At 36.4% G+C, this 115,343-nt stretch carries 98 protein-coding genes, 1 pseudogene and 2 riboswitches (2 of these 101 cut by a window edge); of the genes and pseudogenes, 66 read left to right on the top strand and 33 right to left on the bottom strand.

Annotated features, from left to right (window positions below; translation table 11 throughout):
• The 3 genes from BM121_RS07125 to BM121_RS21995 all read left to right on the top strand — a co-directional run.
• On the top strand, nucleotides 1-652 hold the 3' portion of the coding sequence (locus BM121_RS07125) for an STAS domain-containing protein (protein WP_091482778.1). Its footprint begins 104 nt before the window's first position; only the last 652 of its 756 coding nucleotides appear in the window; its start codon lies off the left edge, out of view; its stop codon occupies nucleotides 650-652.
• 272 nt (nucleotides 653-924) lie between these two features.
• Nucleotides 925-1,113, top strand: a complete 189-nt coding sequence (locus BM121_RS22270) for a hypothetical protein (RefSeq protein ID WP_091482776.1) — start codon at nucleotides 925-927, stop codon at nucleotides 1,111-1,113.
• 307 nt (nucleotides 1,114-1,420) lie between these two features.
• Complete coding sequence (locus tag BM121_RS21995) at nucleotides 1,421-1,564, top strand: hypothetical protein (protein WP_175495355.1); 144 nt, start codon at nucleotides 1,421-1,423, stop codon at nucleotides 1,562-1,564.
• Nucleotides 1,565-1,805: 241 nt separating this feature from the next.
• Here the strand turns inward: BM121_RS21995 and BM121_RS07110 are convergent, their stop codons facing one another.
• Together BM121_RS07110 and BM121_RS07105 are read right to left on the bottom strand one after the other, a co-directional pair.
• On the bottom strand, nucleotides 1,806-1,985 hold the full coding sequence (locus BM121_RS07110) for a DnaJ-like cysteine-rich domain-containing protein (protein ID WP_091482773.1): 180 nt from the start codon (nucleotides 1,983-1,985) through the stop codon (nucleotides 1,806-1,808).
• Nucleotides 1,986-2,349: 364 nt separating this feature from the next.
• Complete coding sequence (locus tag BM121_RS07105; protein WP_091482771.1) at nucleotides 2,350-2,529, bottom strand: H-type small acid-soluble spore protein; 180 nt, start codon at nucleotides 2,527-2,529, stop codon at nucleotides 2,350-2,352.
• 286 nt (nucleotides 2,530-2,815) lie between these two features.
• Here BM121_RS07105 and BM121_RS07100 point away from each other — a divergent pair, with 286 nt between their 5' ends.
• Complete coding sequence (locus BM121_RS07100) at nucleotides 2,816-3,931, top strand: GGDEF domain-containing protein (protein ID WP_091482769.1); 1,116 nt, start codon at nucleotides 2,816-2,818, stop codon at nucleotides 3,929-3,931.
• Nucleotides 3,932-4,013: 82 nt separating this feature from the next.
• Here the strand turns inward: BM121_RS07100 and BM121_RS07095 are convergent, their stop codons facing one another.
• Nucleotides 4,014-4,727, bottom strand: a complete 714-nt coding sequence (locus BM121_RS07095; protein ID WP_091482767.1) for a DUF421 domain-containing protein — start codon at nucleotides 4,725-4,727, stop codon at nucleotides 4,014-4,016.
• Nucleotides 4,728-4,810: 83 nt separating this feature from the next.
• Complete coding sequence (locus tag BM121_RS07090) at nucleotides 4,811-5,602, bottom strand: MerR family transcriptional regulator (protein WP_091482765.1); 792 nt, start codon at nucleotides 5,600-5,602, stop codon at nucleotides 4,811-4,813.
• A gap of 120 nt (nucleotides 5,603-5,722) precedes the next feature.
• Between BM121_RS07090 and BM121_RS07085 the strand changes: the two genes are divergently transcribed.
• Nucleotides 5,723-6,451 carry an EcsC family protein gene (locus BM121_RS07085; RefSeq protein ID WP_091482763.1) on the top strand — a complete coding sequence of 243 codons (729 nt, stop codon included), beginning with the start codon at nucleotides 5,723-5,725 and terminating at the stop codon, nucleotides 6,449-6,451.
• A 251-nt stretch (nucleotides 6,452-6,702) separates the two neighbouring features.
• Nucleotides 6,703-7,314 carry a hypothetical protein gene (locus BM121_RS07080; RefSeq protein ID WP_091482761.1) on the top strand — a complete coding sequence of 204 codons (612 nt, stop codon included), beginning with the start codon at nucleotides 6,703-6,705 and terminating at the stop codon, nucleotides 7,312-7,314.
• A gap of 157 nt (nucleotides 7,315-7,471) precedes the next feature.
• On the opposite strand, the gene BM121_RS07075 is transcribed toward BM121_RS07080, so the two are convergent.
• The gene (locus BM121_RS07075; RefSeq protein WP_091482759.1) at nucleotides 7,472-9,658 is read right to left on the bottom strand and encodes a glycoside hydrolase family 3 N-terminal domain-containing protein; all 2,187 of its coding nucleotides are present in this window, start codon (nucleotides 9,656-9,658) and stop codon (nucleotides 7,472-7,474) included.
• Nucleotides 9,659-10,041: 383 nt separating this feature from the next.
• Between BM121_RS07075 and BM121_RS07070 the strand changes: the two genes are divergently transcribed.
• The 6 genes from BM121_RS07070 to BM121_RS07045 all read left to right on the top strand — a co-directional run bounded on the left by BM121_RS07070 (nucleotide 10,042) and on the right by BM121_RS07045 (nucleotide 16,394).
• A complete protein-coding gene (locus BM121_RS07070) occupies nucleotides 10,042-11,274 on the top strand; it encodes a sugar ABC transporter substrate-binding protein (protein ID WP_091482757.1) in 1,233 nt (410 codons plus the stop codon).
• Nucleotides 11,275-11,340: 66 nt separating this feature from the next.
• Nucleotides 11,341-12,228, top strand: a complete 888-nt coding sequence (locus BM121_RS07065; RefSeq protein WP_425432212.1) for a carbohydrate ABC transporter permease — start codon at nucleotides 11,341-11,343, stop codon at nucleotides 12,226-12,228.
• 11 nt (nucleotides 12,229-12,239) lie between these two features.
• On the top strand, nucleotides 12,240-13,061 hold the full coding sequence (locus BM121_RS07060) for a carbohydrate ABC transporter permease (protein ID WP_091482755.1): 822 nt from the start codon (nucleotides 12,240-12,242) through the stop codon (nucleotides 13,059-13,061).
• A gap of 79 nt (nucleotides 13,062-13,140) precedes the next feature.
• Nucleotides 13,141-14,124, top strand: coding sequence for a LacI family DNA-binding transcriptional regulator (locus tag BM121_RS07055; RefSeq protein WP_091482753.1), 984 nt, complete (start codon nucleotides 13,141-13,143; stop codon nucleotides 14,122-14,124).
• 39 nt (nucleotides 14,125-14,163) lie between these two features.
• Entirely contained in the window at nucleotides 14,164-14,862 is a 699-nt protein-coding gene (locus tag BM121_RS07050; RefSeq protein ID WP_245780757.1) for a carboxylesterase family protein, read from the top strand.
• A 65-nt stretch (nucleotides 14,863-14,927) separates the two neighbouring features.
• A complete protein-coding gene (locus BM121_RS07045; protein ID WP_091482749.1) occupies nucleotides 14,928-16,394 on the top strand; it encodes a sulfatase family protein in 1,467 nt (488 codons plus the stop codon).
• Nucleotides 16,395-16,504: 110 nt separating this feature from the next.
• Here the strand turns inward: BM121_RS07045 and BM121_RS07040 are convergent, their stop codons facing one another.
• From BM121_RS07040 to BM121_RS07030, 3 genes are all read right to left on the bottom strand, one after another.
• Nucleotides 16,505-16,915, bottom strand: coding sequence for a DUF4395 domain-containing protein (locus BM121_RS07040; RefSeq protein ID WP_091482747.1), 411 nt, complete (start codon nucleotides 16,913-16,915; stop codon nucleotides 16,505-16,507).
• Between the two features lie 63 nt (nucleotides 16,916-16,978).
• A complete protein-coding gene (locus BM121_RS07035) occupies nucleotides 16,979-18,145 on the bottom strand; it encodes an MFS transporter (protein WP_091482745.1) in 1,167 nt (388 codons plus the stop codon).
• Nucleotides 18,146-18,225: 80 nt separating this feature from the next.
• Nucleotides 18,226-18,933, bottom strand: a complete 708-nt coding sequence (locus BM121_RS07030; protein WP_091482743.1) for an HAD family hydrolase — start codon at nucleotides 18,931-18,933, stop codon at nucleotides 18,226-18,228.
• 214 nt (nucleotides 18,934-19,147) lie between these two features.
• Nucleotides 19,148-19,229: riboswitch (ZMP/ZTP riboswitch) on the top strand.
• Between the two features lie 54 nt (nucleotides 19,230-19,283).
• Between BM121_RS07030 and serC the strand changes: the two genes are divergently transcribed.
• The 3 genes from serC (at nucleotide 19,284) to queF (ending at nucleotide 21,826) form a co-directional block, all read left to right on the top strand.
• On the top strand, nucleotides 19,284-20,363 hold the full coding sequence (gene serC / locus BM121_RS07025) for a 3-phosphoserine/phosphohydroxythreonine transaminase (RefSeq protein ID WP_091482741.1): 1,080 nt from the start codon (nucleotides 19,284-19,286) through the stop codon (nucleotides 20,361-20,363).
• Between the two features lie 93 nt (nucleotides 20,364-20,456).
• Entirely contained in the window at nucleotides 20,457-21,317 is an 861-nt protein-coding gene (locus BM121_RS07020) for an SDR family oxidoreductase (protein WP_091482739.1), read from the top strand.
• A 101-nt stretch (nucleotides 21,318-21,418) separates the two neighbouring features.
• Nucleotides 21,419-21,826, top strand: coding sequence for a preQ(1) synthase (gene queF, locus BM121_RS07015; protein ID WP_091482738.1), 408 nt, complete (start codon nucleotides 21,419-21,421; stop codon nucleotides 21,824-21,826).
• A gap of 53 nt (nucleotides 21,827-21,879) precedes the next feature.
• Here queF and BM121_RS07010 read toward each other — a convergent pair whose 3' ends face one another.
• The 3 genes from BM121_RS07010 to BM121_RS07000 are packed head-to-tail and all read right to left on the bottom strand — an operon-like array spanning nucleotide 21,880 to nucleotide 24,436.
• Entirely contained in the window at nucleotides 21,880-22,353 is a 474-nt protein-coding gene (locus BM121_RS07010; protein WP_091482736.1) for a DinB family protein, read from the bottom strand.
• A 53-nt stretch (nucleotides 22,354-22,406) separates the two neighbouring features.
• The gene (locus BM121_RS07005; RefSeq protein WP_091482734.1) at nucleotides 22,407-23,402 is read right to left on the bottom strand and encodes a FecCD family ABC transporter permease; all 996 of its coding nucleotides are present in this window, start codon (nucleotides 23,400-23,402) and stop codon (nucleotides 22,407-22,409) included.
• On the bottom strand, nucleotides 23,402-24,436 hold the full coding sequence (locus tag BM121_RS07000) for a FecCD family ABC transporter permease (RefSeq protein WP_091482732.1): 1,035 nt from the start codon (nucleotides 24,434-24,436) through the stop codon (nucleotides 23,402-23,404). The genes BM121_RS07005 and BM121_RS07000 overlap by 1 nt, the downstream gene beginning before the upstream one ends.
• 180 nt (nucleotides 24,437-24,616) lie before the next feature.
• On the opposite strand from BM121_RS07000, the gene BM121_RS06995 reads away from it, so the two are divergent.
• Nucleotides 24,617-25,618 (top strand): ABC transporter substrate-binding protein, encoded by a 1,002-nt coding sequence (locus BM121_RS06995; RefSeq protein ID WP_091482730.1) that lies wholly within the window; start codon nucleotides 24,617-24,619, stop codon nucleotides 25,616-25,618.
• 43 nt (nucleotides 25,619-25,661) lie between these two features.
• On the opposite strand, the gene BM121_RS06990 is transcribed toward BM121_RS06995, so the two are convergent.
• Nucleotides 25,662-26,747: a saccharopine dehydrogenase NADP-binding domain-containing protein gene (locus tag BM121_RS06990; protein WP_091482728.1), complete on the bottom strand. Its 1,086-nt coding sequence runs from the start codon at nucleotides 26,745-26,747 to the stop codon at nucleotides 25,662-25,664.
• Nucleotides 26,744-27,451 (bottom strand): class I SAM-dependent methyltransferase, encoded by a 708-nt coding sequence (locus BM121_RS06985; protein ID WP_091482726.1) that lies wholly within the window; start codon nucleotides 27,449-27,451, stop codon nucleotides 26,744-26,746. Before BM121_RS06985 ends, BM121_RS06990 begins: the two co-directional genes overlap by 4 nt.
• Before the next feature lie 109 nt (nucleotides 27,452-27,560).
• Between BM121_RS06985 and BM121_RS06980 the strand changes: the two genes are divergently transcribed.
• Nucleotides 27,561-28,514 (top strand): helix-turn-helix transcriptional regulator, encoded by a 954-nt coding sequence (locus BM121_RS06980; RefSeq protein ID WP_091482724.1) that lies wholly within the window; start codon nucleotides 27,561-27,563, stop codon nucleotides 28,512-28,514.
• Between the two features lie 77 nt (nucleotides 28,515-28,591).
• Here the strand turns inward: BM121_RS06980 and gucD are convergent, their stop codons facing one another.
• The 3 genes from gucD to BM121_RS06965 form a co-directional block, all read right to left on the bottom strand.
• Complete coding sequence (gene gucD / locus BM121_RS06975; protein WP_091482722.1) at nucleotides 28,592-30,040, bottom strand: alpha-ketoglutaric semialdehyde dehydrogenase GucD; 1,449 nt, start codon at nucleotides 30,038-30,040, stop codon at nucleotides 28,592-28,594.
• An 82-nt stretch (nucleotides 30,041-30,122) separates the two neighbouring features.
• Nucleotides 30,123-31,019, bottom strand: a complete 897-nt coding sequence (locus tag BM121_RS06970; protein ID WP_091482720.1) for a hypothetical protein — start codon at nucleotides 31,017-31,019, stop codon at nucleotides 30,123-30,125.
• 17 nt (nucleotides 31,020-31,036) lie between these two features.
• Nucleotides 31,037-31,714 (bottom strand): FadR/GntR family transcriptional regulator, encoded by a 678-nt coding sequence (locus tag BM121_RS06965; protein ID WP_245780756.1) that lies wholly within the window; start codon nucleotides 31,712-31,714, stop codon nucleotides 31,037-31,039.
• Nucleotides 31,715-31,843: 129 nt separating this feature from the next.
• On the opposite strand from BM121_RS06965, the gene BM121_RS06960 reads away from it, so the two are divergent.
• Entirely contained in the window at nucleotides 31,844-33,004 is a 1,161-nt protein-coding gene (locus BM121_RS06960) for a mandelate racemase/muconate lactonizing enzyme family protein (RefSeq protein ID WP_091482718.1), read from the top strand.
• Nucleotides 33,005-33,104: 100 nt separating this feature from the next.
• Nucleotides 33,105-34,457 carry an ABC transporter substrate-binding protein gene (locus BM121_RS06955; protein WP_091483162.1) on the top strand — a complete coding sequence of 451 codons (1,353 nt, stop codon included), beginning with the start codon at nucleotides 33,105-33,107 and terminating at the stop codon, nucleotides 34,455-34,457.
• A gap of 72 nt (nucleotides 34,458-34,529) precedes the next feature.
• On the opposite strand, the gene BM121_RS06950 is transcribed toward BM121_RS06955, so the two are convergent.
• Nucleotides 34,530-35,882 (bottom strand): hypothetical protein, encoded by a 1,353-nt coding sequence (locus tag BM121_RS06950; protein ID WP_091482716.1) that lies wholly within the window; start codon nucleotides 35,880-35,882, stop codon nucleotides 34,530-34,532.
• 163 nt (nucleotides 35,883-36,045) lie between these two features.
• On the opposite strand from BM121_RS06950, the gene BM121_RS06945 reads away from it, so the two are divergent.
• The 3 genes from BM121_RS06945 to BM121_RS06935 are packed head-to-tail and all read left to right on the top strand — an operon-like array spanning nucleotide 36,046 to nucleotide 39,649.
• A complete protein-coding gene (locus BM121_RS06945; protein WP_091482714.1) occupies nucleotides 36,046-36,801 on the top strand; it encodes a DeoR/GlpR family DNA-binding transcription regulator in 756 nt (251 codons plus the stop codon).
• On the top strand, nucleotides 36,798-37,715 hold the full coding sequence (pfkB, locus tag BM121_RS06940; RefSeq protein WP_091482712.1) for a 1-phosphofructokinase: 918 nt from the start codon (nucleotides 36,798-36,800) through the stop codon (nucleotides 37,713-37,715). Before BM121_RS06945 ends, pfkB begins: the two co-directional genes overlap by 4 nt.
• A 47-nt stretch (nucleotides 37,716-37,762) precedes the next feature.
• Complete coding sequence (locus BM121_RS06935; protein ID WP_091482711.1) at nucleotides 37,763-39,649, top strand: PTS fructose transporter subunit IIABC; 1,887 nt, start codon at nucleotides 37,763-37,765, stop codon at nucleotides 39,647-39,649.
• Nucleotides 39,650-39,929: 280 nt separating this feature from the next.
• Here BM121_RS06935 and BM121_RS06930 read toward each other — a convergent pair whose 3' ends face one another.
• From BM121_RS06930 to BM121_RS06920, 3 genes are all read right to left on the bottom strand, one after another.
• Complete coding sequence (locus tag BM121_RS06930; protein WP_091482709.1) at nucleotides 39,930-40,955, bottom strand: ABC transporter substrate-binding protein; 1,026 nt, start codon at nucleotides 40,953-40,955, stop codon at nucleotides 39,930-39,932.
• 70 nt (nucleotides 40,956-41,025) lie between these two features.
• A complete protein-coding gene (locus BM121_RS06925; RefSeq protein ID WP_091482707.1) occupies nucleotides 41,026-42,018 on the bottom strand; it encodes an ABC transporter permease in 993 nt (330 codons plus the stop codon).
• Nucleotides 42,019-42,040: 22 nt separating this feature from the next.
• On the bottom strand, nucleotides 42,041-43,531 hold the full coding sequence (locus tag BM121_RS06920; RefSeq protein WP_091482706.1) for a sugar ABC transporter ATP-binding protein: 1,491 nt from the start codon (nucleotides 43,529-43,531) through the stop codon (nucleotides 42,041-42,043).
• Nucleotides 43,532-44,080: 549 nt separating this feature from the next.
• Between BM121_RS06920 and BM121_RS06915 the strand changes: the two genes are divergently transcribed.
• The 5 genes from BM121_RS06915 to BM121_RS06895 are packed head-to-tail and all read left to right on the top strand — an operon-like array spanning nucleotide 44,081 to nucleotide 49,561.
• Nucleotides 44,081-45,103, top strand: coding sequence for a LacI family DNA-binding transcriptional regulator (locus tag BM121_RS06915; protein WP_091482704.1), 1,023 nt, complete (start codon nucleotides 44,081-44,083; stop codon nucleotides 45,101-45,103).
• Between the two features lie 35 nt (nucleotides 45,104-45,138).
• On the top strand, nucleotides 45,139-45,570 hold the full coding sequence (locus tag BM121_RS06910) for an RbsD/FucU family protein (RefSeq protein WP_091482702.1): 432 nt from the start codon (nucleotides 45,139-45,141) through the stop codon (nucleotides 45,568-45,570).
• A 26-nt stretch (nucleotides 45,571-45,596) separates the two neighbouring features.
• Nucleotides 45,597-46,250, top strand: a complete 654-nt coding sequence (locus BM121_RS06905; RefSeq protein ID WP_091482701.1) for a class II aldolase/adducin family protein — start codon at nucleotides 45,597-45,599, stop codon at nucleotides 46,248-46,250.
• A gap of 26 nt (nucleotides 46,251-46,276) precedes the next feature.
• Entirely contained in the window at nucleotides 46,277-47,758 is a 1,482-nt protein-coding gene (locus BM121_RS06900; RefSeq protein WP_091482699.1) for a rhamnulokinase, read from the top strand.
• Between the two features lie 15 nt (nucleotides 47,759-47,773).
• Complete coding sequence (locus BM121_RS06895; RefSeq protein WP_091482697.1) at nucleotides 47,774-49,561, top strand: L-fucose isomerase; 1,788 nt, start codon at nucleotides 47,774-47,776, stop codon at nucleotides 49,559-49,561.
• A gap of 173 nt (nucleotides 49,562-49,734) precedes the next feature.
• Here the strand turns inward: BM121_RS06895 and BM121_RS06890 are convergent, their stop codons facing one another.
• Nucleotides 49,735-50,484 (bottom strand): NAD-dependent epimerase/dehydratase family protein, encoded by a 750-nt coding sequence (locus tag BM121_RS06890; protein WP_091483161.1) that lies wholly within the window; start codon nucleotides 50,482-50,484, stop codon nucleotides 49,735-49,737.
• A 543-nt stretch (nucleotides 50,485-51,027) separates the two neighbouring features.
• Between BM121_RS06890 and BM121_RS06885 the strand changes: the two genes are divergently transcribed.
• The 5 genes from BM121_RS06885 to BM121_RS06865 all read left to right on the top strand — a co-directional run bounded on the left by BM121_RS06885 (nucleotide 51,028) and on the right by BM121_RS06865 (nucleotide 58,230).
• Nucleotides 51,028-52,557: a pyridoxal phosphate-dependent decarboxylase family protein gene (locus tag BM121_RS06885; protein WP_091482694.1), complete on the top strand. Its 1,530-nt coding sequence runs from the start codon at nucleotides 51,028-51,030 to the stop codon at nucleotides 52,555-52,557.
• A gap of 4 nt (nucleotides 52,558-52,561) precedes the next feature.
• On the top strand, nucleotides 52,562-54,373 hold the full coding sequence (locus BM121_RS06880) for an IucA/IucC family protein (protein ID WP_091482692.1): 1,812 nt from the start codon (nucleotides 52,562-52,564) through the stop codon (nucleotides 54,371-54,373).
• Nucleotides 54,360-54,977 (top strand): GNAT family N-acetyltransferase, encoded by a 618-nt coding sequence (locus BM121_RS06875; RefSeq protein ID WP_091482690.1) that lies wholly within the window; start codon nucleotides 54,360-54,362, stop codon nucleotides 54,975-54,977. Before BM121_RS06880 ends, BM121_RS06875 begins: the two co-directional genes overlap by 14 nt.
• On the top strand, nucleotides 54,970-56,313 hold the full coding sequence (locus BM121_RS06870) for a lysine N(6)-hydroxylase/L-ornithine N(5)-oxygenase family protein (protein ID WP_217649310.1): 1,344 nt from the start codon (nucleotides 54,970-54,972) through the stop codon (nucleotides 56,311-56,313). Before BM121_RS06875 ends, BM121_RS06870 begins: the two co-directional genes overlap by 8 nt.
• Nucleotides 56,314-56,415: 102 nt before the next feature.
• Nucleotides 56,416-58,230 carry an IucA/IucC family protein gene (locus tag BM121_RS06865; RefSeq protein ID WP_091482688.1) on the top strand — a complete coding sequence of 605 codons (1,815 nt, stop codon included), beginning with the start codon at nucleotides 56,416-56,418 and terminating at the stop codon, nucleotides 58,228-58,230.
• 30 nt (nucleotides 58,231-58,260) lie between these two features.
• Here BM121_RS06865 and BM121_RS22265 read toward each other — a convergent pair whose 3' ends face one another.
• On the bottom strand, nucleotides 58,261-58,449 hold the full coding sequence (locus BM121_RS22265; protein ID WP_091482686.1) for a hypothetical protein: 189 nt from the start codon (nucleotides 58,447-58,449) through the stop codon (nucleotides 58,261-58,263).
• 98 nt (nucleotides 58,450-58,547) lie between these two features.
• On the opposite strand from BM121_RS22265, the gene BM121_RS06855 reads away from it, so the two are divergent.
• The 3 genes and pseudogenes from BM121_RS06855 to BM121_RS22655 form a co-directional block, all read left to right on the top strand.
• Entirely contained in the window at nucleotides 58,548-59,102 is a 555-nt protein-coding gene (locus tag BM121_RS06855) for a TetR/AcrR family transcriptional regulator (protein WP_091482684.1), read from the top strand.
• Nucleotides 59,103-59,207: 105 nt separating this feature from the next.
• On the top strand, nucleotides 59,208-60,332 hold the full coding sequence (locus BM121_RS06850) for an MFS transporter (RefSeq protein WP_091482682.1): 1,125 nt from the start codon (nucleotides 59,208-59,210) through the stop codon (nucleotides 60,330-60,332).
• A gap of 119 nt (nucleotides 60,333-60,451) precedes the next feature.
• Nucleotides 60,452-60,565, top strand: a pseudogene (locus tag BM121_RS22655) (integrase); the annotation flags it as partial.
• Between the two features lie 302 nt (nucleotides 60,566-60,867).
• On the opposite strand, the gene BM121_RS06840 reads toward BM121_RS22655, so the two are convergent.
• Both BM121_RS06840 and thiC read right to left on the bottom strand, forming a co-directional pair.
• Nucleotides 60,868-61,035 carry a serine protease gene (locus tag BM121_RS06840; RefSeq protein WP_091482680.1) on the bottom strand — a complete coding sequence of 56 codons (168 nt, stop codon included), beginning with the start codon at nucleotides 61,033-61,035 and terminating at the stop codon, nucleotides 60,868-60,870.
• A gap of 26 nt (nucleotides 61,036-61,061) precedes the next feature.
• On the bottom strand, nucleotides 61,062-62,846 hold the full coding sequence (thiC, locus tag BM121_RS06835) for a phosphomethylpyrimidine synthase ThiC (RefSeq protein ID WP_091482678.1): 1,785 nt from the start codon (nucleotides 62,844-62,846) through the stop codon (nucleotides 61,062-61,064).
• Nucleotides 62,847-62,987: 141 nt separating this feature from the next.
• A riboswitch (TPP riboswitch) is annotated at nucleotides 62,988-63,102 on the bottom strand.
• A 729-nt stretch (nucleotides 63,103-63,831) separates the two neighbouring features.
• Between thiC and BM121_RS06830 the strand changes: the two genes are divergently transcribed.
• On the top strand, nucleotides 63,832-64,635 hold the full coding sequence (locus BM121_RS06830; RefSeq protein ID WP_091482676.1) for a class I SAM-dependent methyltransferase: 804 nt from the start codon (nucleotides 63,832-63,834) through the stop codon (nucleotides 64,633-64,635).
• A gap of 599 nt (nucleotides 64,636-65,234) precedes the next feature.
• On the opposite strand, the gene BM121_RS21990 is transcribed toward BM121_RS06830, so the two are convergent.
• From BM121_RS21990 to BM121_RS06815, 4 genes are all read right to left on the bottom strand, one after another.
• A complete protein-coding gene (locus tag BM121_RS21990) occupies nucleotides 65,235-65,399 on the bottom strand; it encodes a hypothetical protein (protein WP_175495354.1) in 165 nt (54 codons plus the stop codon).
• 200 nt (nucleotides 65,400-65,599) lie between these two features.
• On the bottom strand, nucleotides 65,600-66,022 hold the full coding sequence (locus BM121_RS06825; protein ID WP_091482674.1) for a VOC family protein: 423 nt from the start codon (nucleotides 66,020-66,022) through the stop codon (nucleotides 65,600-65,602).
• 144 nt (nucleotides 66,023-66,166) lie between these two features.
• Nucleotides 66,167-66,976, bottom strand: coding sequence for a response regulator transcription factor (locus BM121_RS06820; RefSeq protein ID WP_175495353.1), 810 nt, complete (start codon nucleotides 66,974-66,976; stop codon nucleotides 66,167-66,169).
• 75 nt (nucleotides 66,977-67,051) lie between these two features.
• The gene (locus tag BM121_RS06815) at nucleotides 67,052-68,176 is read right to left on the bottom strand and encodes an ROK family transcriptional regulator (protein ID WP_091482671.1); all 1,125 of its coding nucleotides are present in this window, start codon (nucleotides 68,174-68,176) and stop codon (nucleotides 67,052-67,054) included.
• 206 nt (nucleotides 68,177-68,382) lie between these two features.
• Here BM121_RS06815 and BM121_RS06810 point away from each other — a divergent pair, with 206 nt between their 5' ends.
• From BM121_RS06810 to BM121_RS06665, 30 genes are all read left to right on the top strand, one after another.
• A complete protein-coding gene (locus BM121_RS06810) occupies nucleotides 68,383-69,162 on the top strand; it encodes an SDR family oxidoreductase (RefSeq protein ID WP_091482669.1) in 780 nt (259 codons plus the stop codon).
• A gap of 37 nt (nucleotides 69,163-69,199) precedes the next feature.
• Complete coding sequence (locus BM121_RS06805) at nucleotides 69,200-70,546, top strand: MFS transporter (RefSeq protein ID WP_091482667.1); 1,347 nt, start codon at nucleotides 69,200-69,202, stop codon at nucleotides 70,544-70,546.
• A gap of 373 nt (nucleotides 70,547-70,919) precedes the next feature.
• The gene (locus BM121_RS06800; RefSeq protein WP_091482666.1) at nucleotides 70,920-71,762 is read left to right on the top strand and encodes a sugar phosphate isomerase/epimerase family protein; all 843 of its coding nucleotides are present in this window, start codon (nucleotides 70,920-70,922) and stop codon (nucleotides 71,760-71,762) included.
• Nucleotides 71,763-71,789: 27 nt separating this feature from the next.
• Nucleotides 71,790-72,566 (top strand): sugar phosphate isomerase/epimerase family protein, encoded by a 777-nt coding sequence (locus BM121_RS06795; RefSeq protein WP_091482664.1) that lies wholly within the window; start codon nucleotides 71,790-71,792, stop codon nucleotides 72,564-72,566.
• The gene (locus BM121_RS06790) at nucleotides 72,559-73,470 is read left to right on the top strand and encodes an AraC family transcriptional regulator (protein ID WP_091482662.1); all 912 of its coding nucleotides are present in this window, start codon (nucleotides 72,559-72,561) and stop codon (nucleotides 73,468-73,470) included. Before BM121_RS06795 ends, BM121_RS06790 begins: the two co-directional genes overlap by 8 nt.
• Before the next feature lie 72 nt (nucleotides 73,471-73,542).
• Nucleotides 73,543-74,490, top strand: a complete 948-nt coding sequence (locus tag BM121_RS06785; protein WP_091482660.1) for a carbohydrate ABC transporter permease — start codon at nucleotides 73,543-73,545, stop codon at nucleotides 74,488-74,490.
• Nucleotides 74,491-74,513: 23 nt separating this feature from the next.
• On the top strand, nucleotides 74,514-75,356 hold the full coding sequence (locus BM121_RS06780; protein WP_091482658.1) for a carbohydrate ABC transporter permease: 843 nt from the start codon (nucleotides 74,514-74,516) through the stop codon (nucleotides 75,354-75,356).
• Between the two features lie 55 nt (nucleotides 75,357-75,411).
• Nucleotides 75,412-76,794, top strand: coding sequence for an extracellular solute-binding protein (locus BM121_RS06775; protein ID WP_091482657.1), 1,383 nt, complete (start codon nucleotides 75,412-75,414; stop codon nucleotides 76,792-76,794).
• Between the two features lie 101 nt (nucleotides 76,795-76,895).
• Nucleotides 76,896-77,525 carry a YesL family protein gene (locus tag BM121_RS06770; protein ID WP_091482656.1) on the top strand — a complete coding sequence of 210 codons (630 nt, stop codon included), beginning with the start codon at nucleotides 76,896-76,898 and terminating at the stop codon, nucleotides 77,523-77,525.
• Nucleotides 77,526-77,544: 19 nt separating this feature from the next.
• A complete protein-coding gene (locus BM121_RS06765; protein WP_091482654.1) occupies nucleotides 77,545-78,687 on the top strand; it encodes a DUF2264 domain-containing protein in 1,143 nt (380 codons plus the stop codon).
• A gap of 198 nt (nucleotides 78,688-78,885) precedes the next feature.
• A complete protein-coding gene (locus tag BM121_RS06760; RefSeq protein WP_091482653.1) occupies nucleotides 78,886-79,533 on the top strand; it encodes a YesL family protein in 648 nt (215 codons plus the stop codon).
• Between the two features lie 42 nt (nucleotides 79,534-79,575).
• The gene (locus tag BM121_RS06755; protein ID WP_091482651.1) at nucleotides 79,576-81,825 is read left to right on the top strand and encodes a helix-turn-helix domain-containing protein; all 2,250 of its coding nucleotides are present in this window, start codon (nucleotides 79,576-79,578) and stop codon (nucleotides 81,823-81,825) included.
• Nucleotides 81,826-82,071: 246 nt separating this feature from the next.
• The gene (locus BM121_RS06750; RefSeq protein ID WP_091482650.1) at nucleotides 82,072-83,079 is read left to right on the top strand and encodes a Gfo/Idh/MocA family protein; all 1,008 of its coding nucleotides are present in this window, start codon (nucleotides 82,072-82,074) and stop codon (nucleotides 83,077-83,079) included.
• Between the two features lie 306 nt (nucleotides 83,080-83,385).
• Nucleotides 83,386-84,351, top strand: a complete 966-nt coding sequence (locus BM121_RS06745; protein WP_091482648.1) for an ABC transporter permease — start codon at nucleotides 83,386-83,388, stop codon at nucleotides 84,349-84,351.
• A gap of 17 nt (nucleotides 84,352-84,368) precedes the next feature.
• Nucleotides 84,369-85,274, top strand: coding sequence for a carbohydrate ABC transporter permease (locus BM121_RS06740; RefSeq protein WP_091482646.1), 906 nt, complete (start codon nucleotides 84,369-84,371; stop codon nucleotides 85,272-85,274).
• A 248-nt stretch (nucleotides 85,275-85,522) separates the two neighbouring features.
• On the top strand, nucleotides 85,523-87,139 hold the full coding sequence (locus BM121_RS06735; protein ID WP_091482645.1) for an extracellular solute-binding protein: 1,617 nt from the start codon (nucleotides 85,523-85,525) through the stop codon (nucleotides 87,137-87,139).
• A 168-nt stretch (nucleotides 87,140-87,307) separates the two neighbouring features.
• Nucleotides 87,308-90,052, top strand: coding sequence for an alpha-mannosidase (locus BM121_RS06730; RefSeq protein WP_091482644.1), 2,745 nt, complete (start codon nucleotides 87,308-87,310; stop codon nucleotides 90,050-90,052).
• A 6-nt stretch (nucleotides 90,053-90,058) separates the two neighbouring features.
• The gene (locus BM121_RS06725) at nucleotides 90,059-91,381 is read left to right on the top strand and encodes a glycoside hydrolase family 125 protein (protein WP_091482642.1); all 1,323 of its coding nucleotides are present in this window, start codon (nucleotides 90,059-90,061) and stop codon (nucleotides 91,379-91,381) included.
• Between the two features lie 29 nt (nucleotides 91,382-91,410).
• The gene (locus tag BM121_RS06720) at nucleotides 91,411-92,772 is read left to right on the top strand and encodes an alpha-L-fucosidase (RefSeq protein WP_091482641.1); all 1,362 of its coding nucleotides are present in this window, start codon (nucleotides 91,411-91,413) and stop codon (nucleotides 92,770-92,772) included.
• Between the two features lie 73 nt (nucleotides 92,773-92,845).
• Entirely contained in the window at nucleotides 92,846-95,071 is a 2,226-nt protein-coding gene (locus BM121_RS06715; RefSeq protein ID WP_091483159.1) for a glycoside hydrolase family 3 N-terminal domain-containing protein, read from the top strand.
• 12 nt (nucleotides 95,072-95,083) lie between these two features.
• Complete coding sequence (locus BM121_RS06710; protein ID WP_091482639.1) at nucleotides 95,084-98,230, top strand: alpha-mannosidase; 3,147 nt, start codon at nucleotides 95,084-95,086, stop codon at nucleotides 98,228-98,230.
• A 6-nt stretch (nucleotides 98,231-98,236) separates the two neighbouring features.
• Nucleotides 98,237-99,112 (top strand): hypothetical protein, encoded by an 876-nt coding sequence (locus BM121_RS06705; RefSeq protein WP_091482638.1) that lies wholly within the window; start codon nucleotides 98,237-98,239, stop codon nucleotides 99,110-99,112.
• 4 nt (nucleotides 99,113-99,116) lie between these two features.
• Complete coding sequence (locus BM121_RS06700; protein WP_091483158.1) at nucleotides 99,117-100,100, top strand: Gfo/Idh/MocA family protein; 984 nt, start codon at nucleotides 99,117-99,119, stop codon at nucleotides 100,098-100,100.
• Between the two features lie 15 nt (nucleotides 100,101-100,115).
• Complete coding sequence (locus BM121_RS06695; protein WP_091482637.1) at nucleotides 100,116-100,982, top strand: sugar phosphate isomerase/epimerase family protein; 867 nt, start codon at nucleotides 100,116-100,118, stop codon at nucleotides 100,980-100,982.
• A 12-nt stretch (nucleotides 100,983-100,994) separates the two neighbouring features.
• Complete coding sequence (locus tag BM121_RS06690) at nucleotides 100,995-102,062, top strand: Gfo/Idh/MocA family protein (RefSeq protein ID WP_091482635.1); 1,068 nt, start codon at nucleotides 100,995-100,997, stop codon at nucleotides 102,060-102,062.
• Between the two features lie 14 nt (nucleotides 102,063-102,076).
• A complete protein-coding gene (locus tag BM121_RS06685; RefSeq protein ID WP_091482634.1) occupies nucleotides 102,077-104,623 on the top strand; it encodes a beta-mannosidase in 2,547 nt (848 codons plus the stop codon).
• A 76-nt stretch (nucleotides 104,624-104,699) separates the two neighbouring features.
• Nucleotides 104,700-105,692 (top strand): asparaginase, encoded by a 993-nt coding sequence (locus BM121_RS06680; RefSeq protein WP_091482632.1) that lies wholly within the window; start codon nucleotides 104,700-104,702, stop codon nucleotides 105,690-105,692.
• A 33-nt stretch (nucleotides 105,693-105,725) separates the two neighbouring features.
• The gene (locus BM121_RS06675) at nucleotides 105,726-107,723 is read left to right on the top strand and encodes an alpha-amylase family protein (protein ID WP_091482631.1); all 1,998 of its coding nucleotides are present in this window, start codon (nucleotides 105,726-105,728) and stop codon (nucleotides 107,721-107,723) included.
• Nucleotides 107,724-107,727: 4 nt separating this feature from the next.
• Nucleotides 107,728-109,098 carry a leucyl aminopeptidase family protein gene (locus BM121_RS06670; RefSeq protein ID WP_175495352.1) on the top strand — a complete coding sequence of 457 codons (1,371 nt, stop codon included), beginning with the start codon at nucleotides 107,728-107,730 and terminating at the stop codon, nucleotides 109,096-109,098.
• 1 nt (nucleotide 109,099) lies between these two features.
• The gene (locus BM121_RS06665; protein WP_091482628.1) at nucleotides 109,100-109,795 is read left to right on the top strand and encodes a copper homeostasis protein CutC; all 696 of its coding nucleotides are present in this window, start codon (nucleotides 109,100-109,102) and stop codon (nucleotides 109,793-109,795) included.
• Between the two features lie 98 nt (nucleotides 109,796-109,893).
• Here BM121_RS06665 and cysC read toward each other — a convergent pair whose 3' ends face one another.
• The 5 genes from cysC to BM121_RS06640 form a co-directional block, all read right to left on the bottom strand.
• Nucleotides 109,894-110,493, bottom strand: coding sequence for an adenylyl-sulfate kinase (cysC, locus tag BM121_RS06660; protein ID WP_091482627.1), 600 nt, complete (start codon nucleotides 110,491-110,493; stop codon nucleotides 109,894-109,896).
• A complete protein-coding gene (gene sat / locus BM121_RS06655) occupies nucleotides 110,490-111,677 on the bottom strand; it encodes a sulfate adenylyltransferase (RefSeq protein WP_091482625.1) in 1,188 nt (395 codons plus the stop codon). The genes cysC and sat overlap by 4 nt, the downstream gene beginning before the upstream one ends.
• On the bottom strand, nucleotides 111,677-113,389 hold the full coding sequence (gene cysI / locus BM121_RS06650; RefSeq protein ID WP_091482623.1) for an assimilatory sulfite reductase (NADPH) hemoprotein subunit: 1,713 nt from the start codon (nucleotides 113,387-113,389) through the stop codon (nucleotides 111,677-111,679). The genes sat and cysI overlap by 1 nt, the downstream gene beginning before the upstream one ends.
• Before the next feature lie 12 nt (nucleotides 113,390-113,401).
• On the bottom strand, nucleotides 113,402-115,198 hold the full coding sequence (locus BM121_RS06645) for an assimilatory sulfite reductase (NADPH) flavoprotein subunit (RefSeq protein WP_091482621.1): 1,797 nt from the start codon (nucleotides 115,196-115,198) through the stop codon (nucleotides 113,402-113,404).
• 61 nt (nucleotides 115,199-115,259) lie between these two features.
• Nucleotides 115,260-115,343: the 3' portion of a phosphoadenylyl-sulfate reductase gene (locus BM121_RS06640; RefSeq protein WP_091482619.1), read on the bottom strand. It continues 642 nt past the right edge of the window; the window shows 84 of its 726 coding nt (coding positions 643-726); its start codon lies beyond the right edge, outside the window — the gene reads right to left on this strand; it ends in the stop codon at nucleotides 115,260-115,262.

The following is a 115,343-nucleotide window of genomic DNA, read 5'->3' as shown; positions in this document are numbered from 1 at the left end:
GATGAATCCTAAGGCAGTTAGCTTGTTAGAAAATGTAATCTCATTTTTTAACATTGATAATGTAGAAGACTTAATTGGTACTAACATGGATCATTTCCACAGAAATCCAGATTATCAGAAGAAGATTATGGACGATTTACTGGATACTCATACCTCCAGAATAAATATTAAAGATGAATACATAGCAGATATTATTATTAATCCTATAAAGAATGATACAAACATAGTAGGTTATGTTGTTATGTTAATGGATGTAACTACTGTGGTAGAAGAAGAGCAAAGAAAAGAAAAAATTATTCAAGAACTATCTGGTCCTATCCTAAATATATGGGATAATACCCTAGCTATCCCCATATTAGGAACAGTAGATAGGAAACTGTTCAACATCATATTAAAGAAATTACTTAGACAATGCGAACAAGAAGATACAGAATATGTAATCATAGATTTTAGTGGTATTGAGAAGTGGAATAAAGAAATACCTTATCAAATTAATGAAATGATTAGTTGTTTATCTGTTATGGGGATTCACTGTTTGATGGTAGGGATTAAGCCTGATCTAGCGCAGTGTTTGACTACTGAAAAAGATATGATGAAAGTTCCTAAATTTGGAACAACTAAGGCAGCGATTAAACATATTATTTCTCAATAATTAGAATAATAGTTTCATTTTACAAATACATAGCCCGCATGATTGGTTAAACAAGGCAATCACCAATGTTCGTCTTGTTTAATTTAAAAAACTGGAATATTATGTTAGTATGGACGTATCAAAATATTGAACTTAAATGTAGTTTAGTTAAAGTATATAAAATGAAACCAAAGCGGGGATGGTTTGGCTTGGATATCGTTAATCAAACTTTAAAAAGATGAGAAAAACAGTTAAACTATCATGGTTAATTATTGTAGAGAGGGGCTTTTGGAGTGAAAAAGTTGCTGATTGTTATTATTGTTTTGTTAGCGCTTTTTTTAATATTACCGGTTGTTGGTATAAATATATTTCCTTTGTTTTGGATACTTGGTTTAATAGAGTGGTCTACTAAGTTTATTCTACCTTGGATAGTATTGTATTGGTTAATTAAATTAGTTATAACATTAGAAAAAGATAAATGATTTCAGGTTAACAGGCGCGTTTTAAAGAGAGAAAAACAAACTGTTGTCGTAGGATTTAAGGTTGTCGAGTTAGCGGTTATTTCCAGGGAAATATTATGATTTTTGACAAGTTCCAACATGGAAAGTAAAGTGAATGGTCCTCTGCTTATCCCATGCCAGGCACTAAAGAGATCACAACTGACGGGTTTTCTCAGTGAATAGGGCTGCGCACTTAAATGTTTTTTGTGCATTTTCATAAGCTTCATAACGACCTTTTTCTCCAAGAATTATAGAATTGAAGTGAAGAAAAGATAAAGGAGAGTTTACAATGAAGAAGATTATTGACAATAGAGGAGAAGAACATGAGTTGATGCTTATAATTGCTACAATTTGCTCTTGTCTTACTTTTAAAAAAATTGGGAAACTGGAACGATACAAAAATATATTAAAAGGTACATTTACACCCTATTAAAAAAATAAATCTGAAACTACTCTTTGGGCCATCACTGTTTCTAGGTAGGGAAAAGGGGGATAATCGGCATTCACAATGTACAAAAGTGGTGTGAATCCTTTAAAAAGAGAGAGCAGCATCTTCTCCGGATGGTTCTGACACATCTTGGGTAGAAACTGAGCCGTGAAAAATTGAAAAGTTGAATATACAAAACCCAAGGCGGAAATCTCACCTTGGGTTTGTGCACAGATATTTTTAATGGCTATACTTTTGACTTTAATTTTTTAAAGATGCCTATTTTTCCATTTCCTTGACAAGTTGAACAAGCCATTTCTCCTTCACCAGCACAAGTTTCACATTTGTGAATACCATAATCGATACCTTCACCAGAACAATCCGGACAACGAATTAACCCTTCACCACTACAACTTTTACACCTCATACAGAATTCCTCCTTAAAAATTTTTTGGAGCAATAACTATTTAGGCTAGAGGATATAACTGGTTGTGAAATGCTTATCCTATTAAGCTCCACTTGCATTACTATAATAATATATTCATTAATGCTGTGTAAGATGTTGAGGACGCCTAGCTAAACGAATCCAACTCCTCATTAGATCATCTTACAACTACATCTATATGAATATCTTAATTATTAAATACCACCGAATTAGAGTTTTAATCATGAAAAATGTTTATTTAATCTTTTGTAATGAAAACGTAATATTGTGATAATAAAAAGAGCTGAAACACTAATCTCCAGTGTTTCAGCTCTCTCATTGTAAGATGAACCCCGTACTATATCATTTATTCTTCACTTAAATGAGTAACATCAACTTCAAAGTGTTCTTCTGAACGTTTTGTATATCTCACTAGAGCCTTCTGAGTTTCATCATTAACATCCTTGATATAGACATATTTACCGTTATGGACAACATCTTTCATAACCGGATCCTCTTTAATTTCTTTTGCTCTCATTAAATTCATGAAATATAACCTCCTTACAATATTGCTTCTATTTGGCAATAACCTTTTGAATGGCTAACTAAACATAAGGATCTGATTTGAAAAGAATTTGTAACGATCCATATTGGTGGATGCAAAAACATCAGTTTTAATGGACTCTTGAGTCCGTGATTGATTTTTGAAGAAAAGTAATGGTTATTGATTGGTAATTTCCAAAAAAACTATATTATTTGAAAAAAATAGGTGAATAGTCCCGATTATCTGTGTATAATAGAATTAACTTGGACATGACGAAGGTGGGTAAAGAATGGCAGGCACTAGACCAACACGCTTAAATAATAAGATTTGGACAAAGAAAATCCTCTATATCTATTGGTTAATGGTGATAATGGCTTTTTTGGGGCAAATAGTTGGATTAATAACAACGATCTATTATTATCCAAATTATATCGGTGAATTTATTATACAAAAATTATTCATTCCTTCCTCTATTCAAGTGGTCATTTTATTGATTACACATTTCTTCATTAATTATAAACAAATATTCAGTTCAAGATTATTAACGATTGCCGGCACGAGCTTAGCACTCGTAACCATTGTCAGTCATCCAGAAGTGCATGGATTACAAGTTCTTTTTTTATTAACGATGGCAGTTGTTTTAATTTATTTTGATAAAAAGAAACTACGCTTTAGTTTAATAGTTAATTTGATCGCTTTATCCTCGCTATATGCATTACCATCCATAAGAGAAACAGGTAATTTTTATGATTATTTCTCCTATCATTTCGTACTATTGGCGGGCTATATGGCATATCTTATCATTATAGAAAGAGGTAATGAAGTATTTCAATTCCTTCAACGAGCAGCAGAAAATGAGAAAGAATTAATTGTGAAAAGTGCCATGATGGAACGTTTATCAAAGGTTGATGCACTAACTGGTCTTTATAATCATAAGACATTTCATGAATATTTAGATTTTTTGTATGAACAAAGTATTTCACAAGGGATGCCACTACACCTTGCTTTAATTGATATTGATAGCTTCAAAATGATTAATGATTTTTATGGCCATAGTAATGGCGATTTAGTTTTAAGGCGAGTCGCCAATGCGATATCAGATCAGGTAACAGAAGATGATATTGTAGCGCGATATGGTGGGGAGGAGTTTGCCATTCTTCTTACAAATAAAAGTTTAGAAGAAGCATACGAAACCATTGAGACTCTCCGTTTATATATAGCGAATCAATATCATGAAGAATTGAATGAAAATATAAGTATTAGTATTGGTTTAAAAGCATTAACTGCTGATATTTCAAAAGAGCTTTTTTTTAACCGTGCGGATGAATTACTTTACAAGGCAAAACGAAATGGAAAAAACCAAGTGATTTATGAAAAAGACGAACGCCATTTAATTGTAGAGTAAAAAGAAAAACGTTCCAAAATCGAGTGGTCTTGATTTTAAATATGTGCTCCTTCAAACGGATAATTTCTTATCCTTATACTGATTAATGTTGAATGGGAGGCGTCTCCATAAACTGATCATCATAAAGGGAAATATTCATTTCATTTAGCAAATTGATGGAAGCAAAAAATACATCTTTTGAATTGGTTATTCCTATTTTTCTAAGTTCAGCCTGAAGCCATTCTTCATTAAGGTTTTTGGCAGCTAAGACTTTGGTATGTACTATTCCTTCAACTATCACTGGATAAGAAATATTAGAAATTGTCTGTTCAATTTGTAAATCTTCAACTGTTACAGGATTCTTTTCAGGTTTTTTTAGCACACTTAACGAACCATTTGCCTCAATAATAGCTATTTCGACTTCACTGCTATCAAAAACCCCTTTATCTCTTAGCATTTGTAAAATATTATCTATGGAGAATCCGGTATCCTTTAGATTCCTTTGAAGAAATGTGCCGTCATATACCACAATGGTTGGTTCAAAAGTTATTAATCTGCCAATCCGTCTGTTTGCAAGTTTTACATAAGATACGATCTTTTGTAAAAGACCAATCAGAATAACAGCCGTGATAGTAGGAACATGATTAATGTTCGGATCCGCAATATCTGCACCGACGACAGAGGATAACGTAATAATCACAAGAAAATCAAATACCGGAAGCTCTCCGATTGCTCGTTTTCCCATAAAAATGGTGATGATAAGTAGTATAGGGAGAATGGTAAGCACTCTGCCAACGATAATCAGAATGTCAGACATGTTGTACAAACACCTCAATACGTAAGATTTAAGTTTATGTTCTCCTTGTTTTATTGATGCATACATAGTGAGGAACTTTATCATTAAAAAAGAGTAAACACGTTATAAATGTTTACTCTGTTAAAGTCAATTGGTATCAAAGAAAGCTTATTGTTGTTTTTTGCGAATTCAGTCATCGCTTCACTCATAAATATAGCTAGACCTTCACCAAATTGATCAATATTTTTAGTGAAGCGCTCATCCTCTACATACATCATACCTAAACCTTGAAATACCTCCGGTGTATAAGTAGTGAAATGATCGTTCAAAAAATCATACCACTTTTTAATGATCTGTTGTGCTTCTTTTGAAGCGGGATCAATATGACGAACGGCAGCTAATTCTTGGTATATCTGGTTCATTCCTTCTTGTAGTTCCTTAGTCATGCTTTTCGCATTTTGATTTGCTTCATCTACCTTTTTATCCCCCCAGCGTTGTCTAGCTTCTTCCTCATAGGGGTTGTTGCTGAAATCAAAGCCCTGAAATTTTTCTTCTTGACTCATAGGATAAGCTCCTTTCTCATTTTGAATGGTTTTTTCAATGGTTCCGAGCATGTTAGTGATATTCTTTTGTTTATTCAATAACATTTTTCGTTGCATCTCTAGTGCTTCTAATCGGTTATAATGAGAACTAGACATGATTTTTTTGATTTCTTTTAATGGAAAATCTAATGCTCGAAAAAATAAAATTTGTTGAAGGGTTGCCAAATCTTCATCGGAGTATATACGATAGCCATTCCCAGCGGATTTAACAGGTGATAATAGTCCGATTTCGTCATAATGATGTAAGGTGCGCACACTTACACCAGTTAAAACAGCTACTTCTTTTACTTGCATACTAATCACCCTTTCAAGTAAATATTAAGCTATAACGTAACGTGATGGTCAAGAGGTTTTTGAAACTTTTTCTGTTATGATGCGTATGGATAACTAAGAATAGAAATGGAGAGATGTGAAATGAATCAATATGAGCAACAAGCATATCAGGAAATGCTTGATTGGGAATTTAATATTTTAAAGAAAAAGAATACCTTTCAGCAATTCTCGAAAAAGGCACAAAATAAAATCAACAGTTATATACCGGAAAAAGCACATCAAATCATGACTGAAGCGATTAAACATATGGTTCAAACGACATTAGTTGGTTCTGATTTTACCACAAGAAAGAACCAGGATGTCGGAGAATTGTTAGAGGACAAGGAAGCATTATTACAACAGAAATTAGAGAACTATCGAAAGACTGCCATGGTGGAAGGTGCAGGAACCGGAGCGGGTGGTATCTTTTTAGGTCTGGCTGATTTTCCGTTGTTACTATCGATTAAAATGAAATTTTTATTTGAAGTGGCAGCAATTTATGGTTTTGATACTTCGAGGTATGAGGAAAGATTATTTATTTTACATGTTTTTCAGCTTGCGTTTTCCAATGATAATAAAAGAAGAGAAGTATATCATTTGATTAAGCATTGGGAAGAAGAAAAAAATCGTTTAGCAGATATGGATTGGCGCGACTTTCAGCAAGAATACCGCGACTACATAGATCTTGTTAAAATGCTGCAAATGATACCTGGCCTGGGAGCCATCGTCGGTGCTTATGCTAATTACAATCTTCTCGATCAACTTGGCCAAACCGCTAAAAATAGCTATCGATTGAGAGTATTGGGTAGAAAAGAGGTACAGGGTGAATGACCAATTTTGGATCCTTTCCCCCTGACGCTTGATCCAAACGAAACTGTTTTTATTTTTTTGCAGGAATTTGCAACATTACCTCGAATAATATAATGGTGTGTTTATACGCACCATAAATTTTAAATGAGAGGATAGATGAAATGACTCAAAAAAATGAAAAAAATGACGTCCGGTTTTCGAAATCGCGAGCGAGGAGTGTTAAATTCCGGCATGACAAGGTAATGTCCGAGGAAGTTCGGGGAGAATTACTTATGAATGTTTATCTAAAGTTTGTGAAATATGCTTATCAAAGATATTTGCCAGATCTCAGTCCTGTTTTTGAAGAATTTGCCAATGATTATAATATCCCCACAAATAAGCACGATCCTGTTGTTGAAAATCTTTTTTGGTGGCGCCTTGCCTATGAAGTAAAGTTAAATCCTTCCTTTAATTGTTTCCGAGACTTTGTAAATGAAAATCAACGTTACTTTCAAAAATGGCCTGTATTAAAATCATGGTTTCGGGAATGGCAACTTGCTGTTCCGGCATATTATTTTATCGGTAATCAATTTGGTGCCAATTCCTTTGTTGCAGTCGATATTGAGACGGAGAAAACATTAGAAATTTTCCTCCCTCTTCCCACATTTTCATCTCCAGAGCAAGGATCGATCGCTGCCGGTATTCTACTTCCTTTTTGTGATTCCTTATATTTCCCTATCGGAGAATTTTATCAATTTGATATCCGTACAAGAGGAGATGTTGCGAGACATTTGCGGCATTACCAAGAGCAATTGCGTGATGAAGAAGATCGCTATGAAGTCTTTATGCGCATATTTTCTTCTTTGCTAAAAGTAGAAGAGATATCGTTGAACGACAGGCAATAATGATAAAGCAAGCATGCTATTGGAGAAAATAGCATGCTTGCTTTCTTGTTGTATCCCTCTATATTAATTCCCTAGAATCAAGTGGCATCAACAACGTGAAAGGTAACCTCATAATTCTCGTTAGCAAATGCACCTACCATTTCACTGTTGGCATTTGTCATTGTTGATTCTCCTTATGTGGGATTAGTTGAAAGGGGAGTTCGATTACTTCTGTGCTGTTACCCCCTACAGAAACCATAAATTCACCAGGATCACTTGTATACTCTAAGTTAGCATGGAAGTATCGTAAATCTTCTTCTGACAATTCAAAATGAATGCTGTGTTCTTCCCCTGGAACTAACTCTATTTTTTTAAATCCTTTCAATTCTTTCACAGGTCTTACTACTTCTCCAACTAGATCTTTTATATATAATTGGACTATCTCTTTACCGGACGCGCTTCCGGTGTTTTTAACTTTAATTGAAATATCTAGTTTCTCTTCTTTTGCGATCTGTTGTTTAGATATTTTTAAATCACTGTATTGAAAAGCGGTATAGCTTAACCCAAATCCAAATGGAAAAAGCGGACCGTTTGGGCTGTCTAAATATTGGGAAACATAGCGTACTTGAGCATCAGGTGCTCCTTTAGGTCGGCCAGTATTGTAATGATTATAATAAACAGGAATTTGACCTGCTGAATACGGAAAAGACATGGTTAATTTCCCGGAAGGGTTTCGCTTGCCAAATAGCAGATCAGCTATCGCATTACCACCCTCCGTACCTGGATACCACGCTTCCAGTAAAGCATCAGAATGTTCAATAACTCCATGTAAATCAAGGGGTCTTCCATTAAATAGTACTGTTACTACAGGTTTGTTTACAGTTGATATAGCTTGTATAAGTTCTAACTGTGCCTGGGGCAATTGAATATTTGTTCTTGATCCTGCTTCACCACTCATACTGGAGTGTTCTCCGACAGCGATAACGATGACATCTGCTTGTTTGGCTGTCTCAATTGCTTTCGCTTTTGCATCCTCAGTAATAGATGTAATTTCGCAATCCTTTGAGATTAGTAGTTGGTTCTCCTTCACTTTATTTTGTAAACCAGTTGCTACTGTAACCACTTCTTCAGTGGAACCAAGCCATGACCATTGTCCGAGAATATCTCCGCTTTCCGCGAATGGACCTATTAGTGCTACTTTTTTTGCCGCATCTAATGGAAGAGTGTTATTATCATTTTTTAACAAAACACAAGACTCTGCTGCCAGTTCTCTTGCTACAGTTCTATGAGAGTTGGACATAATCACGTCACGTTCCATATTTGTATTAGCTCCGCGAAAAGGGTTTTCAAATAATCCTAGTTCGTCTTTTAATTGTAAGATCCTTAGTACCGCCTCATCGATGAGGGATTCCTCAATTTCCCCATCATCGACCAGACTTTTAAGGTTTTCAGTATAACAATGTGTCATCATTTCGATATCTGTTCCTGCTCTTAATGCTTTTAAGGCAGCTTCTCGCTCATCTGCTGCAACCCCATGTGGAATTAATTCTTTGACGGCGCCCCAATCCGAAATAACTACACCATCGAAGCTCCACTGTTCCCTCAGAATTTCCCGCATCAGTTTTATGTTTGCAGTTGCAGGAATACCATCAACAGTGTTGAAGGATGACATGATCATTTTAGCTCCAGCATTGATAGCCGCCTTAAATGGTGGTAAGTAGTTTTCATGGAGTTCTCGATCTGACATATTTACCGTATTATAGTCCCGTCCACCTTCAGCTGCTCCATACCCTGCGAAATGTTTCACGCAAGCAGCAACATGTTCCATACTCTCTTTTACATTTTCTCCTTGAAATCCTTTGATCTGTGCCTCAGCAAATTTACTGTTAAGAAATGGATCTTCACCAGTAGACTCCATTACTCGTCCCCAACGTGGATCTCTTACTAGATCAATCATTGGTGCAAAAGTAACGTGAATACCGGAAACCGCGGCTTCTTTGGCTGCAATTTTGGCACTATGTTCAGCGAGATCAACATTCCATGAACAACCGATTGCCAATGGGATAGGAAAAATTGTTTTATATCCGTGAACGATATCAGACATAAATAATAAAGGTATACCTAACCGGTTTTCTTCTAAGTGTTTTTTCTGAATAGATATAATATTTTCAGCACCAGAGGCACCTAATACTGAGCCTGTATTTTGAATATTTTGCTCGTCGATCTTCAATTGAACCATTGGACCAGTAATTTCACCATTGTCTGATGCTCCTTTAAAAAAGGGGGTAGCTAATTGAATGAGTTGATTACTTTTTTCTTCCAATGTCATTTTTGCTAATAGATCTGCTGCTTTATTGCTTTTCATCTGTCTATACCTCCTGTTAAATGGTTACACAAACATAAATTCATTTGCTATTGATTTTAAAACCACTATAATCTATTTGTAGAAACGTTTCAACAAAAAAATAGATAATTAATTAAATATAAAATAAATAAAACGTTATTTAAACAACTAAATCAATTTATAAAAAACACTTGAAACCGATTACAAATTATTTTATAATAACATCATTGAAACGTTTCGACAGTTTTGGAAAGGGGACATGCTCATTTTTTATAATGAGACACATTGATTTTTGGCAGATTAGGAAGTATGGATTTCAGTAAGTTGTAAATCAACAGAAAAGTAATATTGTATTTAGCCATTAGGGTATGACAATAAGTTAAAAATGAAGAAAGGGTGTTCATATGCGTAAAATTAAGATATTAGTATTTGTATCGTTTTTGTTCGTCATTATAACGTTAAGCGCTTGTACTTCTGGTGATAGTTCGGGTGATGGCCAATCTGATGAAAATACCATTCAGGTATGGACAATGTCAGATGGACTAGATGATTTTGTAACAGATTTCGAAGAAGAAAGTGGCATAACAGTAGATGTTCAATCAATTCCGTGGGAGAGTGCCCATGATAAACTATTGACTGCTGTCGCTTCTGGAGAGGGACCAGATGTTTTACAGATCGGAACTACCTGGGTGGCAGAATTTGCCGAAGCAGATACCTTTATGGATATCTCTAAATACATTGATGATTATGAAAATCTAGCACCAGACAATTTCTATGAAAGTGCAGTAGGAACAACAGAATTTGACGGTCAGACTATTGGTGTTCCATGGTACGTAGATACAAGAGCATTGTTTTATAGAACAGATATTTTAGAAGAAGTGGGCTATCCGAATGGTCCGGAAACTTGGGAGGATATGATCGATGCTTCCAGAAAACTTGCTGACCGGGGTGACGATCAATATGCGATTGATTTACCAACGACAGATCCACAATTTCCATTTATTTTAGCATGGGAACAAGGTTGGACTTACGATATCGATAAAGGTGCGGATAGCTTTAATAGTTCTGATTTTAAAGAAGCGATTGAACTCCATCATCTGTTTTATGATGAAGGACTATCCCAAATGGGTGAAGGAAAGGAATTTTTTCAAGCATTTAGTGATGGATCGAAAGCAATGTTCTTCAGCGGCCCGTGGGATATCGGTACTGTAAAAGATAGGGCTCCTGAAATAGAAGGGAAGTGGGATGTAAAAGTGATGCCAACAGCCGAAAACAATAAGTCTATGATGGGTGGTGCACACTTGTCGGTATTTGCTAATTCCGAAAAAGTAGAGCAATCCCTGAAATTTATTAACTGGATGGCAGCTCCCGATACACAGGCGAAATGGTATGAAACAAAAAGTGAATTACCTGCTAATAAAGAAGCATGGGAAAATCCGGTTCTAGCTGACGATGACATGGTAAGTACGTTTGGTGAACAGCTTGAAGCGACCCAGCCTTTACCTCTAATACCAGAGTATGAAAGGTTAGGTAATGAGATTTTAACTACATTGGAAGAAATTAATCGTGGCGGGGCAGAAATAGATCAGTCGTTAGAAGCATTTCGAGCAGAGGCAGCCAAGATCTTGTCAGAATAATGGAATTGAAATAAAGGAGAGGTTTGCTAGGGATGGCATCTTCTCCTTTGTGAAGGAGTGATTTCGTTGAGTACCATGAAAAAGAAGTGGACGCCTTTTCTATTTATCGGACCGGCAGTACTGCTTTTAATAATCTTTTCATTTTTACCTATTATTGTAGCCTTTGGTATCAGCTTCACGGATACCAACTTAATTGGATTAGCTAATTGGACGCAAATTAATTTTGTCGGTTTTGATAATTATCTTGAATTGTTTAGTGATCAGAAATTTATGCAATCGATGGCAAATACGTTTGTTTATGTGATTATTGGTGTGCCGTTAGCTGTTGGAAGTTCGTTTTTTATCGCTTTCTTTATTAATTTAGTGGGACAAAAATTAGCTTCTACATTTCGTGTGATTTACTATATTCCTTCGGTAACCAATATTGTAGCAATTGCAGTTGTTTGGGGGTTTTTATATAACCAGGAATATGGATTATTTAATTATTTATTGTCGTTGGTGGATATTGGTCGAGTCCCTTGGTTGGAAGATCCTTTTGTAGCAAAATTATCTTTGATTCTTATGGCTGTCTGGAAGAGTAACGGTATCAGCATGCTTATCTTTTTAGCAGCGTTGCAGTCCATTCCAAGAGTATATTACGAAGCAGCTGATATTGACGGTGCGAATAGATGGCAAAAACTAATAAAAATCACATTACCCTCCATGAGTTTTGCCACCTTCTTTGTCACGGTAACGACACTGATTGGCTGGCTACAGTTTTTTGAAGAGCCATTTGTCATGACAGATGGTGGTCCGTTAAATGGAACGAACTCAATTGCGCTATTTATTTATCAGGAAGGTTTTCAATATAATGAGTTTGGATACGGTGCAGCAGCATCTTTTATTCTGTTTGCCATCATTATCGTGGCTACACTGATTCAATTTAAATTCAGAAAATCTGACCAAACACTGTGAGGTGATCGACCATGTTTTTGAAAAATCGAGTGGAAAAAACAGTTGTTACAGGTATTATGTTTATTGGAGGACTTATCGTTTCACTTCCGTTTTTTTGGATGATTTTAAGTTCACTTAAAAACGAGAATGAAGTTTTAAGTATCCCGCCGACATTAATTCCTAATGAACCAACTTTTGAACATTATATCAATTTGTTTCAAAATTTGAATTTTGACGTGTACTTAATCAATACATTAATCATTGTCTTTTTTTCAATGATTGGACTATTTTTAAACACAATGGCCGGGTATGGTTTTGGGAAATTCCAATTTAAAGGAAAAGAGACATGGTTCATCATCGTGCTTATTACTATGATGCTACCGGGACAAGTGACCATGATCCCGACCTACTTGATATTAAATGAAATGGGTTTAACTAATTCAATGAGTGGCATTGTATTGCCTGGGTTAATAGCAGCATTTAATATATTTCTGATCAGACAATTTATGGTGACGATCCCTGATGATCTAATTGAAGCAGCTAGACTAGATGGTGCGGGGGAATTTTATATTTTCACTAAATTGATTATTCCATTAGCGAAGCCGATTCTTGCTGTTCAAGTAATTTTAACCTTTATCGGTTCATGGAACAGCTTCCTATGGCCGTTAATTATAGCAAATGATCAGTCATTGTATACATTATCGGTAGGATTAGCATTATTGAAAGATCAGAATGTTACCAATTATGGTTTGCAAATGGCAGGTTCCACCTTTATGGTCGTACCAGTGCTGATCATATTTATAATCTTTCAAAAATATATTATCGAAGGGTTTAATGTATCAGGGATTAAATGATGGAATAAATAATGACTTCAATCTATCGTTCTGATAGAGTAAGATACAAGATAAAGAAGCAGTTATGGAGGAAGCAGTAATGGCAACAATTAAGGATGTCGCTAAGTTGGCAGGTGTGGCGGTTTCCACCGCTTCATATGCGTTAAATAATAGTACAAGAATCAGTGCCGCCACCAAACAAAGGGTTGAGGAAGCTGCCCGGACACTGAACTATAAGAAGAATGGTATTGCTTCTGATTTAAAACGGACGAGGACAAATACTATTGCGTTGATTTTAAGTGATTTATCTGGTCCTTACTACTCGGAACTGATTAAAGGAGTTCAGGATGTAACGACTGCCAATGGTTATGATTTGATTGCTTGCAGTTCCATCGGGGGACCTCAGTCAACGGCAGTTAAATTTCTGCGAGAAAAACGTGTGGATGGGGCCATTATTCTGGCTAACAACATCAGTGATCAAATTACGATAGAATCTGCCCAAGAGGGTTTTCCGTTAGTCGTTTTGGACAGAGATATTAAAAATAAAAATGTGTATCATGTGGAAGTGGATAATGAGCATGGCGGTTATATTGCTACTGAATATTTAATTCATAAAGGATTTCGTAATATCGCTTATATCGGTGGTCCGAAAGATTCAAATGATAATAAAAAACGTTTTCGAGGGTACTTGAACGCACTAAAGGAACACAACATATCCGCTTATTCCAATCTAAACTCGATCGGTAATTTTACGAGAGAAGGTGGATATAAAGCGACCAAATTATTGATTGCCCGTGGAGAGTTGCCCGAAGCTATTTTTTACGGAAATGACGAGATGGCTATTGGTGGACTGCAGGCGTTTAAAGATCATCAAATCACGATACCGGAAGACATTTCTGTTATCGGGTTTGATGACATTCAGCTTTCTGAGTATGTTTCGCCGGCTTTGACAACGATCAAACAACCAAAATATGAAGCGGGAGCACTTGCTGTTGACCTCATTTTTCAAATAATAGAAGGGAAACAAATCAATGAAAAGTATACATTGTCCACAGAATTAGTTGAACGCAATTCTGTAAAATAATAGCTATCCATCTACATGTCAACAAGGGGGCGCTTATATTTGCAAATAGAGAAGACTTTTAATCAACACTCAAATGAAATTCGTTATTTATTGCATGTACCCGATGAAGTGGAGAAGCATCCTGGATATACTTTTCCATTAATATTGTTTCTTCATGGAGCTGGAGAACGAGGTGACGATTTAGAAACAGTTAAGGATCATGGTATTCCTTCATTTTTAGATAATGACCGCTCTTTTCCATTTATCGTAGTGTCACCACAATGTTCAATTGACTCCTATTGGACGGAAGATTTAGACGGACTGATGGCATTGCTGAAATATATGGTCTCTTCCTACCCTGTAGATAAAAGGCGAATTTATTTAACAGGAATGAGTATGGGTGGGGTCGGAACATGGAATCTAGCATTAAAATATCCTAATTATTTTGCAGCATTAGTACCAGTTTGTGGGGCGGTGACATTACCTGAACATAGATGTAAGGAATTTAAAGAGCTAGTAACAGTAGAAATGCTGCCGGAGGAATTACAGATATTACAACACACACCGATCTGGGCTTTCCATGGTGATCAAGACGATGTAATACCTATGGATGAGACGGTAAGAATCACGAATTATTTAAAACAATTCCATTCTAAGGTTTATTTGACGATATATCCTGGAGTAGGGCATGATTCATGGACCAGTGCCTATCATACTCGAGAGTTATACAAGTGGTTACTACAACAAAAGTTATCATAACGTAAATGGAGTACTGATAATCAAAACAGCATTATCAATTCTAATTTTATATAGGAGGATTCTTCATGCGAGTATTATTGTTAGATCTAGATTCTACAAGACCAGATCATTTAGGCTGTTATGGATATCAACGAAATACAACACCAAATATAGATCGCATTGCAGAAGAAGGAGTTCGTTTTACTAATTATTACACGACAGATGCTCCATGCGCCCCTTCGAGAAACGCATTTATGACGGGGCGGTTTGGTATTCATACAGGTAACGTTGGACATGGTGGTACAGCTGGAGATATGCGAAATGAGGGTCCAAATCGTGAATTTTTTGACCAATTAAAAACGGATAGCTTTCCAAATATTTTCCGTCAAGAAGGAATGAAAACAGCTTTAATCAGTCCATTTGCTGAAAGGCATTCTTCTTGGCAATTTTACGCAGGTTTTAATGAAATGTATAATACGGGGAAAACAGGAGATGAATCAGCAGAAGAGGTTACTCCAACAGTGTTGGATTGGCTGCAACGTAATGGACAAGATGATGATTGGTTTTTATATGTAAATTACTGGGATCCTCATACACCATATCGGGCACCGGAAAGTTACGGAGAACCGTTTAAAGATGCCTCTTTACCAGAATGGATTACGGATGATGTACTGCAAGAACATTTAAAAAGTGTTGGACCACACTCTGCAAGAGAGATCAATATGTATGATAACAATACTATTCCAAAATTTCCTCGTCATACTGGTGAAATAACTGATAGAGAAAGTTTAAGAAAAGTGATTGATGGATACGATACAGGTCTTCGATTTATGGATGAAAACATTGGCATGGTATTTGACGAAATGGAAAAGCAAGGGGTTTTGGAAGATACAGTAATTATCGTGACTGCTGATCATGGAGAAAACTTAGGTGAATTAGGTATTTATGCAGAACATGGAACTGCTGATCAAATGACGTGCCGGATTCCTATGATTGTCCGTTGGCCTGGTATGCAAAAGGGGTATGTCGATCATGATTTGCATTACCATTTAGATTTTGCTCCGACCGTTGCAGAGTTATTAAACCAACAACTTAAACCCTCCTGGGATGGGATGAGTTATGCTCCCGCTCTATTAAAGGGAGAAAGTTGTGGCAGAGACTATTTAGTTGTCTCTCAAAATGCCCATGTATGTCAACGAAGTGTAAGATTTGATGATTGGTTGTATATTCGTACCTATCATGATGGTTTTCATTTATTTGAGAAAGAGATGTTATTCAATCTCAAAGAAGACCCATATGAGCAATATAATCTAGCTGATCAACGCCAAGATGTTTGCATGCAAGCTGTTTATTATTTAAATGATTGGCATGATGAGATGATGATGACAATGGATTATGATGTAGATCCATTGTGGACGGTAATGAAAGAAGGTGGACCGTATCATGCACAAATTAAAAGTCTAAGAAGATATCTAAAACATTTAAGGAAGACAGGAAGGGAAGAGGGTGCAAAAGAATTAGAGAAACGCTATGCAAAAGAGCTTAATTTATAATTAATAGGTTACTACATGAATGAACTCTATACTGAAAAAGCAAGCATACTATTATTCTAATAGTTGCTTGCTTTTTTATTATATTATTTGTTCGGAAAATGTGGTTAGCCCTAACCCTCAGAACCCCTTCTATGTTTCCACATCATGTAGCGATAACGAATGGTGCAGCCGATACAGTATCCAGCCAGGGCGAGGCCGGAAGCAATGACGACCATAATGCTGAAAGTGTATGCGAGCCAGTTGATTTGTACAGTAAAGAAGAATAGCGATAGACCAATACAAACTGTAGCAATCCATTGGTTGAAGATTTGTTGTGCTTTATCTTCTGGTGGATAGGCATTGGCTGGCTTTTTCAAAAAGTTTTTTCCTAATCGGATTACTGGATTGTTTTTAGTGATTAATGTAATGAGGCCAGTGACGAAAGGCAATAGTAATATTAACGGATGCAGAAACAATCCTAATAAAACAGTGATCAATATAAAAGCTTGGTTTGTTTGAACGAGTGGTTTAGGGATAGACATCTGAATCTCTCCTTAATTGTTATTCAAAAACATGCTATCTTCACAGATAACATGCTTTGGTTATTAAACTTGCCCTTCCATAGTATCGGTGCGATTAGTATATAGATAATAAATACCTAGAGCGAGAACGGATAAAATGATACCAGATACGTAAGGCATAATTATCGCAATCCCGTACAACATACCGCCAAGTGGTGGTCCGATAATTCGACCTAAGGAATCGAAAGACGATAACAGTCCGGTAACTTGCCCGTAGCCAGATTTCGCTTTTTTGGTTAGTAAGGAAGATACGCTTGGTCGAATCAATCCATTTCCTAAACCAAAGACAGTTAGGAATATCGCTGCGGTAAGAAAATTCTGTATAAATAGGATAAGTGTAAATCCGATAACGGAGATGATGATTCCGATTTGAATCACATTTCCTTCCCCTAATTTTTTCGTCATTTTGCCGACTAAACCACCCTGGACAATTGCTCCTGCTAAACCCATGATCATAAAGATATAGCCAAGTTCAACCGTTCCAAGACCGGCACGATCATACGCAAAGTAGGCAAATGTCGCTTCAAGTCCTGCTAGTGATACAGATACAAACCATTGCAAAACATATAAATTTGCGGTTGGTGTTTTAAATGCTTGCAATAAAGATGGTCGTTTTTTCTCTTGAGTCATACCTTTTTCAGATAACGATTCTTTTAAGACGAAAGCAACTAGTAAAAAGGTGATCAAAGAAGAAACACCTGATAAATAAAACGGAATCGCTAAATTACTGGAGGAAAAGACACCGCCGATAGCAGGTCCGAAGATAAAACCAAGACCTACCGCTGCACCAATAATTCCCATTCCTTTTCCACGGTCTTCTTCACTAGTTATATCTGCCACGTATGCTGTTACGGTTGGCATGTTGGCAGCAGATAATAAGCCACCAATAATACGTGCGGCAAATAACATCCATAATTGTGTTGCCAAGGCAAGTAAGAAAAATGATAGTGCTAAACCGGCTATTCCAATCATTAATACCGGTTTTCGCCCAATTCTATCCGAAATTCTTCCCCACATAGGGGCGAATATAAATTGCATAACTGAATAAGTTGCCATTAATAAACCTAACTCAAAGGGTGATGCGCCAAGTTCTTCTGCATAAAAAGGCAGGACAGGAATAATAATTCCGAATCCAACCATCACTAAAAACATGACAGCAAACAATATGCCTAATACTTTTTTTGAATTCAACAATCTCACTCCAAAAATGAAAGCCATCAATCATGATGTGATGTTTTATCTTTCACGATATTTTTCATTCCAAGTTATTTTCAACTGCTCCACTCACTGGCAATTACTAAAATGTCATCAGGTCTTTCCACGATATAATCAGGAATTATATCATGTTGAGATACTTTTCGTTTGCGATGGTTCATCCAAGCGGCTTTCCATCCCGCTCTTTTTGCACCGAAGATGTCATGTTCAAATGAATCGCCAATATACAGTGTTTCTTGTTTCTCTATTTTTAGTTTTTTCTCAATATGATTAAAGACTTCAAGACTTGGCTTCGAATAACCAAGGTCTCCTGAGATAAAAATATGTTCAGTGGGAATCCAGTTTGTAAGTTGTAGCTGTTTGACCTTCATCATTTGATGATCAAACTCACCATTGGTTAAAACTGCTAGCTGTTTACCTTGTTTGGACAATTGTTCCAATAGACGTTTCATCGGATCAAGTAATTGTATTTTTTTCAGTTCCGATAAATAGACGTCTTGAAAACGAACTGCTTGATCATAGCTAAGTGCTATTTCAAATTCTTCACAAGCCTTGGTCATACGATAGGTCTGTAATTCAAGGGCAGTAATTTCACCGCTCATATATTTCTCAAAGACTTCATCACTGTATTTTCTGCTTGTTTTATATAACGATCCGATCTCAGAATCGGTGAAAGATGTATCTAATTGCTGATGAACTGCATTTCGAAAAGGTTGTAACTGATCGTATAATGTGTCATCAACATCAAAAATTATCGTCTGCATGTTATCATTCCTAGCTTTTTAGTCTTCCTTAGCTATTTTATCACACTTTCTCTATTGAAACTGTTACGATTTTCTTACTTATTTTTTTGCGAAAAAGTGTTCTGCAAACTAAATTAGAAATACAGCTGAAAGATTATCACATTATTATTTAGAACATTTACATAAAATTTAATTGAAAAATTGTGTGAATATTGTTATAATTTTCACAAAGTAATAGGCTATGTGTAACTGGCGAGGGTGCGGATTAACCGCAAGGGAGCACATAGTGTCGATAGCCGCTCGCCTGGGCGAAGGTAAGGATACATTCCTTACCTCTTTCTGTTTAATTTTAATTAGGAGTGTGGTTAAAGATGAAACGAGTACACAATTTCTCAGCAGGGCCTTCTATGTTACCGTTAGAGGTTTTAGAAAAGGCACAAGCAGAATTACCAAATTATAAAGACTCCGGCATGTCTGTAATGGAATTAAGTCACCGCTCAGGCCTTTTCACGGATATTATTACGGAAGCAGAAAGCCTTCTACGTGAATTGATGAATATCCCTGACAATTACAAGGTGCTTTTTGTCCAAGGTGGTGCTTCCCAACAATTCGCAGCAGTTCCACTGAACTTAAAGAAAAATGGCAAGGCAGATTACGTAAACACTGGTTCTTGGTCTAAAAAAGCGATGAAAGAAGCGAAGAAATTTATTGAAGTAAATGAGATTGCTTCTTCTGAAGATGAGAACTTCACTTATATTCCAAAAGTTAATACAAGTATCATTGATTCTGAAGCAGATTATGTGCATATTACAACCAATAATACGATTGAAGGTACGGCGTTTCAGGAGATACCTGATACAGGTAATGTTCCATTGGTTGCTGATATGTCTTCCAATATTTTATCTGAAGAGATCGATGTTTCTAAATTTGGCGTGATTTATGCAGGTGCACAAAAAAACATTGGGCCTGCAGGTTTAACGGTAGTGATCGTGCGTGATGATTTAGTCGGAAACGCGTCTGAACAGTGCCCGACAATGTTGGATTACCAGACACATAGTGAGAGTGGATCTCTTTACAATACACCACCGACTTATGGGGTATATATGGCTAAGCTGGTCTTTGAATGGCTTAAAGAATTAGGTGGATTAAAAGAGATGCAAGCTCGTAATGAAAAACAGGCGGCATTGCTATATGATTATGTTGCACAATCGTCATTTTACGCTTCACCGGTTAAAGAAGACAGCCGTTCTATTATGAATATTCCTTTTGTAATTCCGAATCGTGACTTAGATGGTGAATTTGTTAAGGCAGCACAGGCAGAAGGGTTGGAAACATTAAAAGGTCACCGTTCTGTTGGTGGAATGCGCGCAAGCTTTTACAATGCAATGCCTGTTGAAGGTGTGGAAGATTTAATTACATTTATGAAGAAATTTGAGAAAGAACATCAATAAGAAAAAGGAAGCAGCGTTTTTGCGACTGCTTCCTTTTTATACGTAGATAAGAAAGCATTCCTGCAATAATGCAAAGTGAACGGAGGGATAGCAATGAATAAAAAGCCATCTGTGCTGTTGATAGGTGCAACCGGATATCTAGGAAGTTATCTATTAAAGGAATTAGTGAAGCAAAATTATTCAGTTAGAGTCGTTGTTCGAAACCCGCAGAAGCTCCCACAAGTAGAAAATTATTCCTATGAAGTGGTTGAGGGAGAAGTGACAAGACCTTCAACCATAGAAAACTGTTGTAAAGATATTGATGTGGTGATGTCAACGGTTGGCATTACCCGGCAAAAAGATGGGCTTAGTTACATGGATGTGGATTACCAAGCGAATGTAAATGTATTAGAGGAAGCCAAACGAAGCAACGTGAAGAAATTTATTTATGTATCAGTTTTAAAAGGAGACAAAATGAAGGGTGTGAAACTTTGCGCTGCTAAAGAAAAGTTTGTGGATGAGTTAAGACACTCTGGCTTAGATTACACGATTATTCGACCAACTGGTTTTTTCTCAGATATGACAGAATTTTATCAGATGACGAAAAGAGGTAGAGTATATTTATTTGGAAATGGCCAAACCAAAATGAATCCCATACATGGTAGGGATTTAGCAGGTGTATGTGTTTCTGCCATTGACAAGTCTGAGGCAGAAATAAAGGTGGGAGGTCCGGAAGTATTAACCCTAAATGAAATTGCATATCTAGCATTTTCTGCATCGAACAAAGAATCTAAAATAACTCATATTCCGGACTGGATCCGATTAGCTATTTTAAAAATTACCAAAACATTTACTAGTAATAAAACCTACGGACCTATTGAATTTTTCCTAACGTTTATCGGACTAGATAATATGACTGCGCCAAAATATGGCCAACATACATTGGAAGAGTATTTTAATAGTCTGAATCAGTAGCTCTCAGATTGGCAATTACTATAACTTCTGCTATAATGCTTTTTTAGACTAATAAGGCAGTTCGAAACCATCCTGCTTGATCAAAACTAGGAGGAATATATATGTCAGAGAATTATTACTTACCAAGGTCAGGACCCATGCCTAGACCAAGTAGTGTGGAAGAAGGAAGAGCAGTTTTAAAACAGGAAGCATTTGAAGCACCAAATGTGCAAAATATTACCTTTCGTGCATTGGAATTTACGGCAGTGTGTCCGAAGACTGGCCAACCAGATTTCGGCAAAGTGGAGATTTCCTATACACCACGCCATAAATGTATCGAGTCAAAATCTATGAAATTTTATTTATGGTCTTTCCGTGACCATGGTGCTTTTTGTGAATCATTAGCAGCTCAAATAGCGGATGATATGATGTGGGCGATAGAACCTGCTTCTGTTAAAGTGACTGTTTATCAGACGGCACGAGGTGGAATTGAGTTAACAACGGAAGCACATAGAGAATATACTGAGTAAATAAAAAACAAGCACTTAAGTCAAACTTTAAGTGCTTGTTTTTTACTCTTATTTTAGTTGCTTTCCTCTTTGGTAGGCCCCATTACACCTGGTACCTTTAATCCAGCTTGACGAAGAAGTACCGTCATTTGTCCGCGATGGTGTGTTTGATGGTCAATTAACGTACGTAGCATAGCACCACGAGTTGTTTTATTCCCAAAGCTTTCGATTTCTTCTGCTAACTGCTCATCTGTTAAAAGTTCCGCTTCTTTTTGTAGATCTTCTACTAATTTTTTGTATGCATGGATAATTGTTTCTGCTTGTGCGGGAACTTGACTTGGATTACCTGTAGCTTTGACGTTTAATCCAACAATCCCAGCGAAAAAAGCAGGAGAAGTTGCCAAATGCCAACCGAGCCAGCCAAGTGTGCTGTGTCCTTCCACAATAGCTTGATCAAGCTTGTCATCTGTTAATGATTCAAGTACTTTTATCGTACCTTGTGCGCCGTTATTCCAGTCCGTGATAAAATCTTCAACCTTGCGATACATTGCTCATCATCTCCCATTCTAGTAAGTACTACTTATAACATAACAAACTATCTTCAAGATTTCATTAAAAGATAGATAAAATAATTTCCCCCTATTAGCGAGACAATTAAACCTACAGGAATTTCAGAAGGTGAAAGTATATTTCGCCCTATTGTATCCGCTACTAGTAATAATAGTGCCCCTAATAAAGCAGAGATTACAAGCATATGCTTGTGACGTGCTCCAACTAATTTTCGTGCTAAGTGAGGGATCACCAAACCGAGAAATGCGATAGCTCCCCCAACAGCTACACTCGCACCTGCAAGCGCTACTGCAATAAAAAGTAAAAACATTCTTTCTCTCTCTACATGTGTGCCGAGACCTTGTGCCGTTTCATCACCAAGGTGTAGAGCATCCAATGTTCCTGCTTTATAAAATGTAATCGGAAGAAGGATAAGTATCCACGGCAGTAGCGCTAATGTATAAGTCCAGTCTGTTCCTGAAATGTTACCAGATAGCCAAATGGTTGCCTGGGTAAAATTATCTGGGTCCATTTTCAATTGGAAGACAATAATTAGCGCCGAAAAAGCAGAATTAATACCAATGCCAACTAAGATCAATCGAATCGGAGAGACACCATTTTTCCAGGAAATCAGATAGATTAATATAGCGGCTATCGTTGCTCCTGCAAGTGCAGCTAACGGAAGAATAAACACTTGGGATGTGGTGCTTCCTTGTGTTAGGTATATAAATAACACAACAGCAAAACCTGCCCCACTGTTAATCCCTAAAATACCAGGATCGGCTAGTTCATTATGAGTTACCCCTTGTAAAATAGCTCCTGATATCGCCATGCCTGTCCCAATTAAAAGCGCGATTACCATCCGTGGCAGACGGAAGTCAAATAAGACAAGCTGGTTCTGATCACTGCCTTGTCCAATCATGGTTTTCCATACATCTAAGGGGGCAATACGCATGGTACCCATGTTAAGTGAGATTAATAATGTCACAACAATTGCGAGAATGAGCCCAATGAACAACAGCCCTATTTTTCTTTTTGATGATGCCATTACAATCCTCTCCCTTCACGTCTGGCAAGATAGAGGAAAAAAGGAACTCCCACTAACGCAGTCATGGTACCTACTGGTGTTTCAAATGGAGGATTTACCATGCGAGAAGCTGTATCAGCCAAAACAAGCAGTAGAGCACCTAAGACAGCGGCTGCGGGAATGATCCATTGATAATTAACACCTACAAGAAAACGTGTGATGTGTGGAATAACCAGACCGATAAATCCAACTGTACCTGCTACAGCAACCGCGGCTCCTGTTAATAGGAGTACAACCATTGTTGCTGTGATTTTAAGGAAAACCGTTTGTTGTCCAAGTCCCTTTGCAACATCGTCGCCTAAGTTTAAAACGGTAATAGATTTTGATAATAAAAGAGCAATGATCAGCCCTATGATGACAATTGGTGCCAATAATTGGACGTGTATCCATTGAACACTGGCCACCCCACCTGCATACCAGAAGCTCATATCCTTTGCAATATTAAAATGAATAGCGATACCTGAAGAAAGCGCGCTTAACATGGATGTGACAGCAGTACCAGCTAATGCTAATTTAACAGGAGTGAGACCACTTTTAGAAATAGAACCCACACCAAAGACAATCCCAGCACCTAATCCGGCACCAGCAAACGCCCATATCATCATGGCGACAGATGAGACTTGAGTTGTGATCGCCATTGCTACGGCAATCATAAAGCTAGCACCAGCTGTTACTCCCATGATAGAAGGTGATGCCAATGCATTTCTGGTCATCCCTTGCATAATCGCACCGGAAACAGCCAGTGCTGCGCCAATCAGTGCAGCAGCTAATCCACGCGGAATACGCAAATTACGAATAATCTGATGTGCCGTTTCATTTGGGTCAAAATGGGTGAGGCTATCCCAAATCGTCGGCAAATTGACTTCTGCCGCACCATATATAATGGAAAGTATTAATGATAGAAGAAGTATAATGAAACCACCGATAATGACGAATAAAGCAACAAGTGGCCTTGATTGAGTAGTATTTGATTTATTATCCTTAGAAAAAGACATTATTTATATACTCCTTAACAAATTGAGAACTATTATCATCCTAGTATACGGGAAAAAGATAGAGATTGATAGATTGTTGTTTTGATTTTTTGAAAAAATAATTCTTGTAATTGAAAATGAAAATTGTTATCATTTAAAAGAGTGAATCGTGTTACATAGCATAAGGAGGCAATTATCAAAGTGAAAGCATATAGAAAAAGTTGGTTAATATGTTTAGCTGCTGCTTTTTTATTATTGTTAGCAGCATGTGGTAATGACGAAGATACAGAGCCAGCAGAACCTTCTGCAGATGAAAACGAAGCAGCAGAGGATCAAAGTGCTGACGATACAGAGACAGAAAATGAAGGAACAAGAACAGTAACAGATGCAATGGGGCATGAAGTGGAAGTTCCAGCAAATCCTGAACGAGTGATTGGATCTTATCTGGAAGATTACTTAGTCGCATTAGGAATTACACCAGTTGCACAATGGTCTGTTCGTAATGGTGATGATATTCAGGATTATTTACAGGATGATTTAGAAGGCATCCCAACTATTCCAAGTGAATTACCATATGAAGCAGTTACTTCATTCGAACCAGATTTGTTATTAATGGATTCTGCTAGCATGGTAGAAGATAATAAATATGAACAATATAATAAAATTGCGCCAACTTTTGTTGTTGGAACAGAAGAGAATAATGACTGGCGAGAAGAATTCAAAATGGTTGCTGAGGTCTTCGGAATGGAAGAGAAAGCAGAAGAAGTAACAGCAGAGTATGACACGAAGGCAGAGGCTGCAAAAGAGCAAATTCAAGAAGCGATTGGTGACGAATCGGTTGCTGCTTTATGGCTATTTGCAGATACTTTCTACATTGTAAGTGAGAACTTGTCCAGTGGTGATTTATTATATAATGAATTAGGACTAACAACGCCAAGTGTAGTGTCTGAGATTTCAGAAACGACAACTGCAAACTGGTCAGAAATTTCATTAGAGAAATTGGCAGAATTAGAAGCGGATCATATTATCTTAGTAAATAGTGATAACGGATCAAGTGTATTAGAGGATCCGATCTGGCAAAACATTCCTGCAGTACAAAATGATAATATTTACGAATTTGATCAAGGTTCAAGTTGGTTGTATACTGGTCCGATTGCAAACAGTCAAATGATTGATGGTGCGTTGGAAAGTTTAGTTGAATAAGAATAAAGAAAGACGTTGAGCAGATACTCAACGTCTTTTTCTTTTAGAAGTAGCTTAATCGAATAGAGTTACACAGATAATAGATATTCTTATTTTGCTTAGCTTCCAAATACAGTGTGTTTTCCTGATAATTTAATCGAAAGAGCTGATCAATATGATAAATATCAGGATTGAAATTATTCGTTAAAATCGCAGTTGCAACACTAGCGGCAACTTGAGCTGTGATGACTGATTCTTCTTCACCATAGAGGGTGATGCTTTCGTTACTATTTTCATGGTAACCACTAACGTGAACAGAAAATTGTTTGGAACCAAATCTCCACTTTTTTAAAAGGAACAAAAAAATCTGTTGAAAGAACGGTAATTGAAGAAGTCTACTTAGTTTCCACCTACAGAACCACGCAAAGATAGTAGTAATAAAGTTAGAATCAAAACAAATCCTTGTCGATACACTTGGTACTTTTAAAGTGTGATAGAGTGTTAACTGATCAGGGAAAGGAAACCGATGAGTATGTTTCTTTCCGTTTACAGAACCAAAATTGGTTAATTTTTTATCAGAGAATGGTATTTTCCAAACCTTATTCTCTTTTTGATATATTATAAAGTGAGAGTGTATTTGGTCAAGCATCCACTTTAATGCTGCTTCGCCATGGTCATCACCAAGACCAAGCAGGACATCTATATCTAATTGATGAACAGCAGGCATGAGCTCTTTTACATGATTGGCTAATAAATTAGAAAGACCAGGAATTAACCCGACACTTAGAACTGCTGGAGCAAGGATATCCTCTTTTTCTAGTTTCCTGGCTTCTATTAAAAAGTGACGATCAGCTGTTATATCGATATAAGCGGTCCCGTTTTGTAAACAGGCTTGCATAAACCGTGTGTTTGGTTGATCGATACACATCATGACTAATTTTGCATCCAAAAGCCAGCTCGGTATTTCAGTTTGATGCATATCGAAAACAAGCGGTTGAACTACATTATTTGTTTCATTAGCAAAGCGAATGGCTTTATCTTTATTTCTGCCAGCAGCGTATACTCTTCCAGGAAACTGTTTAGCTAATATCTTACAAATCATCTGGCCTACTTTTCCATATCCTCCAATGACAATAATGGCATCCTTCATGACTCTGTCCCTCCTTTAAAACATACAAAACCTTTGAAAAACAATGATTGAAAATAAGAGGATATATGTGTGAATGAAACTTGGTGAAGCACATTCGTTAATTCCTTCTCATCAATTGGAAATATACGCTTTCCAATACTTTCTTGAAATTGAACTGCTTCTGTATTGGTTCCACCGTGTTTGATTAATTGTTGTCTCCACGTTTGGAAATAGTTTTGATGTTGATCGTGATCGACCATCGTACTTAAAAAACATGGTGCTCCAGGATGAAGAGATTGAGTTAGATATTGTGCAAACCGTATTCGCGATTCCTTTCCTTGAATAAATTGAAAGGTAAGCATACAAATAATGGCATCAAAGGGTTGATTGAAATCTTGCTCTTCAAGATAACCTTCTATAAAAGAAATGGAATGCTTCCTTTCCTTTGCTTTTAAAACTTCCTTGGCAATGTGAAGCATTTTAGTAGATGGATCTAATGCAGTAAGTTGGACATTGTCTGGCAACAACTCTGTTAAGGTAATCAGTTCTTTTCCTCCACCGGCACCTACAATGAGTACCTTGGTAATATTCTGAGTTGATAATTTCTCTTTTAATAATAAGGAAGTTAATTCGTGTAACAGTTGATATCCAGGCACTTTTCGATCAATGGTTGAGGGATAACCTTTAACGGTGTCATTATGCCAAGATAAATTTGAAATAGTCATTGTAATACGCTCCTTTTATGTTACATTTATAATTAATAATCATTCTCAATAATAAATGTAATAAAAAGAAAAACTATCCCATATTCAAGGGATAGAGGAGGTGTGGGTGTTGGGAGGGAATGTGTTAAGAAAAAGAATACGAGATCATTTATTTGCAATTTGTTCATTTGATGCGGCATGTATTAGAACTGTTGATCCTAATAATCTATTAACAACAGGAGCATTTACAGACGAATCTGTAGAGGCTATACATCAACAATTATTTGAAAATGAATACTTAGAACAAGATATCCATTCTCATCAAGAATTAGTGAATGCATTACTTCCAGTTCAATTACTGCATGATAAACCAAGCAGACGACTTGATGAGATATTATTGCCTGCGGGATTTAGGGATGAAATGAGAATTGCTTTTGTAGTAAATGATACTTGCTATGGTTTTGCCAGCTTATTTAGAAAAAACATGTCTTTTTCGAATGATGAAGTCCAAAAAATAACAAAACATGTTAAAAAAATCGCGCAAATGATGCGGAGTCATATGGAAAAAGCACCACAAATGTCTTTTAATGAATCGATAAAGCCGATGATAATTTTTTCGGAAAGGCTTGATATTCTTTTTCAAAATAGCGAAGGAGAACAATGGTTACAAGAACTATGTACGGAGGAAGCTATTTCAACGGATAGGCTACCACGTTCTATTCGAGCTGTTGCTTATCAAATGCTCAGTGAACAAACAACTCATCATAGAACCATTATGAAAACACAAGCAGCTCAGATATATGCAATGGAGGCCTCATTACTTACTGGAAACGATGAAGCAAATGTGTTGATGGTAATGAGGGTCCCTATGTCAGAAGAAGCTAGGTTTTCTCACTTGGTAACATGCTATCGATTAACTTCAAAAGAATCTCAAATTCTGGAACATGTATGGAAAGGTCATTCAACAAAAGAAATAGCACAACAATTATCTATTTCACCTTATACCGTTCAAGATCACTTGAAATCGATTTTCTCCAAAACGAATATGAATAGTAGGAGCAAGTTAATACAATTATTGAGGTGAAAATAAAATCAGGTAGTTTTTCTAGATGAGTAGAGGAGACAGAAAAGTCTCCCTGTAAAAAAGTGCATTCCTCACTACTACCCTTTAATAAAGACTGTTTTGATATTAGTATAGAATTCTTTAGCTGCCTGTCCTTGTTCTCTGGAATGGGAACTTGATTTTTTCATACCACCAAATGGGGCCTGTAGTTCTACACCAGCACTTTCAGCATTGATGCGAACCATTCCTGCTTCCATATCATCGATAAAGTGTAGCATATTCTGAATATTAGCTGTAAAAATGGAAGCACTCAAGCCGAATTCTACGTCATTTGCAATGGTTAATGCTTCTTCTAAATTTTTCACTTTCATTAAAGCAAGAACTGGTCCGAAAATTTCTTCTTGTGCAATCCTCATATCTGTTGTTACATTTTCAAAAATGGTTGGTTCAACAAAAAAGCCTTGATCCCGTCCATTATCTGTTAAACGATTTCCACCGTGAATTAATGTTGCGCCTTCCTTTTCACCGATTTCAATATATTCCAGAACAGTGTTAAGTTGCTTTTCACTGACACATGGACCCATCCAGGTCTCTGGAAGCAATCCGTTACCTACAGTTATTTCTTTCACTTTTTTTAGCAGCTTTTCTTTAAATGTAGGATAAATCTTTTCATCGATAATGACACGACTTGTCGCTGTACACTTTTGACCGGTAGAACGTAATCCACCACTTATCGTCGCTTCCACGGCAAGGTCGATATCGGCGTCATTCGTTACAATCACTGGATTTTTTCCACCCATTTCAAGCTGATACTTAGCCCCTCTATTTAAAGCTCCTTGTCCGACCATTTTTCCTGTCTTATCGGAACCAGTAAAGGTAATGCCATTTATTTGCGGATTGTCAACGATGCGCTGGCCAATTTCTCCGCCTTCCCCGTTTACCATGTTGACAACGCCATTTGGTAACCCTGCTTCCTTAAAGCATTCAATTACTTTCGCAGCAGTGGCAGATGCTTCTAGAGCTGGTTTAAACACGACCGTATTACCATAGATTAAGGCAGGTGCCATTTTCCAGATGGGAATTGCTACAGGAAAATTCCAGGGAGTGATAACTCCTACAACACCAAGTGGTGCACGTTTTGTTAGCATTAAAGCATCTGCATCGGTAGATGGTATCACATCGCCTTCTTCTCGCATTCCTTCTCCTGCATAGTAGCGTAATATAGCGACGCCACGCGCGGTTTCTCCTTTTGCTTCAGGTAAAGTTTTCCCCATTTCTTTAGTCATCGTTTCAGCAATGTCTTCTAATCTGCTTTCTAGAATGTCTGCTGCTTTGTATAAGTAATGACCTCGTGCTGCACCGGATAATTTTTTCCATGATACGAAAGCTTGGTGAGAATAGCTTGCTGCTGTATCTACTTCCACAGCTGTAGAATTTTCTACTTCACCGACTATTTCATTCGTATTTGCAGGGTTAATGCTTTGATATTTTTGATTATTAGCACTCTGTTGCCATTCACCATTGATATAATTTAAGTAATGTGTCATAAAGAAGAACTCCTTTCTAATGTGGAAGATAAGTATAAATTTTGGTCATGCTGTCTAGCTGTGGGTGTACTGGCTGTTCTTATTAATATGTGATTGTTTTTGATTGTTTAAAATTTGTAGACTGTAAGTGACTGAGCCCAATTGCAGCTCTTCTTACTTTTTCTCTTGCTTGTAAAATGGATGCGCTTTCTAAATGTTGCCCAGATGGATAAATATTTGCTGCATTTCGTAAGCCAAACTTTAACATGATTGGAGCTGAAACTCTTATAATTTCAGGTATTTCATAATAACGAATAAATCCCCCTAGATTATCTGGAGATTCCACATACATATCAAGAGTAGCATTGACGGTTTGGCGGAAGGCTGCCATTTGTGCTAAAGAAAGATCACCGGGTATGTTTAAAGTAGTACCTCCTAAATCTTGAAACAGTTTACCTGTCACAGGATTGGCCGGACTCATTAAAGCAGAAACTTTTACAACAAATTCTTCTGGTATATCTCCAGATTTTTTTGCTTCTCCAATAAGGTGCAGTAATCCTTCATCCGCTACTAATATACTGTTAATCCCAAGTTCAATCGAGCGAAAAATATCTTCTAATGCATAGCTTAGCTGATCTATACCAGCGTGACGCCACCCCAGTGTTGGACTAACATGACCGCTAGCTCCAGTATCATAAGCCATTCTAGGACCGACAAATAGACATACCTCGATGTTTTGCTCTTGACCCATAGCCACCATTTCTTTTATTTCCTGATCACTAAGTAACATGATGCCGCTGCCTTGTGAAACACGGTTAACATGGACGCCTTGCTCATTCGCTTCTTCAATTACTGCCTTCATCGTTGCCGCTCCTTCAACTGAAGGAATTTCAACACGGAAGTTACCTTCATCATCAAAGGTTTGTGATGAATCTGGTAGCTGGTGTGCATCTTTCACAGGAAACATTAACTTTTGTAGTAGTTCATGTGATCTTTTCATATTAGCTTCACTCCTATTTAACGAGGTCTTTTTTTTAGATCATCCAATAAATCTAATATATGGGAGTTCATCAAGTTTCTCGCTTGAAAAGGATTTTTATCCTTGATGGCTCGAGCAATGAGAATATGGTAGTTTGCTGCTTTCTCATTTTGGGATTTGATCTTCATGGAATAACGACGGCTATCATATAACAAATCGCTGATAAGCGTCATCATTTTCAGTAGCACGTCATTTTTTGTTGCTTGTGCAATTAAATAATGAAATTCTATATCCTCCTCTAGAAAATCTTCACTGGCAAGCATCTTCCTCTGCATCACTCGAGCACATTGTAAGATTCTTTTTACTTCATCTTCACTTCCACGTTCTGCAACGATTGCTGCCAATTCAGGTTCTATAACAAGCCGAGCTTCTGTGAGTTGTTCCATTGATGAATTCTCCAGAAATTCAAATGTTTGATTTGGATTTTCACTTAATTGTGTTTCTACAAATGTTCCTCGACCTTGTTCCACCCTTAGAATTCTTTGCTGGCTTAAGATCTTTATCGCTTCTCTAACAGAAGAAATACTAACATTTAATTGCTGAGATAATGCTTGCACTGTAGGAATTTTTTCACCCGCCTGCCATTTTCCCTCCCGGATATTTTTCTTAATTTCTTCGTATACGATTTCATAGATTAACTTTTTCTTTTTCATCATGATAGACGTCCTTTGACTTGTATTTTTTCAGAATATTTTAAAATTTCTATTTACATTTTATAATATTTATCATATGATTTCAATGAATAATAATATTCATCATATGAATTATGAAGGAGTGAGATTTTCGTGCAAATTACGGATGTTAAAACGTATATTGTAGGAAACGGATGGAAAAATTGGGTGTTTGTGCAGGTCGAAACGGATGAAGGCTTACATGGTATTGGCGAAGCAACCTTAAATGCATTCGGTAAAACAGTAGAAGCAGCTGTACATGAATTAAAACCATATGTAATTGGGAAGGATCCATTTGATGTAGAAAATCACTCACTCAGTATGTTCCGGGATGTGTTTTCTGATGGTGGTCAGATTCAAGGAGCTGCTTTATCGGGAATTGAGTTTGCTTGCTGGGATATAATGGGGAAATCGCTAGGTCAGCCGGTATATAAATTATTAGGCGGAAAATGTCATGATCATTTGCGTGTATATGCGAATGGCTGGTACACAAGTGGTGAAAGAACCCCGGAAAATTTTTATCAAATGGCTAAAAAAGTTGTGGAGAAAGGCTATACAGCACTTAAATTTGACCCGTTTGGTTCTGCTTGGAAGGCTGTAGACCGTCAGGATTTCTCATTAGCAATTGAATTAATAGCTGCGGTGAGGGATGCTGTTGGAAATGATGTAGATGTTTTGGTTGAGGGGCACAATCGCTTTAGTGTGCATACGGCATTACGTTTTGCAGAAGAAATGGCTCCTTATGAACCAACCTGGTTTGAAGCACCGGTACCACCGCAAAGTGTATCTTCAATGATTGAAGTTGCTAAACGAAGTCCAGTTCCAATTGCTTGTGGTGAAGATTATTATTGCAAAGAACAGTTTGCTGAATTGTTAGCACATAATCAGGTTCATATCATTCAATTGGAGCCACAGTTTATGGGACTGACTGCAGCGAAACAAGTGGCTGGAATGGTAAGCGCTTTCAATGGAGTGATTGCTCCACACAGTGCACAAGGGCCTTTATGCTCCATCGTTTGTGCACATTTAAATACGGCAACACCTAATTTCTTTATTCATGAAATATTTGATGATTTTAACGAGCCTTGGACGAAGAATGTCCTTACGAATTCGTTAGAAGTCAAAAATGGCTATATTGAATTAAGTGACCGTCCGGGCTGGGGGACAGACTTAAATCTAGACGAAATTGAAAAGCATCCGTATCAAAGGGAGAACTTTTTGCCTTTATTCAGAGATGGATGGGAAAAAAGAGAGCCGGTTAAAAATTTTATGTAATGAAAAAGATAGTAATGCATGTCATTCCTTTTTTTCATGGAATGCTATGCTTTTCTATATAAAATGTAAGCGCAATCATAATGAGGGGTGAAATGTAATGATGAAAAAAATTTGGTTGTTAGTAGCTTTGGGTATTATGTTTGCTTTTGTAACGGCTTGTAGTAGTGATGATGCGGCAGATGGCGGTGGTGAGGAAGGAACGGATTCGAACTCTGATGCAGATGCTTCAGAGGTAATGGGAGGAGATGTAGAAAATGCTACAGAATTAACATTTTGGACATTTCAGGAACTGCACTTAGGCTTTTTTCGGGATGCAGTAGAACGTTGGAATGAAGAATTCCCGGACCGGGCTATTTCACTAAAAGCAGAAGCATATCCATATGACAATATGCACAATAACCTATTACTAGCTTTACAATCTGGAACAGGTGCCCCAGATATCGTGGATATTGAATTAAATCGTTTCCCTAATTTCATGCAAGGGGAACCCCAATTATTACCGATGAATGATTATGTGGAACCTGTATTAGATCAATTTATAGAGTCGCGTTTTGATATTTACGCAAATGATGGTAATTATTATGGTATTCCATTCCATGTTGGGGCAACAGTTGCTTACTATAACAAAGAGATTATGGATGCAGCAAAGGTTGATATCGATGCAATTGAAACTTGGGATGATTACATGGAAGCTGGGGAAAAAGTGGTGGAAAATACGGATGCGGTAATGACTACTTTTGAGACTGGAGATATTTGGTCATATTGGCCACTTATTCGTCAACAAGGGTCTGATTATTTTGATGAAGAGGGCAATGTTATGATAAACAATGAGACAAATGTAAATACGTTGCAACTAATGCATGATATGATTTATGAACAAGAAATTGCTGATATTACTCCGGGTGGGGAATTTCATGTGGAAGAATTCTATGGATTTATGAATGATGGTGGGCAAGCGTCGTTAATGATGCCAATGTGGTATATGGGTCGCTTTACCGATTATATGCCTGATTTGGAAGGGAAAATGGTTATTCGACCAATGCCAAAATGGTCAGAAGATGGTGACAGATCAGCAGGTGCAGGTGGAACAGGTACAGTTGTCACGAACCAGACAGACCATGCCGAATTAGCACAGGACTTTTTGGCTTATGCAAAACTATCAGAAGAAGGAAATATTGCGATTTGGGAAATATTAGGGTTTGATCCACCAATGTGGACGGTATGGGAAAGTGAAGAAATACGAAAAGATAATAAATTCTACCAATACTTTGGTGAAGATATCTTTGATACGTTATTAAAGGTTCGTGATGAAATTGAATCGATAAACATTACAGAAAAGAACCCAGATATGCAACAGGAGCTAACGACTAACACCTTAAACAGCGTATTACGCCAGCAATCACAAACTGCCCAGGAAGCCCTTGACCAAGCTGCAAGTACTATAGAAGAATAGCAGAAAACAGGTTGAGGCTTTGTTACAGTCAGAAAAGAAGTGGAGGGACATGGGAAATTCCCCATGTCCCACTTATATTAACAGATAGGCGAGTATTATACCGATTGATCCGAATACAAAGGAGTAGATTAAGTTGTAATATGTAATATAATATGGACTTTGCTTCAAACTCATCGATGTAATGGTAACGACGAGTCCGTATGTTCCAATTGGTACAGTGGATACACCACCAATAATTAAACTGATCGCAAGACTTAATGGGCTTAAAATATCCATCAACATCGGACTGATTCCACTTAAAATCCCCATTGTCGCTACAGGATGAACACCGAACATACTTAATACAACAAACAGCAATTGAATCATGATTAAAATTAAAATTGGATAATCAGAAACATATAAAATGGGGTTCTGCAACATTAAAAGGGCAGGAGATTCATTTAATGTATTGGTAAAAAGGGCTAATGTTACAAACAACACGATAAAATTGTCCATACTATTCATGCTGTTCTTCCAACGATTCCACCCGATTGCCCAAAAGCTTTTCCATCTGCCAATTGCAAGAGTCCATAAACAGGCAAAAGGAAATACTAATAACGTAACAGTCAAAATGAATTCAAGGTCAAATATATTTCCTAAAACAATTACTAATAACAGAAATGAGCATAATGCAACTGATAATTGAATAATTTTTGACCGATTTTGATTGTTTTTATGATGAGATACGGACTGCTTTACATCTGGATAAGGATATTTTTTAAAATATAACCGTCCCCATAGACTATCCAGACCATACATGAGAATTGTAATAAAAATCATCCAAGGTAATAATTCCGCATAATTGACCCCGGTAATAAAAATCCCCATCGCAAGTAACACTTCTAAGGGACTCCAAGGTAATGCTAGGGAATAGCCTCTTAACGTTGCCATCATAATGATTTTATTTGCCACTTTTTTCTGAACGGGCTTTAAATTATCCACTAGGACATCTTGAGCAATCGTTGCTGAAGATACATTTAAAAAAGCCGTCAATGACATCATGGCTGTTGTGCTTCGTTGATATAACTGGCCTAAATCCCGGACATTTCCTCGTAATAAATGTTGCATTAATCTATCAAACCGTCCCGCTGTAACCGCACTATTCATCCAAGGTAATACGGCTAACAATGTTAATAAAGATAGGTTTCCTCCGAGTAAAGGAACAACTTCCCATACAGTTAAGTCAGTAGTAAAAAATAACAATATTCCTACTACTGAAAATCCGAAACCTAATATTTGAAATAATCGAGAGGCTCTTCCAAAACTGATAGCAAGCATGGCGATGGAAAGAGCTCCTAATACGTATGATAGAAATGCGGTTGGATAAAATACTGAAATGATATGTAAAAGAAAAATAAAGGCAAAAAAGATGTAAAGATTCTTCATGACGTGAACCTTCTTTCTAATAATCTTTATTTATCATAACATAATGTGCAATGGCAAACATGATCGTTAGTGATTGTTTTTGGTTATAAATGATTGACATTGATTGTTTGTGATTGTAAAATAAGTGTAAGCGATTAACATGTAAATTAGGAGAATGTGATCTATGTTGACGATTGAGCGACAAGAAATCATTTTATCATTATTAAGAGAAAAAGATGTCGTAACAGTGAAAGAAATGTGCGAAGTCACTAATGCTTCAGAATCAACCATTCGCAGAGATTTAACAGAGTTAGAAAAGCACCAATATATTAAACGTGTTCATGGTGGCGCATCGCTTTTAAAAAAGAAACGAGAAGAACCAACGCTACTAGAAAAATCGACGATCAATCAACAAGAAAAGAGTATGATTGCGCAAAAAGCCGCGTCTTTTATTGAAGAAGGTGATTCGATTTATCTGGATGCTGGTTCATCTACTATAGAATTAATTCCATTCTTAAAAGATAAATCGGTCATGGTTGTCACCAATGGAATCCCTCATGTGCAACTACTTATCGAATATGGGATAGAAACCTATTGTATATCCGGCAAGGCTAAAAGAGGTACAGCTGCACTCGTTGGTACGAAAGCAGTCGATTCTATCAAGGAATATCGTTTTGATAAATGCATTTTAGGTATCAATGGTATACATCTGGAACAAGGATTAACAACTCCGGACCCGGAAGAAGCAAGTGTTAAACAAACCGCACTGGCACAATCACAAGCAAGATATGTATTAGCAGACCCATCAAAGTTTGGGGAAGTTTCATTTGCTAATGTAGCTGATTTAGCAGGTGTTCATATCATTACGACAAACGGTTTATCGGACGAACAACAAGAAACGATTAGTAAGCAGACAACTTTGGAGGTGGTACCGTTATGATTTATACCGTTACATTAAATCCAGCAATTGATTATGTAGTTAGTCTCGAAGCCTTCTATACCGGAAAAGTAAACCGGAGTCAGTCAGATTATAAGGAAGCGGGTGGTAAAGGGATTAATGTATCCCGTGTACTAGATCGCTTTGGAATTCCGTCGACAGCATTAGGATTTGTTGGTGGTTTTACCGGAAAATTTATTAAGGATTATTTGACGGAGATGGAAATTGAACATGATTTTGTTTCTTTAAAACAAGACACGAGAATAAATGTAAAACTAAAAGCAGAAGCAGAAGAATCAGAAGTGAATGGTGTTTCACCAACGATAGAGGAAGAGGAGTATCAGGCATTTCTCTCAAAACTTGAACAGTTAAAACAAGGCGACATTGTTATCCTGGCGGGAAGTTTGCCAAGCTCCTTGTCAACCAACGTTTACCAGGAAATGGTCGCAATGCTGAAACAAAAAGGTATTATTGCGATTTTAGACACCAGTGGAGCACCATTAGCAGAAGCTATTAAAGCAAGTCCTACTTTTATTAAGCCGAATCATCATGAACTAGCAGAGTTGTTTGAGACAGAAGTGAAGGATGATCAAGATGTAGTTCGATTAGCTAAACAACTACATCAGGAGCAACAGATTGATCATGTTTTAGTATCGATGGCAAAAGCAGGGGCTATTTATGTTGGTGCTGGTGGTGTGCTGAAATTAAGCGCACCAAAAGGAACAGCAGTGCACTCGGTAGGTGCAGGTGATTCTGCGGTGGCTGGATTTATCTACAGCTGGCAGACATCAAAAAATGCTGAAGAAGCTGCCAAATATGCGGTTGCGGCAGGTAGTGCTACCGCGTTTTCCAAAACATTGTGCACGAAAGAAGAAGTAGAGGCATTACTTCCACAAGTTAACGTAACAGATATATAAATGGGTTTAGGTTGCAATGAGCCTATAAAAAGAAAGGAAGAGGGGCTATGAAAATAACAGAACTATTGAAGCGTGACATTATCATCTTAGATGCAAATTCACAGTCCAAAGCAGAAGTCATAGATGAGATGGCTATGAAATTATCTGAAGGCGATTATCTTAATGATAAAAAACAGTTTATCCAAGCGATCTGGGAGCGTGAAAATCAAAGCAGTACAGGTGTAGGAGAAAACGTAGCGATTCCACATGCGAAAACAAGTGCAGTGTCTACTCCTGCCATTGCTTTTGCCAGATCAAAAAAAGGAATAGATTATGATTCGTTAGATGGTCAGCCAGCACATTTATTTTTCATGATTGCTGCTAGTGAAGGTGCCAATAATGATCATTTACAAACATTATCAAGATTATCTACATTGTTGATGGATGAAGACTTCCGCAACCAATTAATGGAAACGGATTCCACAACAGATATTTTGCGTATTATTGATGCAAAAGAACAAGAAAAATTGGGACAAGTAGCAGAAGAAGAAACAGCAGACAATCAATCATCAGGACCAGAGATTTTAGCTGTTACAGGATGTCCAACAGGTATCGCTCACACCTATATGGCTGCAGATGCTTTAAAGGACAAAGCGAAAGAACTAGGAGTTTCCATTAAAGTGGAAACAAACGGTTCGGATGGCGTGAAAAACCGCCTAACAGAGGAAGAAATTAAAAATGCCAAAGCAATTATTGTTGCGGCAGACACAAAAGTAGAATTAGATCGTTTTGCAGGTAAGCAAGTATTTCGCCGTGGGGTAACAGACGGTATTCGTAAGCCAGGTGAGTTAATTGATACGGCAGTAAGTGGAAATGCACCGATTTTTGAAAGTAATGGAAGCGGTGAAGGATCCAGTTCTAGTGCAGGACGTTCTGGCTTTTATAAACACTTAATGAATGGTGTATCCAATATGCTACCATTCGTTGTCGGTGGTGGTGTGCTGATTGCCCTTTCATTCTTCTTCGGTATTCACTCAGCAGAACCAGATCACGAGCAATATAATGCATTCGCGGCTGCTCTGAAGGCAATTGGCGGAGATTACGGATTTGGTCTGATGGTTGCCGTATTAGCCGGTTTCATTGGGATGAGTATCGCAGACAGACCAGGTTTTGCACCGGCTATGATCGGTGGGTTTATGGCTTCATCCGGAAACGCTGGTTTTCTTGGTGGTTTAATCGCTGGTTTCTTAGGTGGTTATGTAGCTTTAGGTGTTAAAAAGCTATTAGCAAATTTACCGAAAGCATTTGATGGTATTAAAACGATTCTATTTTACCCGGTTATTAATATATTGGTTACTGGACTTGTTATGTATGTTATTATCGAGCCAATTGCTGCGGTTATGACAGGTCTAGAATCGTGGTTAGGTGGTTTGACTGGTGCTAATGCGTTATTGTTAGGTCTTATTTTAGGCGGTATGATGGCTATCGACATGGGCGGTCCTATCAACAAAACAGCCTTTACGTTTGGTATTGCAATGATTGAGGCAGGAAACTTAGGACCGCATGCAGCTGTAATGGCAGGTGGTATGGTACCGCCATTAGCATTGGCGCTTGCAACAACATTTTTCCGCAATAAGTTTACGAGAGAAGAGCGTGATGCAGGTAAGACAAACTATGCGTTAGGATCATTCTTTATTACAGAGGGAGCTATACCGTTTGCCGCAGCTGACCCAGGCCGAGTAATTCCTTCTATAGTTGTCGGCTCTGCAGTAGCTGGTGGATTATCGTTCTTATTCGGTGTCGGTTTACCAGCACCGCATGGTGGAATATTTGTTATTCCGACTATAGATGGTGGAGTGGTCATGTGGCTGATGTATGCTTTAGCTATCTTAATTGGTGCTACTATTTCTGCGATAATGATTGGTTTTTGGAAGAAACCATTGGATAAAAAATAATAAAGATGTCAAAAGCTATTTCGCTTACGAGCGGAATAGCTTTTTAAACACCTTTCTTTTTCATCTGCAAAGGATAAATGCCTTATTTCCTTGGGCTTGTCGCTTCTTCCTTGGAATTCTAGTTCCCTTCCTTGGAAAAGTGCTGCTGTTCCTTGGAAATACCCATTTTTCCAAGGAAGAATGATACTTTTCCAAGGAACAATAAACACGAACATCATGATGTTCGTGTTTTGGCATCGTTCGAGTGCTGCTGTCCCAGGCTCTCTATTGTTATATTAAATTATTCATAAATAGCAGCTTGAATCTCTTCATCTTCTATAATATCAGCATCATACCAGTAGAAACCAGTATCAATATTTTCAGGAACTTCTTCACCGTTTAATGCGTCTACAGCAGCTTTGACGGTTTCATATCCGATGCCCTCTGGATTTTGGGTGATCGCACCGGCCATTAAGCCTTCGTTAATCGCATCGATTTGTTGTTTACCAGAATCAAAACCAACCACTGTCACTTCCCCTTCTTTACTTAACTCTCTGACAGCATTCACGACACCGATTGCTGACCCTTCATTGGTTCCGTAGATTCCGGCAATATCAGGATGTGCTTGCATCATTGTTTTTGCGAGGTTAGTAGACTCTAAATGGTCACCACCACCGTATTGTGTATCTACAATTTCAATGTCTGGATAATTCTCTTCAATAGTTTCAACAAAACCATCGCGACGCTCTACACCAGTAACAGATACCTGGTCATGTACGACTAATGCAACTTTTCCTTGCTCCCCAATTAATTCCGCCATTTTATCTGCAGCTAAAGCAGCGGCTTCATAATTATTTGTTGAAGCAGTTGTAAGGGGTATTTCGCTATCAACACCAGAATCAAACGCAATAACAGGAATATCAGATTCATTAGCCTTCTCGAGTAATGGTGATGCTGCCTGCGAATCTAATGCAGCAAAACCGAGCGCATCAGGGCTTTTATCTAAAGCTGCTTGTAACATTTCAATTTGCTTATCTACTTGTGATTCATTTTCTGGACCTTCAAAAGTAATTTCTACATCAAACTCTTCAGCTGCTTCTTCAGCTCCTCTTTGTACAGCTTGCCAGAACTGATGTTGGAATCCTTTAGAAACAATTGCTACATAAGGCTTGTCACTGGATTCTTCATCGCTGGCACCTGTTTCTTCATTACCAGATTCATCTACATCACCATCTTCAGCTGCTTCTTCAGATTCACTACCACAGGCAGATAAAACAAATAATATGGAGACCAAGACGACTAATAATGCTAATAATTTTTTCTTCATTGTTAACTCCCCTTTTAAAAAATTTATGAATAACTCAAATGATTGAGTTAAATCCAAAAAAGAAACGTAATTACCTATCTTTTTTGCGTAACATATCAAAGTAAACTGCTAGTAATATAACGAAACCTATAACAACTGTTTGCCACTCCTGGGGGATGGACATAATACGCAGACCATTCGTAAGTACACTCATAATTAGTGCACCAATCATGGTGCCGATAAGCGAACCTTTACCACCACTTAAAGAAGTACCACCAATCACTACAGCTGCAATCGCTTCCAATTCATACCCCATACCTAGTGCAGGTTGTGCTGAATTTAGTCGTGAAGCCATAATAACACCTGCCACACCGGTAAAACACCCGGCGATCGTATAGATAATCATTTTCCATTTTTTTACGTTGATCCCAGATAGTCTGGTTGCTTCTTCATTACTACCAATGGAAAAGGTGTATCGGCCTATAATCGTTTTTGATAATAAGATCCATCCAATTAGAACCATTAAGAAGAAAATCAACACTGCGTTTGGGATGGATCCTGGAAATATCGAACCTAAGGCAATGTTATTAAAACCTCCCACATCACTAAAATAAATCGGTGATGCACCTGAAATGACGAGGGACAATCCTTCCGCTATCATCATCATTGCCAGTGTTGCGATGAATGGCGGAATCCTTAAAATAGATACTGAAAAACCCGAAATAAAACCAATTAAAGCACCTGTCACAATTCCACCGATAATACCGAGTATGACTGGTAATCCAAGAAATACGATAAATACACCTGTCATGACAGACGTTAACGTCATCCCTGTACCAATAGACAGATCTATTCCACCTGTAATGATGACAAAAGTAGTTCCTAAGGCAAGGATACCAATGACTGTAGTGGATAATAGTATTCCTTCAATATTAGACCATTGTAAAAAATTCTTTGAAGCAATAGAGAAAAAGATAACTAGAATAATAAGACTGGCAAACGCTAATATTTGTTGTAGTGCTCCAGAACTTACAAGTCTTTTCTTTTGATCACTTGCTGTTGGGTTACTTGTTAATGTTGACATCGTTCCTCACTCCTCTAAACACTTAGTTATGCCTCGTAGCAAGCTCCATGATTTTTTCTTGATTTGCATCCCGATTTAATAATTCTCCGGTTATCCGACCTTCGTTCATCACCATTATACGGTCACTTAGTCTTAAAACCTCCGTTAATTCTGAAGAGATCATAATAATCGATTTACCCTCATTAGCTAACATTTCTAATAAATCGTAAATCTCTTGTTTTGCACCAACATCAATACCTCTAGTAGGTTCATCAAAGATTAAAATATCACTATCCTTTAGTAACCATTTAGCAATAACGATCTTTTGTTGGTTACCGCCAGATAGTAGTTTCACTGGTTGATTAACACTAGGTGTTTTAACTTTTAATTTATTGGAGTAATTTTCAGCATCTGTTTTCATGTTTGTTGGTTTAACAAAAGCAGCTGTCGAATAATTAGCCAAAGATGAGATCACAATGTTTTCTTTTACAGTCATTTCAAGCATAAGACCAAAGCGTTTACGATCCTCAGATAAATAACCTATCCCATGTTGAACAGCATCAACTGGCTGTTTAATCGTGACCGGTACTCCGTTTACTTTAATTTCACCTGAAAAGGGATCCGCTCCAAAAATTGCTCTGGCAACTTCTGTTCTCCCTGCACCAACCAACCCAGCGAATCCTAATATCTCCCCCTTTTTAAGATGAAATGAAACATTTTTAATGTAGTTGTTATGTAAGTTGTGTGCTTCAAGGACAGTATCAGTAAATGCATCTGGATCAGATATTTTCTGTTCGATTTTCACCTCTCTTCCAACCATTAATGAAACAACTTGGCGGATTTCTGTTGTTTCTGTGGGAAGTGTAGCAATGTATTCGCCGTCTCTCATGACCGTGATTCGATCAGAAATCCGTTTTAATTCTTCCATTCGATGAGAAATATAAATAATAGCAACACCTTCATTTTTTAACCAATGAATGATATCAAATAATGTGTTGATTTCTTTATCTGTCAAAGCAGCGGTTGGTTCGTCCATAATAAGTATCTTTGCGTTAAATGATAACGCTTTGGCGATTTCCACCATTTGTTGTTTAGCTACAGTTAATTCTGATATTTTTGTTCTTGGATTTAAGTTAATGTTTAATTTTTGAAACAATTTGTCTGCTTGTTGATTTAATGCTTTATTTTTTAGAAAAAAATTTAATTTATCTCTTGGCTCACGACCAATAAATATATTTTCAGCAACCGTTAAATCTGGCATTAGGTTTAATTCCTGATGAATAATGTTAATACCGATTTCTTGGGCGTCTTTTGTATGAACTGGTGATATTTCTTTTCCATCATATATAATGCTACCGTCGTCTTTTTGGTAGATGCCGGTTAGTATCTTCATTAGTGTTGATTTACCCGCACCGTTTTCACCAATTAATGCTAAAACCTCGCCACGGTGTAAGTCCAATTGCGCGTTGGATAGTGCCCTTACACCAGGGAATGACTTGTTAATGTTTTGCATCTCCAATATTTTTCTGGACATGTGTTAGCTCCTTTCCCCTTTGGTTTACTTAATCACTAGATCCTTCAAGTTTCTCTGTGAATAGCGCACTAATTGGTACCGATAACATATAAAGCATCTGTCTGTTGATTTTCAATTGTTTGTAAATTACTTCTATTATTTAGATTTATTCAGACGCTTGTGCAGATGCATACGATAACTGGCAGTGCCGCCTATATAACAGATGACCAAAGCTATTAAAAAGAGTTGCTTTAACGCCACTAGTACCAATAACGTAAGTTAAAATAAATGATAATTAGTTCCCCGTGTTTTCAACCTTCCATTTATGACAGCGCTTTCGGTTACCGGTAACATAAAATTATCATAAGGGTTAGGGTGTGTCAATCATTATTTTATAAGTATGACAGATTGCTTTTTGAATATATTGTAGAAAAACACAATATATTCAAGGTTCTTGTCACCTTTATAGAAACAGATATAAAAATATTTACCAAAAACTGTTGCATTAAATAAATGATACCGGTATCATAATAGGAGAAGACAAAGCTATTAAAAAAGAGGTAGACAATTATGGTAACAATCTATGATATCGCAAAAAAAGCAAGTGTTTCACCTATGACAGTTTCTAGAGTAATTAATAATTCTGGTAATATCCGCGTGGCTACAAGGGAAAAAGTTGAAAAAGCAATCAAAGAATTAGGATATGTTCCTAATTCTGCAGCAAGAAGCTTAACTTCTAATCAAACGAAAACATTGGGTTTAATCTTAACAGATATATCTAACCCATTTTTCTCCAAAATTGCCAGAGGTGCAGAAGATGCTGCTGTAGAAACGGGTTACCGTGTATTAATGAGTAATACGGATGAAGATAGCGAAAAAGAAATCAATTACATTGATATGATGCTATCGGCAAGAGTTGATGGGGTCTTGATAGCTCCGACAAGTGATAAAACATTAGATCAAATTAAGCGGTTGAGGCAACATAATATTCCGGTAGTTTTAATTGACCGAACAATTGAAGGATTTGTAGGAGATTATGTCTTAGGTGATAGTTATGAAGGTAGTCGAAAACTTGTAGAACATTTGATTGAATACGGGCATCGAAACATTGCTCTTATTAATGGTCCATCAAATGTTTCAACAGCAAGAGAGCGACAGAGAGGGTATTTGGAAACACTTAAACTGAATGACTTACCTGTACATGAGAATTATATTTCTGAAATTGATTTCAAAAGTGTGCAAGCTGGAAATACGAAAAGCATTGTAGACCAGCTTATCCAATTGAACGAAAAGAAGCGACCAACTGCGATTTTCGCTGCAAACAACTTTATTGCAATTAGTGTGATGAAAGCATTGAAAGAATTAGGATTACATGTTCCAAATGATATTTCGGTGGTGTGTTTTGACGAGGTAGAGCCGGTAGTATACTTTGATCCGTTTTTTACTGTTGCAGCACAACCAGCGGCTGAATTAGGTAAGGTTGGTGTTAAATTTCTGATTGAAAGAGTTGAACAGAAGAATGTAGATCAAGAACGAAAAATTATATTACCACCTGATATTCATATTAGAAAGTCTACAAGGAAAATCGAATAAAATAAAATAAAATGAATGAGACAGGAGGGGTATGCATGTTAAAAAGAATACCCAACATCTTGTCACCAGATTTATTGAAAACGCTTCACGAAATGGGTCATGGTGATGAGATCGTTATAGGTGATGGTAATTTTCCAGCTGCAAATTATGCTAATCGTTTAATTCGCTGTGATGGACATAATATCCCTGACTTATTAGCGGCTATTTTGGAATTACTCCCACTGGATACTTTCGTGGATAAACCAGTCACTTTAATGCAAGTAGTCGATGAACAGAATGAGCCAACACCAGAAATTTGGCATGAATACAAAGATATTCTGAGCGAATTTCAAGTGGCTGAAAATCAGATCGATCATGAAGAACGATTTGCCTTTTATGAAAGATCCAAGAGAGCATATGCCATTATAGCCACAACAGAGAAAGCATTGTATGCCAATATTATTTTAAAAAAAGGTGTTATTTCCTAAAAAATCAAATAGGGGAGGGCTTTGCAATGACGAATGTTAGCGAACAATTAAAGAAATATGCTGCCAAATTAGTTCACTCAGGGTTAGTGGTAGGTGCAGGTGGTAATTTAAGCATGCGTGATGGAGAATATATGTATATTTCCCCGAGTGGTTTCGATCTGCAAGAAATAGAAGAAGAGCACTGGGTGAAAGTGCATATTGAAACTGGTGAGGTATTAAGCCCTTTGAAACCGTCTTCAGAGGTGTTAATGCACCTGGAATGCTTTAGAAGAAGACCGGATATCGATTCCGTATTACATGCTCATCCAAGTTATTCTGTAGGCGTTTCTTCTGCTGAAAGAGATATACCGAGCATGTTCCCAGATTTTCCGGCTATGATCAAAAATGTAAAGTATTTAGATTACATGATCCCTACTACACATGTCTTAGCAGATGCAGTAGCTGATGTAATTGAAGAAACAGATGTTGTGATTATGCGTAATCATGGAGTGTTAACAGTTGGTAAGTCGATTAAAGAAGCATATTTCTTCATGCAACTTACTGAAGAAGCGGCGAAAGTATATACCATTTCCAGTATGGTCGGAAATCCTAGATTGTTAACAGAAGAAGAGTGTCAAGATTTACGTAACCTATCAAGTGAGAAATACCGCGCAAAATTATTGAAGGATACCCAGAAATAGCTTTTTAGTACGAAGGGAGGAGTAGTATGAAGAAAGTTTGGGCATTTGATATAGGTGCCTCCAATGGAAGGTTAATGTTAAATAGTTTCGATGGTGAAAAAATGTATGTAGAAGAAATATATAGATTTCCTAACCATCCTGTCCATATAACAGAGAATGACTACTGGGATATTTTAAATATTTTTTCTGAAATGAAAAAAGCCATTCAAGTAAGCATTCAAAAAGGTCATGAAAAAGTGGAAAGTATGGGGATTGATACTTGGGGTGTTGATTTTGGCTTACTTTCAAAAACAGGAGAATTATTAGCAAATCCATATAGTTATCGAAACCCGAAGAACGTTAAAGGGATGGAAGAGGCGTTACAACATATTACATCAGATGAATTATTTGCGTTGACCGGTGTAGAGACTGCGCCTATTAATACAATTTTTCAATTATATACGATAAAGCAGAATAATCCGGAGTTATTAGAAAGAGCAGAAACGCTATTATTAACACCGAATTTATTAGCCTATTTATTTTGTAATGTAAAAAGCAATGAATTCACTATCAGCTCCACTACTCAAATGTTGAGAGCTGGAAAAGCGGAGTGGGAAACAGATATTTTAGAGAAATTAGGTGTATCCAGTGATTTATTAGCACCTATTAAAGAACCCCTTACAATTGCTGGTGATACATTGCCATCGATTAATAAAGAATTACAAATTGACCCTGTAAAAGTAATCCATGTCGCAGGTCATGATACGGCAAGTGCAGTAGCAGCACTTCCTATACAAGACAATCAGTCCGTGTTTATGAGCTGTGGTACATGGGTGTTGATTGGTGTCCCTGTTGATGAGCCATTGACGGAAGATAAGGCAATGAAGTGGGGTTTTACCAATGAAGGAACGATGGAAGGGAAGTATCGATTGCAGAAAAATAACATGGGCATGTGGTTACTGCAGCAATGCCGTGTGATATGGGAAAGAGAAGGGATTCAAACAGATTATGAAAAGGAAAACTATTTATTTGAAGAAGCAGCGCCATTCCATTCCTTTATTAACCCGGATGATCCCAGGTTCTTTAATCCAGCAAATATGATTGTTGAAATTCAACAGTATTGTCAAGAAACATCACAACCAATTCCGGAAACTCAAGGTGAAATCATCAGATGTATTTTGGAAAGCCTAGCGATGAAATATAATTGGGTAATTAATAGATTGGAAAAACTGACTACCAAAAAATTAAAGCGTATTCATATTGGTGGTGGTGCCATTCGTAATAAAAATTTATGCCAGTTAACAGCAAATGCAACAAATTGTGAGGTTGTCGCTGGTCCAGTTGAGGCAAGTTCAATTGGCAATGCGATTGGCCAATGGATTGCGCTAGGAGAAATGGAAGACATCCAGCAAGCAAGAGAAATTGTCCACCATTCATTTTCTGTCCAACATTATCAACCTACAGAGCGATCAAGCTGGCAATCAGCATATGAACGCTTTGTACAGTATGTTAATGCCACATCATATTAACAAGGAGGATTATACATGACAACAAAACAAAGATTAATCGGGGATATGCCAAAGATAGGGATTCGCCCAACAATAGATGGCAGAAGAAAAGGTGTGCGCGAATCATTAGAAGCAAAAACGATGAATATGGCAAAGTATGTAGCACAATTGTTATCCGAAAAACTGCACTATAACAATGGTGATCCAGTGGAAACGGTTATTGCAGATACATGTATTGGTGGAGTGGCAGAAGCAGCGCAAACAAAGGCAAAATTTGATAAAGAAAATGTCGGCGTGACAATTACCGTTACACCTTGTTGGTGTTATGGATCAGAAACAATGGATATGAATCCAAACAGGCCAAATGCGATATGGGGATTTAATGGTACAGAGCGTCCGGGGGCAGTTTATTTAGCAGCAGTTTTGGCGGCACATAATCAAAAGGGGATTCCTGCCTTTGGTATCTATGGAAGAGATGTGCAAGATATTGATGACAATACCATTCCTATGGATGTGCAGGAAAAGATTCTTCGTTTTGCCAAGTCAGGTATTGCAGTAGCAATGCTGAAGGATAAATCCTACTTATCTATTGGATCTGTTTCCATGGGAATTGCGGGCAGTATGGTAGATGAGGACTTTTTTCAGAATTATTTAGGTATGCGAAATGAATATGTTGATATGACAGAACTGACTCGTCGTATCACAGAAGAGATTTATGATAAAGAAGAATTTGAAAAGGCATATGCCTGGGTGAAACAAAATTGTATTTTTGGTGCTGATACAAATGCGGAAGAAAACCAGCGCACAGCAGAACAAAAAGAAGAAGATCTGAAGAAAAATATTAAAATGACCATCATTACAAGGGACTTAATGGAAGGTAATCCGAAATTAGCAGAATTAGGCTATGAAGAAGAGGCAATGGGGAGAAATGCAATTGCATCAGGTTTTCAAGGGCAACGACAATGGACCGATCATTTTCCAAATGGCGATTTTATGGAGGCGATTCTGAATTCTTCGTTTGATTGGAATGGTATCCGTGCTCCATATATGGTCGCGACAGAAAATGATACATTGAACGCAGCCACAATGCTATTTGGTCACTTACTAACCAATACTGCTCAAGTTTTTGCAGATGTCAGAACGTATTGGAGCCCTGACGCTGTACAAAGAGTGACAAGTCATCAGCTTGAAGGAAGAGCAAGCAAGGGAATTATTCACTTGTTAAACTCAGGATCTGCTGCTTTAGATGGTACTGGAGAGCAGGAAATTGACGGCAAACCGGTAATGAAACAATTCTGGGAAATTACAGAGGAAGAAGTAAACAGAAGTTTGCAAGCAACCCAATGGCGACCAGCTAATACAGAGTATTTCAGAGGTGGGGGACTTTCTAGTAATTTCAAATCAAAAGGAGATATGCCAGTTACGATTGCACGTGTAAACCTTGTGAAGGGATTGGGTCCTGTACTACAAATTGCGGAGGGCTATACCGTCGATTTACCGGATAAGGTACATGAAGTATTAAACAATCGTACGGATCCAACATGGCCAACGACCTGGTTTGTCCCGAATTTAACAGGAGATGGTGCATTCCGTGATGTGTATACTGTGATGAATAATTGGGGAGCCAACCATTGTTCGATGAGTTATGGCCATATTGGGGCAGATTTAATTACGCTTGCTTCGATGCTCCGAATCCCTGTTAATATGCATAATGTTGCTGAAGAAAAGATATTTAGACCAAGCGCCTGGAATATGTTTGGTACAAATGATGTTGAGGGAGCGGATTATCGAGCATGTCAGGCATATGGACCATTGTATAAATAATGTATACGATGCTAATCGTCCATAAAACCCTCGCTGACGGAAATCTCACTTGATAAAGAAAACTGTGAAGAATATATTAAATAAAAAAGTAATTAACCCACCCGTTTACCTTCCAAGTTCCGGGTGGGTTATTTGTGGGCGATATTAATGAATGACATTTTAATCAATTGCTTTTATTCTTCAGCTATTTCATCTGTATTCTTTTGGGGAGCATATCCAAGTTCGTCTATGGCATTCGATAGATCCCACGGTTTTTCAGTATTATTGGATACACCGTAATAAGTTCCGAAGTTCACTTTTGCTTCGATTGCCTTTGAAAAAAGCTCGACAAGATCCTCTTTTGAAAGTAAGGTTCTTGATAACCGGTCGTTCTTTTTTAAAGCATCTGTGTCTTCTTCATCCGGAACAGAACCAATTCTTATGTTAATGATAGATAAGTCTGTATTTAAAGAAAAAATAAAGCCGGCTTGTTCGGAAGCAATTTTCAACACACCGTATAGTCCCTTGGGATAAGGATAATCATTCGTTGTAATTTCACGTCCCAATTTGGAATAACCATTTTCCTCATAATAATCTGAAACATGATTACTACTTGCAAAGATGACTTTCGGTATGTTGCGTTTCGAGGCAATTAACATGATATAATAAGACGCTTTGAAGAAGACATCTGTCATCTGATCAAACACTTCTGCCGGTTCAATGGCATGAGAAGTATCAATTCGGAGCAAGTTTATGATAACATCTGAATCTTTTGGGATTTCAGAGGCTAACTGTTGAAAATTAGTAGCATCTACATAGCGTTGCCTTTCTGTGTTACTCTTGATATTTTTATCGAGAATTAGCACATCATAGCTGTTTTGTAATCTTTCAAACAAGATGTCACCAACTGTTCCTGATCCGCCAATGATCGTGATTTTCTTCATTATCATCAGAGTCCTTTCTGATCTTTCTTATAAGTAGTCTAGCTCTTTTCTGAGTGAAGATACATGATCAAGCAGATTTACTCCATTTTCATTTAAAAAGACAAAATGGCTTTGGTTGACCCCACTGATGGTTAGTGAAATTTATCAGGGTCTTAGCGTCCGTTATCCCCCATTTAACTTCTTTGATTTATCGAACCTTTTCAAGCAAAACACTCTTGATTAAATTTACCTAATTTTTTATTACAGTTTCAGGAAAGTGATAAGTATAACAGAAAGTCTAACCTCTCACTGTTCTAATATTCCAATTAATGGTTTTTAAACAAATTAATAGAACAAACAAAAACATTATTGACAATGATTATCATTATCATTAGAATTAGCTTTGAGGAACAATTGAAATTGATTATCATTATCTGTTAAAGAGTTTTATCTCAAAGACCCAAAAACAACCAATGGCAGTGTAGTTGTATTTTACTCTCAGTAGCCATTAAGCAAACGGAAGCAGATATAACAAACAATCATTTATTACAGGAGGTGTGGAATATGGCAACCAATGCCCATGTAGCCCCAAGTGAAATAGCCAAAAATTACGATCCTTATTTTTTACATGAAAGTGAAGAAAGCATTGCTCTCTATCAGCAATTGATGCAGCAAACACAAATGGCTTTAGTTCATAACTTTTCAAAGAGTAAAAAGCCATATAGTGGCTTTTCACATCGTGAGCTCAAAGCACTTTTAAATAAAACATTTAGTGAGACTGTTCCAGAAAAACCAAGGAATATGAGTGAACTAATTAATGACATTGGGGAGGTTATATTAAAGCATTCTATTGCGGTGACCAATCCTTCTTGCATCGCTCACCTTCATTGCCCACCATTAAGTATAGCTCTTGCTGCTGAGGTAATGATCAGTGGGACAAATCAATCCATGGATTCATGGGATCAAAGCTCTGCCGCAACGGTGTTAGAGCAAAAAGTGATCCATTGGTTATCTCAAATGTTCCTTCAAACTGAACAAGCAGACGGTGTATTCACGAGTGGAGGCACACAATCCAATTTTATGGGATTACTATTGGCTCGTGATCGTTATCTTTACAAGCAATTAAACTGGAATGCACAAGAGCAAGGATTACCACCTGAGGCTAATCGGTTAAGAATTTTTTGTTCTAAGGATGCTCATTTTACAGTAAGACAATCCGCCTTTTTACTAGGTTTAGGAGAGCAAGCGGTTATTCCATTAGAAACAGATCATCAACATCGAATATGCTTAAGCGATTTAGATCATCGTTTAAAAGAAGTAAAGGAAGAGAATTTATTACCTTTTGCATTGGTAGCTACAGCGGGGACGACTGATTTTGGTAGCATCGATCCACTTAATGAATTAGCCAATCGTGTACAGGCACATCAAATGTGGTTTCATATCGATGCAGCCTATGGTGGTGCTCTTATATTAAGTGATCGTCATAAGGAAAAGTTAAATGGCATTCACTTAGGAGATTCTATTACCGTTGATTTTCATAAGTTATTTTATCAACCTATTAGTTGTGGTGCATTTCTTGTAAAGGATCAATCAAACTTTAACTTTATTAAATTGAATGCAGATTATTTAAACCCAGAAGATGACGAAGAAACAGGTATTCCTAATTTGGTTACGAAATCGATACAAACCACTCGTCGCTTCGATTCTTTGAAATTATTTATGTCTCTACAAGCATTAGGTCGAAAAACGTTCGCTGATATGATTGATTACACGATAGATTTAGCTCATGATACTGCAGGGTTAATTGAACAAGATATAGAGCTAGAATTGATGAATCAGCCTGAACTAAATGCAATTGTATTTCGTTATGCAAATCATAGTTATGATGAGAATGTAGTAAATAAAATCAATACTATCATTCGATCAAAATTACTATCACAAGGTCATGCTATTTTGGCTAGAACCCGAGTTAATGGATGTATTTACTTGAAATTAACTTTACTTAACCCACGAACGACACTCAAAGACATTCAATCTATTTTATCGCAAGTCAAGAAAATAGGATATCAATGTTATCAAAATGGAGGAGTGTAAAAGTATGAAGAAGAAACAAATTGCCGAACATGCCACAATCCAAAGCTTTTTAAATTGCTATTTAAGAGAAACTCAAAATTTTCAACTATTGGATGAAGTACCTGAGATTTTAGTAGGTAAAACACAAGAAAAATCACTTATTTTTTGTGAATTACCTCTACTTGGAATTCATTTATATATTCCACTTGCTTATTGGTCTGTAACAGGTCGACATTTATTTTCATTTCCTATTTATTATTCAGGGAACAGTGGGAAGCTATTGGAAGTCGATTATATTACATTAGTTAATCTTATTACGAAACAATTAATAGAATCGAATGAACAGAATGGAACGGTAAACCAAGAAGAATTAATGATGCGAGTCATGTTAAGCTGCCAAAACATTGAACAGTATATTACGGAAAGATATCCAGATATAAAACATTTATATGATATGGATATGAACTTCATTGATGCAGAGCAAGCATTATTATTTGGTCATTTAATGCATCCAACACCTAAAAGTCGTCAAGGTATTTCAGAGTGGGATGCCCCACATTATTCACCTGAATTAAAAGGGGAATTTTCGCTTCATTACTTCCGAGTTCATACCTCTATTGTAAAACAAGGTTCAGCCTTAAAGCTTACAGCATCAGAAATCGTGAAACAGCAAGTGATGGAGGACCCATCTATATCAGATGAATTTAAGCTTATGTTTAGTCAAGAAGATGGAAATTATAAAATAATTCCAATTCACCCTTGGCAGGCTAAATTTTTAATGAAAAAGCCTAGAGTGAAAGAGCTTATGGGAAAAGGGTTAATTCAAAGTCTTGGGCAACACGGTCGTTGTTATTTTCCGACTTCATCTTTACGAACGGTGTATCATCCAGAAGCGAACTTTATGCTGAAATTTTCATTAAATGTAAAAGTAACCAACTCTGTACGTGCAAATAAATATATGGAGTTAGAGAGAGGGGTGGAGGTTAAGAAGCTTATGGAAGGAAGGGTTGGTAGAAAACTTAGGGAAGAACACCCGAATTTTCAAATTATTTGTGATCCTTCTTTTATTACGGTTGATATTGATGGTGAAAAGGAATCTGGTTTTGAAGTTATTTTTAGGGAGAATCCTTTTAAACACGAAAAGGCATTGAATGCTACACCACTTGCTGCACTTTGTCAGGATTCAGTTAAGGGACATTCATCACGCTTAGCAGAAATCATTAAGCAATTAGCAGAAAATGAAGGGCGTTCTACTGAAGAGGTAAGTTTGGATTGGTTTAGGAGTTACCTTAATATTTCTTTAAATCCAATTATGTGGTTGTACTTAAACTATGGAATTGCGGTTGAAGCTCACCAGCAAAACAGTGTTATTCAGTTAAAAAGTGGTTATCCAGACCAATTTTTCTATCGTGATAATCAAGGCTATTACTTTTGTCAATCCTATCATCAACGTCTAAATGAAATTTTACCTGGTATTAGTGAGAAAAGTCATACCATTTGCTTGGATAGCATTGCCGATGAGCGTTTATGTTATTATTTCTTCTTTAATCATTTGTTTGGGGTCATTAATGCGTTTGGAGCAGGGGGATTAATAGATGAAATGATCCTATTGGAGGAAGTAAGAAAAGCACTTCATGCTATGAAAGTGCCTGATCATAGTTCATCTACATTAATTTCAAGTCTATTATCTCAACGAAAGCTGCCCTGCAAAGCCAACTTGCTTACACGTTTTTATGATATGGATGAATTAACAGGTTCGCTTGAAACCCAATCTGTCTATATTCAAATTGATAATCCCTTGTGTCAAAAGGAGCTGGATACAAATGAAAAGTACTAGAGACTTTGATTTTAGTGTCTACGATCAAGAAATAGATTCGGCTATTTCATTTCGAAAAGTTACACTGGAGGAGGATCTTAACCGACTCCATCGTTGGCACCATCAATCACATGTTATTCCATTTTGGAATCAAAACTTTTCAATAGATGTATATGAAAACCATTTAAAGGAGATTTTAGATGATCAGCATCAAACATTATATATCGGTTATTTAGATGGAGAACCAATGAGTTATTGGGAGGCCTACTGGGCTAAAGGTGACGTAATTGCAAACTACTACGATGTAGAAAAAAAGGATCAGGGGATCCATTTGCTTTTTGGTCCAGAATCATATTTAGGAAAAGGCTTAGCTCTCCCTTTATTAAGAGCAATGATGGTTTTTCGGTTTGAACATGTTCAAACTGAGAAAGTAGTGGCAGAGCCAGATATTCGTAATAAAAAAATGATCCATATTTTTGAACAATGTGGGTTTAAACAGCAAAAAGAAATTGATTTACCAGATAAACGGGGTTTACTCATGAGTTGTCATCGTGACACGTTTGTAAGGAGGTTTAAGAATAGTGACTTCATCCAACATATATCCAATAACCAACCACATGTATGATGTTATCGGAATTGGAATAGGTCCTTTTAATCTAGGTCTTGCTGCCTTAACAGATGAAATAGAAGATCTAGACGCTTTCTTTTTCGATCAAAAACCTTATTTTGAATGGCATGGTGGACTTTTAATTGAAGATACCACTTTACAAGTCCCCTTTTTAGCTGATGTGGTAACTATGGCGAATCCCAAAAGTCGGTTTAGTTATTTAAATTATTTACATGAACATGATCGCTTATATAAATTTTATTTTCTTGAAAGATTCTTAATTCCTAGGCGGGAATACAATCATTATTGCGGATGGGTGTCCAAGCAGCTAACAAATTGCTGCTTTGGTCAGCGAGTTATAAGTATTGAATGGCAAACAAACCTACATGAGGTCGCTAGGTATGAAAAAAACGTAAATACAGATGAGGGCTATTTTAAAGTAGAAGTGGAAGAGATTCAGTCAGGCGAAAAGCAATTCTATTTTACTCGTCATCTTGTATTTGGTGTTGGTAGTGTTCCATATCTGCCTGATTGCTTTACATCTCATTCTTCAGCAGATGTTTTTCATTCAGCAGACTTTTTACATAAAAGAGAGCGAAGTAGGCAGACAGATTCGGTTACGGTGATTGGCTCAGGTCAGAGTGCTGCTGAAGTATTTCTTGAGCTTTTGAAGGAACAACGAATATATGGATACCGGCTTGATTGGTTCACCCGTTCAAAAGGATTTTTTCCAATGGAATATTCGAAGCTGGGGTTAGAGCATTTTTCACCAGACCACACGGAGTATTTCTATCAATTGAATCAGGAACAAAAGGATCAGATGCTTCCGAAGCAGGACTTATTGTATAAAGGAATAAGTGCAACAACGATTACAGATATTTATGATGCGCTGTATGAGTACTCAATTGGTGGAGAGAATCCACCAGTTCGATTACTTGCTAAAACGGAAATAGAAGATATAAAACAAATGAATGATTCAGGTGATAAGAGTAAATATCAATTATCATGCCGACATCTAGAACAACATCAATCTTTTGAACATGAGAGTGAAATTGTCATTGCAGCAACTGGCTACAAGCACTTCATTCCTTCTTTCCTTTCGAACCTTCAATCTCTTATTCAATGGGATGACAAAGGGAGGTATCAGGTCGAACAAAATTATCAACTACGATTAACGAAAGAGATTCAGAATAAAATTTTTATCCAAAATGGGGAAATGCACACCCATGGAGTAGGGGCACCGGATTTAGGATTAGGAGCCTATCGTAATTCTGTCATCATAAATGAGCTCACAAATGAAGACGTATATCCAGTTCGAAAGCGTAATGTATTTCAACAGTTTGGAGTTCAATAATGACTTCAATAAGAAGGATACAGTTCCTATTGTATTTTCTATTTTGTATTCACGGAGAATCCACTTCTAACTAGTAAAGTAAATATAAGGAGAGTGAAAGAGATGAAATATCAATATAATGTACAAGAAATTTTAAAGCAAGAGATTTGGGAAGCTGTCGGTGAGAAGTTAGTAGCAAAAATGATTTCTGAATTCATGTACGAGGATATTATTTTTCCAGAGATCGTATTAAAAAAAGAGAATCGTCCCCTTTATCAGCTAAAACCCAAAGAGGCAGTCATCTATCAGTTTGAAGGAAAAAAACGTTTAATGGATAGCTATCGTATTTTTCCTGAGTCAATACATCGTTTTGAGAATGGAACTTGGGAAAAAGGAACGAATCCAATCCAGTTTATCCTTGATATTCAAGAAAAAGTAGGGATGACATCTCTAACTACAGGACATTTAATAAAAGAATATAATAATACGCTGTTAGCCGATGCACATATTTTAGCAAAAAAGCAACAGGTCACCTCGGACGAATTAGCCGATATGGATTATGCGGAATTAGAAGGAGAAATGGAAGGACATCCATGGATCACCTATAATAAAGGACGAATCGGATTTGATTATCAAGACTATCTATCTTATGCACCGGAACAAAAGAAGAAAGTAAAGCTGGCGTGGGTAGCAGCACATGTAGATTTGGCTGAATTTCAATCTGTACCAGGAGTAAGTTATGAAACGCTTATGAACGATGAATTAGGAAAGGAGAAAATAGAAGAGTTTAAAGAAAGATTAAAGGAGGAAGGGTTAGAGGCTTCAAAATATTATTTCCTTCCTATACATGAATGGCAATGGAATAATGTGATTATTCAATATTTCCTAGAGGACATAGCACAACAAAGGATTGTACCACTTGGAAATGGGGAGGATTACTACCTTCCACAACAGTCCATTCGTACTTTTGCAAATATTACTGATAAAATAAAGCATCATGTGAAGTTGCCAATGAGTATTTTAAATACATTAGTTTACAGGGGGCTGCCTGGAGAACGAACGGCAATTGCACCCATGATTACACAATATATTCATCGTATAAAAGAGGAAGATTCATTTTTACGAGACGAGTGTAGTTTGATTTTACCAGGTGAAGTAGCAAGTATAAACTATGACCATCCATATTATAAAAAATTACAAGGTGCGCCATATCAATACTTAGAAATGCTGGGAGTTATATGGCGACAGAGTATTTACTCCTTTTTAGATGAAGGGGAAAGTGCTATTACACTAGCATCCTTGCTTTATGTGGATCATAATGAAAAACCGTTTGTTTCTTCATTAATCGAAAGGTCTGGCTTGACAGCTGAAGAATGGATAGATCGATTATTCCAAGTTATGCTACCTCCACTATTACACTATTTATTTAAATATGGAGTCGTTTTTTCACCACACGGTCAAAACACTGTATTAGTGTTAAAGGGTCATACACCACACAGATTAGCGATAAAAGATTTTGTAGATGATGTAAATGTAAGTGATGAACCACTTCCTGAACTAAAATCGTTACCAGAAGAATTAAAGCCAGTTTTACGCAGTGAACCAGCGGAAGGGTTATGTCAATTTATTTTTACCGGGCTTTTTGTCTGCCATCTACGTTACTTAAGCGATATTTTAGATGTATATTACTACTATGATGAAGAAAAGTTCTGGAGTCAACTTCGCCAATCTATTGTAGACTATCAAAAACGTTTTCCAGAATTCCAAGAAAGATTCCAACTATTTGATTTATTAAGACCTAGTTTTACAAAACTTTGCTTAAATCGGAATAGAATGATTGATTATGGATATCGTGATGATGATGATCGACCACATGCTTCCGAATTTGGAAAAGTTCGAAATCCTTTATATTTAGTTTGTCAAGAAAAAGTAAGATAGAGCAAAAAAACTTTTTGAGGTGTCTGACCTTCACAACGTTAAAATTTTACGAAGGACAACCGGAGGTTGGACACCAGTATTTTTCTCAATTTCAATTAAAAAGTAAAGTAACATCTCTAGTCCTTCCATCGTATGGTAAACTTTAAAACGACTTCTAAAAGGCTTCTTCTTATCTAGAAAACCTTGAATCTGACTTTCTCCTTTAGCACATTCGGACAAAGGGATCGGCTCATTATAGCATTTGATTCGTTTACTCTTGCTATAAGGTAAGTGATATGCTAATATTTATAATGAACGTTCTGTATGGAGGTTGTTATATGAAAAAATCACAGAAAAAACAAGATATAATTAACACAGCTGAGACATTATTTTATCAGCATGGTTTTCATGCAATTGGTGTAAAAAATATATTGGAGCAAGCAGGAGTAGCAACAATGACCATGTACTATCATTTCAAATCGAAGGAAGATGTAATCAAAGAAATATTAATTCAAAGAGAAAAACAATATTTTCAATTGTTGGAAGCTAAAATCAACAGGGAGAATGGTATTAATCAGTATGTAGAGTCGCTGATTAAAGCACACCTTGATTGGATAGAAACTAATGGTTTTAATGGTTGTTTATTTTTAAGAGCGAAGCAGGAATACGAAGGTTTAAACGAAGAAATTGCTTCAATAAGTAGAGAACATAAAAAAAGACTCTTAAACAAAATTGAAAATGATCTGAAGCTTCTTCATGGTCCCGAACCACTTAGTGTGCAACTATCTATTATACTAGAGGGAATAACATCAATGGTTCAAATACTTGAGTTAGATAAGGTGAAAAAGACTGCACTTGATTTAACGAAAAGTATTCTGGTTTCCGAAAAATGAATTAGGAAATAGGGAGAGAATAGTGTCGTAAAAATCTTACATTGTTCTCTATATTTTTCGCTAAATTATTATAATGAACGTTATATATAAAAAGGAGCGAGTTATATGAATGCAAAAAAATTAATAGTAGTGGGCTTACCAATGATTGCTGTCACGTATGGTTTGTCTCGGTTTAGTTATGGTTTAATGCTTCCATATATTAACGAAACAATTAATATGAATCAATCCACTAGTGGTGTGATCTCGTCTTTATCATACATTGCTTACTGTATAGCAATAGTATTAGCAATGGCATTTTCTAATAAGGTCACTCCAAGGTCTATTATTGTAGTAGCTGGATTATCATCGATTATTGGCTTGGGTATCATCTCCATCTCTTCTAATCCGGTAGTGCTAGGCTTAGGTATATTTATGGCAGGGATGAGTACAGGATTCTCATCCCCGCCATACGCTAATATTGTTAGCGCTAATATAGAAACAAGGTTACAGAATCAGACTAATTCATGGATTAATTCCGGAACAAGTATTGGAACAGCTTGTACCGGGGCAATTGCTATCATAATGACTGATAGTTGGCGAGAAACGTATTTGATATTTATGGTCATTGCTATTTTTGTGTTCATTGCTAATTATAAATTACTTCCAGGACATCAGGTTCCAGAAAAGAAGGTCACGGTTGGCTACTCTAAAAAGGAATGGAGACGTTCTATTCAACTAATTCTTGCATCTTTATTTATTGGAATATCCTGTTCAGCCTATTGGACATTCTCAAGAGATTTTTTGTTAAATATAGAGAGCATACCTACATACCTAGGAGAGTGTTTTTGGGTAATTATTGGAGTTGCAGGTTTACTAGGAGGAACTGCTGGTGCATTTATAGATAAGTTTGGTGTTATGAGTGCGTACAGGGTTTCTGTATTAATACTCTCAACTTCGTCCCTTATCCTAGGAATTTATCCAGGTAACAAGATAACAGGGTTTCTGTCGCCAATTCTTTTTGGAAGCTCTTATATTTTCATAACAGGGGTCTTAATCGTATGGGGGATTTCCGTATTTAAAACTAACCCATCATTCGGACTAGGTGTACCATTCTTAATACTTGCACTTGGGCAAGCCATAGGATCCGTTTTCTCAGGAGTAATAGCTGATATATCAGGATATTATGTTCTTTTTATTGGATCTTCTATGATTGGTTATGTAACCTTAGTATTTAAACCCAAGATAAATTAGATATTTTGCTTTCGAATCTTACGTTTTAAGGTCTGTGCCCTATTTGTTTCAAAGTCGAAATTAATGCACTACAGGAATGTTAACGGGCAGGTTTGTAAGACAAAGTTAATGTTTTAAGGCATACATTTGCAACATTAACATTAAATAATGGAGCTAAACTCGTAGCTATTCAAGAATTGTTAGGTTACAAATCGCCAGATACCACACTTAGGTATGCAAAAATAACTCACTAAAGAAAGCGTGAGCAGCATAAAAGATATTTAATTCATTAGCCTGATACTGCGCAGTAAATGATTTGCTTTATGTGACTTTGTGCAAGAATGACTTGAGTTAATAGCAGGATTTTTTAACATACAAAAAAACTCAAGCAGATTTTTGTTATCTGAGAGAGTGGGAAGAGGGAGAAGATCAATATCCTCTCCCGTAGATAATATAGGTGTACCCACGTATACATTTTTATAATTTCACAAGGTCATCTCATTTCTTGGATAACTACTTTTGTATGTTTTCATTTCTTGATTTTAGCAGAAATACTCTAATAATAAAGCACATTTACTTTTTTACACTTGCTACATATTTCGTAGAATGGATTACCTTTAAAATGATGGTCACAATTTTGCTGTATATGTTGCATACAGTTCTCCAAATAAGAAAGGCGATCTTTTAATTGATTTATTTCTTCTTCAATTTTTTGGATATCCACATTATGACCTCCCATATGATATGAAGTTACTGATATAATTTACTTCCAGCTTCTTTAAATTCGTTAGCTTTTTCTTTCATTCCTTTTTCAATAGCTTCCTTTGTATCCAGCTTGTTTTCTTTAGCGTAATTACGTATATCCTGAGAGATCCTCATACTGCAAAATTTCGGTCCACACATGGAACAGAAATGTGCTGTTTTTGCCCCTTCTGCAGGTAGTGTTTCATCGTGAAATTCTAATGCACGTTCCGGATCTAAAGATAAATTAAACTGATCTCTCCAACGGAATTCAAATCGAGCTTTTGATAAGGCATCGTCTCTTTTGTGAGCTCCAGGATGTCCCTTTGCTAAATCGGCAGCATGTGCAGCGATTTTATATGTTATAACACCTTCTCGCACATCATCTCGATTTGGTAAACCTAAGTGTTCTTTTGGCGTAACATAACAAAGCATAGCCGTGCCATACCAACCAATCATGGCAGCGCCAATAGCCGATGTAATATGATCATATCCAGGGGCTATATCAGTGGTAAGTGGTCCAAGTGTATAGAAAGGTGCTTCTTGACACACTTCTAGTTGTTTATCCATATTTTCTTTAATAAGGTGCATTGGAACGTGTCCGGGACCTTCAACCATAACCTGCACATCATGTTCCAAAGCAATCTTCGTTAGTTCTCCAAGAGTTTCTAACTCTGCAAATTGAGCTTCATCATTTGCATCTGCAATTGATCCAGGGCGTAATCCATCTCCTAAAGAAAATGATACATCATAAGTTTTCATAATTTCACAGATTTCTTCAAAATGAGTGTATAAAAAACTTTCTTTATGATGATAGAGACACCATTGTGCCATGATAGATCCACCTCTGGATACAATACCTGTTAAACGTTTTGCTGTTAACGGTACATATCTTAAAAGAACACCTGCATGAATAGTGAAGTAATCTACACCTTGTTCCGCTTGTTCAATTAAAGTATCACGGTATATTTCCCATGTTAGATCCTCTGCAACGCCATTTACTTTTTCAAGTGCTTGATAAATAGGAACTGTACCTACAGGGACAGCAGAATTGCGAATAATCCATTCACGTGTTGTATGAATATTTTTCCCTGTTGAAAGATCCATAATATTATCAGCACCCCAGCGTGTTGCCCAGGTCATTTTTTCAACCTCTTGTTCGATGGAAGATGAAACAGCAGAATTCCCAATATTCGCATTAATTTTAACATGGAAATTTCGCCCTATGATCATAGGTTCTGTCTCTGGATGGTTGATATTAGAAGGGATAATCGCTCGTCCTCTTGCTACTTCATCACGAACAAATTCAGGTTTCATATTTTCCCTTATTGCGATAAACTCCATTTCAGGAGTAATAATTCCCTTTTTAGCATAATGAAGTTGTGTGACATTGCTCCCTTTTTTTGCACGTAATAGTTTTCTTTCTAAACAAGGAAATACGTTATGATTGGCACGAGGATCATTCTCATCTTGATATCCATTATCCTCAGGCTTTATTTCTCGACCTTCATATTCTTCGACATCATTTCTTTCCTGGATCCATCTGCTTCTAAGTGTAGGAAGCCCTCTTGTTATATCAACCGAATAATTAGAATCTGTATACGGTCCGCTAGTATCATAGACACGGACTGGTGGATTCTCTTCTTCACCAAAGGTTCCTGTAGTCCGACTTAACTCAATTTCACGCATCGGTACTTTAATGTCAGCTCTAGAACCTTCTACATATACTTTTTTACTCCCTGAAAAGCTAGACATGATGGAAATGTTTTTTTCATTTACTGAGGATGTTGACATTGGTTAAATCTCTCCCTTTCAAAATAATAAGGGACAAGACCAAGAACATATCAAGTGGGTAATACAATAAGAAGACATAAAAAAGCCGGATCCATAAAAGGATGGACCCGGCTTTATATGTAGAAGTTTTATTCATAATAATGATGAGATTTCTAACTTCCCCACGCTGGTATGATCCAGATCAGGTCCAAAGGGTCAAGAAACTTCAACGTGTTTCTTTCTCAGCCCAACTTATTGGACTCCCCTAGTTATTTCTATTCTGTTTGTATCAACTATACACGATTTTCCATAAAAATGAAAGGATTTGTAAAAAAATATAAGCAACAGAAATTGGATTTGTTTTTAATATAATGTATTAATAATATTATAGTTGTCCAATAGGGGGAAATTATGTTTTCTGAAAAGCCCTGTTTAGTTTACAGAATTCATTTTTTCAATGATTGATATTAAATTTACAAACTCAATGTTTTGAAGAACTAGTTACCTATCTTCTCTTGTATAAGGACTATTGACACCCACTATGACGTTTAATAATTGTATATCCAAGAAATCACTCCTATAACTATGAAATAATCCGTCTAATAACAAATGAATTATCAAAAAATATAATTAACTAAATAATAATTAGCTTAGTATTTTGATATGTTCAACACTATTTTTTATGATACCTTTCAAGTATGGGTTTTCTGTTTATATTCGTTGATTTTAGGGTCGTTTGTCTAAGAAATTGAAATATGCCCATCATCGATTGGTTTACAGTACGAGTCGTTGATCCAGTTTCACATCAACTCGACCATAGGGAGTAATGGGTAGTGAGGACGCCTGTTGACTCATAAGATTTTTGTCCCGAGCGCCAAGCTTTTTCCTGATTTCTTCGTGCATTAGGTAATCACATAAGTAAATAGTTTTAATAAAGGGGTGGTTATCTTTTTGCAAAGCAACTTTTATAAGAATATACTGATAGCCAAGGGAAGGATGACAAAAAATGGAACATTATGGGGTTGGAATTTTTAGTCAGGATCATGAGGATGAAAGTAACCGGCTCAAAAGTATATCTGAAACCTTCGATCATGTAAGCTTTACCTACCTTAAAAATCGGGGATTGATAGAAGGTGGACGTTATTTAGATGTAGGTGCAGGTAACGGCAGTATAGCAAAGTGGCTTGCAGAACAACCAGAGTTGAGAAATGGAGAAATTGTAGCAGTTGACCGAGATATAAGAGAACTCCAAACGCAATCGCTTAGTCAAAGATATGAGAATCTACGCATAGCTGAGTATGATGTTACGCAGAACGATGAAGATTATCCATTTGGTATGTTTGACATGATCCATGCTAGAATGGTCCTTATGCATTTAAGAAACCGTGCTGAAGTTCTTAAAAAGCTTACTTCATGGGTTAAGCCTGGTGGATGGATAATCTTGTCTGATAGTGTGGATTTAATGACACAGAATTCAAATCATGAATCTTATCGAAAATTAATGTCTGTAATGTGGACTAAATTAAAAGAGGTAATTGGTAGTGACGTAGAATGGGCTTCTACGGTACCGCAACGATTGCGTGATACAGGCTTTCATAGTATTGGCATGGAAGCGTACTTACCTTCTTTAGACAACCAATCCCCTTCATCCATTTTTTGGAAAAAGACGTGGTATCAATTACGTGATGAGTTATTAAAGGATCCGAGTATTAATATGGATACCATGAAAAGAGCTGAGGAAATACTGTCTAATCAAGATTTTAATGAACTTTCCCCTGGTATTTTAACAGTTTGGGGACAGAGACCTTAAGTGTGATCTTTTTATACTTGCGGGCCAATAAAAACAGCAACATGTAGAAACGATAAGCTTCTAATTAACAAACCATCAGTATTAGTAGGGGTATCACCAATATTTCGGAAATTGTACGCTATGGCCTTGCCAAAAAGGTATTAATAATTAATAAACGGTACTTTGTTTTTGGCAATGAGTTTTGGTGCTGTAAATGCAATAATTTCAGTGCTTTTAATACTTGATTAAGGGTCGAACCACAAATGGATGTTATTGGAACATCCTTGTTATATCAACGGTTCCAATTTCAATGTACAATATTTCCGTTTTGTTGTCTGTACCCCTACTTAGATTTAAGATATTATGTCGTATTTCTCTATTAAAAGTATAGAAATGTTATAATAGAATTGTCAATAGATCGGCTTCCTGTGAGGGGTGGCACATCGGTATTACCTTCTTAAATATTTTCAAGAAGGAGGTATCGCTTATGGATGTCGAAAACGTTTTGACACTAATGATCTCTTTTGGGATGTTAGTTGCGTTTATCATGTCCAATAAAAATGATAAAAAATAACCCTTCACATACCCGATTGCATAATTGTTAACAACTGACTTTATCATTAAGAATAATGTCCACCGATTTTTTCATTTCTATTGATTGCTATGTCCTCTTTCATATAACTACTAGCCCTAACAATTGCTGTTGAATTATATTTATCATTAATGGCATTTATCACATGACCGATTATGTTATTATCCTCTTTATCAAATAACGACAGTTGCAATCCATTACCTTCACTTAAGTTCGTTATCGTGACAGATCTCCTAATTTTACTTGTGTCGTCGTAAAATTTATATGCATGGTAGCTTTTAGAGGTTATTTCCTATTTATAGCGCCAAAGAATCTATCGAAAAAAGTTTGTTCAAAATGGATTCAACTTTGAACTGATTTTTAAGCAAATCGTGCCTGATAATTTAAGTTGAATTATTCGTTGATCTCCAAATATGGATTCCATACTACTTCCCACAAATGGGCATCCGGGTCTTGAAAATAACCAGAGTAACCACCCCAAAAAGTGTCATGTGGTTGGACTGTTATAGTAGCATTGGCCTTTCTTGCTTGTTCCATAACTTTGTCAACCTCTTCTTTACTTTCTACGTTATGACCAATAGTAACTTCAGTAGGACTGGTAACGGTCTGTTTAATCTGAGCGTCATGTGCAATATCTTTGCGCTGAAAGATAGCAAGTTTTATTCCTGATAGTAAGTCGAAAAAGGCAACAGCACCATGCTCAAATTCTTTGCCAACTATACCTTCTGTTGGAAGACCCAATCCGTCTCGATAGAATGTTAAAGATCTTTCCAAATCATCTACACCTAATGTAATTACTGTAATTCGTGGTTTCATAAAATATCATACCTCCTAAATTGACATAGCAAGAAAATGTTCTTGTGGCGAAAGCATCATACACTCCTTTGGGTTAAATACATAGTATCATTTAGTTTAGCTTTTGGATTGTAAAAAACGGCCACATTTACTTAGTGGTACTGTTTATTTTAAAATTTCGTTTGGGGAGATGCCATAATAACGTTTGAAATGATTGATAAAGTGTGATTGATCAGAATATCCGTATTTTGCAGCAACATTAGTAAATCTATATTGATTACTATTATATAGCTCTTGCAGAACGCTTTGAAATCGAATGATACCTGAAAGTTCTTTTGGGCTCACCCCTAACTCCTTATGAAATGTCCTTCTTATATTCCTTTCACTGTAATGGAGTTTTTCTGCCAAAGAGCGAATTGAAATCACTCCATTATTAGCATAAATATATTGCAAACCTGTTTGTAACAAATAATTTGGTTTTGATTTGCTCAATTGTAAGAACTTCATTAGCTTTAGTTCAACCTTTTCAATTATTCTTGAAATTCCATTGGATGATATGATTTCTTCTGTGATAAATGTAGCTTCTCTTCCCCATATATCTTCGAGAAATACATGATTTTCAATAAATTCAGAAACGGGATGCCTTAAAAAATGGTGTACAGTATCTGAATAAAAGCGAATTCCAAATAAGGAGCATTTTTGAGTAAGATTTATGGATTCGAATTCAGTCATCAATCCAACAACAAAGGCTCCTTTTGAAAAAGAGGATGATCTCAGATCAAATATAATATCCGCGCAGCCATCCGGTATTATACGGTGCAATTTATTCTGTTCCGAAGAATGGAAATTAACGGTCCAATAGCAAGCTACATAAGATTCTAGGTTCTTATTTGGTAAATATTCTTGATATTGATAATTGGAATCTAACAATTCTTTTTGTAATATAGGTGGTTGCAAAGGAACATAAAATTGCATGTTGTTTCTCACCTCCTTGCCATCAATAAAGCTCATAATTTCTCGCTGGGTGTCTCACTGTATCTTGCTAGTAAGTCATACCGACTGTACAAAATCCAAGGTGAAGGGCAGTGCAGCCCCTTTTGGTACACCTTGCTCTGGAGCGCAACTAATATGAATGAATCGTTGTTCGGTTGGAAATGCTGTTTTCTGATTTACTTTTCCGTGTAACATCTCTAAATCGTGTTCTGTTATAAAAGGTGAAAGGTGACCTCCAATGATAAATTCCTGGTTGATGACAAGGTGCACATTGTTGATAGCAAAAGCTAAATTCTCTAAGAAGTAATCCCATCTTTTTAAATAGTCAGTTGTTCTTTTACGTAATTGATAGAAAAAGTCGTCTAATGTTTCCCCTGATTTTAATAATGCGCTAACTGAACAGTATGTTTCCATGCAACCTTTCTTTCCACAATAACAGAGTGGGCCATCAGAATTAATTGTCATATGCTCAACGGTGCCACTATGGCCCTCTTTTCCCATCTCAATTTGATTACGAATAATGATAGCACCACCAAGATGTGTTCCAACTGATAAATAAACGGCATCACCAATATCATCTCTAAGCCAAAGTTCTGTAGTCGCTGCACATTTTGCATCATGCATGAATTTACATGGATATGGAAGGTAATTGGAAAAAACTTCAATTTCCAATCCGGTACACTCAAGAATTTTCCCATAAGTAATGGTTTTCCCGTCAGCTGATGTGAGCGCTTGTACGGCGAAACCTATGCCTAGAACTTGTTCGGAAGATATTTGAGCTTCTGTAATAAATGTTTCGACTTCGTTACTTAATGCTTGGAAATATCTATTCTCTTGAGTAAAAGAAAGTGTAATTTGTTTGTGATGAGATACAGTCCCCAATAAATTTACTGCTAGTAGTTTAACCGTATGTTTTTGGATTTCGACACCTATACTGACGCGAGCTTTTGAATTAATGGCATAGGCTGTAGCACGTCTGCCAACAGAAGATTGAAATTGTCCACTTTTTTCAATAAGGTTTTCCTTTTCCAATCGGACAAGATTTTGTGTAATAGTAGGTAAACTCAATTGAAGCTGATTGGCTATTTCTTGTTTTGATATTTTTCCATTTTGATAAATAAGATGAAAAATTGCTGAATAGTTACCTTTTTTTATATCTTTAAATGTGATGTTATTCTCCATAAAAGTACCTCATTATATAAAAAGATTTTATAAAATTATTTTGTTTAAATATACCACATCCATCGTTATTCCTACAACATTCTTAAGAACTTAACTATATAGTCGTCGAAATTTTATGTTGACGTTTACATAAAACGGCTTTATTATATAAATATATTTTACAAAAAGGTTTTATAAAATAGATTTATGAAAGTGAGGGAGAAATAATGGGAATTATTGAAAAAATGAGATTGGATGGAAAGAAGATCTTTGTTACTGGTGGTGCGCGCGGAATAGGTAGAAGTGTCGCACTCGCTTTTGCAGAGGCTGGTGCTGATCTTGCGATTGTTGATTTGGATATAGAGGAGGCAAAAAAAACAGCGGAGGAAATAGCTGCGAAGAATGGTACCAAAGCTATTGCTATCAAAGCTGATGTTACCAATCCAGAGGATGTTAACGCCATGATTGATAAATTTTTAAAAGAATTTGACCGTTTGGATGTTGCTTTTTGCAATGCGGGAATTTGTATCAATACACCAGCAGAGGAAATGTCTTATGAGCAATGGAAAAAAGTTTTGGATATCAATCTCTCAGGAGTATTTTTAACTGCCCAGGCGGCTGGGAAAGTAATGCTCAAACAAGAAGGGGGCGGATCGATCATCAATACCGCTTCAATGTCAGGTCATATCGTGAATTATCCGCAACCACAATGTTCCTATAACGCCTCGAAGGCAGGTGTGATTCAATTGACGAAATCACTGGCAGTTGAGTGGGCAACAAGAAATGTCCGAGTTAATTCGCTCAGTCCAGGTTATATGGGTACAGAGTTAACCTTGAATTCCCCTAGTCTAAAACCATTGATTGAGCAATGGAGTGATATGACACCTGTAAAAAGAATCGGTAAACCGGAAGAATTGCAGTCTATATGTGTATATCTTGCTGGTGATACTAGTAGTTTCACGACTGGATCTGACTTTGTAGTAGATGGGGGCTTCACTAGTATTTAATGAAGCGTTATCAAAAATTGCGGAAAAGGTGATAGTTATGGGGAAGTGGAAAACGCGAATTGGATACGGTGTTGGCGATTTAGGGTGTAATCTAGTATTTAGTACGATGTCATCGTATTTACTGTTTTTCTATACAGATGTGTTTGGTATTACAGCTGCAGTTGCAGGGACATTGATGTTGGTAACAAAAATTATTGATGCATGTACAGATACAGGGATGGGGGTGCTTGTAGATCGAACCAATACTCGTTGGGGTCAAGGTAGGCCATATTTTCTTATTGGTGCCATTCCTTTTTTCATTTTCACTGTATTCACTTTTATTGTTCCTGATTTTAGTATGACAGGAAAAATCATCTGGGCATATGTCACATATTGCTTGTTAAGTACAGCTTATACAGTAGTTAATATACCTTTGAATACGATTGTTCCAAGGTTAACCTCTAATAATCATGAGCGAAATATTCTTGTTTCATCTCGTATGATATGTGCATTAATAGGAACTGCTTTAGTAATGTCTATTACAATGCCATTGGTTACTTTCTTTGGTCAAGGAGATACCCAAAAAGGTTTTTTAATTACGATGAGTTTATATGGCTTTCTGGCTATGTTAATATTTGTATTTACATTTAAGAATACAAAAGAAGTGATTCCACCGTCAGTTAAACCGGGGAAATCGTCTCTTAAGCAAGATTTAAAAGGGTTAACAGATCAAACCATCATTTTTTTCGTAATTAATTTTCTGTATTTCGGCTTATTCGTAATTAGAAATACAACGGTTATATATTATTTTACTTATAATCTAGGTCGTACAGAATGGTTAACTTTCGTGGGGTTATTTGGGATTTTATCAGGTTTACCAATGTTAATCATTTTACCATGGCTACAGAGAAAAATGGCAAAGAAAAATGTTCTATTACTTAGTGCTGTTATTTATATTGTCGGAGATTTACTGATTTTTCTTGGTAAGCCATCACCAGTTTTATTGATCGCCGGGCTTGCTATAACTGGACTTGGAATTTATGGCATATTTGGCAGCACTTTTGCTATTCAACCAGATGTCATCGATTACTCTGAATATAAGAAAAAGAAAAGTATCGCTGGATTGATTGCTGCCTTTCAAGGTTTTTTTGTTAAGGGGAGTATGGGGCTAGCTAGTGCTTTTATCGGCATGCTGCTTAGCGTGGGTGGCTATGTCCCAAATACGGAGCAAACAGCGACAGCACTGCAGTATATTGAATTCAGTTTTATCTGGACTCCAATTGTGATTTGCGTGCTCATTATGTTAGTGATGTCCTTTTATAAACTAGATGATAAACGAAGTATGATGGATGTGGAGTTAGAGCATAGACGTAAGGAAAGACACAAAGATGTAGTCAATATATGAACTTCAAACGAAAGGAAATATGAATGTTTAAAAGCTATCTTGTTATGAAGACAAGGTAGCTTTTATGTATGATGAAATCATTCATTTTTCAAGCGAAAGTTGCATAAAACAGTAAATACAAAACGATAATGAATAATTGACTAAACTTGCTTTTACTTGATCGAAATTGTTGTATATTTTATTAATTTTAATACTTTATGTACGTTGGAAACTGCAGTGATAAGAAACAGTCGATTTGTTCACGATTATAAAAAGCAATATCAGACAAAAATCCATCAATTAGATTATAGAAGGATGAAAATGTAAGTGTTATGATTAATATACGAATTCGGCAAATAGCATTTTAAAATAAATATAATAAGGGTGATTTATGATGAAGTTAACTGTTTTTTCTGTAATGACACCGGATATGGAACCAGAAGAGTTAATTGATGAATTAAAGCAACAAGGCTTTGATGGCGTAGAATGGCGATATAAAGAAATTCCGGCAGAATTAACTAAAGAACCCATTAGTTTTTGGGGGAATAACAAATGTACCCTTACCCCGGAGATTTCGGAAGAGGAAATAAAACAATTAAAGGCAAAAAGTGAAGCAGATCAGATTGAGGTCGTCAGTGTTACTCCATATTTAACGTCGGGCGATTTAGCTGGAACAGAACAAGTATTAAAAGTTGCAAAAGCATTTGGTGCCAGTTTTATCAGACTGGGAGTACCTAAATATAATCGATCAGAGAATTTCCATACACTTTTCGAAAGTTGTAAGCGTTATCTTGAAGAGTGCGAAATGTTGTGTAAAAGGTATGAGGTGAAAGGCCTTATTGAGACACATCATGGAACAATTGCGGCAAGTGCCAGTGCAGCTTATCGGCTAGTAGAAGGGTTGGATCCGGATGCGATAGGTGTCCTGTTTGATCCTGGTAATATGGTTCATGAAGGTTATGAGAACCATCGTATGGGCATGGAACTGCTTGGTCCATATTTAGCACATGTTCATTTAAAAAATGCAAAATGGATAAAGGATTCATCTAGGAATGACCATCAGTGGAAAGTAGGCTGGGAACTGGTAGACGAAGGTGTTGTAGATTGGGTACAGGTGATGGAAGATTTAAAATCGGTTAACTATGAAGGGTACATCGGTTTAGAAGACTTTAGTGCAAAAAAAGAAACAAAAGAAATACTAAAATATAATATGGATTGGATAAAAGATAGGGAATAGAACGATGGAACATTATAGGAGGAGAATATGAAAATAGGGTGTTGTGCTAGTATCGAAAATGTTGATGTCGTAGCTGCAGCAGGGTTCGATTTTCTCGAGTGTACGGTGGTTTCTCTTGTCCCGGAAAATGATGTTGATTACCAAAATATTCGCAAAAAATATTTTGATAGTCATTTGCCAGTAGAAGTGTGTAATGTCTTTTTACCAGGTCATTTAAAAGTAACAGGGAACGATGTAGATGAAACTGCAATAGAAATTTATTTGTCAAAAGCAATTCCACGGGTGAAAGAAATTGGTGCAGATACGATTGTTTTCGGAAGTGGTGATGCCAGATCCTATCCTGAAAATTTCTCCAAAATAGAAGCCGAAAAACAGTTAATTCGATTTCTGAAGATGACAACAAAACATGCTGAAGAGCATGATGTAACGATTGTTATCGAGCCCTTAAATAAAAAAGAAAGTAATATTATAAATAGTGTTCCTGAAGCGGTGGAACTAGCTGGAAAAGTAGATCATCCATCTATTCGAGTGTTAGCTGATTTCTACCATATGGAAGAAGAGCAAGAACATTTGCATCATATAGCTGATGCAGGTTCATTATTGGGCCATATTCATGTAGCAGATTCGGATCGATTAGCACCCGGAACAGGAACTTATCCTTATGAAACATTTACAAATAATTTGAAAGATATTAATTATCTCCTCCGGGTATCCGTCGAATGTGAATGGAGGAACTTTGAAGAAGAAGCAGTTAATAGTTATGAATTTTTAAAAACATATATTGGGAGTGACAATGATGAATAAATCAATAGAAAATCTATATGTTTATTACCGGAATATAGATATTAATTTTCATAAAAGTGATTTTTTTATTCACTCACATGATTACTTTGAAATTTATATGTTTCATAAAGGAGATTGCAAATACCTGATAAATGACCATGTGATTCAGTTACATGAGAACGATATTATTGTGATGAATGGATCAGCCTTACATGGACCTACACCCACGGAAGGTCAACCATATGAAAGAACTGTTATTGAATTTTCACCTGAATGGATGAGGTCGATTATTAACCAATTAAATGTGCCTGAAATCTTAACCCCTTTTGATCAACTTGGCAATATATTATTGCGAGATATAAATGTGCAGCAATTTGAAGAAATACATTCGTTGTTACAGAAAATTAATATAAAACAATTAAACTTGGAAAATTCAGCGAAAAAGTCGATTGAGAAACGGATGCTGAAAGGGGAAATTACGACATTATTGATTGAATTATTGTTTATTCTTTATGCATTAAGTAAATCTAAATTGACAAGTATGCCAGTAGGAAATACGAACAAGATGAAACATGTCAATAAAGTGATAACATGGATCGACTATCATTATAGCCAAAATTTAACATTAGACGAAATATCAGATCACTTGCATATTAGCAAATATTATATGTCTCGAATATTTAAGGATATTACAGGCATAACAGTAATGCAGTACATGATGCAACGCCGTTTATTACGATCAAAATACTTACTGGAAATGCATCCGGAAAAGTCGATTTTGGATATTGCATTAGAATCTGGATTTGAAAGTGCTTCTCATTTCAGTAGAAAGTTTCGTAAACATTATCAATTCACGCCAACTGAATATCGCAATAGAGATGATGATGATAAACCTAGTAACACGTTAATCAATCATTTTTCCTAAGTAATGTCAGATTCATCCGCATAAATGTAAACGTTAACAATAATGATTGATTTTTAAAAAGGAGGGGAAGGGATGGTTAAAGAAAAGCTACAAATCAATGAAAATGGCGTAGAGAACACAGTGACCATTAATGACGATGTCGAAACAATCAAAAGTAAAAAAAGAAAAGCTGCCTTTACATGGTATATATTTTTGCTACCAAGTTTTATTGGTATTTTATTATTTATGGTATATCCGATTATGGAATCATTCCGCTTAAGTTTTTTTAGATCAAACGGGACGATGGAAACATTTATCGGATTACAAAATTTTCAAAGGGTATTAACATCTAACACCTTTTGGAATACAGTCTGGAATACTTTTTTTATTGGTTTTTTTCAAATTTTTATTACTATTCCCCTTGGATTTATTTTCGCTTCCTTAATTAATTCGATTAGAAGAGGACAAAATTTCTTCAAGGTAATTTATTTTTTACCCAACGTAACATCTATCGTCGCGGCAGCTATGATTTTTCAATTTGTTTTACATCCTGAGATGGGAGTTGCAAATTATATATTAGATGCACTTGGTCTACCATCTTCGACATGGTTTTCTGATCCATCTACTGCTAAGTGGGGAGTGATTTTACTAGCCGTTTGGCATTGGATAGGTTTTGTCATTATTATTTGTTTAGCTAATTTACAAGCTATTTCTCCCGAAATGTATGAAGCTGCAAAAATAGATGGGGCTAGTGGGCTTCAACAATGGTTATTCATTACGATTCCCAACATGTCCGGAACCTTTGCTTTTTTATTAATTACTGGTTGGATCGGAAGTTTACAACGGTTTAATGAAGTCTATGTTTTAGGCGGGCCAAACGGTAGTCCAGCCCGATCAATTCAAACGATGGGTGCGTTTATATATGAAAGAGGTTTTACAGGATTTGAATTTGGGATAGCTTCGGCAGCGACCTATATTATGTTTGTGATTATTTTAATATTTACTTTCATTAATTTGAGAGTTTCGAAAATGCAACTCTAGTTTGATAATAAGGAGGTCAGAATATGGATCAGAAAACTAGTGAAAGAATATCAAATATAGTAAAGTTTATCATTTTGTTGGTATGCGGTTCATTGCTGATGATGCCATTTATCTGGGTGGTAAGTGTTGGTTTTGATCGAACGGCTAATATTACCATGCCTTTTCCACCTCGATTAATACCAGAAACAATATCAAGCTTTAACTATGGAATTGTTTTTGAGAATGGAAGGCTCATTCAATCTTATATTAACTCCGGTATTGTCACGACTAGTTCCGTTTTTTTACAAGTATCTGCATCTTTACTTGCAGGGTACGCCTTTTCCAAAGGTAACTTCAAATATAAACGGCTACTTTTTATTCTGGTATTGTGTACATTGATGATCCCAATGGAACCGAGATTAATTCCGTTATACACATTATTTAATAGTTTTAGCTTGTTAAATACCTTTTGGCCATTGATTCTGCCAACAGTTATTAATGGTATGCTGATCTTTCTATGTAAGCAATTTTTTGATCAGCTACCGACAACTCTTCGTGAAGCAGCACAAATTGATGGGGCTGGGGAGTTTAGAATATTCTTTACCGTTTATTTACCACTAGCAGGTCCCATTGCAGCAACAATGGTTATTCTTTCGTTTATATGGAGCTGGAATGATTTCATGTGGCCATTGGTTGTATTAAATAATCAGGATCTCCATACTGTTCCGTTATATCTCGCAAGTTTTTCTTTAGAAAATGGAACAAGTTTAGGAGGATTAACGATGGCCCTAGCTACTGTTAGTATTTTACCTATTGTAGTACTGTATCTTTTCTTGCAAAGGTACATTATTCAAAGTATCGCACTAAGTGGAGTGAAGGGAGAATGATGATCGGCTGTTCTGTTTCAGATAGTGAACTTCAAATTTATAAGGGGGTAAAAACATGAAGCAAGGTAAAAGTTTTTGGTTAATGTTGTTATTTATGTTTGTAGTAGCTGTTTTAGCAGTAGGTTGCAGTTCAGATGATACTGCAGGTGATAATGGTTCTGGAAATGACGAAGGTGCTGTAGATGGTGAATGGGAAGGCCAAACCATAAAAGTTCAGCTAATTGGTGATTTTGATTTGGAGGATTCCACGGACCCGATTACAGGAGAAACTACTAAAGGTCTTCAGGTTATTAAAGATGAGTTTGAAAGTCAGCATCCAGGTGCGACGGTTGAATTTATCATCATGCCTTGGGAAGGGTATACAGAAAAGACACAGGCAATGATTACTTCTGGTGAAGCGGATGTTTATCAAATGCCAGGTATTGCGGACTTTGCGGCTCAAGATGTACTAGAACCACTAGAGCCATATATTGAAAATGATTCAGAGTTCGATTTGGATATCTTTATTGATAATCAAGTGAATGGATGGAAAGCATTAGGTTCTGATAGTGATGAGTTAGGGATTTATGGTTTGCCTTTCTTAGGTGATGCACGTTTCATTGCTTATGATAAGCAATTATTTGATGAGTGGGGTGTTGAATATCTTTCTGAACATCCTACTATGGAAGAAATAGAAGAAAAGGCAAAACAGATGACAGGAGAAAATCCGGTTTCTGGTGAAGAAAACTATGGTATTTGGTTCCGTGGTGATTGGTCTTCTGCCTTTACATTAATTAATATTGCTGAGGGTCAAAATGGCAGTTGGGGAAATGGATTTGCCTGGGATGAAATTGAATTTAATTTTGACAGTCCCGAGATGGAATCCGGATTAGAATGGTTATTAGACATGAAAGAATATGCTCCTGATGGATTAGTAAGTGACCAAGGTAGTGAAAAATGGCTGACACCAGATAACGATATTGCTATCATGCTTAATCAAGGACCTGGTGATACAATTATGCCAGCATATGCTCAAGGTCTAGGCGATCGGATTGCTATTGCCCAAGAGTTTAAGAATGATGAAGGTGTAGGCGGTATGTTTGCAGGAAGTCCCATTACCATGGCCAAGGATAGTGAAAATAAAGACTTAGCTTGGGAATGGATGAAGTTTGCAACAAGCGAGACTGTACAACAATATATATTCGAAGAAGCAAATGGAATGCCAGCTATTAAAGCGGCAGAAACTTGGGACAGTTACGCAGAGGTGAAAAATTTAATGGATCCGACTATGGAAGCCATGAGTACACCTTGGACACCTAGATACCCTTGGGCTTCGTCACAGCCACGGTTTATATTAACTTCTGAAGTGGAAGCTGCTTTGACAGGTGAAAGGTCAGCAACAGAAGCGGTGGAGAAAGCACAAAAAGAGAGTCAAGAATGGTTGAAAAATAGAAATTAAAAAGTGTATTGATGAAAAAAGGGGGGAATATCCTCCTTTTTTCATCGTTTCTATACTTCGATAAGCACTCGCCAAAAAAGTAGAAAAGGGATGAGCGAAATATGTATAATGAAGGTATTTTATATAAGACAACAGTATGGATTTCGCGACTTGCCTATCTGAATATACTATGGCTAATATTTAGCGTGATGGGTTTACTATTCCTCGGTTTTTTTCCGTCTGTAGTTGCTGCACTGGCTATCGAGAGGAAATGGATTCGCGGTAACCAGGACTTCTCTTTATTCAGACAATTTTGGTTAGAGTTCAAGAATAACTTCAAACAAGCAAATATGATAGGCTATTTTTTGATCTTAGTAGGTGGTTTAATATATGTGAATATTATGCTGGTTAACACGTTAGATCACTGGGTCCGATGGTTACTCTTGTTCTTGCTATTTGGTTTGGCGTTCTTAGTAAGTATCATTTCCGCCTATATTTTTCCGACATTTGTCCATTACAATGCTAAATTCATTGATTATATAACCTTTGCATTTGTTGTTGCACTTGTATCCCCATTACATACCATTTTGATTCTAATTAATATTTGTGCCTTTTTCTTTATTGGCTATCATTTTCCTGGTATCATATTTATATTTACAGGAAGTGGAATAACATTTATAACGATGTGGTTTTCATATCAATCATTGAAAAAAGTAGAAAATAAAATGAAGTTTTATAGTAAAAGAGAATAACAGGAAGGGAGTTGCCTGCATGACTTTGGATCGATCCTATTGGTTAAGGAGTATGCTGGATATTGCGGACCCTCTGCTTTCAGCATTAGAAAAAGAACAACTAGTTGTACAAATGCCAATCGAACAAAAAGTGGATAGCAATCGGGAATCTTATTCTTATTTAGAAGCTTTTGCCCGATTAATAAATGGAATGGCTCCATGGTTAGAGTCGCATGCTGAAAATGAAGCAGAGGAAAAGCTCCGAAAAGAATATGTTCAACGGGTAAGAATATGTATTGATCATGCAACAAATCCTAATTCAAAGGATTACATGAATTTTTCAGTAGGTGATCAACCTATTGTGGATACAGCATTTTTTGCACAAGCAATTTTACGTGCTCCTCAAGCGTTATGGTATCAGTTGGAACCTATAACCAAAAGAAATGTAATAAAGGCATTAAAAGCGACAAGAAGTCGTAAACCTCACTTTTCAAACTGGTTGTTATTTTCGGCTATCATAGAGACGGCCCTGTATAAAATGGGAGAAGATGACTGGGATCCCATGCGTATTGATTATGCGCTTAATCAATTTGAACAGTGGTATGTTGGCGATGGTTTGTATAGTGATGGTAACTCATTTCATGCAGATTATTATAATAGTTATGTGATTCATCCTATGTTGTTGGATATTTCAGAAACGGTGGGACCTAAATATAGTAGTTGGTCGGATAAATATCAAAAATTCCGTGAAAGAGCTGTTCAATATGCAGTAATTCAAGAGCGGATGATCTCTCCTGAAGGTACATATCCACCCATTGGTCGATCTTTGGCATATCGTTTTGGTGCTTTCCATCATTTAGCCAATCAAGTACTGAGATATGAACTGCCCTCAGAGTTAACTGCAGGTCAAGTTAGAGCAGCATTAACATCTGTTATAAAGAGAACATTTTCATCCGATGCAGTTTTTAATGAAAATGGCTGGTTGAAAATTGGATTTACAGGTCATCAGCCAGAAATAGGAGAAGCATATGTATCGACAGGAAGTCTATACTTATCCGCTTTTATATTCCTACCTCTGGGATTAAAAGAAAGTGATCCCTTTTGGCAAGAAGACGCTAAAGATTGGACTAGTAAAAAAGCATGGGCATCACAAGATTTTCCTGTTTATCAGTCACTAGATTAATTGTTACATACGTTAAAAATAAGCATGGAGGTTTAGCTTCCATGCTTATTTTTGAATAGGATCTATTAAGAAGAAATGTAAAATAGTAAATGCTCCAGGGGATTTAATAACAGAAATACAAACAAATGTAAGGGCTTTCCTTTTTGGGGTTTTTTCTGTATCATTAATTTATAGAATCAAATAGATGGGGGGATTAGTGTGTCTTATTTAAATGGATTTCTCGAATATCTATATAGCTTTGGTAATTGGTTAGGTAAAATTATGTTACTGCATTTGCTTTGGCTTGTTTTTAGTCTTCTGGGTTTAGGCATTTTCGGAGTAGTACCGGCAACGTTGGCAACGGTTTATATCATTCATAAATGGTTTGTACAAGGTTTTGACATACCAATCATAAGACAATTCTGGCATTTTTACAGAACAAATTTTTTGAAAGCGAATGGTTTTGGTCTGATCTGGGGATCTATAGGGTTATTTCTTTATGCAGATTACTACATATCTAAACAATTTATTCAGTCCTTTTATTTCCATAGTTTTCTTATCATATTAATTGTGCTGTTTATTGTTAGTTTAATTCATTTCCAAACGGTGTATATTCGATATGACCTGAAGTTCTTTCAATACTTTAAACAAGCATTATTCATAGGTTTAGCTCGACCAGTTGAGTCAATAGCAATGATAATAACTTTATTACCATTATATTATTTATATAATATACTGCCAATTTTCACAGTGTTTATGGGAGCATCTTTGACATTATACCCAATTGTATGGTTTTCCTATCGTGCCTGTATTTTGATAGAAGATAAAAGAAAGCGGATACAAAACGAAAGTGTAAGTGCATTATAATAAGACTTTTGCTGGTTTAGTACTTCATGGAGGGGCTATGCTATGATCAAATCTAAATTGTTAATAAAATATATTGTTTCTTATTTAGTTGTATTTTTGGTCCCTTTTATTGTAATGAGTTCCATTATTTATTTGAGCTCTGTTTCTAATCTAAAGGAAGAAATAGAACAGTCAAATTTAAGTAAATTAGAGCAAGTTGCAACACTTACAAACGAAAGGGTAAGTGAATTAGAAACAATTGCCAATCGAATAGCGTATGACCCGAGGTTAACACCATATATGCTTAACCATGAATATTATGGTTTAGAAGCTATTGATGAATTGAAGAAATATAAGGCAAACAGTTCAATCATTGAAGAAATTTTAATATATTACCATGGTAATGATCTTATTTATTCTTCGGAAGGTTCCTATACAGTTCCTTCCTTAATCAGAAAATACCAATTTTATAATTGGGATAATAACCATTTATTAGATAGCTTGCAAACAAATATACCAATTAATACTGTTGTTGATCAATTATCGAATCGAGACAAAAACAACCATTATATTACATACTTTTTTCCTTTAACTTTAGACAATAACAATAGCTATGGAACGGTTGTTTATCTTATTAAAGATCGTACAATCAATGAATTAATAGCAAATACGATGAGCGATTTTAAGGGCAATGCTTATATAATATCTGAACAAAATCAAATTATTGCCTCGACGATAAAAGATGAAAATATAGACAGCAACTCAATAAATATTGAAAATAACAGTTATGGAGAGGTAAATACTGTTGAGTTAAATGGAAATAAGTATTCACTTGCTACTGTAGAGTCCGATATAACAGGATGGAAATTTATTATTATGATGGAAACCGATCAGTTCTTTGAACGGTTATCTAATACAATAACGATAATGATCGTATTGTGCCTTAGTTTGTTTATTGTTGGTAGTATTTTAGCCATTGTACTTGCCAAAAAGCAGTATCAACCAATCAGATCTTTATTCGATTCTGTAAGCAATAACAGGAAATTGGAGTTAAAAGGAATTAATGAACTAGATACTATAAAGAGGACCGTTACCTCTGTTTTTGAAGACCATGAAATGCTTAGTGAAACAATATTTAAACACCAAACTTTTGCAAAGGATCAATTTTTAACTAAGATTATTAAAGGTGATTTTAATAGTGAAGAGGAAATTAATAGATATAATGAAACATTATATCTTGATATTCATGGTGATTATTATTGTTCCATGATTATTTCTTTGGAGAAGCAACAATTATCTAAGGAAAAAATAACAGAGCGAGAAACTATTTATGAATTATTTACTAATATTATACTAGCAGATGTTACAGCATATGGTATCGATTTATTATATATGGATGCAATTGCTCTAGTTGTGAAAATTAATGGCGATCAATCAATGGCTCAAGCAAAGCGTAATGAGTTTGTAAAGCAATTAAAACAAGATATAAAAGAAATAACGGGAATTAAACCGATGATAGGCATAGGAACAATTTGTGAAAAAACTACTATGATTAACAGGTCCTATATTGAAGCATTAGTAGCATTAGAGCATAAATATTTTTATAGTCAGGGAAGTTGCATTTATTTTGAAAATATTAAAGAAGAAAAGGAATGTGATGTAGGGTATCCTAAAGAGGATTTGTTGAAAATTGTTCAAAGTATTAAGCAGGGAGATAGTCAAGTTGCTAAAGAAGCATTGTTTTCGGTTTTTGATAATTTACAACAAAATGAATTATCTTTGTCCTTTTTAAAAGCAATATGCTTCGATATTATCAATACAGTTATTAAAACTATCACAGATATAGGTGTTAACCCATCAAAAAAAACATGTGAACAAATTTTTGACTTCCAGACTATAGAGCAATTATTTGAGCGACTGAATGACTTAGTCTTTCATGCATGCAAGGAAGTGAATGAGAATAAGAAGAGTCATAATGAACAACTTAAATATGATATTATTGAGTATTTGCATAACCATTATGGTCTTTATGATCTATCGCTAGAAAAAATAGCAATTGAATTTCGATTGTCAGCTTCGTATGTCAGTCGATTTATTAAAGAACAAACCGGCTATACCTTTAAACAATATGTGCAGTATTTACGCATGGAAGAAGTAAAGACTCAGTTAGTCGAAACGGATAAACCCATCAAGGCAATTGTGCTAGATGTAGGTTATAAAGATGTGGCAAATTTTACTCGTAAATTTAAGAACGAGATTGGAATCACGCCAGGGAAATATCGGCAGGTTTACACGGAACCTGCTAATAATTGAACCTCTTGTTTCTAAATTGAAGGAGTTGACCTATAAGTTGGATTTTTTTCAACCAACTAAAATAAATTTGTTTCCCAATAAAAGTTTGGCATATTCCTGTTGTGATAGTCTAACTAGTCTGTTCATTAGCGAAATTAGTATTATCAAGGATCACATATAAATTAGAGTTTTAACATATTGTGATTATTATTTCAGTCCTCAATAATAGAGCAATTAAGATCTATCATTTAAAAGGAGGAATATAAATTGTTAAATGTAGCTTTGTTGAGTAGATGGCATGTGCATGCTGATGATTACGCAAATCAAGTTAGAGGAAATGATGACATAACCATTACTATGGTATGGGATGAAGATTTAGAGCGTGGGAAACAATGGGCTAAAGAACTTGGGGTTCCTTTTGAGGCAGAATTAGATAAAGTATTATCAAATGATAGGGTAGATGGAGTAATAGTTAATACACCGACTAATCTACATAAAAAAGTCATCATTAAAGCAGCACAATATAAAAAGCATATTTTCACAGAAAAGGTTTTAGCTTTTACTAAACAAGATTGTCATGAAATAATGAATGTAGTGGAGAATAATGGTATACGGTTAATGGTTTCCTTACCACGTTTAACGAATAGTTATTATTTATATGCTCAAGATGTGTTAGATAGAGGATTACTTGGCAGGTTAACATTTATTCGTTGCCGATTTGCGCATAATGGGGCGGTTCCTTCAGCCAACAGCTCCTTAGGCTGGTTACCAGATTATTTCTTTAATAAAGAGCAAAGTGGCGGCGGTGCATTAATTGATTTAGGTGCACATCCAATTTATTTAACAAATCGCTTGGCAGGGGGAGCAATAAAAGAAGTATCAGCTATTCTCCAATCTATTGGAGATGCATATGATGTAGATGATAATGCAGTGGTAACAATCGCATATGAGTCCGGTGTGTTAGGTGTCGCAGAAACTAGTTTTCTTTCGAGTGGGAGTCCATTTCAACTCGAACTATATGGAACAGAAGGAACATTATTGATCGAAGATGAAAAAGTCAAACTCAGAGCTAATAATACAGACAATATATGGATGCCAGTTGATGAACTACCAAGTCCTTTATTAATGCCCATGGAACAATGGATTCAGTCGATAAAACATCGTATAGAGTCAACAATCACAAAAGAGGATATTCTTAATTTAACTACTGTTAATCAAGCTGCCGCTCTTTCCAATGCTATGGGACAAAAAGTTAAGTGGAGTGATATTAAATAAAAGTCCAATAGTTATAAAAGGGATTTTGAATAATAAGTCTTAAAGTATTTCAAAGTTTAACTTTTTATTAGGCTTATCAAAGCTTATGTGCTAAAGTATTAGACCGATTGTCAAGTTCTACATATCAAATGAATTTCACATATTAATTAAAAAGAAAACCCTTGATTAGCAAGGGTTTTCTTTTTGTATAGTGCGAATAATGACAATAGAAAATTAAAACTACATATTGATAGCGCTTTCTTAAGTTGTTTATGATGAAAACAGTTATACAAACAAAAACACAACAAAAAAGGAGGAAAGTGCTACATGAGTTTAGGAACAACAATCACCAACAAATCAAAAGATGAAATAAATCTCACGAAAGTGAAAAAGTCTAGACTAAAAAAAATTCTACAAAATTGGCAATTGTATATTTTTATATTACCAGCATTGTTGTATTTTATTATCTTTCATTATGTACCGATGTATGGAATCCAAATTGCTTTTAAAGATTATGTTCCATCATTAGGATTTTTAGGAAGTGAATGGGTAGGACTAAAACACTTTGAAAGATTCTTTAATTCCTATTACTTTTGGGATCTTTTGAAAAATACTTTAGGAATTAGTATTTATGAATTAGTTGTTGGTTTTCCTCTACCTATTATTTTGGCGTTATTATTAAATGAAGTAAAAGATGGGTTATATAAAAGGACCGTTCAAACCGTTACATATGCACCTCATTTTATTTCAGTAGTGGTTATTTCAGGTATGATTATTGCCTTCTTATCACCAACAACAGGTATTATTAACCACATCATACAATTCTTTGGTTTCGAACCTATTAGTTTTATGACTGATCCGAAATGGTTTAAAACCGTATATGTCCTTTCAGGTGTATGGCAAAGCACTGGTTGGGGGACGATTATTTATCTTGCTGCATTATCTGGAGTAGATCCTCAACAACATGAAGCAGCCATAGTGGACGGGGCATCAAGATTTCAGAGAATTATGTACATTAATATTCCAACTCTAGTGCCGACCATGGTTATTCTTTTAATTATGAATTTAGGTAATATTATGGCATTAGGTTTTGAAAAAATATTACTATTACAAAACCCTTTAAATCTAGAAGCATCGGATGTAATAGCAACTTTTGTTTATCAAGCTGGTTTATTAGATGCGCAATATAGTTTTGCAGCCGCGGTTGGTTTGTTTAATGCAATCATCAATGCAATCTTACTAATTGCTGTTAACCAGATTGCCCGAAAAACAAGTGAAACAAGCTTATGGTAAGGGAGGTTCTATAGAAAATGGATTCAAATTTGTATGAAGCGAAAGCCGATAAGGTGTTTAAATTCTTTGTCTATCTTTGTTTAACTATTGCGTTGATAGTCGTACTTTACCCACTAATTTATATCATTAGTGCTTCTATAAGCAATCCTACATATGTGAATTCGGGGAAAATGTGGTTGCTTCCGAAAGATATTACCTTTGAGGGTTATCGATTAATTTTTGGAAATGATTCGATTTGGCGAGGATACTTAATGACTGTTGTGTATACAGGCTTAGGTACACTAATTAACCTCTTGGTTACAATTCCTGCTGCTTATGCTTTATCAAGAAAGGATTTCTATGGGAGAGGATTGTTTACTGCTTTGTTTGTATTAACTATGTTTTTTACCGGTGGGTTAATTCCAACTTATTTAGTAGTAAGAGATCTAGGGTTAATTGATACGATCTGGGCAATGGTGTTACCTAATGCCGCGGCTGTGTGGAATATCGTAATTGCTAGGGTGTTTTTCCAATCTACGATACCAAAAGGATTGGAAGAAGCTGCAACGATTGATGGAGCATCCAATTTTAAATTGTTTTTTAAAATTATTCTACCTTTATCAGCCCCAATTATTGCTGTAATGGCACTTTTCTATGGAGTTGGTCATTGGAATGGTTACTTTAATGCCTTGATTTATATTTCAGATCGTGATTTATTTCCACTGCAGTTGGTACTAAGGGAAATATTAGTTTTACAAGATATGTCTTCTAATAACACCACAATGACAGGAGAAGCAGCACAATTGATTCATAGTAATCAACAATTAGCAGCCATCATTAAATATGGGGTAATGATTGTTTCATCACTACCAGTTATTATTGTGTATCCATTCTTACAAAAGTATTTCGTCAAAGGCGTTATGATTGGATCACTTAAAGGATAAAAAGAAGTCTTACTTTATCACGGTGCTAATCGTCCGTAAAACCCCCTTCAAGGTTCGAGTAAATCAAAAAAGCTAAGTGGGGGATAACGGACGCTAACACCCTGATAAATTTAACTAATCACCAGTGAGGGGACAAAACCCCCCACTGATGAAAGTCTCACTTTATATTAAGGGGGTGGTTCATATTATATAATTTGACCAATGTTCACTGGAATCACTTTATTTAACAAAAAGAGAGGGGTTAAGTAATGAGGAAAAAACTATGGTATTTATTAATAAGTTTTATATGTTGTGCATTTATTGTTGGATGTAGTGATGATGAGACTACAGGGGATGACGATAATAAAGAAAACGATGAATCATCGTCATCAGACGTTAATGTAAATAAAGAAGATTATCCGATAGTAGACGAAGAAATTACATTGTCACTAATGGCACCAGGTACAGGGTTAGCTGAATGGGAGGATATGCCAACATTACAGCAATACTCAGAAAAAACAAATATTTATTTTGAGTATGATACACCACCATTAAGTGATTTTCAAACAAAATTGAACTTAGCATTTGCAAGTGGTGATATCGCTGATATTATTTTCGGAGCTGGAACAGGAGATCTAACACCAGGTATGGAAGTAGATTATGGACAACAAGGTATTTTACAACCTTTAGAAGATTTAATTGATGAATATGCACCTAATTTTAAAGCATTAATGGAAGAAAATCCTGAAATCAAAAGATCTATTACAACAACAGATGGACATATATACGCTCTACCTGCTATTAACCAGCATCCTACCGCTGCTTGGCCTGCGGGACCAATGTGGTATAACGGAACATGGTTGGATGCATTAGGTGTGGAGGAATTACCAAAAACTACGGAAGAATTATATGAATTATTAGTTCGCTTTAAAACGGAGGATCCTAACGGAAATGGTGAAGCAGACGAAATTCCATTAACAGATGTTCAAATGAATAGTACAAGAAGGTGGTTTTTGGCTGCATTTGGAATGAAAGAATGGGGAATGGAAGAAGTGAATGGCGAAGCGCGTTATGCACCTATGACAGAAAACTACAAAGAATACTTAACCTATATGAATAAATTATACGAAGAAGAGTTACTAGATCCTGAGACTTTCTCACAGGCAGATGAACAAAAGAAAGCAAAAGGTCAAGAAGATCGATTAGGATTATTCCCAGATTGGTTCTCTTTCTTTACAACAGGTGAGACGGAGGGAGAGGCAATCAATAATCCAATGTACCATCCATTAACAAGTGATGTTTCTCCTGAAATTGTTTTACCAGGTAACCCCGGCATTAGTAGAGGTGCCTTTGCTATTACGAATAATAATCAGCATCCTGAAGCTTCTATGAGATGGATTGATTATTTATACTCGCAAGAGGGTAGAGATTATTTTGATCAAGGCCCAGAAGGTTACTTATGGGAAGAAGGAGAAGATGGGCAAAGGGAATTTTTAGAAGTTCCGGAAGAGTATGAAAGTAGTGAGGACTACCGTGGATCCCTTACACCAGCATACGGCATTACAACGCCTATGTTAGTTGATGTAGTTGAAAATGCACCAAGGTCAGATTTTGATTTGTTTATCGAAAAGGAAACACAAGAAAAAGTTGATCCATATGCAGAAACGGCATTTCCTTTAGTATATTTATCAGATGAAGAACAAGATACGATAAATACAATTGAAGTAGATTTGGAATCATATGTAGAACAAATGGAAGCAAAATTCATTACTGGTGTAGAACCTCTTTCTAAATGGGATGAATATATTCAAACAATCGAAAATATGAATATTGAACAGTATATTCAAATCCATCAAGACGCTTATGATCGTTGGGAAGATAGTTAGTTTTAATTTATAACATATGTGGCTCGTTTTTTTCCAATAATAACGAGCCATTCTTACATATTAAATGCAAGAATAAATGAATTAGAAACAACAAAGTGAAGTTTATGTTCAATCGTATGAAATTAAAACATTTAACCGAATTTGATCGTTAATTTGGAGGGTATTGTTGTGAGTAAATCGGAGGAAAAGAAAATCGTTCATATTATTTCTCATACACATTGGGATCGAGAATGGTATTTACCATACGAGAAACATCATTTCTTATTAGTAGAATTTATGGATCAATTAATATATACACTCGATAATGATCCAAATTTCAAAAGTTTCCACTTGGATGGTCAGACGATCATATTAGATGATTATTTGGAAGTACGTCCAGAACGAAGAGAGAAAGTAAAACAATTAATAGAGCAAAAACGCCTTTTTGTCGGCCCATGGTATATATTGCAGGATGAATTTCTAACAAGTAGTGAAGCTAATATACGCAATTTACAATATGGTATCAAAGATGCTAAGAAGTGGGGAAATGTATCTAAGATTGGATATTTTCCTGATTCATTCGGAAATATCGGTCAGGCGCCACAATTATTGGCTCAGGCTGGGATTAAGCACGCCACATTTGGTCGAGGGGTAAAACCTACAGGCTTTAATAATTTAGTAAGTGAAGCAGATATGTATGAGTCTCCTTATTCAGAAATGAAATGGAAGTCCCCTGATGGAACAGAAGTAATCGGAATTCTTTTTGCTAATTGGTATTGTAATGGAAATGAAATACCTTCAGAAAGAAAAGCAGCAAGAAAATATTGGGATGGACATTTGGAGGCGGTGAAGAAATTTGCATCTTCTAACCACTTACTAATGTTAAATGGATGTGATCATCAGCCAGTACAAAAGGATTTGTCTAAGGCTATTGAAATAGCAAAGGAACTATATCCTGATGTTGAATTTATTCATTCTAATTTTAATGATTATGTAGAACAACTTGATCATAAACGAATTGGAAATCATTTAAAAACTGTTGAAGGAGAATTGCGAAGTCAACATACGGATGGGTGGGGAACATTAGTAAATACAGCTTCATCTAGGGTTTATTTAAAACAAATGAATCAAGAAGTGCAAACTTTGTTAGAAAGTGAAGTAGAACCATTAGCTACGTTCGCTTATTTAATGGGCGATAAGTATGACCATGATGTAATCGAATATGCTTGGAAAATGCTTATGAAGAACCACCCTCATGATAGTATTTGTGGTTGTAGTGTGGATGAAGTACACAGAGAAATGGTAACAAGATTTGAAAAGAGCAAACATATGGCAGAAAGCATGAAAAAAGATGTATTAGAAAAACTCTCGAAGCAAATAGATACCACGTTATTTAAGAAGTATGGTGAAGACCCGATTCCATTTGCAATTTTTAATACAACAGGACAAAGACGCACTGGCGTGGTAACAGTAGAGCTGGAAATGAAACGGGAATATTTTGCAGAGGGAGTTAACCGAAAACAACTAGAAGAATATCCAATTGATAAGAGAATTTTAATAGATGAGAAAGGTACTATATTGGATTATGAGATAGAAGATTTAGGGGTGATATTTGATTATGATTTGCCCAAAAATCAATTCCGACAACCTTATTTAGCAAAAAGAATAAAAGTGTCACTAGAAGCACAAGATGTAGCAGCTTTAAGTCACCAGACATTTGCTTTAGTGATCGGGGAGAAGGAAAGCAATAGGAAAAATCAAATTGCTTCAGCAAAAAATGTACTCGAAAATGATTATATGTATATTAAAATTAATGCAAATGGTTCACTCCATATTCGAAATAAAGTGACCAATCAAGTTTTTGAAAATCTATTATTCTATGAGGATTCAGGGGATATTGGAAATGAGTACATGTTTAAACAAGCATATAAAGATCTTCCTATTACAACAGAAGAATTACAAGCATCTATCAAGCTAGTAGAGGATACACCTATTCGAGCTACCTATGAAATCATTCATGAATTAGAAGTTCCGGAAAGTGCTGAGGCTAGGTTACAAACGGAGCAACAAGAACTTGTGTGGTTTACCGGTCGTAAAGCAAGTCGAAGCAAAAAAACAATATCGTTTACAATCAAAACTCACGTTAGTTTAGAGCGAAATGGTAAGGGTATCGATATACAAATCTTTTACTGTAATGTAGCGAAGGACCACCGTCTGCGTGCTCTGTTCCCTACAGACATTGAATGCAAAGTGCATTATGCGGATTCCATATTTGAAGTAGCTAAAAGAAATAACCAACCATCAGATCAGTGGGCGAATCCGGATCATTCACAACATCAGCAGGCATTTGTTAGTATGCATGACGGAGAAAAAGGCGTAACAATTGCTAATAAGGGATTAAATGAATACGAAGTGCTGAGAGATGACAGGAATACCATTGCCATTACATTAGTTCGATCGGTAGGAGAATTAGGAGACTGGGGGTATTTCCCGACTCCTGAAGCACAATGTTTAGGTGATCAATCTGCTGCTCTTAAAATTTTCCCTCATGGAAATCAGGAGAATTCTGTTGCTGAAATGTATCAGCAAGCTTATCAATACCAGATTCCATGGTCTAAGATTCAGTTACCAATGCAAGGTGGTTCCATTTCTGCTAGTCATCAATATATATCGGTAGATACTTCAAAGGAGACTGTTTTAACGTCTGTTAAAGTCTCGGCCCTAACTGACGATCTGCATATGCGATTTTTTAATATGATGAGTCATGATGGAGCAGTCAATATTAGTAATAACAATAAGGTGAAGCAATATTATCTTAGTAACATATTAGAAGAACAGGCTAAAACATTAGCTGTATCCAATGATTCTATTAAATTACCAGTAGCCCCCTTTGAAATTGTAACCATGGGTTTAAATGTAAAGCGAAAGAAGTGAATAGAAATGACACAACAGCTAACACCTTCTATCCAAGGTTTAATTAAACAAGTGCAAGACTATTATCAAATAGATCAAAAACTGCAAGCTTTGTTTCAGGAATGTTTCGTTAATACGTATCAAACAACAATACGCCCCCAATCAGATGGAACTACTTTTGTGATAACAGGTGATATACCGGCAATGTGGTTGCGAGACTCAGCAGCCCAGATTAGACCTTATTTATTATTAGCAGATCAAGATCCAAAGATAGATAAAATGATCCAAGGTGTGATTAAGAAGCAGATATTCTTTATCAACCATGATCCTTATGCCAATGCCTTTAATGAGCACCCTAATGGTAATCGTTATCATGAGGATCAAACGAAAATGACTGATTGGATATGGGAAAGAAAATATGAAATTGACTCACTTTGCTATCCTATCCAGCTTGCTTATTTGTATTGGAAGGCAACGGGTATCACAACTCATTTTAATCAGCAGTTTACAGAAGCGATGGAGAAAATAGTAGATGTTTGGACGATAGAACAGCATCATCCAGATCAGTCAGATTATCATTTCATACGTGATAATTGTCCGCCACAAGATACACTTTCTCATAATGGTTATGGGGCACCGGTAAACTACACGGGAATGACATGGAGCGGGTTTCGTCCAAGTGATGATGCTTGTAAATATGGTTATTTAATTCCTTCTAATATGTTTGCGGTTGTATCTTTACAACAATTAGCTGAGATAGCTCTTTCTATATTAGGAAATGAGTCATTAGCCGATATAGCGAACAACTTAGCACTAGAAATCGAGCAAGGTATTCAGCGATATGGCATTGTTGAACACCCTACATTTGGTCCTATCTATGCATATGAAACAGATGGTTTAGGTAATTATGTGTTGATGGATGATGCAAATGTTCCGAGCTTGTTGTCTATTCCCTATATTGGATACCGACCGTTTGAAGATGAAATTTACCAAAATACAAGAAAGTTTATCTTGAGTGAAGAAAATCCATATTATTTTACAGGTAAAGTGGCAAGCGGTATCGGTAGTCCGCATACACCAGATCAATATATTTGGCATATTGCATTAGCGGTTCAAGGGTTAACCTCAATAGAAAAAGAAGAAAGGGATGATTTGGCTCAAATATTTAAAGCAACAGATGCTGGTGAAAATCTAATGCATGAGGGCTTTCATGTGGATAATCCAGAGCGATATACACGACCTTGGTTTTCTTGGGCTAATTCTATGTTTAGTGAATTTCTATTAAGTGAAATGGGACTCGTAGTCAATGGGAGTCCGTTGCATGTTTATAAGTCTAAAAGGGACAAATAAACGTTATCAAGTAAAAGGAGGTTGAACAGATGGAAAAAGAGCATGAAGTAGCAAGTGGTGTGCACAATTACAGTCCAGAACAGAGTTGGGTTAAACCAAATGATTCCATTTTATTAGAAAGATTAGAATGGTTTAAAGATCAAAAGTTAGCATTGATGATGCATTGGGGACCATATTCTCAGTTGGGGTTAGTAGAATCATGGGCTTTAAGTGATGAAGATGGTGAATGGTCTCGTGATGATATCGATTGGGAAGAAGATATGGAAGAATTTAAGAGGCAATATTTTGATTTAAACAAAACATTTAATCCAATTAGATTTCAACCAGATATATGGGCTGATCTTGCACATCAAGCTGGCTTTAAATATTTTATATTTACGACCAAACATCATGATGGCTTTTCCATGTGGGATACCAATGAAACAGACTATAGTATCACAGGAAAAGACTGTCCATTTCACACACATAAATATGCAGATGTTTGCCAAAATGTTTTTGATGCTTTTCGTGAGAAAGGAATAGCAATAGCAGCTTATTTTTCTAAAGCAGATTGGCATACGCCATATTATTGGGCGCCAGGAATGGAAAGAAAAAATTATATGTGGAGAGGACCATCTTATGATCCGAAACACTATCCATGGATGTGGGAAAAGTTTATATCATTCACACATAATCAAATAATGGAATTAATGACGAAATACGGAAGAATAGACATTCTGTGGCTAGATGCAGGTTGGGTAGGTAAGCGCAACCAAGATATCAGGCTTGGTGAGGTGGTAGAAAATGCTCGACAACATCAGCCTTGGTTGTTAACTGCGGATCGAACAGTAGGAGGCTTATATGAGAACTATATTACACCGGAGCAAACAATTCCGGATCAGCCTATTGATGTACCTTGGGAAAGTTGTATAACAATTGGGACTTCCTTTTCATTTAAATTTGAAGATGAATATAAATCTTTAAGAGAGATCATTCACACACTTATCGAAATAGTAGCTAAGGGTGGAAATTTGGCTTTAAATGTTCCTCCTCAACCAGATGGTCGACTTCCAAGAAAAGCTTGTGAACTAATGAAGGATATGGGAGAGTGGATGGGATTATATGGGGAGTCAATATATGGAACAAGAATGGTTGCCCCGTATTATACAGACAATTACGGCTTTACCACTAAGGATAATTATGTATATTGCTTCCGTTTATATCAAGATAAAGATCATTCTTATCAAGATAAAGAAATAGTTATTCCTTATTTCGGGGAAGTAGAACGTATCGACATGCTTAATGTTTGCGATTCGCTGGAATTCTATCAAGGAAAAAAAGGATTAACGGTGAAAATCCCTCCCGTGGAAGGTGAACATACACCAATTGCTCATGTTTTTAAATTTTCGTAAAAAATTACACTTTTATTTAATGATGGGAGGTTAAAAATTGCTAGAGAAACAAGTCGATGATTTGGTAAAACAAATGACTTTAGAAGAAAAGGTAGGACAGTTAAACCAAAAGTTATATGGTTGGCAAGTATATAGAAAAATTGGAAACCAATACGAATTAACCGAGACGTTTAAACAACATGTTCAAAAGTTCCAAGGAATTGGGGCTTTATACGGTTTGTTTAGAGCTGACCCTTGGTCTGGTATACATTTCGAAAATGGCATTCCTTTAGAGGATTCTATACATGTTACAAATATGATTCAGGATTATCTAAAGGAACATACTAGACTTGGGATTCCGACACTTTTTTCTGAAGAATGCCCCCATGGTCATCAAGCATTGGACAGCACAGTTTTTCCTACCCATTTAGGGTCTGGTGCTACATGGAATACGGACTTACAAACATCGGTGTCTGAATATATAGCATTAGAATTAATGGAGAGGGGTGTGCATTTAGGATTGGTTTCCACATTGGATATTGCGCGAGATCCCAGGTGGGGGAGAACGGAGGAGTGTTTCAGTGAAGATCCTTATTTAGCTGCCCGTATGACTAAGGCTGTAGTTAAAGGTATGCAAGGAGATAATAAAGAGGCCCCTAATGTTATTGCTGTTCTAAAACATTTTGCCGCACAAGGAGCTGCTGTTGGTGGACATAATGCTGGTCCTGCATTAATCGGTGAAAGGGAATTAAGAGAAATTTACCTACCACCCATGAAGGCGGGAGTTAGATCCGGGGCGTTAGCGTGTATGGCAGCCTATAATGAGATTGATGGAATTCCATGTCATTCAAATCGAAAATTATTAACGGGTATACTTCGTGAAGAATGGAGTTTTAACGGTATTGTGATGGCAGATGGAACAGCATTGGACCGATTACTTTTACTCACTGGCGATAAAGAGTTGGCTGCAGCTTATGCTTTAAACGCAGGTGTGGATTTAAGCTTGTGGGACGATATTTATACACAAATTGAAGTAGCTGTTATGAATGGAAAAATAAAAGAATCGGTAGTAGATAAAGCAGTTAAACGTGTGTTGTATGTGAAATTTTTGTTAGGACTATTTTCAGAAAAAGTTAACAAACAAAAGTGCGCTTCGGTCAGTAGAAAAGAAGGTAAAACATTAAATTTAGAAATGGCAAGACAATCTATCACACTTTTAAAAAATAAACATCATTTACTGCCTTTAAGCAAAACGAATAAAACAGTAGCCGTTATAGGCCCTAATGCAGACAATGTTTATAATTTATTAGGAGATTATACAGCTCCACAAAGAAAAGAATCGGTTGTAACGATAAAGCAAGGGATTAGTGAAATTGTTGAGGAAGGTTGTGAAATTCTTTATACCAAGGGATGTAGAATTCGATCAACAGATATGTCAGATTTTAATAATGCAAAAACAATAGCTAGTAAAGCGGATGTTGTTATTTTAGCATTAGGTGGATCAAGCGCAAGAGAGTTTGGTATGGAATTTCAGGATAACGGAGCGGTGATCGACTATGATCAAGCTGAAATGGATTGTGGTGAGAATATCGATGTAGCAAATTTAGATTTAGGTGGTGTTCAGAAAGAATTAGTTCAAGAGTTAGCCTCCTTAAATACTCCTATGATAGGGGTGTTAATCCAAGGACGGCCATATAGTTTGAAAGATATTGAACCATATTTAGATGCGATATTAATAGGATGGTATCCTGGTCAACTAGGTGGTCAAGCGATAGCGGAAGTCATATTTGGTGATGTGAATCCGAGTGGAAAACTGCCGGTATCTATTCCATATTCGGCAGATCAATTACCAGTATATTATAATGCCAAAAATAGTGGGGCAAAAAGCGATTACTACGATGAAGTAGGTCATGCCATGTACAGTTTTGGCTACGGTTTATCGTATAGTTTGTTTCCGTGCGAATTTTCAACAAAAGAACATGAGACAATTAGTATCCATTCGTTAACAAATGGTGAACGTCTCCATGTATCAGTCGATGTTTCCAACACAGGGGCATATGATGGTTTTGCTGTCGTACAATTATACATTCAAGACTTAGAAGCATCTGTTACGCAAAGAATAAAAGAATTAAAAGCATTTAAGAAAATATGGATACCTGCTGGAGAGACGAAAAACGTGAGATTACAATTAGGTTTTGAAGAACTAGCTATTTGGGATTTAGAAATGAATCAAGTAGTTGAGCCAGGAAATGTAATGTTAATGATAGGTGAATCATCCGACCAATTGGATGAGAAAAAATTAGTGATTCATGAAGAATAGTGAGGGATTGTCATGAAAAGAATTCATCGTTTGATTCGATTACTAAGAAATAACCAATATATTGCAACGAAAACGATCAATAATTGGGAAATGAATTTATTTAAGTATGAAGGCCCTGAGAATTATCAACCCTTAGAGCAAGAGAATTCACCCGAAACAGCCGATATCGGGGGACCATTGATTGAGTCTGGAGTAACTGCTTTTTTAAATAATCACATAGAAATCCCGAATGATTGGTCTTCCAAAGACATCGGTATCATATTTAAAGCGGGAGGTCCTGGTGGCATTTCATCTCATTATGAAGCATTAATGAATATTAATGGAGAGCCGATTCAAGGTTTTGATCGCAACCGTTCCTTTTGTTTCTTGGCAGAACATATACTAGACAGAAGTATATTAAATATTGAAATAGAACTATTTAACCCTGTTGGTATTCCAGAAGATTCTTTACGAGGCTTTAACCAAGTAGCAAGTGCGGAAACAGCACCACCTTCTATATTTTTAGAGGACAGTGCCTTGGTATTAGTTAATAGAGCAGTGGAAAGCTTTGTCTATACATTGCAAACCGCCTGCAATACATTAGCTTTAATACCTGAATCAGATACTCGTTACTCCATACTTTATAAAAGATTAGAAGATCTGGCGAATGAATGGAAAATACCTGATAAGAAAAATTTGATGAATCAAAAGGAGTTGCTCAAACAAGAACAGAGCATTCAATCACTATTAAAAGAGATTTCTGGCTACCGTGAAGGAACTATTCGAGCTATTGGTCAATCACATATAGATGTTGCATGGTTATGGCCTTTAAAAGAAACGATTCGTAAAGCATCAAGGACTTTTTCAACAGCCTGCACATTGCTGGATGAATATGAGGAGTTTGAGTATGCCCAAAGCCAACCGCAATTATTTGAATATCTAAAAAATTATTATCCTAAAATATATGAACGAGTCAAACAACAAATAAAAGCAGGACGTTTTGAAATTATCGGTGGCATGTGGGTGGAACCAGATTTGAATATTCCATCAGGTGAATCATTGGTAAGACAGCTATTATATGGCAAGCAATATTTTAAAGAAGAATTTGGAGAAGAACCTAAAGTGGAATGGTTACCAGATACATTCGGTTATTGTGCATCTTTACCTCAGATTCTAAAAAAAGCTGATACGGAGTATTTTATGACGACGAAGTTAAATTGGAATGATACCAATCGTTTCCCCTATGATTTATTTCATTGGGAAGGTATTGATGGTACAACCATTTTATCTTATTTACATACTATCTTGGGTCAACAAACAAATCCAAAGGATATAAAAGAGACATGGAATGATTTTAATCAGAAGAATGACCATAACGAAAGAATGTTGGTGTACGGTTATGGTGATGGTGGAGGTGGTGTTACAAGAGAAATGATCGAACAAGTTAAACGGTCAAAATCATTACCAGGTCTGCCTAATGTGAAGTTTAGTAAGGTACATGACTTCTTTGGACACATTAGTCAGCAAAAGCCAGCATTGCCAAAATGGTATGGTGATTTGTATTTAGAACTCCATAGAGGAACCTATACTACGCATGCAAAAACAAAAAAATATAACCGGCAAGTTGAATCTTTACTTCGAAATGTGGAGATATGGCATTCATTTGTTCATCTGCTAATAGGAACTGATTACCCTGCTCAAAGAATAAAGAAACTTTGGAAATTAATACTGTTGAATCAGTTTCATGATATTGTTCCTGGTACATCAATTGAACCAGTATATGAGCTATCAGATCAACAATATCAAGAAGTTATGTCTGAAGGTGAATCTTTGCAAAGAGAAGCAATTGAGCAAATCAAAAGTCGTGTAGATACGAATGGCCCCGGTGAACCACTAATTATATTCAATAGTTTGGGATGGGATAGGGATCGTCTTATTAAAGTGAATGGCGATCAAGATCTATTATCAAAAACAATAGTAGATGAAGAAGGGAATCCTTATCCAAAAGAATATGTAAGGGTTGATAATTCAACCATTGAATTACATGCTTTTATTTCGAATGTACCACAATTTGGCTATAAAACAGTTTGGGTACAGGAGGAGGAAGGGAATATATTAGCATCTTCCCAGTCATTGAATGGCAAGTGGGAAACGGTTAACTACATCGTAGAATTTACTGAACAAGGCTTCATCTCACGATTGTATGATAAACAGTGTGATAAAGAGATTATTCAATCCGGGGAGGTCGCTAATGAACTACAATTATTTGATGATCTTCCTACAGACTGGGACGCCTGGGATATAGATCCGAATTTTGCTTCTCAGAAGATTGATAATATGAAGTTGCTTGAGGAGACTGTTCATTACACAAGTAACTTAACAGATGAATTACATTTTAAATGGAAGTTAAATGAATCTATTATTACACAAAAGATTATATTTCACCATTATTCTAAGTTAATTGATTTCGAAACAGAAGTAGATTGGAAGGAAACGAATAAATTGTTAAAAGTGGCCTTTCCAGTTAATGTTTATTCGTCACAGGCAACTTATGAAATACCTTTTGGAACGATCGACCGTCCGACACATAATAATACGACATGGGAGCAAGCCCAATATGAAGTTTGTGGTCAACGATGGGCAGATTTATCAGAAGGAACCTATGGTGTCAGCCTTTTAAATGATAGTAAATATGGATATGATATCAAAGGTCAAAATATCAGGTTATCTTTATTGAGATCGCCGAAATGGCCTGATCAGAGTGCAGATACTCACCGACATCAGTTCGTCTATTCTTTATATCCGCATCAAGGTGATTGGAAAGCAGCAGACACAGTCAAAAAAGGCCATGAGTTAAATACGAGAGACCTTATATCTCCTGCGAAAACATCTCAAGGTAACTTATTAAATTCTTCATCGTTTATAAGAATAGAAAGCGAAAGCGCTATATTGGATGCCGTTAAATTGGCTGAAAATGAAAAGGGACTTATTGTACGGTTATACGAGGCAGAAGGAAGCGAGGTGTCAACAACAGTGACATTACCAGAAAAAGTTGTATTCCAGGAAACTAATCTGCTTGAAAAAACTATCGATCATTCATTAGTAAGTACGGATAGCTATAAAATGAAATTAAAGCCGTATGAAATTTGCACATATCAAATTAGATCTGAGAAAGGGTGAAGTGTAATGAAAGTTACTTTGATTGGTAATGAATCAGAATTAAGTAAACATTTATCGTTTTGGGAATCCATTCCTGCAGTACAAGTCGAACAATCGATAGTAGTCAATGAAGATAACTTAGATTCATTACCTTCTTTCAGTTATCAGTCAGAATTGATCGATGTATGTGCATCGACAGAATGGAAGCCTTTCATTTTAAAGAGACTAGGACGGAAAATTCCTATTATCGTGGAATCACCTATCGCATCAAGCATAAGAGAAACAAAACATCTATTAAACTTTATTAAAGAAGAGCAAATGATGATTCGAATCGTCAATCCGTTGATGACTTCACCTGAATGGATGAATTTAAATCAAAGATTCACAACGCATCAACTAGGTAATAGTGGTGTCAATCGTATATCTTCTAAGTCAGAAGTAGTACCAGGTGATGATAGATTTTTAGAACAGGAACTACATGTAATCGATTGGATCTATCGAACATTTGGTGATTTTAACACTATTTTTGCAAAGAAAGTGGACAGTCGTTATATGACGGTGCATATCAGGCATAAGGATAATAGTTTCACCCATTTAGAATTGGCGCGTGGGTTTGGCAAAGAGGAATTAAATATCGAACTTGCCGGTTCTAAGGGAATGCTTACCCATAAAAGTAATGAAACAAATCCAATCAGTATCGCAAAAATTGATATGAGCAAACGGAAGGTTAACCCAATTGGAACATCACTGATTCAGCGCCAGTTGGAAGATGTACATCACATTTTAACGAAAGATCACCATTCATTTAATAATATCACAGAAGTTACCGAAACCATTGATTTTATCGAAGCTATTGAATCATCGTTTAATCAAGCTATTCCTGTTACAAAAGGAGGGGCGTAAAATGTTGAAAGTAGGAATCATTAGTTTTGCACATATGCATGCATTAAGTTATGCAAATGCTCTAAAGAAAAATAATAGTGCCTCCCTGGAATGTGTCTGGGATGACGATCAACAAAGAGGAATAGATATGGCAAAGACCTTTCATGCATCATTTTATACAGATTTGGATGAGATGCTACAAACAGACTTAGACGCTGTCATTGTTTGTTCTGAAAATGCAAATCACAAAGATCATGTTGTGACAGCTGCCAATTACAAAAAGCATATATTATGCGAAAAACCGATTGCAACAGAAATAAATGATGCGCTTGAAATGATAGATGCATGTAATCAAAATAATGTCATTTTACAGGTAGCCTTCCCTGTTCGTTTTGCTCCTGTGATTCAAGAAGTCCAAAGATTGGTCAACGAAAAAGAAATCGGCAGCATTTTAGCGATCAATACAACGAATCATGGACAAATGCCAGGAGGATGGTTTGTGGATCCAAAACTATCAGGTGGAGGGTGTGCTACCGACCACATCGTACATATTGTGGATACACTTCGCTGGATATTAAGAGATGAGGTAAAAAGCGTATATGCGGAATTTGATACAAGATTTTACGATATAGTGGTGGAAGATTGTGGCCATGTCATCTTGGAATTCGAATCGGGTATCGTTGTTACGATTGATCCAAGTTGGTCACGTCCAAAAACCTTTCCGATATGGGGAGACGTGACGCTAGAATTATTTGGAGATAAAGGGACAATAGCAGTCGATGCATTTAAACAGCATACAGTATTGTTTAACGACCGTGATAACAAGTTGGAAAATCTCGTTTGGTCAGATGATATGGATGAAGAATTAACGAAAGATTTTTTACAATGTGTAACGGAATCGCGACCACCTTTTATTTCAGGAGAAGATGGTTTGAGAACATTAGAAGTTGTAAAGGCAGCATATCAATCCAATCAACAAAAAAAGCCAATAACTTTAATTCATAACTAGAGGAGGTTCTTAAAAATGAAATTAGGGATGAGCTCATACAGTTTGGCAAATGCCATCCATAAAGGTGAAATGTCGATATTAGATGTCATTCAGTGGACAAAAGATCAGGGTGGAGAACATATTGAAATTGTTCCAATCGGCTATAGATTGACAGATAATCCGCAGTTGGTTGCAGACATAGTGAGTAAGGCTGGAGAAGTAGGAATAGACATTTCCAATTACGCCATTGGAGCGGATTTTTTGATAGGTGATGAGAAAGCGTTTCAAGCAGAAATTGAACGAGTAAAACAAGAAGTGGATATCGCGAATCAACTAGGTGTGCGAAGAATGAGACATGATATTTCATTTAAGCCACCAGAAGAGGCAGGCATCGAACAGTTTGACCATGATTTACCTCAAATTATCGAAGCTTGCCAGGAAATTGCTGACTATGCTAAACAATATCAGATTGTAACAAGTATCGAAAATCATGGTTTTTATATTCAAGCAAGTGATCGTATCAATCTAATTGTATCTCGTGTGAATCGTTCTAATTTTGGTCATACATTGGATACAGGAAATTTTCTGTGTGCTGATGAAGATCCAATAACAGCGGTCTATAAATGTATGGGCAATGCTACGATGGTGCATGTCAAAGATTTTTATATTCGTCCCCGATCATGGCATAACCCAGGAGAAGGCTGGTTTCCCTCAGCAGGTGGACAATATTTGCGCGGTGCTGTTACCGGACATGGGGACATTGAATTAGTGAGTGTTCTAAAAATGATAAAAGAGAGCGGATATGATGGATATGTATCGATTGAATTTGAAGGAATGGAAGAGTGTAGAAAAGCAAGTGGAATTTCATTGCAAAATGTTCGAAATATTTGGAATCAACTTTAAGGAGGTTAAAGAATGAGTAAAGTAAGGATCGGAATTGTTGGTTTAGGATCTATTTCTGAAATGCACATTCAAGGTTACTTAAAAAATCAAGATGTTCAATTGTTTGCGGTATGTGATGTAAATGAAGCTCGTGCTAAACAAACGGCAGAAGAATTTGGTGCGACACATTATTATACAGATTATCAAGAGATGTTGAGTAATAACGAAATAGATGCGGTAAGTATTTGTACGTGGAACAATACGCATGCTGAAATAGCCATCGCTGCACTAAATGCTGGGAAAAATGTGTTATTGGAAAAACCATTGTGTAAAACAGTGGAAGAAGCTTTAGCGATAGAAGAAGCTGTGAGAAACAATCCCAAACAATTTCTGCAAATAGGGTATGTAAGAAGGTTTGGTACCAATACACAAGTGTTAAAGCGCTTTATTGATAATGGTGAATTAGGTGATATCTATTTCTCCAAAGCTACCTGCTTACGAGTTTTAGGAAATCCAGGTGGTTGGTTTGCAGATAAAGAACGATCCGGAGGTGGACCTCTAATTGATATTGGCGTCCATGTTATTGACCTTTGCTGGTATTTAATGGGTAAACCAAAAGTAAAATCAGTTAGTGGTAATACGTATCAAAAATTAGGTAACCGTTCGAATGTAGAATATAAATCCTTTTATCAAGCAGCAGATTACGATGCCAAGCAAAATAGTGTGGAAGATTTGGCGAATGCAATTATTCGATTTGAAAATGGTGCTTCATTAATGGTCGATGTTAGTTTCTCATTACATGCGAAAAAAGAAGAATTACGTGTTAGTTTATATGGAGATAAAGGAGGAGCAGAAATTGAGCCTCAATTAGAAATCGTTTCAGAGAAAAATAATATCATTTTGAACAGTACGCCACAAATTGATCATCTAACATTCGATTTTGCACAAGGTTTTCAAAAAGAAATCGATCATTTTATTGACTGTGTAAATGGAAAAGGAGAAACGATAGCACCAGTAGAAGATGGTGTGGAAATGATGAAAATCTTAACGGGTGTATATAAATCAAGTGAAGAAAAAGCAGAGATTCATTTTGATTCATAACAGGAGGTATGCTGATGAGTAACATTAGGAAAACATCATTAGAAAATCAACATTGGTATTTCAAAGCTGCAGGAGAAAATGGTTGGAAATCAGCTACAGTTCCTGGGTGTGTGCATACTGATTTGTTAGAACATGGCATGATACCAGACCCTTTTGTAGGGAAAAATGAGCTGGATTTACAGTGGATTGATAAGCAAGATTGGGAATATCAAACTACTTTGTCATTTTCCTCAGACTGGTTACAAGAAGAAAGAATAGAGCTTACATTTGAAGGGTTAGATACATATGCATCTGTATATGTAAACGGTGAAAAGGTACTACAGGCGGACAATATGTTCAGGAGTTGGAAAGTTGATGTTAAATCACACTTGAAGGTAGGAGAGAATCAATTACTCGTCTATTTCCAGTCGCCGATACATCATGATATCGGCAAGCCCGATCAATTAGGTTATAACCTCCCAGCCGATAATGACCATTCTGAAGATGGAGGAGTTGGCAAGAAAAAATTAAGTGTATTTGCACGAAAGGCTCCCTATCATTATGGGTGGGACTGGGGGCCGCGTTTTGTAACAAGCGGTATTTGGAAAGGTGTTTATATAGAAGCATGGTCTGGTGCTAAGCTAATGGATGTTCATATGCAACAACAAGCTGTTTCATTCGAAAAAGCAGAAATTACTGCTGCCATAGAAATAGAGGCTACAAAAGAAACGGAAATAAAACTAGTTATTTCCGATCAACATGTGTTGAATATAAGTAAGCTTTGTAAATTAACAAAAGGATTCCAAGTAATTAAGGTTCCGATATTGATTAAAAACCCTCAATTATGGTGGAGCAATGGTTTAGGTAAGCCTTATTTGTATTGTTTTCAAGTAGATTTAAAGTTAAATGAGCAGATTCAGAGTACAAGAGTTGTAAAAACTGGACTTCGATCACTTCGCTTAGTAAGGGAAGATGATCGGAATGGTCAAAGTTTCTATTTTGAGTTAAATGGTGTGCCTGTATTTGCAAAAGGTGCAAATCATATTCCGAATGATAGTTTTCAAACGAGGACAACAAAAGAAAGCTATGAGCATGAAATCGCTACAGCAGCAGCTTCTAATATGAATATGCTTCGTGTGTGGGGTGGCGGTATCTATGAATATGACATTTTTTATGAATTGTGTGATGAATATGGGATGCTAGTTTGGCAAGACTTTATGTTTGCATGCAGTATGTATCCGGGTGACTTAGCATTTATTCATAATGTAAAACAAGAAGCGATTGATAATGTTAAACGATTACGAAATTATGCATGTATAGCATTATGGTGTGGAAATAATGAAATGGATGCTGCTTGGTCTGAATTTGAAGAAGAAGCTGGCTGGGGCTGGAAGCAAAGATATAATGGATCACAACGTGAAGAAATCTGGAAGGGATATGATGAAGTTTTTCATCATTTATTACCATCTGTTGTGGAAGAATATGACCTGAATACAGATTATTGGCCAAGTTCCCCGATGAAAGAATTATCCTATAATAAGGACCAGCATGCAACATTTGATACGGTTGAAAAAGGTGATATTCACTATTGGGATGTTTGGCATGGGTTAAAACCGATTGAAGCATATAAAGAAAAAGTAGGCCGATTTATGAGTGAGTATGGATTTCAATCTTTCCCAGAGAAAAAAACAGTTTTTACCTATGCGAAAGAAGGAGATTTAGCTCTCGAATCAGATGTTATGTTACATCATCAGAAAAATGGTGCAGGAAACCGACTGATTAAAAATTATATGGAAATGTACTATAAAGAACCGAAAGATTTTTCGTCTTTCCTGCATCTTAGTCATATTTTGCAAGCAGATGCAATTAAATCAGCGGTGGAAGCACACCGGTTAAACATGCCATATTGTATGGGAACGCTATATTGGCAATTGAATGATTGTTGGCCGGTTGCTTCATGGTCAAGTATGGACTATTACGGCAGATGGAAAGCTTTACAATATGTTATCAAAGACCGATTTAAAACAACCGCTTTAATAGTAGATCAAAATGAAGATAGCTTATCATTGTATGCGGTATCCGATCAATTACAGGATCAAGAAGCACAACTTTTGCTTCATGTATATGATTTAAATGGTCAGCTGATGCATCAAGAAACAAGCGATGTCTTTGTGAAACAAAATACTTCCAATACTATTTATGAATCGGATATCAAGTCGTTAGGAGTCGTAGGAAAGACTAATAATGTTGTCTTATTTGCTCAATTAACGGTGGATGGAAAGGTGATCGACAGTGTAGAGCATGTGATGGTAAAACCGAAAGATCTTTTATGGAGAGATCCTAAGATTCAATTATCTTATGTTGATGGTGGAATTGAATTAGAAAGTCAATCTTTTGCAATGAATGTCTGGCTGGAAGTAGATAAAGAAGGTTGTTTTGAAGATAATAACTTCTCCTTGATTCCAGGTATCAAAAAATATATTGCCTTTACAGATTCCGTGAATGGAAATATACATTTCACCAAGACCCAAGATATTACAGATGTCAAGGTTGTATCCATGTATGATCTTATTGTGCAATAGCTAAGAAAAAGGATGCATAAAAAATATGCATCCTTTTGTTCCACTAATAAGGAGAATGGAAGAGGAGATAAGAAATATGAATTTTCCTGTTATAGCAAAGGAGTTTAGAAATGGGAACGTAGAAAATATCCATCAAGGTGTTATTTGTGTACTAGATAAAAACAAAAAAGTAGTTTTTAAAAAAGGTGATATAACCCAACCCTTCTATTATCGTTCAGCTATGAAACCAATTCAAGCTATACCTGTATTTTCTAGTAACATAATAAATAAATATCAGCTGACAGGAGAGGAAACGGCTCTTTTTACAGCATCACAAAGGGGAGAAGATTATCACGAAAAAGCATTATCAAGTTTAGCAGAAAAGTTAGGTATAGAAGAAAAAAGACTGGTGTGTAATGAAAGTTATCCATTAAACGCAGCACCAAAGGAAAAATATATTGCATCTCATAAATCAAGAAGAAAATTACTGCATAACTGTGCGGGCAAGCATTTAGGATTTTTAGCGAATGCGAAGGAAAAAGACCTAAGTGTAGATAATTATCATGAAATGTCCCATCCATTACAGCAAGATGTGCTAGATTATGTATCTATATTATCAGAAACACCAAAAGATAGAATCATAACAGGTTTAGATGGATGTGGGGTGCCTGTACATGCTGTTCCACTACAAAACATGGCAATCTCATATTTGAAATTTGCAGATATTTTATTAATTAATAATGCGTCTTTACGTGTAACTGTTAATCAAATAACACAAGTGATGAATAATTTTCCAAACATTGTTGCATCACATCAATTTATTTGTTCTACGCTTTTAGAAGATCGTAATATCATAGCAAAAGGCGGTGCACAAGGTGTTTATTGTCTAGCTTTAAGAAAAGAAAAAATAAGTATTGCAATCAAAGTATTAAGTGGGACAGAACACCTTTGGCCGCTTCTAGTGGCAAAAATATTGGAGAAGTTTCAATACCAAAATAAAGCAACGATAGATCGTTTATATGCTTTGAAAGATATAAATATTTCCAATGACAGTGGGAAAATAGCAGGTCATACGGAGATATACCTGTAAATTATTATTGCATATCGTTTGGAGGGTGAGAGAGTGAGTAACCAAAAATACAGACAAGTTCATTTAGACTTTCATACTAGTGAATTTATTCCTGACGTCGCTCGTCAATTTGATAAACACGAATTCGCAAAAACATTAAAGGAATCATATGTTGATTCAATTACTTGTTTTGCCCGATGTCATCATGGTTGGTTATATTATCCATCGGAAAGTAGGCCAGATTTAATCCATCCTCAATTACAAAATAAAAATCTGTTATTGGAACAAATAGAAGCATGTCATGAACAAGGGATTAAAGTACCTATTTATACAACAGTACAATGGGATGGATACATTGCGAGAAAACATCCAGAGTGGCTGAGTGTTGATTGTGAAGGGAATTATCTTACCACACAGGAAGTACCGGAGCCGCATTTTTATTATACGATTTGTTTAAACAGTGATTATCGGCAATATTTTAAAGAACACTTGGTAGATATGATACAAGTTATTGGTGAAGGAAAGATTGATGGATTCTTTTTCGATATCCTGTTTGAAGTAGATTGTCATTGTAACCATTGCATTAAGCAAATGAAGGCTAGAGGCTATGATGTTAAACAGAAAGGCGAGCGTATGAAATATGCGACTGTCATGCTTAATGAATTTAAAAAAGAAATTACAACCATTTTACATCAACAGGTTCCTGATGCAGGTGTATTTTATAACGGTTCACATATTGGACCGAAAATAAAAGCAAGTTTAGATGACTATACACACTTAGAGATAGAGTCTCTTCCAAGTGGGGGATGGGGGTATGACCACTTTCCATCCACTGTGCGGTATGCGCGTAAGCTAGGGAAAGATATAATTGGAATGACAGGTAAATTCCATACGTATTGGGGAGATTTTCATTCATTAAAAAACCGAGCAGCATTAGAATTCGAATGTTTCCATATGTTTGCTTCGGGTGCAGGGATATCGATTGGAGATCAATTACATCCCAATGGGCAATTATCAACCGGTTCATATAAATTAATTGGATCTGTTTTTGAAAAAGTGGCGAAGATGGAGCCGTATTGTAAAGAAGCAGTAAACTTATCAGAGATTGCAGTACTCACACCTGAAGAACAAATGGTGGAAGAAGGTATCGTCCCTTCTTTGATCGGAACCGTTCGAATGCTGCAAGAGTTAACTTATCAATTTGATATTATCGATAGTAAGATGGATTTTAATGACTATCGCTTAATAATTTTGCCCGATCATATCAAATATCAGAAAGAATTAGAGGAAAAGTTAAAGTTGTATCAAAAAAATGGTGGTAAAATAATCGCTTCATATCGTTCATTGGCAAAAGAAAAGAAAGAGGAAATTTCACTATTAGGTGTGAAATGGTATGGAGATTCTCCTTATGATCGAGAATTTGTTTTACCAAATGAACAGATAGGTAAACAATTATACAAGGAAGAATATGTCATGTATAGTAAAGGTTCATTCATCAAGGCGACACAAGCAGATGTGTTAATGGAAACGGTCAAACCTTATTTTAACCGCGAAGGCAAAACGTTCTGCTCACATCAACATGCTCCATCTTCTAAAGAAATGGGACATCCTGCTGTCACTAAGTTAGGAAACGTCATTTATTTTTCCCATCCGATCTTTCATCTTTATCGGCAAAAAGCACCAATGTGGTGTAAACATATGCTACAAGATGCTATAGAAACTTTATTAGATGAGAAATTGATAAGACATAAAGGTCCGAGTAGCTTAATAGTGACTATGCAACGTAATCATCACCAAAACATAGATGCAATTCACTTGTTGCATTTTATAACAGAAAAAAAATCAGTAGACCTCTATACGATTGAGGACCGAATCCCATTGTACAATGTCATGATTAATGTATGGGTAGATGATAAAAAAGCATGCAATGTAACGAGTATCTCTACAGGTGACGAAATTCCATTTACCCAAGAAGGAAGCTATATTCAAATTAAGTTGGATAAATTAGATGGCCATGAGATGTGTGTTATCGAATATAGAAACGAGGTTTGATCATATGCAAGCTAAAATAAAATTTATTTATGATGAGAAAGATAGTACACCATATCCGTTTCTTCAAAGTGTAGAGCATTTTGGTGCAATTCAATTTGTATACGAGAACAGTCAACCATTATTTTTAGTTGGTCTTAAGGGTGAAGTGCACTCACTTGAGTTGATAAAAGTAATGGCAGGAAATGTGAGGAAAAAAGTAGAGGATTACCGAATTAATAAATTAGAGATCTCGTTAGATCTGCTCGCAGAACACATCAGCACTTTGAAAGCGGAAGACACGATTAAAGCTTTTTTTGAAGGATGGCATTTAGCAAGTTATCGTTTTGAGCATTATAAGTCAGAGTCACAGTTCATAGATATTGCTTTATTATATGAGGAAGGTTACAGACAGTTAGAAAAAGAGGCTTTAAAAGTGTCAGAAGCAGTTTGTATTGCAAGAGATTTATGTAATGAACCTGCTAGTAATTTAACGCCGACGAAATACGCTCAAAAAATAACTGATATATTTCGAGATACTATGGTCGATGTAACAATTCTTCACGAAGAAGACTTATGTAATCATGGTTTTCATGCAACTTATCAAGTTGGGAAAGGCAGTAATGCTTCCTCGAAAGTTTTACTTCTAACCTATCATAATCATGAGAACAATAAGATGGCTTTAGTTGGTAAAGGGGTAACGTTTGATACAGGCGGAATCAACTTGAAGCAAGCGAATGATATTGTCGATATGAAGATGGATATGGGTGGATCAGCAGCTGTTGCAGGTGCCATGAAATTAATAGAAACGATGAAATTACCAGTTCATTTGACAGCTATTATCCCATTAGTTGAAAATGTACCAAGTAGCACGTCTTATTTACCGTCAGATATTATCACCTACCAAAATGGTAAGACTGTAGAAGTCGGCAATACTGATGCTGAAGGTCGATTAATTTTAGCTGATGGATTGTTATACGCTCAAAATCATGGGGCAGAATGGATTGCTGATATAGCAACATTGACAGGTTCAATTGGTCATGCCTTAGGGTTAAAGGTGGCCGGTTTATTTAGTAATAAGCTAGAAAGCCTTGTGGAATATAAGCGTATTAGTCAAGAGACTGGAGATCATATTTGGCCAATGCCAATGGTAAAAGAATATGAAAGTCTTTTAAAAAGTGAAACAGCTGACATCAAAAATGTTACGAACACACCATTTGGTGGAGCGATAACAGCAGCAACATTTCTACATTCATTCATTGAAAAAGACATTAAGTGGTACCATATAGACATGGCTAATACAGTGAAAGCCTTCGAAGTTAGTGGCTATTATGTAGAAGGTGCTAGCGGTTTTGGTGTCCGGTTATTAACAGAACTAGTAAAGAAAGAAGTTGGATAACATGTTAATAGAAGCGATTGCACAAAACGTAACGGATGCATTAGAAGCAGAAAAAGCTGGTGTGGATCGCCTTGAACTAGTATCTTCAATAGAACAAGGTGGACTGACGCCGAACGTTCAAATCGTTAAAGAGATAATTGAACAAGTTTCACTTCCAGTTCAAGTCATGATTCGCCCGCACGCTAAAAACTTTTGTTACTCTGAACAGGACATTGAAGTGATAAAGCAATCGATAGAAAAAATGCTAGCTGTTGGTGCAACCAATTTTGTCTTTGGTGCATTAAATAAAAATGGTACTGTGAATGAGCAGTTATTGGATGATTTAATAGCAAACTATACACCTATTCGCTTTACATTTCACCGTGCCTTTGATGATTCACGTGATGTAATGGAAGCTTATCAAAGCTTAATGCAATATTCTGCTAACGTTGAACGGATCTTAACATCAGGTGGTAAAGTAGATAGTGTAGTAGGTAAAGATGTATTGAAAGAACTTGTGAAACAATCAAGAACTACCAATGGACCTGTTATTATGCCTGGTGCAGGCTTAAATGCAGACAACTTTATATCCTTACATCCATATATTCAAGCAGCTGAGTATCATTTTGGAAGAGGAGTTCGATTAAACGGATCATTTCAGGAATCATTCGATCATAAAAGCATTAAAAAAATAAAGTCAACAAAAAAAGACAGTTGATTGTTATCTCAACTGTCCTTTTTAATGAGTAGATGGCATTCAATAATGGTGGAATAAATAAGATTTAAAAAATAGAAGGGATAAAACCTTTCTATTTTTTAAATATATTGTTGATCTTTTAAAAAATCTAAAATCTCTGCTACTGCTTCTTCCACTGAATTATCTTCGGTATCAATCACTAACTCCGGCTTTTCTGGTTCTTCATATGGTGCATCAATACCAGTAAACCCTTTAATCTCACCTGCACGTGCTTTTTGGTAAAGTCCTTTAGGGTCGCGTGCTTCACAGCCTTCTAGACTGCATTTTACATAAACTTCGATAAAATCTCCATTAGCTAAAAGATTTCTTACATTATCACGATCTTCCCGGTATGGTGAAATAAAAGCGGTCAGTGTGATTAACCCTGCATCATTTAATAATTTTGCAACTTCTCCAATACGTCTAATATTTTCTTTGCGGTCTTCTGGACTAAATCCTAAGTTATTATTTAATCCATGACGGATATTATCACCATCTAACCGATAGGAGCGGATGCCTTTTTCAAACAATGCTTTTTCCAGTTCCACCGTAATCGTGGATTTACCTGATCCTGAAAGTCCGGTGAACCATAATACCGGACTTTGGTGGTTGTTTTGTTGGACACGATCTTGTTTGGCTACCACTGAATCATGCCACACGATGTTGTTGGTTTGTGTCATGCGTTCGAACCCCTTTGTAATCCTTTAATTAATACCTCAGCCACTTCCGGTCTTGAAAATTGTCGTGGTAAAGCTTCACCATTGCGAAGCTTTTCTCTTACTTTTGTTCCGCTTAAATGGACATGCTCGGATTTATCATGAGGGCACGTTTTCTGTGTAGCCATGTTCTCACATTTTTGGCAAAAGAAAGCATGCTCGAATTTAAAAATGTGTATACCAAGCTCTGCTTCATATTGTGAAATTAATTCTTGTGCTTCATACGTACCATAATAATCGCTGACACCGGCATGGTCACGACCGACAATAAAATGCGTACAGCCGTAATTTTTACGAACAATGGCATGTAAAATAGCCTCACGTGGTCCTGCATAACGCATTGCAGCTGGATAGATAACGAGTCTTGTTCGTTCTTTCGGATAATAATGCTTTAGAATGGCCTGGTAGCTTTCCATGCGAATGTCTGCCGGGATATCATCAGATTTTGTTTCACCAACCAAAGGATTCAATAATAGACCATCAACAGATTCCAATGCACATTTTTGGATATACTCATGGGCGCGATGGACAGGGTTTCTTGTTTGGAAGCCGACTACCGTTTTCCATCCCAAATCTTGAAAAAGTTGTCTTGTTTCTGAAGGATCGAGATGAAACTCCTTAAATTGATCATGTGTTGGACGGTTTAGTAAGGTGATAGGTCCAGCTAAATATACATTACCTTTTTCATAGAGCTTTTGGACACCAGGATGTGCATCTTCCGTTGTACCATAAACAGATTGTGCCTCTTTTACTTTGTCATAGGTGTACTTCTCCTCTAAATCTAGTGTTCCGTAAAGAACCCCATCTTCACCGTAAAGTGCGATCTTTTCACCAATGTCTAAGTTGTCTGCTTCCGCTTCTGTTACTGCTAGTGTAATGGGGACACTCCAAACCGTACCATCTGTCAGGTGTACATTTTCAACTACTCCTAGATAGTCTTTTTCACCGAGGAAACCGGTGAGTGGGCTAAATCCACCGATGCCTATTAGTTCCAAGTCTGAAATACTCCACGCATTGATTGTTAATGTTTTAAAAGTTTCTGCCTCTTTTAACAATGTTTCTCGCTCTGTACCTTTTACTTCACGATTGATTAATGTGCCACCATGTGCTTCGATCGTTTCTTGTGTTTGTTCTTTAATTTCTACCATTATAAAACTCCTTTCGTATCACGGTGAAAGTTTTGTCCATCATACACTTCATCTACATAGCCTTTACGAACGACAAAGTCTCCGAAATGTTCTTTATCTAAACGGTTATTCGCGTAATCATTAAAAATTTCTTTCAAGGTTGCCAGAATTTCTTCTTCACCTATATTTTCGCGGTAGAGCTGATTTAAACGATCACCAATAAAACTGCCGCCAAGATAAAAATTGTATTTTCCAGGAGCTTTGCCGATAAAGGCGATCTCAGCTAAGGCGGGGCGTGAACAACCATTTGGACATCCTGACATCCGGATTACAATCTCTTCATCCTGCAGACCTTCTGCGGCTAAAAGACCTTCCATTTTGTCGATGAGTGATGGTAAATAACGCTCGGATTCGGCCATTGCTAACCCGCAAGTAGGAAACGCCACGCATGCAATCGAATTTCGACGTAAGCCGGAATATTGTTTTCCTTCTGTGATACCATACATTTCGATAATTTCGCTAATTTTTTTCTTTTTCTGTGCCGTAACATTAGCAATTAATAGATTCTGATTTGGTGTTAAGCGAAACTCACCAGTATGAATATGGGCAATTTCACTAAGAGCTGTCATCAATTTATAATCATCAGCATCTTTTACTCTTCCGTTTTCGACAAATAGGGTTAGATGCCATCTGTTTTTTCCTTTCACCCAACCATATCTGTCGCCATTATGGTCGAAATGATAGTCTTTCGCTTCCTCAAGTTTCCAACCGAGACGATCAGCAAGCTCTTGTTTAAACCAATCAAAACCATGATGATCGATCGTATATTTAAATCTAGCATTCTTGCGGTCAGATCGATTGCCGTAATCCCGTTGAATCGTGACGATTTTTTCAGCAACATCAATCACATCTTCTTTATCACAGTATCCGGCAATTTTACCGAGTTGTGGATAGGTATTGGTATTACCATGTGTCGATCCCATACCGCCGCCAACTACGACATTAAAGCCCTTAACTTGATTGTCTTCTATAATGGCAATAAAACCAAGATCTTGAGAAAAAACGTCTACATCATTGGAAGGTGGTGCGGCAATACCAATTTTGAACTTTCTCGGTAAATATGTTTTACCGTAAATCGGCTCCACTTCCTCTTTTGAATCGATAACTTTCTCCTGATCTAACCATATTTCATGATAGGCACCTGTTTTTGGTGAAAGGTGATCACTGATTTTTTGTGCCCAATCTTGAATTTCTTGATGAATGTCTGACTGATAAGGGTTAGGGTTACACATTACATTACGATTGACATCCCCGCATGCGGCTATGGTTGTCATTAATGCTTCGTTGATCGTTTTCATGGTATCTTTTAAATTCCATTTCAATATGCCATGTAGTTGAAAAGCTTGACGGGTAGTCAACTTAATCGTCTGATCCCCATATTTTTGTGCTAAGTCATCGATAGCAAGCCATTGGTTTGATGTTGCGACACCCCCAGGAATAGCAACGCGAAGCATAAATTGATAGGCTGGTTCCAGTTTTTGTTTACGTCGTTCATCCCGAATGTCGCGATCATCCTGTTGATAACTTCCATGGAATTTCAGCAATTTAGTATCATCATCTGATATCGATGCGGTTATTGGGTCTTGTAACCCTTCTTGAATCGTTCCTCTTAAATAACGGCTTTCTTCTTTTAGCTTTTCAGCCGGGTCTAGTTTATTTGGATCGTTTACCATTTTTGTTCCCCCTTAATATACATCACGTTGATATCTTTTTTCCTGTTTTAATTTATTGACATACTCTGTTGCAGCCTCTTCGCTAAGGTTTCCTTGTTGACTAATAATAGTGACGAAAGCTTCGTGGACATCCTTTGCCATTCGTTTTTCATCCCCGCAAACATAAAGATGGGCACCAGCTTCGATCCACTCGAATAATTCTTTTGCTTTTTCTTGCATGCGATGCTGTACATATACCTTTTGCTCGTTATCTCTTGAGAAGGCAACATCCATTTTGGACAGGTACCCTTGCTTTAACCAATTTTGCCAATCCACTTGATACAAAAAGTCAGTGCGGAAATGCTGGTCACCAAAGAAGACCCATGTTTTCCCTTTTAATTCAAGTTCTTCCCGTTCTTCAATATATCCTCTGAACGGTGCTATCCCTGTACCAGGTCCAATCATAATGACTGGTGTTTCTTCATCCATTGGAAATTTAAAGTTCGGATTTTTGTGGACGTAGACATTGAGCTGATCACCTGGTTTAATTCTGTCGGCAATTTCTCCTGTACATACGCCACTTCGGTCACGACCATGTGTGTGATATCTTACAGTAGCCAGTGTTAAATGAACTTCATCAGGATTTGCTTGATAACTGCTAGAAATCGAGTATTGTCTGGCAGGTATTTTTCTTAAAAAGTGCATAATCGATGTTGGATCCAGCTGTTTTGGTGGATAGTCAATAATCAAATCTAGTAGATCTCGACCATCTATATAGGTTTTTGCTTTTTCAGAATCTGCTACTAATTCATGTAATTTTTCATTATCAAAATAAGTGCTTGCTTTTTCTAGTAATCCTTTAGTTAGCCTGGTAATTTCGAAAATTGAAGTTAAGGCTTCCTGGACGGATCGAATTTCACCTTGTTTATTAATTGGTATAGTTTGTTCTGCATTCCATTGAAATTCTTTTATAATCGCTTGGACTAAGGCAGGGTCATTCTTCGGATAAATTGCTAAACAATCTCCGGGTTCATAATGGAGATTAGACCCTTCCAATGAGATTTCGATGTGCCTTGTTTCTTTATTCGATCCTTTGCCGGTAAGGATGATATTATCTAATACTTCTGCAGTATAAGGATTGCTCTTGGAATAAATCGGCTGTTCTGCAGGTGTTGGATTGGTAGCTGTTGTATCTGGAGTATTTCCGGCATCTTTTTTCAGAATGGCAAGCACCTCTGTTATCCATTCTTCGGCAAGTTCTTCATAATCGACGTCGCAGTCAACACGAGGGTGAATTCTGGTAGCACCCAATTCTTCCAAACGTTTATCAAAATCCTTACCAGTTTGACAGAAGTGTTCATAAGACTCATCGCCCAACGACAAAACGGAGAAGTTAACATTTTCAAGTTTTGGAGCCTTGCGACTGTGTAAGAATTCATGAAATTGAATCGCATTGTCAGGTGGATCCCCTTCACCATGTGTTGCCGTGATGATGAGTAAATCTTCTACTTCTTTTAGTTTTTTAGGCTTGAAATCATCCATGCTCGAGATGGTTACATCTCTTTGAAGGTCCTTTAGTTGCTTGGAAAGCTGTTCTGATAGTGCCTGACCATTCCCAGTTTCCGATCCGTATAGAATGGTTACGGTTCGCGTAGCTATTTGTTCAGGTGCTGACTTTTCAATCGTTGTAACGTTTTGGGATGATGATTGGGAAGCCGCTAAATAACCAGCAAGCCAATTTTTTTGTGCATCTGTTAATGTCGGTAAAATTTGATTTAATATTTCCGTCTGTTTTTCATCAAACGGACTATTTACGACTTGTAATGTCAACGTATTCACCTCTTTTAATTAATCCGATAGTTTTACTTTGTATTTGATAATAAAAAAATGATTACTTTGTTTGTGGGGTAGCATGCAGCCCGCATTCGGTTTTTTGAAAGTTAGCCCACCTTCCTGAACGTTCGTTATCAGTATC

Origin of the sequence: Gracilibacillus orientalis (genome assembly GCF_900114645.1) — a bacterium.
In the GTDB taxonomy this organism is placed as follows: Bacteria; Bacillota; Bacilli; order Bacillales; family Amphibacillaceae; genus Gracilibacillus; species Gracilibacillus orientalis.
Note: the sequence above shows the minus strand (reverse complement) of the source record. Positions and strands in the feature narration are given on the sequence as shown.

Excerpts from the sequence above, each read along its gene's own strand:
- BM121_RS06725 (WP_091482642.1), top strand. The coding sequence starts at position 90,059 with ATGACACAACAGCTAACACCTTCTATCCAAGGTTTAATTAAACAAGTG.
- BM121_RS06925 (WP_091482707.1), bottom strand. The coding sequence starts at position 42,018 with ATGTCAACATTAACAAGTAACCCAACAGCAAGTGATCAAAAGAAAAGA.
- BM121_RS06970 (WP_091482720.1), bottom strand. The coding sequence starts at position 31,019 with ATGAAAAGATCACATGAACTACTACAAAAGTTAATGTTTCCTGTGAAA.
- BM121_RS07085 (WP_091482763.1), top strand. The coding sequence starts at position 5,723 with ATGAATCAATATGAGCAACAAGCATATCAGGAAATGCTTGATTGGGAA.
- queF (WP_091482738.1), top strand. The coding sequence starts at position 21,419 with ATGTCAGAGAATTATTACTTACCAAGGTCAGGACCCATGCCTAGACCA.
- BM121_RS06945 (WP_091482714.1), top strand. The coding sequence starts at position 36,046 with ATGTTGACGATTGAGCGACAAGAAATCATTTTATCATTATTAAGAGAA.
- BM121_RS06715 (WP_091483159.1), top strand. The coding sequence starts at position 92,846 with ATGACTTTAGAAGAAAAGGTAGGACAGTTAAACCAAAAGTTATATGGT.
- BM121_RS07005 (WP_091482734.1), bottom strand. The coding sequence starts at position 23,402 with ATGGCATCATCAAAAAGAAAAATAGGGCTGTTGTTCATTGGGCTCATT.
- BM121_RS06805 (WP_091482667.1), top strand. The coding sequence starts at position 69,200 with ATGGGGAAGTGGAAAACGCGAATTGGATACGGTGTTGGCGATTTAGGG.
- BM121_RS06710 (WP_091482639.1), top strand. The coding sequence starts at position 95,084 with ATGAAAAGAATTCATCGTTTGATTCGATTACTAAGAAATAACCAATAT.
- BM121_RS06755 (WP_091482651.1), top strand. The coding sequence starts at position 79,576 with ATGATCAAATCTAAATTGTTAATAAAATATATTGTTTCTTATTTAGTT.
- BM121_RS06820 (WP_175495353.1), bottom strand. The coding sequence starts at position 66,976 with ATGCAATTTTATGTTCCTTTGCAACCACCTATATTACAAAAAGAATTG.
- BM121_RS07045 (WP_091482749.1), top strand. The coding sequence starts at position 14,928 with ATGCGAGTATTATTGTTAGATCTAGATTCTACAAGACCAGATCATTTA.
- BM121_RS06915 (WP_091482704.1), top strand. The coding sequence starts at position 44,081 with ATGGTAACAATCTATGATATCGCAAAAAAAGCAAGTGTTTCACCTATG.
- BM121_RS06665 (WP_091482628.1), top strand. The coding sequence starts at position 109,100 with ATGTTAATAGAAGCGATTGCACAAAACGTAACGGATGCATTAGAAGCA.
- BM121_RS06800 (WP_091482666.1), top strand. The coding sequence starts at position 70,920 with ATGAAGTTAACTGTTTTTTCTGTAATGACACCGGATATGGAACCAGAA.
- BM121_RS06875 (WP_091482690.1), top strand. The coding sequence starts at position 54,360 with ATGAAAAGTACTAGAGACTTTGATTTTAGTGTCTACGATCAAGAAATA.
- BM121_RS06695 (WP_091482637.1), top strand. The coding sequence starts at position 100,116 with ATGAAATTAGGGATGAGCTCATACAGTTTGGCAAATGCCATCCATAAA.
- BM121_RS21995 (WP_175495355.1), top strand. The coding sequence starts at position 1,421 with ATGAAGAAGATTATTGACAATAGAGGAGAAGAACATGAGTTGATGCTT.
- serC (WP_091482741.1), top strand. The coding sequence starts at position 19,284 with ATGAAACGAGTACACAATTTCTCAGCAGGGCCTTCTATGTTACCGTTA.
- gucD (WP_091482722.1), bottom strand. The coding sequence starts at position 30,040 with ATGACACATTACTTAAATTATATCAATGGTGAATGGCAACAGAGTGCT.
- BM121_RS06825 (WP_091482674.1), bottom strand. The coding sequence starts at position 66,022 with ATGAAACCACGAATTACAGTAATTACATTAGGTGTAGATGATTTGGAA.
- cysC (WP_091482627.1), bottom strand. The coding sequence starts at position 110,493 with ATGACACAAACCAACAACATCGTGTGGCATGATTCAGTGGTAGCCAAA.
- BM121_RS06720 (WP_091482641.1), top strand. The coding sequence starts at position 91,411 with ATGGAAAAAGAGCATGAAGTAGCAAGTGGTGTGCACAATTACAGTCCA.
- BM121_RS06790 (WP_091482662.1), top strand. The coding sequence starts at position 72,559 with ATGAATAAATCAATAGAAAATCTATATGTTTATTACCGGAATATAGAT.
- BM121_RS07000 (WP_091482732.1), bottom strand. The coding sequence starts at position 24,436 with ATGTCTTTTTCTAAGGATAATAAATCAAATACTACTCAATCAAGGCCA.
- BM121_RS06745 (WP_091482648.1), top strand. The coding sequence starts at position 83,386 with ATGAGTTTAGGAACAACAATCACCAACAAATCAAAAGATGAAATAAAT.
- BM121_RS07080 (WP_091482761.1), top strand. The coding sequence starts at position 6,703 with ATGAATGTTTATCTAAAGTTTGTGAAATATGCTTATCAAAGATATTTG.
- BM121_RS06935 (WP_091482711.1), top strand. The coding sequence starts at position 37,763 with ATGAAAATAACAGAACTATTGAAGCGTGACATTATCATCTTAGATGCA.
- BM121_RS06885 (WP_091482694.1), top strand. The coding sequence starts at position 51,028 with ATGGCAACCAATGCCCATGTAGCCCCAAGTGAAATAGCCAAAAATTAC.
- BM121_RS06735 (WP_091482645.1), top strand. The coding sequence starts at position 85,523 with ATGAGGAAAAAACTATGGTATTTATTAATAAGTTTTATATGTTGTGCA.
- BM121_RS06870 (WP_217649310.1), top strand. The coding sequence starts at position 54,970 with ATGTATGATGTTATCGGAATTGGAATAGGTCCTTTTAATCTAGGTCTT.
- BM121_RS06905 (WP_091482701.1), top strand. The coding sequence starts at position 45,597 with ATGACGAATGTTAGCGAACAATTAAAGAAATATGCTGCCAAATTAGTT.
- BM121_RS06780 (WP_091482658.1), top strand. The coding sequence starts at position 74,514 with ATGGATCAGAAAACTAGTGAAAGAATATCAAATATAGTAAAGTTTATC.
- BM121_RS06895 (WP_091482697.1), top strand. The coding sequence starts at position 47,774 with ATGACAACAAAACAAAGATTAATCGGGGATATGCCAAAGATAGGGATT.
- BM121_RS06950 (WP_091482716.1), bottom strand. The coding sequence starts at position 35,882 with ATGAAGAATCTTTACATCTTTTTTGCCTTTATTTTTCTTTTACATATC.
- BM121_RS06985 (WP_091482726.1), bottom strand. The coding sequence starts at position 27,451 with ATGACTATTTCAAATTTATCTTGGCATAATGACACCGTTAAAGGTTAT.
- BM121_RS06965 (WP_245780756.1), bottom strand. The coding sequence starts at position 31,714 with ATGATGAAAAAGAAAAAGTTAATCTATGAAATCGTATACGAAGAAATT.
- BM121_RS07090 (WP_091482765.1), bottom strand. The coding sequence starts at position 5,602 with ATGCAAGTAAAAGAAGTAGCTGTTTTAACTGGTGTAAGTGTGCGCACC.
- BM121_RS07075 (WP_091482759.1), bottom strand. The coding sequence starts at position 9,658 with ATGAAAAGCAATAAAGCAGCAGATCTATTAGCAAAAATGACATTGGAA.
- BM121_RS06955 (WP_091483162.1), top strand. The coding sequence starts at position 33,105 with ATGAAAAAAATTTGGTTGTTAGTAGCTTTGGGTATTATGTTTGCTTTT.
- BM121_RS06865 (WP_091482688.1), top strand. The coding sequence starts at position 56,416 with ATGAAATATCAATATAATGTACAAGAAATTTTAAAGCAAGAGATTTGG.
- BM121_RS07010 (WP_091482736.1), bottom strand. The coding sequence starts at position 22,353 with ATGTATCGCAAGGTTGAAGATTTTATCACGGACTGGAATAACGGCGCA.
- BM121_RS06785 (WP_091482660.1), top strand. The coding sequence starts at position 73,543 with ATGGTTAAAGAAAAGCTACAAATCAATGAAAATGGCGTAGAGAACACA.
- thiC (WP_091482678.1), bottom strand. The coding sequence starts at position 62,846 with ATGTCAACATCCTCAGTAAATGAAAAAAACATTTCCATCATGTCTAGC.
- BM121_RS07110 (WP_091482773.1), bottom strand. The coding sequence starts at position 1,985 with ATGAGGTGTAAAAGTTGTAGTGGTGAAGGGTTAATTCGTTGTCCGGAT.
- BM121_RS06810 (WP_091482669.1), top strand. The coding sequence starts at position 68,383 with ATGGGAATTATTGAAAAAATGAGATTGGATGGAAAGAAGATCTTTGTT.
- BM121_RS07055 (WP_091482753.1), top strand. The coding sequence starts at position 13,141 with ATGGCAACAATTAAGGATGTCGCTAAGTTGGCAGGTGTGGCGGTTTCC.
- BM121_RS06930 (WP_091482709.1), bottom strand. The coding sequence starts at position 40,955 with ATGAAGAAAAAATTATTAGCATTATTAGTCGTCTTGGTCTCCATATTA.
- BM121_RS06850 (WP_091482682.1), top strand. The coding sequence starts at position 59,208 with ATGAATGCAAAAAAATTAATAGTAGTGGGCTTACCAATGATTGCTGTC.
- BM121_RS06670 (WP_175495352.1), top strand. The coding sequence starts at position 107,728 with ATGCAAGCTAAAATAAAATTTATTTATGATGAGAAAGATAGTACACCA.
- BM121_RS07060 (WP_091482755.1), top strand. The coding sequence starts at position 12,240 with ATGTTTTTGAAAAATCGAGTGGAAAAAACAGTTGTTACAGGTATTATG.
- BM121_RS06880 (WP_091482692.1), top strand. The coding sequence starts at position 52,562 with ATGAAGAAGAAACAAATTGCCGAACATGCCACAATCCAAAGCTTTTTA.
- BM121_RS06770 (WP_091482656.1), top strand. The coding sequence starts at position 76,896 with ATGTATAATGAAGGTATTTTATATAAGACAACAGTATGGATTTCGCGA.
- BM121_RS07020 (WP_091482739.1), top strand. The coding sequence starts at position 20,457 with ATGAATAAAAAGCCATCTGTGCTGTTGATAGGTGCAACCGGATATCTA.
- BM121_RS07030 (WP_091482743.1), bottom strand. The coding sequence starts at position 18,933 with ATGCAGACGATAATTTTTGATGTTGATGACACATTATACGATCAGTTA.
- cysI (WP_091482623.1), bottom strand. The coding sequence starts at position 113,389 with ATGGTAAACGATCCAAATAAACTAGACCCGGCTGAAAAGCTAAAAGAA.
- pfkB (WP_091482712.1), top strand. The coding sequence starts at position 36,798 with ATGATTTATACCGTTACATTAAATCCAGCAATTGATTATGTAGTTAGT.
- BM121_RS07095 (WP_091482767.1), bottom strand. The coding sequence starts at position 4,727 with ATGTCTGACATTCTGATTATCGTTGGCAGAGTGCTTACCATTCTCCCT.
- BM121_RS07040 (WP_091482747.1), bottom strand. The coding sequence starts at position 16,915 with ATGTCTATCCCTAAACCACTCGTTCAAACAAACCAAGCTTTTATATTG.
- BM121_RS06830 (WP_091482676.1), top strand. The coding sequence starts at position 63,832 with ATGGAACATTATGGGGTTGGAATTTTTAGTCAGGATCATGAGGATGAA.
- BM121_RS06680 (WP_091482632.1), top strand. The coding sequence starts at position 104,700 with ATGAATTTTCCTGTTATAGCAAAGGAGTTTAGAAATGGGAACGTAGAA.
- BM121_RS07105 (WP_091482771.1), bottom strand. The coding sequence starts at position 2,529 with ATGAATTTAATGAGAGCAAAAGAAATTAAAGAGGATCCGGTTATGAAA.
- sat (WP_091482625.1), bottom strand. The coding sequence starts at position 111,677 with ATGGTAGAAATTAAAGAACAAACACAAGAAACGATCGAAGCACATGGT.
- BM121_RS06765 (WP_091482654.1), top strand. The coding sequence starts at position 77,545 with ATGACTTTGGATCGATCCTATTGGTTAAGGAGTATGCTGGATATTGCG.
- BM121_RS07070 (WP_091482757.1), top strand. The coding sequence starts at position 10,042 with ATGCGTAAAATTAAGATATTAGTATTTGTATCGTTTTTGTTCGTCATT.
- BM121_RS06855 (WP_091482684.1), top strand. The coding sequence starts at position 58,548 with ATGAAAAAATCACAGAAAAAACAAGATATAATTAACACAGCTGAGACA.
- BM121_RS06775 (WP_091482657.1), top strand. The coding sequence starts at position 75,412 with ATGAAGCAAGGTAAAAGTTTTTGGTTAATGTTGTTATTTATGTTTGTA.
- BM121_RS06910 (WP_091482702.1), top strand. The coding sequence starts at position 45,139 with ATGTTAAAAAGAATACCCAACATCTTGTCACCAGATTTATTGAAAACG.
- BM121_RS07100 (WP_091482769.1), top strand. The coding sequence starts at position 2,816 with ATGGCAGGCACTAGACCAACACGCTTAAATAATAAGATTTGGACAAAG.
- BM121_RS06890 (WP_091483161.1), bottom strand. The coding sequence starts at position 50,484 with ATGAAGAAAATCACGATCATTGGCGGATCAGGAACAGTTGGTGACATC.
- BM121_RS06690 (WP_091482635.1), top strand. The coding sequence starts at position 100,995 with ATGAGTAAAGTAAGGATCGGAATTGTTGGTTTAGGATCTATTTCTGAA.
- BM121_RS06795 (WP_091482664.1), top strand. The coding sequence starts at position 71,790 with ATGAAAATAGGGTGTTGTGCTAGTATCGAAAATGTTGATGTCGTAGCT.
- BM121_RS06740 (WP_091482646.1), top strand. The coding sequence starts at position 84,369 with ATGGATTCAAATTTGTATGAAGCGAAAGCCGATAAGGTGTTTAAATTC.
- BM121_RS06705 (WP_091482638.1), top strand. The coding sequence starts at position 98,237 with ATGAAAGTTACTTTGATTGGTAATGAATCAGAATTAAGTAAACATTTA.
- BM121_RS06990 (WP_091482728.1), bottom strand. The coding sequence starts at position 26,747 with ATGAAGGATGCCATTATTGTCATTGGAGGATATGGAAAAGTAGGCCAG.
- BM121_RS06920 (WP_091482706.1), bottom strand. The coding sequence starts at position 43,531 with ATGTCCAGAAAAATATTGGAGATGCAAAACATTAACAAGTCATTCCCT.
- BM121_RS06685 (WP_091482634.1), top strand. The coding sequence starts at position 102,077 with ATGAGTAACATTAGGAAAACATCATTAGAAAATCAACATTGGTATTTC.
- BM121_RS06815 (WP_091482671.1), bottom strand. The coding sequence starts at position 68,176 with ATGGAGAATAACATCACATTTAAAGATATAAAAAAAGGTAACTATTCA.
- BM121_RS06900 (WP_091482699.1), top strand. The coding sequence starts at position 46,277 with ATGAAGAAAGTTTGGGCATTTGATATAGGTGCCTCCAATGGAAGGTTA.